Source organism: Pseudomonas sp. LAP_36 (genome assembly GCF_019456785.1).
Taxonomy (GTDB): domain Bacteria; phylum Pseudomonadota; class Gammaproteobacteria; order Pseudomonadales; family Pseudomonadaceae; genus Aquipseudomonas; species Aquipseudomonas tritici.
Genome location: NZ_JAHZMS010000004.1, coordinates 1 through 115,343 on the forward strand (window position 1 = coordinate 1; position 115,343 = coordinate 115,343).

Here is a 115,343-nt window from a genome sequence, read left to right on the forward strand (position 1 = left end):
GGCAGCGCCGGCACCGTCGAGGCGGTCCATGTTGGCTTCGGTGGCGTGGCCGGCGTTGGCGCCTTTGGTGGCTACCTCGCCTTCTTCTTCTTTGTCGAATTCGTCCCAGCTCAGCATGACGTGTCGTCTCCTGCGTGAGGGCTCAAAGGTGCCCGTGTGAAACCGGATGGTTGGGTGTTCACACGGCCCAGAGGCCGCGGTGGATCTTAAGGAATCGTTTGTTGCAGCAGCTAGCGCAGGCATTAAACGGAATAGGGTTACGGGTACTCTGCGTGAGGCTTGAGGTGCGGAGCGGTGCGTGCTTGCTCCTGCGGAGGCCTCAGTCTGGCTCTTCGTCCCTGTGTAAAGGGATATTGCAGGCCCGATTTACTCGCGCATTGTAGGGGAAAAAAATGGGTTTGTGTTGGGACGGATGGTCACGGAGACCGGCCAGAATGGCGTGTTTTTCGGCCAGAGTGCGGTTTTATAAGGCTTTGCTGGGGCTCGAAATTTTTGACGGACGGCGGGAGGTTTTTTGGGCGGGGGAGTGGGGTAAGGCTTTGCAGCGTGGTTGTGGCTATAACCGCTATCGCAGGCAAGCCAGCTGCCACATTTGATTTGCGGGATTCGAGGTGGGTCCTTGGCCGCAAGAACGATTTCTTGCGGCGACCAAGATCCGGGGTTAAACCTGACGTAATAAGTTATTACCCGTTAGAACAACCATTACCCATCACGTGATAGTTAAGAATATGACGCTGACCTTGCGAATCTTCATATTCCATCTTCACCGGTACAACTTCGCAAACTTCCGGGATGTTGCTCATCGATAATACTTTGGCGACGTCCAGATGGGTGCTGTAAGTGTAGTCCTCAACAATCGGCGCGCTCTGGCCGGCCAGTTCAGTCGGGGCCTCGTCGGCCAGGGCGGCGGTGGCGCACAAGCTGCTCAAGGCCATAACTAATAAAGCTTTCATTTCTTTACTTACCTTCTTCAGGGCGAAAGGGGTCACGGGGCCCTTGTGAGGCCACGTGTGTAACTTAGGGTTGGTGAGTTCGGATTAACGTTGCCTTCGTGGGGGCTGTTACGTTGTCAATCGCAGTGCCTGTGTTGGCGGAAGTGATTCTAGGCGTGTGGGTTATATTCATATACCCGCACTTTTGATAAACACTTTTGGCGGTTTTTGTAACAATCCTGTGGTAAAGCTTTTTTCACAATGCTGCGAACCGCCGCAGCCCGCGGGCTAGGGGCGTGAACGGGGATGTCAGGGTAATTTGTAGGGGCTTGTTACTACCATCGTCGAATGGTTCTATAGGCCAGCCCCGGCTACAACAGGGCCATACAACAACAACTATGTCACCGAGGTAAGAAAGATGAGTGCGGCTTCCCTGTACCCCGTTCGCCCCGAAGTAGCAGCCAACACGCTGACTGACGAGGCAACCTACAAGGCCATGTACCAGCAGTCGGTGGTCAACCCCGATGGCTTCTGGCGCGAGCAAGCCAAGCGTCTTGACTGGATCAAGCCTTTCACCACGGTGAAGCAGACCTCTTTCGACGATCACCATGTCGACATCAAGTGGTTTGCCGATGGCACCTTGAACGTTTCCTACAACTGCCTGGACCGTCACCTCGCTGAGCGTGGCGACCAGGCGGCGATCATCTGGGAGGGCGATGACCCTGCCGAGAGCCGCACCATCACCTACCGCGAGCTGCATGAACAAGTCTGCAAGTTCGCCAACGCCCTGCGCGGCCAGGATGTGCACCGCGGCGATGTAGTGACGATCTATATGCCGATGATCCCCGAAGCTGTGGTCGCCATGCTGGCGTGTACCCGTATCGGTGCGATTCACTCGGTGGTGTTTGGCGGTTTTTCGCCGGAGGCTCTGGCCGGTCGCATCATTGACTGTAAGTCGAAGGTGGTGATCACCGCCGATGAAGGCATTCGCGCCGGTAAGAAAATTCCGCTGAAGGCCAACGTCGACGACGCCCTGACCAACCCGGAAACCAGCAGCATCCAGAAAGTCATCGTGTGCAAGCGCACCAATGGCCAGATCAAGTGGAACCAGCATCGCGACATCTGGTACGAAGACCTGATGAAAGTGGCCGGCACTGTGTGCGCACCCAAAGAGATGGGCGCCGAAGAAGCCCTGTTCATCCTTTATACCTCCGGTTCAACCGGCAAGCCTAAAGGCGTGCAGCACACCACCGGCGGCTACCTGCTTTACGCGGCCCTGACCCATGAACGTGTGTTCGACTACCGCCCAGGCGAAATCTACTGGTGCACCGCCGACGTCGGCTGGGTCACTGGCCACACCTACATTGTCTACGGCCCGCTGGCCAATGGCGCGACCACCTTGCTGTTCGAAGGCGTGCCGAACTACCCGGACATCACCCGGGTGGCGAAGATCGTCGACAAGCACAAGGTCAACATCCTCTACACCGCACCGACCGCGATCCGCGCAATGATGGCTTCGGGCACCGCTGCCTGTGAAGGCGCCGATGGCAGCAGCCTGCGTTTGTTGGGTTCGGTGGGCGAGCCGATCAACCCGGAAGCCTGGGATTGGTACTACAAGAACGTCGGCCAATCCCGTTGCCCGATTGTCGACACTTGGTGGCAGACCGAAACCGGCGGCAACATGATGAGCCCACTGCCGGGCGCTCACGCGCTCAAGCCGGGTTCGGCGGCACGGCCGTTCTTTGGTGTGGTGCCGGCGTTGGTGGATAACCTGGGCAACCTGATCGAAGGCGCCGCCGAAGGTAACCTGGTGATCCTCGATTCGTGGCCAGGCCAGGCGCGTACGCTGTTTGGCGACCATGACCGCTTCGTCGACACCTACTTCAAGACGTTCCGTGGCATGTACTTCACCGGTGACGGTGCGCGGCGTGACGAGGACGGTTACTACTGGATCACCGGGCGTGTGGACGACGTGTTGAACGTGTCCGGCCACCGCATGGGCACCGCCGAGATTGAAAGCGCGATGGTTGCGCACCCGAAAGTTGCCGAAGCGGCCGTTGTCGGTGTGCCGCACGACATCAAAGGGCAGGGCATCTATGTGTATGTCACGCTCAAAAATGGCGAAGAGCCGAACGAAGCGCTGCGCCTGGAGCTGAAAAACTGGGTGCGCAAAGAGATCGGGCCGATTGCTTCGCCGGACGTGATCCAGTGGGCGCCGGGCTTGCCGAAGACGCGCTCGGGGAAAATCATGCGGCGGATTCTGCGCAAGATTGCCACGGCTGAGTATGACGGGTTGGGGGATATCTCCACCCTGGCGGATCCGGGCGTGGTGGCGCATTTGATTGAGACGCACAAGACCATGAACGTCGCGTAAGCGCGGGATAGTCAGATAAAGCCCCATTCGGTGTAAGTCGGGTGGGGCTTTTTTGTGGGAATTGAGTCGATGCAAATCCCCAGTGGGAGCGGGCTTGCTCGCGAAAGCGGTGGATCAGTTGGCTCATATGTAGCTGACTCACCGCATTCGCGAGCAAGCCCACATTTGGGTTGTATTCCATCGCGGGCCTCGGTGGTGTTCTGACGGGCCGGGTTACTTCCAAACCAATAAATATCGGTTTCTCACGTAGGAGGTTTCTGAATGTTACCGTCGAACGCAAATGTGTAACCCCGCGCCCAAACATGAGGCAAAGTGCTACGCCCCCGCCCGCAAAAACCGCATTCCAGACACCCCAGCAAATAAGATTAAACGCCACACTTGCCGTGCCAGAAGGGTTTGCGAATAATAGGCCCGCAATTTGCAGCGTCTACAGGTTTAATGTCTTTTGTCTCTGCATAAAATCCAGAGGCTGTCAATAAGTTGGAACGGCTTTCTCGGTGCTTCTGTAAATTGTTGTCGCATTGAGGAAATATCGGCTTCCAGCCTGTCGTTAGAATGCCGATCACTCGCTCGTCGTCGCAGGTTTAACTGGCGTAGGACGCAGCACCGCAATTCGGTTTCCTTTAAGTCGCATCGTGGGCCATGGCTCATACTGCTGTTTTTGCCCTATACCGATGGAGTCCCAAGATGAAGAAACTCGTGCTGTTGGGCGCCCTGGCGCTGTCCGTGCTGTCCATGCAGGCTTTCGCTGAAGGCAAGCCGCTGAAAATTGGTATCGAAGCGGCTTACCCTCCGTTCGCCTCTAAAGCTCCCGATGGCAGCATCGTCGGCTTTGACTACGACATCGGCAACGCCCTGTGCGAAGAGATGAAGGTCAAGTGCACCTGGGTCGAGCAAGAATTCGACGGCCTGATCCCTGCGCTGAAAGTGCGCAAGATCGACGCGATCCTGTCGTCCATGTCCATCACTGAAGACCGCAAGAAGTCCGTGGACTTCACCAACCGCTACTACCTGACCCCAGCGCGCCTGGTGTTGAAGGAAGGCACTGCGGTCAGCGACAGTCTGGATGAACTGAAAGGCAAGAAAATCGGCGTGCAGCGCGGTTCGATCCATGACCGTTTTGCCAAGGAAGTCCTGGCCCCTAAAGGCGCCACGGTTGTGCCTTACAGCTCGCAGAACGAAATTTACCTGGACGTGGAAGCCGGTCGCCTCGACGGCACCGTGGCTGACGCTACCCTGCTGCAGGAAGGTTTCCTCGATACCCCAGCCGGCAAAGGCTACGCGTTCACCGGCCCGGCCTTCACCGACGCCAAATACTTCGGCGACGGCATCGGCATCGCGGTACGTAAAGGCGACAAGGAAAACCTGGACCGCATCAACGCTGCTATCGCGGCGATCCGTGCCAATGGCAAGTACAAAGAAATCGAGAAAAAGTACTTCAACTTCGACATTTACGGCCCTGAAGCCAAGTAAACCGTCGTAGCTGTCTGTCCTGAATGGCGCAAGCAACAGAGTTCCTGAGGTTTGCGCCATTTTTTCATCCCCCTTTTCGAGGACCTGAATCATGTTGAAAGGCTACGGGGCCGTCATCCTCGATGGCGCATGGTTGACGCTTCAGCTCGCCTTGTCGTCCATGGCCTTGGCCATTGTTCTGGGTCTGATCGGGGTCGCATTACGCCTGTCGCCGGTGCGCTGGTTGGCTTGGCTGGGTGACTTGTACTCCACGGTGATCCGCGGGATCCCCGACCTGGTGCTGATCCTGCTGATTTTCTACGGCGGTCAGGACTTGCTTAACCGCGTCGCGCCGATGCTTGGCTATGACGACTATATCGACTTGAACCCCCTGGCCGCCGGTATCGGCACTCTGGGTTTCATCTTTGGCGCCTACCTCTCGGAAACGTTTCGTGGCGCCTTCATGGCCATTCCCAAGGGCCAGGCCGAAGCCGGCCTTGCGTATGGCATGAGCAGTTTTCAGGTGTTTTTCCGGGTGATGGTGCCGCAGATGATTCGGCTGGCTATCCCTGGGTTTACCAACAACTGGCTGGTACTCACCAAGGCCACCGCGCTGATTTCGGTGGTGGGCCTGCAAGACATGATGTTCAAGGCCAAGCAGGCGGCAGATGCCACCCGCGAGCCTTTTACCTTCTTCCTCGCAGTGGCGGCGATGTACCTGGTGATCACCAGCGTGTCGTTGCTGGCCCTGCGTTATCTTGAGAAGCGCTACTCGGTAGGCGTAAGGGCGGCTGATCTATGATCTTCGACTACAACGTCATCTGGGAGGCCATGCCGCTGTACCTTGGCGGCCTGCTGACCACCCTGAAACTGCTCGCCATCTCGCTGTTCTTCGGCCTGCTCGCCGCCTTGCCCCTGGGCCTGATGCGTGTGTCCAAGCAGCCGATCATCAACGGTGCGGCCTGGCTCTACACCTATGTGATCCGTGGCACGCCGATGCTGGTGCAGCTGTTCTTGATCTACTACGGCCTGGCCCAGTTCGAGGCGGTGCGCGAGAGTTTCATGTGGCCGCTGCTGTCCAGCGCCACGTTCTGTGCGTGCCTGGCGTTTGCGATCAACACCAGCGCCTACACCGCCGAGATCATTGCCGGTAGCCTCAAGGCCACGCCCAACGGCGAGATCGAAGCGGCCAAGGCCATGGGCATGTCGCGCTACAAGCTGTATCGCCGCATCCTGCTGCCGTCGGCCCTGCGCCGCGCGCTGCCGCAGTACAGCAACGAAGTGATCATGATGTTGCAGACCACCAGCCTGGCCTCCATCGTCACCCTGATCGACATCACCGGTGCCGCGCGCACGGTGAACGCGCAGTTCTACCTGCCGTTCGAAGCCTATATCACCGCTGGTGTGTTCTACCTGTGCCTCACCTTTATCCTGGTGCGCCTGTTCAAGTTGGCCGAGCGCCGCTGGCTCAGCTACCTGGCTCCACGGAAGCACTGATATGGAACGTATCGATCACCTGTTGCCCTGGGGCCACCTGGGGTGCGAGCGCCAGCTGAGCGTGTTCCGCTTTGGCAAGGGCGAGCGCAAGGCGTATATCCAGGCCAGCCTGCACGCCGATGAATTACCCGGCATGCGCGCCGCGTGGGAGCTGAAAAAGCGCCTGGCCGAGTTGGAACAGCAAGGTGCGCTCAATGGCGTGATCGAGCTGGTGCCGGTGGCCAACCCGATGGGCTTGGGTCAGTTGCTGCAAGGCAGCCACCAGGGCCGTTTCGAAGTGGGCAGCGGCAAGAACTTCAACCGCGATTTCGTCGAGTTGAGCGAGCCGGTCACTGAGTTGCTCAAGGGCAAGTTGGGCGATGATCCTCACGCCAATGTGCGCTTGATCCGCCAGGCCATGAGTGATGTGCTCAGCGCGTTGCCAGAGCCGAGCAGCCAGCTGCAAGGCATGCAACGCATCCTGCTGAGCCACGCTTGCACCGCCGATGTGGTGCTCGACCTGCATTGCGACGCCGAAGCCGCATTGCACATGTATGCGCTGCCGCAGCACTGGCCGCAGTGGCGCTCGCTGTCGGCGCATTTGGGGGTGAAGGTCGGCCTGCTGGCGGAAGATTCCGGCGGCAGTTCGTTTGATGAAGCCTGCTCGCTGCCGTGGCTGCGCTTGTCCCAGGCGTTCCCCGAAGCACAGGTCCCGCTGGCCTGCCTGGCGACGACCCTGGAACTGGGCGGCCAGGCCGACACGGGTCGTGACGAGGCGATCTTCCACGCCGAAGGCATTCTCGCGTTTCTCGCCGAGCAGGGCTTGATTAAGGGGGAATGGCCCGCGCCACAGTTCGAACCCTGCGAAGGCATGCCTTTTGAAGGCACCGAGCTGCTGTTCGCACCCCACGCCGGGGTGATCAGCTACCTGCGTAAAGCCGGTGAGTGGATCGAAAAAGGCGAGCCGATTTTTGAAGTGATTGACCCCCTGGACGACCGCGTGAGCACCGTTTGCGCGGGCACCTCGGGGGTGTTGTTTGCCGTTGAACGGCTACGTTATGCCCAAGCGGGTTTCTGGCTGGCCAAGGTGGCGGGGCGCGAAGCGCTGCGTCACGGGCGCTTGCTCAACGACTGACCACCTGTTTTTGTGAGAACCGACCGCATGTACAAACTTGAAGTCCAAGACCTGCATAAACGCTATGGCAGTCATGAAGTGCTCAAAGGCGTGTCCCTGGCCGCCGCGGCCGGTGATGTAATCAGCATCATTGGTTCCAGTGGTTCGGGCAAAAGTACCTTTTTGCGCTGCATCAACCTGCTCGAGCAGCCTCACGCCGGCAAGATTCTGCTCAACAATGAAGAGCTGAAACTGGTGGCCAACAAAGACGGCGCCATGAAGGCCGCCGACCCCAAGCAGTTGCAACGCATGCGTTCGCGCCTGTCCATGGTGTTCCAGCATTTCAACCTGTGGTCGCACATGACCGCGCTGGAAAACGTCATGGAAGCGCCGGTGCACGTGCTCGGCATGTCGAAAAAAGAAGCCCGTGAAAAGGCCGAGCACTACCTGGCCAAAGTTGGGGTGGGCCATCGTAAGGATGCGTTCCCCGGCCATATGTCGGGCGGTGAGCAGCAGCGCGTGGCAATCGCACGTGCCTTGGCGATGGAGCCGGAGGTGATGCTGTTCGATGAACCCACCTCGGCGCTCGACCCGGAACTGGTCGGCGAAGTGCTCAAGGTGATGCAGGACCTGGCCCAGGAAGGCCGCACCATGGTGGTGGTGACCCACGAAATGGGCTTTGCCCGTGAAGTGTCGAACCAACTGGTGTTCTTGCACAAAGGTATCGTTGAAGAGCGTGGCAACCCGAGGGAAGTGCTGGTGAACCCGCAGTCCGAGCGTTTGCAGCAGTTCTTGTCGGGTAGCTTGAAATAATCAGGACTGCTTTTATGCACTGAAATAGTGCATGCTCAACAGTCTTGAGGTTGACGCCGATCCCCTGTGGGAGCTGGCTTGCCTGCGATAGCGGTGTATCAGAAACAGATATGCCAGCTGACCCAGCGCTATCGCAGGCAAGCCAGCTCCCACATTTGATCTCCCTATGTTTTGAGATTTGTGTTGGTTTACGGGCTAGCATTAGCCCTTGTCTTCATTACCGTTCTTCGTTTCGGATAGCCCTCCATGACCGCCCATAAAATTGGTTTCCTGATTTGGCCCAGCACAAAAGCCCTGACGCTTGCGCTGGCTGAGGAGGCCTTGCGCGTTGCTCAGCGGGTGCATCCGGACGTGGTCTACGAGCTGTCGTTTTTGCTCGCGGAACCGGCGGCCGAAGGCGCATGGCAACTGCCGGGCGAGCCGTGGGCCGGTAAGATCGAGGGCTTCCAGAAGCTGTTCCTGCTGGCGGACGAACCGCCGACCGTCATCGCCTCGCAACTGAGCACCGCGCTCAAGCAGCTGGTTCGCGCCGGTTGCGTGATTGGCGGCTTGTCGGCGGGTGTGTACCCGCTGGCCCAGCTCGGCCTGCTCGACGGCTACCGCGCCGCCGTGCACTGGCGCTGGCAGGACGATTTCGCCGAGCGTTTCCCCAAGGTCATCGCCACCAGCCATCTGTTCGACTGGGACCGCGACCGCCTCACCGCCTGCGGTGGCATGTCTGTGCTCGATCTGCTGCTGGCAGTACTCGCTCGTGATCACGGCGCCGAACTGGCCGGTGCAGTCTCCGAAGAGCTGGTGGTGGAGCGCATTCGCGAAGGCGGCGAGCGCCAGCGCATTCCACTGCAAAACCGCCTGGGTTCCAGCCATCCGAAGCTGACCCAGGCGGTTTTGTTGATGGAGGCGAATATCGAGGAACCGCTGACCACCGATGAAATCGCCCAGCACGTCTGTGTATCGCGACGACAACTCGAACGCATCTTCAAGCAATACCTCAATCGCGTCCCCAGCCAGTACTACCTGGAACTGCGCCTGAACAAGGCGCGCCAGATGCTCATGCAAACCAGCAAGTCGATCATTCAGATCGGCCTGTCGTGCGGCTTCTCCTCGGGGCCGCATTTCTCCAGCGCCTACCGCAACTTCTTCGGCGCCACGCCGCGTGAAGACCGCAACCAGCGCCGCAGCAGCAGCCCGTTCGAGCTGTCGTCGGTGCCATCCGAGCGCGGTTGAGCATTTTTTATTCCTCCCCCTCTTCTTCGGAGCCGGTGTCGGCCAGCGTCGCCTCGGGCTGTCGAGCTTCGGGTACGTCAAAGTCCACGGCCGTACGCCGGTAGTAGTGGCGCAGCTTGTCTATCGTCCCGGTAGAGAAACGGTTGCCGCCGAGATTGAAGCCGTCAGCCCTGTCAGCGTCCAGTTCAAACAGGTCGTCAGGAAGCTCGGTCATTCGGTTGTTTCTCAGGCTCACCACATCGAGGCGGGGCAGGTTGAACATCCCGTGAGGGGGCTCGGTGAGGCCGGCGCTTTCAATCATCAGGGTTTCCAGTCCGGACATTTTGCTGATGTCGGGGGAAATGCCCAGGTCTGTGTTGTGACTCAGGTCCAGGTATTCAAGGGTGTGCAGGTCGCTCAAGTCTGCGGCGCTTTTTTGCGTCAAACGGACCGTGCTTTGAGTCAGGTTGAGCCGCTTGAGCTTCGGCAGCTTGAATACGCCGGCGGGAATGTCTGGCAGTGCATACCGATGGATAAACAGGCTCTCTAGGTTGGGAAAACGCTCGATAAATCCCGCGGGGATCGATGTGGTGTCCTCCCCCCTCAGTTCCAGCCTTGAAATATGTTCGAAATCGACCCTCAGCACCGGCAGATCGCCGAGCAGCGGCACGGCTAATGTCATGTTGTGGGAGGTGGTGGGTGGCTCATGCTCTGCATTCAGGCTGGTCTCCCTGCGCCAGCCTTCCTCAATCAATGCCTTGAGTTGGCCTCGCAGGACTTGTTGTCGCGCCTGCGCGTCTTCGTCCATTGGCGCCCCCTCGTGCGGGTCGGGTACGTTTGCCGCCCATTCTCCCAAGTCCGCTTGCAGGCGCTCGTAGTCGACTTTCAGGCGTTCCAGGATTGCCATGGAGTCATCCAACCCACCGGGCAGCTTGAAAATAAAGTTATTGGCTTCAGTGGCGGTGTAGCTGGGGTAGAGCTCGAGGACCCGCTGGCGCTCGGCAGGATGGGCGTCTGCGCCAAAGTGTTCGCCGGTTCTCTGGCAATAGCGTTTGATGCGCTCCAGCGTGGCGCGAGACAGCGGGTTGCCTGACAGATCAAAGACTCTGGCGGTTGCGCGGGGCACGCTGAAGGCGGCCTCGGGTAGCCGCCTCAAATAGTTGTTACTGAGGTCGGCACGCGTCAACCGAGGGCGGTTGAGCAGGCCTTCGGGGAATTGGGAGATATTGGTCTGGCTCAGATTCAGTGTCTGCAAGTCGGCCAGGGCTCTGAGGTCGGGTGTGAGCGACAGTTGGTTGTTGTCAGACAGGTCCAGATGGCGAAGCCCGGTCCGCGTGGCAAGGTCTGCACGATTTTGAAGGGACAGGTGGAGGTTGCAGTTGCGTAACGTCAGGCTGTCGAGGTGGGGCAGCCCAATGACCTCTGGGGGGATTGTGTTGAGGGCAATATCGCGGATAGCCAGCGTTCGCAGGTTGGGGAAGTGCGTGAGGAACGCGGGTGCGTCCCGGGTGGTGCGGTAGCCCCTCAGACTCAGGGTGGAGATGAACTTGAAGCGTGTATTGAGTGTGGGGAGTTCGCCGTACAGCGGCGGCAGGTGCAACTGGTGGCCCTCGCTGAAGGCTGGATCCGGTGGGGTTTCATGACGCCAGGCGCGGATCAGTTCGCGCGTCCATCTCCAGCGATTGAGTTGCTCATCGGCGATCGTCGAGGGGGGGAGCGGTATGTCGGTACCCTGAAGGGTTTGCGGCGTGTTGGAGTTCCAGGTCGAAAGCCTGTTTTCTAACTGTAAAAATTCGTTCTTCAAGTATTGAAGCGTTTGCAGGGGGGAGCCGGGCCGGTACCTCATGAAGTTCAATGCGTTGGTCACTTGTGCTGGGCTCAGGCTCGGGTACAGCTCATGTAATAACTGAGTCTCCAGAGGGGTGCTCGGGGTTGCCGGGCTGCTGCCGTAGCCTTCCATGCCGCCGGGCAGGCGCATCAGGGCCGGGTCGTAAGATGGTTTACGCACGGGGGCTTCGGCCAGCAGAGTGCCCAGCGCTTCACGCGCCAGCGTGTGTTGACGCAAGGTTTGCCTCAGCAGCGGGCCCTGGCCGATATGAATGCCCAGTGCGTTGCGCTGCGCGTCCGGCAGTGCCTGGAGAACGGCGGTGTAGAAGTCGGTTGCGCCAAACAGGGTGCCCTTGCCGTCTTCGGGAATGTAATCGCCCTCGACAGTGCACACGAGCGTGCGGTGTATCGGTGCCTGGGGGCTGCCGATAGCATCGCGTACCTTGCCGGTACGGCTGAAGTCGGTGACTACCAGGCGCACCTGCGGCGACCATCCCGGCAGGTTTTCCAGCGAATGCAAGGCAAGACGGTGTGTGTCATTGCTTTCCAGGGCGTCCATGTACAGCCCTTCATGGGCCCGACTGATGCGCACTTCATGGGCAGCCCAGCGTGCGCGCTCTATCACCGATGCGGGCACTTTGCCTTGGTCGATGCCCGATAGCTCTTCCCCGGTCGCACCGCGTAATACTTCTTCGGCAGCGCTCGTCGGCAGGCCGGAGGTGGTGTCGATGACTTTTTGCAGGCGTGCGGTATCGATGATTTCCTCTTTTCGATAGCGCGAGTCAAACAGGCTGGCACGTTTGTCCTGGGCTTGGCGTGCCAAGCGTTTGCGCAGCGTGGCAATACGCACGTTCATCGGGGTGGTGGGGCTGCCGAACGCCTCTTCAAGCAGGGTTTTGCGTTCTGACTCGTCCAAGGTTTCCAGCAGGGTTTGCAGCAGGTCGCCATTGTTCATCTGGGCTTCGTGTATTTGTGCAACAGCGGCATCTTTGCGGCCTTGGTGCTCCCAGACAGTTTCACCTTTTGCGTTGAGAAACCGCAGGGTCTTGGATTCAGGCCATAAGCCGGTCTGGCTGAGCAGCCACAGTTGGGTCTGTGGGTCGGCTTTTTGATAAACCTGAGGATCGTCACTGTTCATCTGGTCGATGAAGGCTTGTAGCTGCTCATCGATCTTGACGCGCTTGAGCGTGTCAATCAGCAGTGGGGGCGGCGACTGGTGGTCCAGGTGCATTTTGCGCAGGGCCGCATCATCGGTCCCGCTGATGCGGTGGGCCAGTTCAAGGCCTGCCTCACTGATCCCCTCGGCCGGCGGCCCGAGGCGGCGCAGCAGGGTGGTGCGATCCCAGGTCAGCGGGCGATCCCCTGGGGTTATCCAGGCACCCTTGCCATTGCCGATTATCCGCGGGCGGTAGGCGTGCGCATGGGTGGGGTGTGCAAGGAAAGCGTTGCCCGCGTGTTGCGTGACAGAAAAATGCTGCCCGTTGAGTGCCAGGACTCGTTTGCCTGCATGGGCATGCAGCCCCTGCGCGTCAGCGCGTGCCGCCGCACCCAGTTGAATCTCATGGGCATAGGGCTTCAGGTCGCGGTTCCACAGGCGGGTTTTGCCGCCGGCAGTGACCGGCGTGAGTGAGTCGAAAAAGTCCCACAGTTCCTTCGGTAGCGCCTGTCTCAGCAGGCCCTCGGCAATCGGTGCGCCGACCGCGAACATGCCCAGTTGAAGCATTTGTTCAAGGATGGACATCAGGTGCCCGAATGCCTGCTTCTTGAGCCCTTCTGCCCAATCGATGATGCCTTCGAAGACTTCATCAAGCAGTTGATAGGCGGTATAGCCGAGCATCAGCAACCCCAGCGGTGGAATGAAGGGCGCGGCAATGAACGCGGCGATTTCGAGAATGGCTTTACCGATTTTTTGCACAATGTCCCAGCGTTGCCAGCGTGCCTTGCTATCGGCGTCGGCGGTCGAGATGGCTGTCACCCGCGCATCATTGAGCAGCTTGTTGAGTTTGCTTTCGTACAGGTGTTGGTAAAGATCGCCGGTGATTTTCTCTGCGTAAAATTGCAGTCGGGGTTGGGCTATCGGCTCGTCGCGCCAGGTGGGTCGTGGATCACCGACGCTGTGCTCGTGCCAGACCACTTGCGATAAGCGGCTGTTGAGGCCGGCAAAGAAGTAGCCACGGTGCTCCTGGTTGACGAAACGGCTGAAAAACGCCTGGTAGTCGGTGTTGCGTAGCTTGTTGGCCAGATCCTGCATAAATGCTGCGCCGTTGACGTAGTACTTGAGCGGGGACTGTGGGTCGCCGGGGATGTAGGCCACGACCGGGGCTGCACTGCGGTGTAACTCCAGGTCGGGAGCGAACAGTACGATGCCGGTCAGCGGCGCGTTCATCAGGTTAAGGTCGTGGCTGAGCAGTGCCTTGCCGGCAAGCTCGGCGCCAAGGTTATTCAGACAGCGGCCAAGTGCATCAAAGACCGGGGGCGTCACATCCTTTTTGAGACGGGCCATTTGCAGGCTCGTTTGCGCATCGGCTTTCAGGCTCTGGATGACTTTGTTGCGTAGCCGGGTTTTGAGAACAGCGTCCTGGAACCCGAAAAAATGCTTGAGGTAGCGCTGATAGTGCGCGCCGATATCCAGCTGGCGGCACAACCCGATGAATTGCGCGATGCTGATCTGCTCGCGCAGCCCCGGCAGCGTGTCGAACTGCCCGGTGGTGGACGGTTCGGTAATGAAGGTTGACTCTGCGGTGTAAGCCGTTGTTTTGCCTTCGTCCGCGTCGAAGTTGTGCAGCGCGGCCTCCACCAGCGACACGGTCCAGGGTTTGGCGCCCGTCTCGAGGGGCGCCAAGGGTAAAGTCAAAGGCTTATACAGGCGCAGATAGGTGGTAGTGACATTGGACTCAACGTCAAACTGCTGCTTGAGTGCCTCTTGCAGTAACGGTGCCGCGAAGGCTTGGGGGGACTGGAGCGTTGCGAAGGCCGTATCGAGCCGGTTTTGCGCCTCCCAACTGGTCTGCACGGCTTTTTTCAGGGGGGCGTGTTGTGAGCGATTGGCTTCACCCTGCCAGGCGGCAAATTCCAGTGGGATGTTTTTCAAGGCTTGACGCCTGTCGCTCGAGGCATTTCCAAGCCATTTCGGCAGGCGCGCATGAACCCCGGCGGGCACTCGGCTCGCTGCTTCTACAAGGCGTTGGGTGATAGGGGTTAAAGTCAGCGTGGACATGCGGCGAATCCTTCGGTGAGTGAATTTACCGTCATCACATCAGCCTGACGGCCGCCGGGGCTGTAGATAGATGAAGCAAGCAGAGAAATCAGCGAGCCGTGCCTCTGCCTCTCCAGCAACACACCGTTTAAACTGCGCCATTGCGATGCTATTTGTCGCATTGGCGTAAACCCGCCAAAATCGCGGGTTGGCGCTATAAGAAGTTGTCGCTTGGCGGCAAGGCCCTACTGAAAACTGTCCTTACAATCCCTGCATCGCCCGCCAGTTCCAGGCAGGCGTTCCTCTTCAGGAGACTCCGATGTCCGTTGAGCAAGCCCCGGTGCAACGTGCCGATTTCGACCAGGTCATGGTTCCCAACTACGCACCTGCTGCCTTCATCCCCGTACGTGGCGAAGGTTCGCGCGTGTGGGACCAGGCCGGTCGCGAGCTGATCGACTTTGCCGGCGGCATCGCGGTCAACGTATTGGGCCACGCCCACCCGGCGCTGGTCGGGGCTCTGACCGAACAGGCCAACAAGCTGTGGCACGTCTCCAACGTCTTCACCAATGAGCCGGCCTTGCGCCTGGCGCATAAGCTGATCGACGCCACCTTTGCCGAGCGGGTGTTCTTCTGCAACTCCGGCGCCGAAGCCAACGAGGCCGCGTTCAAGCTGGCCCGTCGCGTCGCGTTCGACCGTTTCGGCACCGAGAAGTACGAGATCATCGCCGCGCTGAACAGCTTCCACGGCCGTACCCTGTTCACCGTTAACGTCGGTGGCCAGTCCAAGTATTCCGATGGTTTCGGCCCGAAAATCACCGGCATCACCCACGTGCCTTACAACGATCTGGACGCGCTGAAAGCGGCTGTTTCGGGCAAGACCTGCGCCGTGGTGCTGGAACCGATCCAGGGCGAAGGCGGCGTGTTGCCGGCCGAGCTGGCTTACCTGCAAGGCGCCCGTGAACTGTGTGACGCGAACAACGCGCTGCTGGTGTTCGACGAAGTGCAAACCGGCATGGGCCGCAGCGGCCACCTGTTTGCCTATCAGCATTACGGCGTGACGCCGGACATCCTCACCAGCGCCAAGAGCCTGGGCGGCGGTTTCCCGATTGCGGCGATGCTCACCACCGAAGCGCTGGCCAAGCACCTGGTCGTTGGCACCCACGGCACCACCTACGGCGGCAACCCGCTGGCGTGCGCGGTGGCCGAGGCGGTGATTGACGTGATCAACACCCCTGAAGTGCTGGCCGGTGTGAACGCCAAGCACGACCTGTTCAAGGCCCGCCTGGAGCAGATCGGCAAGCAATACGGCATCTTCACCGAAGTGCGCGGCATGGGCCTGCTGATTGGTTGCGTGCTGAGCGATGCGTTCAAAGGCAAGGCCAAGGACGTGTTCAACGCGGCCGAGAAAGAAAACCTGATGATCCTGCAAGCCGGCCCGGATGTGGTGCGTTTTGCGCCGAGTCTGGTGGTGGAAGAGGCGGACATCAACGAAGGTCTGGACCGTTTTGAACGTGCTGTAAAAGCACTGACGCAAGTTTGATCTACCGCTCGGCGCCTGGCGATCGGGCGTCGAGCAAAAATTCTATATGCCGGACCGAGTCAAATGTGGGAGCTGGCTTGCCTGCGATAGCATCACCTCGGTGCAACTGACAGACCGAGTTGCCTGCATCGCAGGCAAGCCAGCTCCCACATGGATCTGCTTGCATATCGAGATGTATGTGAACTCAGATCTCGTGTCCGGCATTTTTCCCTCTATGAAGTTTTCGAGTTAAGGAGTGACACCATGCTGGTGATGCGCCCCGCGCAAATGGCTGATCTGGGCGAGGTACAGCGTCTGGCTGCGGACAGCCCGATTGGTGTCACCTCCTTGCCGGATGATGTGGAACGCCTGAGCGACAAGATCGCTGCCAGCGAAGCGTCCTTCGCCGCCGAGGTCAGTTTCAACGGTGAAGAAAGCTATTTCTTCGTATTGGAGGACACCGAGACCGGCAAGCTGGCGGGCTGCTCGGCCATCGTCGCCTCGGCCGGTTACTCGGAGCCGTTCTACAGCTTCCGTAACGAGACCTTCGTGCACGCCTCCCGCGAGCTGAAGATCCACAATAAGATCCACGTGCTTTCCCAGTGCCATGACCTCACCGGCAACAGCCTGCTCACCAGTTTCTACGTGGTGCCGGAACTGGTCGGTTCGCCGTGGTCGGAACTCAACTCCCGTGGCCGCTTGCTGTTTGTCGCCAGCCACCCCGAGCGCTTTGCCGACTCGGTGGTGACCGAAATCGTCGGCTACAGCGACGAGAACGGTGATTCGCCGTTCTGGGACGCCATCGGCCGCAACTTCTTCGACCTCAACTACGCTGCCGCCGAGCGCCTGTGCGGGCTGAAAAGCCGTACATTCCTCGCCGAGCTGATGCCGCACTACCCGATCTACGTGCCGCTGCTGCCGGACGAAGCCCAAGAGGCGATGGGCCAGGTGCACCCGCGTGCGCAGATCACCTTCGACATCCTGATGCGTGAAGGCTTCGAGACCGACCACTACATCGACATCTTCGACGGTGGCCCGACGCTGCATGCGCGGGTCTCGGGCATTCGCTCCATCGCCCAGAGCCGCGTGGTGCCGGTAAAGATCGGCGAAATGGCCAAGGGTGTGGGCCGCCAGTACCTGGTGAGCAACGCGCAGTTGCAGGATTACCGTGCGGTGATGCTGGAACTGGACTATGCGCCCGGCAAACCGGTGACCCTGGACCTGGCAGCCGCCGAGGCCTTGGGCGTCGGCGAAGGCGCAAGCGTGCGCTTGGTAGCGGTTTAAAAGCAGAGTTTCGCGGGTGGCCTGAAGCAGGCGGCCCGTCTGAGGAGATAGCATGATCGTTCGTCCCGTACGCAGCAGCGATTTACCGGCCCTGATTGATCTGGCGCGCAGCACCGGCACCGGTCTCACCACCTTGCCGGCCAACGAAGAGCGCCTGACCCACCGGGTTGGCTGGGCGGAAAAAACCTTTCGCGGCGACGCCGGGCGCGGCGATGCCGACTACCTGTTCGTGCTGGAAAACGACGAAGGCCGCGTGGTGGGCATTTCCGCCATTGCCGGCGCTGTCGGCCTGCGTGAGCCTTGGTACAACTTCCGGGTCGGCCTGACGGTCAGCGCTTCCCAGGAGCTGAATATCTACCGCGAGATTCCGACGCTGTTCCTGGCCAACGACCTTACCGGTAATTCCGAGCTGTGCTCGTTGTTCCTGCACGCCGATTACCGCACCGGCCTCAACGGCCGCATGCTGGCCAAGGCGCGCTTGCTGTTTATCGCTGAATTCCCGCAACTGTTCGGTAACAAGATCATTGCCGAGATGCGCGGTGTGTCCAACGACGCCGGACGCTCGCCGTTCTGGGAAAGCCTGGGCCGCCATTTCTTCAAAATGGAGTTCAGCCAGGCCGATTACCTCACCGGCGTGGGCAACAAAGCGTTTATCGCCGAGCTGATGCCGAAGTTTCCGCTGTACAGCTGCTTCCTGTCGGAAGACGCACGCAACGTAATCGGCAAGGTCCACCCGGACACCGAACCTGCGCTGAGCATGCTCAAGAGTGAAGGTTTCAGCTACCAGGGCTATGTCGACATCTTCGATGCCGGCCCTGCGGTGGAATGCGAGACCAGTAAGATCCGCGCGGTCCGCGACAGCGAAGCGCTGGTGCTGGCGATCGGCACGCCCGGCGACGATGCCACCCCGTTCCTGATCCATAACCGTAAACGCGACGATTGCCGCATCACCGCCGCCCCCGCGCGGCTGGCGGCAGGCACCCTGGTGGTCGATCCGCTCACCGCCAAGCGCCTGCAGCTGATCGCCGGTGATCAAGTGCGTGCCGTACCGTTGTCCGCTGCCCGGGAGTCGAAATAATGAATTCGCTGTATATCGCAGGGAGCTGGCTGGCCGGCCAGGGTGAACTGTTCGAATCGCGCAACCCGGTGACCCAGCAAGTGCTGTGGGCCGGCAATGGCGCCACCATCGAGCAGGTCGAATCCGCCGTGCAGGCCGCGCGCCAGGCATTCCCTGCGTGGGCCAAGCGCCCGCTGGAAGAACGCATCAGCGTGCTGGAAGCCTTCGCCGCCACCCTGAAAAGCCGCGCCGATGAAATCGCCCGTTGCATCGGCGAAGAAACCGGCAAACCGCTGTGGGAATCGGCCACCGAAGTCACCAGCATGGCCAACAAGATCGCGATCTCGGTGCAAAGCTACCGCGAACGTACCGGCGAGAAGAGCGGCCCGTTGGGCGACGCCACCGCTGTATTGCGTCACAAACCTCACGGCGTGGTCGCGGTGTTCGGTCCGTACAACTTCCCTGGCCACTTGCCGAACGGGCATATCGTCCCGGCCTTGCTGGCGGGCAATACTGTGCTGTTCAAACCGAGCGAGTTGACCCCTAAAGTCGCCGAGCTGACCGTGCAGTGCTGGATCGACGCCGGGTTGCCGGCGGGTGTACTGAACCTGCTGCAAGGCGCGCGGGAGACCGGTATCGCGCTGGCGGCCAACCCAGGCATCGACGGGTTGTTCTTTACCGGCTCCAGCCGCACCGGCAATCACCTGCACCAGCAGTTCTCTGGGCGCCCGGACAAGATCCTGGCCCTGGAAATGGGCGGCAATAACCCGCTGGTGGTCGACGAAGTGGCCGATGTGGACGCGGCGGTCTACACCATCATTCAGTCGGCGTTTATCTCCGCCGGCCAGCGTTGCACCTGTGCCCGCCGTTTGCTGGTGCCAGAAGGCGCCTGGGGCGATGCGTTGCTGGCGCGCCTGGTGGCGGTCAGCGCGACGATTGAAGTGGGTGCGTTTGACCAGCAACCGGCGCCGTTCATGGGCTCGGTGATCTCCCTCGGCGCCGCCAAAGCCTTGATGGACGCCCAGGAGCTGATGCTGGCCAACGGCGCTGTGGCGTTGCTGGAAATGACTCAGCCTCAGGATCAGGCCGCCTTGCTGACCCCAGGCATCATCGATGTGACGGCCGTGACCGAGCGTGAAGACGAAGAACTGTTTGGCCCACTGTTGCAAGTGATCCGCTACGCTGATTTTGAAGCGGCGATTGTCGAGGCCAACAACACCCAGTACGGCCTGGCCGCGGGTTTGTTGTCGGATTCTGAGGCACGCTACCAGCAGTTCTGGCTGGAAAGCCGCGCGGGCATCGTCAACTGGAACAAACAGCTGACCGGCGCCGCCAGTACCGCGCCGTTCGGCGGGGTAGGGGCGTCGGGCAACCACCGCGCCAGTGCGTATTACGCGGCGGATTATTGTGCGTACCCGGTGGCGTCGCTGGAAACGCCTGACTTGGTTGTTCCAGCCACACTCACCCCCGGCATTACGCTGAGCTAAAGATGCCACCTATCGAGTGTGGGAGCGGGTTCACAGATAAAGACCTGTGGTGTGCTGAAGATTGCCTATAAAAACAGATGTTCGTGGAGCCTCGCCGATGAAATCCTATGAAGTCAATTTTGACGGTCTAGTGGGGCCGACCCATAACTACGGCGGTTTGTCCTTCGGCAACGTCGCGTCCCAGAGCAACAGCCAGCAGCATTCCAATCCCAAGGAAGCGGCGTTGCAGGGCCTGCAAAAAATGAAAGCCCTGATGGACATGGGCTTTGTGCAAGGCGTGCTTGCGCCGCAGGAGCGCCCGGACGTGGCCGCTTTGCGCAACCTTGGTTTCAACGGCACCGATGCTCAGGTGATTCAGCAGGCGGCCAAGCAGGCAATGCCTTTGCTGGTCGCGAGCTGCTCGGCGTCGAGCATGTGGGTAGCCAACGCCGCCACCGTCAGCCCGAGCGCTGATACGGCCGACGGCCGCGTGCATTTCACTGCTGCCAACCTCAATTGCAAATACCACCGCAGCATCGAACACCCGACCACCAGCCGTGTGCTGGGCGCGATGTTTGCCGATGAAAAGCACTTCGCTCACCACGCTGCGTTGCCGGCGGTGGCGCAGTTCGGCGACGAGGGTGCGGCCAACCATACGCGCTTCTGCCGTGAATACGGTGAGGCCGGCGTTGAGTTTTTCGTGTTCGGTCGCAGTGCGTTCGACCCCCGCTACCCGGCGCCACAGAAGTACCCGGCGCGTCAGACGCTTGAAGCGTCCCAGGCTGTCGCACGCCTGCACGGCTTGAAGGATGAGGGCGTGGTCTACGCCCAGCAGAACCCAGCGGTGATTGATGCCGGTGTATTCCACAACGATGTGATCGCGGTGGGCAACGGTGAAGTGTTGTTCTATCACGAGGACGCATTCCTCAATACCGAGCAGATGCTTGGCGAGCTGCAAGGCAAACTGGGCAAGTTGGGCGGCAACTTCCAGTCTGTTTGCGTGCCCCGCGCCCAGGTCAGCGTCGAGGACGCAGTGCGTTCCTACCTGTTCAACAGCCAGTTGCTGACCCGTGCCGACGGCTCAATGCTGCTGATCGTGCCGGAAGAGTGCCGCGCCAACGAACGCGTCTGGCACTATCTGCAAGGCCTCACGGCTTCCGGCGGGCTGATTCGCGAAGTGAACGTCTTCGACCTCAAGCAAAGCATGCAGAACGGCGGTGGTCCGGCGTGCCTGCGCTTGCGCGTAGCTTTGAACGAAACCGAACTGGCGGCGGTGAATCCAGGCGTTATCATGACTGCACCGTTGTACGAAACCCTGACCCAATGGGTCGACAAGCACTACCGCGACAGCCTGCGTGAAACCGACCTGGCTGACCCGCAATTGCTGCTGGAGTGCCGGACGGCATTGGATGAACTGACGCAAATCCTTAAACTGGGCTCGGTTTATCCTTTCCAGATCAATTAATGCCGCATGGCTGAGAGTTATTTTATGACCACCGACACCCTGAAACTGATCCTTGAAGACACCGACGGCACCCAGCTGGAAACCTCCTGCACCCGCGTCGCTGTGGTCTGGCAGGGCAAGGAAATCTGGATTCAGCACGACGGCCGTGGCCAACTGCTGATCGGCGTAGACGTGGAAGAAGGCGACGCCGAATACGCCAACCTGCTGATGCGCCCATTGGCCACCAACCTGATGAGCCTGCAACTGGAAATGGAACCGGCCGACGTTGAAGGTGATGACGACGATCACGTCCACGGCCCAGGCTGCAACCACTAAGGAAGCTGCGTATGCTCGCCCTCGGCAAACTGCTTGAACTGACCCTCGCCGGACGTGAACCGGCGCAAAAAATTCAACTGACCGTCGACGGCGTGCAAATGCGCTGGCTCAGCGAGGGCGCACTTGAAGTGCGCCCGCCGCAAGCCCAGGACAAAGGCGGGGACTTACTGCTGTCGTCCGGCATCCATGGCAACGAAACCGCGCCGATCGAACTGCTCGACCGCCTGTTGCATGGCATCGCCCGTGGGGAGATCAAACCCCGCAATCGTATTCTGTTCCTGTTCGGCAACCCCGAGGCCATGCGCCGCGGCGAGCGTTACCTCGAACTGGACGTCAACCGGCTGTTCAACGGCCGTCATGAAAAAAACATCGGCCCTGAAGCCATGCGTGCCGCCGAGCTTGAGCAATTGGCCCGCAGCTTCTTCAGCGTGCCTGACCGTTCGCGCCTGCATTACGACCTGCACACGGCCATTCGCGGCTCAAAGATCGAGCAGTTCGCCCTGTATCCGTGGAAGGAAGGTCGCCAGCACGCTCGTAGTGAGCTGGAACGGCTGCGTGCCGCTGGCATGGAAGCGGTGTTGTTGCAGAACAAAACCTCGATCACCTTCACCGCGTTTACCTACGAGCAGTTGGAAGCCGAGGCCTTCACGCTGGAACTGGGCAAGGCGCGACCGTTCGGGCAGAACCAGGGTGTGGACGTGTCGCGCCTGGAAACCCGCCTCAAGCAGATCATCGAAGGCACCGAGCCTGAGACCGATAGCCTCGACGGCCTGAAGCTGTTCGCCGTTGCGCGGGAAGTGATCAAGCACAGCGATGCCTTCCTGATGCACTTGCCGACGGATGTGGAAAACTTTTCGGAGCTGGAAAAGGGCTATCTGCTGGCCGAAGACGTGGCCAAGACCCGTTGGGTGATCGAGGAGGAGGGCGCGCGCATCATCTTTCCCAACCCCAAGGTGAAGAATGGCTTGCGGGCAGGGATATTGATTGTGCCGACGACGGACGCTGGTTTGGTCTGAATCTAAAGGTCCACCGCGATCAAATGTGGGAGCTGGCTTGCCTGCGATAGGCACAGGCATCTACACATTTTCAATGTGATAGTGCGTAGCAGCTGTCGAGCCCTGGCGAAGCTGCGTTTGCGGTCTGTCTGACACACCGCTGACGCAGCCTCGCCAGGGCTCGACAGCTGCTACGCAGAGGGCTCGCTCAAGATGTGTAGATACTTATGCTGCGATAGGATCAACTCGGTCCGTCAGTGACGCTGAGGCGATGCCATCGCAGGCAAGCCAGCTCCCACACAGGCCCAGCTCTGAGGCTGGGCCTGGCGGTGTTGTTTAGACCGCTACAGCACGCGGCTCGCTGCGACGGATCGCACGCACTTTATGCAGCGTATCGGCGCAGGTCCGCGCCGCTTCCTGGCCTTTGTGCACGAAGTGCTCGTAGAAAAAGGTGTGGTGCTCAGTGCCCGCATGGAAGTGATGCGGTGTCAGCGATACCGAGAACACCGGCACTTCAGTTTCCAGCTGCACCTGCATCAACCCGCTGACGACCGATTGGGCCACGAATTCGTGACGGTAGATGCCGCCATCCACCACCAGCGCAGCAGCGACGATACCGGCGTAGCGGCCGGTCTTGGCCAGCAGCTTGGCGTGCAGGGGCATTTCAAAGGCGCCGCCGACTTCAAAGAAATCAATATCCGATTCCTGGTAGCCCTGGGCGATCATTTCGGCGAGGAAGCCTTTGCGCGATTGGTCGACAATATCCTTGTGCCAGCAGGCCTGGATAAACGCGACGCGCTCGCCGTGATGGTTTTTGCTTTTGCTGTCGATCGCAGTGGGTTGCATGTTCTGACTCCTGTTTAAGAAAAAAACAGGGCGTTATGAATCGAATGGGATTTAAGGGTACGCAAGCACACTTCGTGCGCGGCCCTTAGGTGCCAATCCCGTTCTCTCTTCATCCGGACTATGACCGTCGGCCCCGGGATCACACCGGGTCTGCTGACCTTGTCGCCGTCCTGCGTGAGCAGTTCGAGGCGCCAAGCGCTCGCGGGCTATACACATTGCGTGTAATTACCGCCGGTGGGGAATTGCACCCCGCCCTGAGAACGTTGCCACCAGAACTCTGGCGGCGGAGAGTTTTTAACACGGTTTTTCGCAAACTGCACGATCGCTGTATCGATAAGCTATATCGGTTTGTTTGGTTGGTATTCGATTGAATGCAGCGGGGGCTTGATATTCCGTGGCTTTGCCCGCAGTAATCATTCACAAAAAGAACTTACTGAACCCCTGGAGGCTTGTTTCATGTCCGTGATTGACCTGCGCAGCGACACTGTGACCCAACCCACTCCCGGCATGCTCGACGCCATGGCTACTGCTGTCAGCGGCGATGACGTGTATGGCGAAGACCCCAGCGTCAATCGTCTGGAGGCCGAGTTGGCCAAGCGCCTGGGCTTTGCCGCTGCGCTGTTCGTGCCCACCGGCACCATGAGCAACCTGCTGGCGTTGATGGCTCACTGTGAGCGTGGCGAGGAATACATCGTCGGCCAGCAGGCCCACACCTACAAATACGAAGGTGGCGGCGCAGCGGTGTTGGGGTCGATCCAACCGCAACCGCTGGACGTGCAGGCAGATGGTTCCCTGGACCTCGATCAAGTGCTGGCGGCGATCAAGCCGGACGACTTCCATTTCGCCCGCACGCGCCTGCTGGCGCTGGAAAACACCATGCAAGGCAAGGTATTGCCGCTGGACTACCTAGCGAAGGCGCGGGCATTCACCCGTGAACAGGGCCTGGCCCTGCATTTGGACGGCGCACGGCTCTACAACGCAGCGGTCAAGCTGGGCGTGGAGGCGCGCGAGATTGCCAAGCACTTTGATTCGGTGTCGGTGTGCCTGTCCAAGGGCCTTGGCGCGCCGATTGGCTCGGTGTTGTGCGGTTCCACGGCGTTGATCGCCAAGGCCAGGCGCCTGCGCAAGATGGTCGGCGGCGGCATGCGCCAGGCCGGTTCCCTGGCGGCGGCGGGGCTGTATGCGCTGGACCACCAGGTGCAGCGCCTGGCCGACGACCACGCCAACGCCCAATGGCTGGGCGATGAGCTGCGCAAAGTGGGTTATGAAGTGGAGCCGGTACAGACCAACATGGTCTACGTGCAGATCGGTGATCGGGCCGAAGCCTTGAAGGTTTTTGCCGCCGAGCGCGGGATCAAGTTGAGCACTGCACCGCGCCTGCGCATGGTCACGCATATGGATGTCAGCCGGGCGCAGATCGAGCAAGTCGTGCAGGCATTCGTCGAGTTTTCGCGCAAATGAGCGTGCAGACCGTCTAATTGAACCTTTCAATCGTATAAACACGCTGTACCCCCGGCAAAGGGCCGATATAATGCGGCCCTTTGCCGTCGCTCCGTCTGATGATGTTGCGCATTGGCCTTTGGCCGCAGCCTCCGTGGAAGAACCTAATGAAAAGCGCAGAAATCCGTGAAGCCTTCCTTCGCTTCTTCGAAGAGCAAGGTCACACCCGTGTCGCCTCCAGCTCCTTGATCCCAGGCAATGACCCAACCCTGCTGTTCACTAACGCGGGGATGAACCAGTTCAAGGACTGCTTCCTGGGCCAGGAAAAGCGCGCCTACACCCGCGCCACCAGCAGCCAGAAGTGCGTGCGTGCCGGCGGCAAGAACAGTGACCTGGAAAACGTGGGCTACACCGCCCGCCACCACACGTTCTTCGAAATGCTGGGTAACTTCAGCTTTGGTGACTATTTCAAGAAAGATGCGATTACGTTCGCCTGGACCTTCCTGACCGGCGTGTTGAAGCTGCCAAAGGAAAAACTCTGGGTAACCGTGTACGCCACGGACGACGAAGCGTACGACATCTGGACCAAGGAAATCGGCGTGCCCGTCGAGCGCATGATTCGCATCGGCGACAACAAGGGCGCCCCGTACGCTTCCGACAACTTCTGGACCATGGGCGATACCGGCCCGTGTGGCCCTTGCACCGAGATCTTCTACGACCACGGCGCCGACATCTGGGGTGGCCCACCGGGTTCGCCGGAAGAAGACGGCGACCGTTACATCGAGATCTGGAACAACGTGTTCATGCAGTTCAACCGCACCGCCGATGGCGTGTTGCATCCGCTGCCTGCGCCGTCGGTGGATACCGGCATGGGCCTGGAGCGGATCAGTGCGGTGATGCAGCACGTTCACTCCAACTACGAAATCGACCTGTTCACCAACTTGTTGAGCGCGTCGGCCGCGGCCATTGGTTGTGCCAATGAAAGCCAGTCTTCGCTCAAGGTGGTGTCTGACCACATCCGTTCCTGCGGTTTCCTGATCGCCGACGGTGTGTTGCCATCCAACGAAGGCCGTGGCTATGTGCTGCGCCGTATCATCCGTCGCGCCTGCCGTCACGGTAACAAGCTGGGCGCCACTGGCAGCTTCTTCTACAAAATCGTGGCCGCACTGGTTGCCGAGATGGGCGAAGCCTTCCCGGAACTCAAGCAGCAGCAAAGCAATATCGAGCGCGTGCTCAAGGCTGAGGAGGAGCAGTTCTCCAAGACCCTCGAACACGGCCTGAAAATCCTGGAGCAGGACCTGGCTGAACTCAAAGGCACCGTGGTGCCTGGCGATGTGGTGTTCAAGCTGTATGACACCTATGGCTTTCCGATGGACCTGACCGCCGACATCGCCCGTGAGCGTGAGCTGACCATTGATGAGGCCGGTTTTGAGCGTGAGATGGAAGCCCAGCGCGTGCGTGCCCGCTCCGCCAGTTCCTTCGGCCTGGACTACAACACCCTGGTCAAGGTTGACGTGCCTACCGAATTCATCGGTTACAAGGCTACCGTTGGCGCTGCCAAGATCGTTGCCATCTATAAAGACGGCAAGTCGGTCGACGTGTTGAGTGAAGGCGAAGAGGCGGTTGTGGTCCTGGACCAGACGCCGTTCTACGCCGAGTCGGGTGGCCAGATTGGTGACTGTGGTTTCCTGAGTTCGACGTCCGGCCGTTTTGAGGTGCGCGACACCACCAAGACCGGCGGTGCGTTCCTGCATCACGGTGTGTTGGTGCTGGGCAACTTGACGGTCGGTGCGCCGGTGGACACTCAGGTCGATGCCGATGTACGCCATGCGACGGCGTTGAATCACTCGGCCACTCACCTGCTGCACGCCGCGCTGCGCCAGGTACTGGGCGAGCACGTCCAGCAGAAAGGTTCGTTGGTCGACAGCCAGCGCCTGCGATTCGACTTCAGCCACTTTGAAGCGATCAAGCCCGAGCAGATCAAGGCCCTGGAAGACATCGTCAACGCTGAGATTCGCAAGAACACCGCGGTAGAAACCGAAGAAACCGACATCGAGACCGCCAAGGCCAAAGGCGCCATGGCGCTGTTCGGCGAGAAGTACGGCGACAACGTGCGTGTATTGAGCATGGGCGGCAGTTTCTCTGTGGAACTGTGTGGCGGTATCCACGCCAACCGTACCGGCGACATCGCCCTGCTGAAAATCATCAGCGAAGGGGGGGTGGCGTCCGGTGTGCGTCGTATCGAGGCCGTCACCGGCGCTGCGGCCCTGGCCTACCTCAATGCGGCTGAAGAACAACTCAAGGAAGCGGCCAGCCTGGTCAAGGGCAGCCGTGACAACCTGATCGACAAGCTGTCCGCTGTGCTGGAGCGCAACCGTGCGCTGGAGAAACAGCTGGAGCAGTTGCAGGCCAAGGCGGCCAGTGCGGCGGGCGACGATTTGTCGGCTTCTGCGGTGGACGTCAAGGATGTGAAAGTGTTGGCTGCGCGCCTGGACGGTCAGGACGGCAAGGCGCTGTTGGCCTTGGTCGATCAGTTGAAGAACAAGCTCGGCCGCGCAGTGATCCTGCTCGGCGGTGTCCATGAGGATAAGGTCGTTCTGGTTGCCGGTGTAACCAAGGACCTGACTGGCCAACTCAAGGCCGGTGATTTGATGAAGCAAGCCGCCGCGGCAGTGGGCGGGAAGGGCGGCGGTCGTCCGGACATGGCGCAAGGCGGTGGTGTAGACGCTGGCGCCCTGGACGCAGCCCTGGCCCTGACCGTGCCGTTTGTCGAGGCAGGTATTTAAGGCACTGTTAATCAGCCCGTGGTCTAGTCGCGGGCTGGTTCGGTGCTGGTTGATTGGTTATCAGGCGCCCCTTTACGGGCTGAGGCGGCTTAGAAATGGCTTTGATCGTACAGAAATTTGGAGGCACCTCGGTCGGCTCTGTCGAAAGAATCGAGCAGGTGGCCGACAAGGTTAAGAAGTTCCGCGATGCTGGCGACGACCTGGTGGTGGTGCTGTCGGCCATGAGCGGCGAGACCAATCGCCTGATCGATCTGGCCAAGGCAATCAGTGGTGATCAACAGCCGCTCCCGCGTGAGCTGGATGTGATCGTGTCCACCGGCGAGCAGGTGACCATCGCCTTGCTGGCCATGGCGCTGAATAAGCGCGGTGTGCCGGCGGTGTCCTACACTGGCAGCCAGGTGCGTATCCTCACTGACAGCGCGCATACCAAGGCGCGCATCCTGCAAATTGATGATCAGAAAATTCGTACTGATCTGAAAGCCGGCCGCGTGGTAGTTGTGGCGGGCTTCCAGGGTGTGGATGAGCAGGGCAATATCACCACCCTCGGGCGTGGCGGTTCAGATACCACCGGCGTGGCGCTGGCGGCGGCGCTCAAGGCCGATGAATGCCAGATTTACACCGATGTGGATGGCGTCTATACCACCGATCCGCGTGTGGTGTCCGTGGCTCAGCGCCTGGATAAGATCACCTTTGAAGAGATGCTGGAAATGGCCAGCCTTGGTTCCAAGGTGTTGCAGATCCGCGCGGTGGAGTTTGCCGGCAAGTACAACGTTCCGCTGCGCGTATTGCACAGCTTCAAAGAGGGTCCGGGCACCCTCATTACTATTGATGAAGAGGAATCCATGGAACAGCCAATCATTTCCGGTATCGCTTTCAACCGTGATGAAGCCAAGCTGACCATCCGTGGCGTGCCAGACACCCCGGGCGTGGCGTTCAAGATCCTGGGCCCTATCAGCGGCGCGAACATCGAAGTCGACATGATCGTGCAGAACGTTTCGCACGATAACACCACCGATTTCACCTTCACCGTGCACCGCAACGAGTACGATGCGGCGGAACGGATCCTGCAGAACACTGCGCAGGAAATCAGTGCCCGCGAAGTGATCGGCGACACCAAGATTGCCAAGGTGTCGATCGTGGGTGTGGGCATGCGTTCCCATGCCGGCGTTGCCAGCCGTATGTTTGAGGCCCTGGCCAAGGAAAGCATCAATATCCAGATGATTTCCACCTCCGAAATCAAGGTTTCGGTGGTGATCGAAGAGAAGTACCTGGAACTGGCTGTACGTGCGCTGCATACCGCTTTTGAGCTGGACGCTCCGGCCCGACAGGGCGAGTGATGCAGTGCCAGAAAGGCGCGGTTTACCGCGCCTTTCATTTTTTGTAGGGCGCATGTTCTTTTGCGTGGGCTCGACAATACTTAGGTGGTAGGGCTACGGCTTTTGGGTTGTAGGTCGAATGCCTTTTTTTTGCAGACTGTTGTTCCTGAACTGAAATGCGTGAGGAGAAAGGTATGTTGATTCTGACTCGTCGTTGCGCAGAAAGCCTGATTATCGGTGATGGCGAAATCACCGTGACCGTGCTCGGCGTCAAAGGCAATCAAGTACGTATCGGGGTTAACGCTCCGAAAGAGGTAGCGGTGCACCGCGAGGAAATCTACCTGCGGATCAAGAAAGAGAAGGACGAAGAACCAAGCCTTTAATTTTTATCGTTTTTTATGTTTGCAAACGGGGATGAACGTGGTTAATATACGCCCCGTGTTGCGGAGAGCTGGCCGAGTGGCCGAAGGCGCTCCCCTGCTAAGGGAGTACACCTCAAAAGGGTGTCGGGGGTTCGAATCCCCCGTTCTCCGCCATTATTTGCTTAGTACGTTGCAATCTGGTTTTTTCGGTAAGTTGTTGAAATTACTCGAAAAAATAGCTTTACATAGAGATTGAACGGCCTATAATGCGCGGCAACAAATGCACTCGTAGCTCAGCTGGATAGAGTACTCGGCTACGAACCGAGCGGTCACAGGTTCGAATCCTGTCGAGTGCACCATTTAAGAGTCAGTTGCAGCAATGCAGGTGATTCGGTTACAACCAGTTGTGATCTGGTCTAAAAACACAATCTGCACTCGTAGCTCAGCTGGATAGAGTACTCGGCTACGAACCGAGCGGTCACAGGTTCGAATCCTGTCGAGTGCACCATACAAACAAAAAGCCCGCCTAGTGCGGGCTTTTTGCCGTCTGGGGTTTGTGTAGGATTTGTTCTTTTTCTCCTCTCTCATGTGTTTTCCTTCCACACTGCGTCGTCGCAGTTCATAGATGCAGCCAATGCTTAGCTTTGGCTCGCAAGCGCTTGTTCTTTCCAGTTTTTTAACGTTTAAAGTGGCCGGGCGGTGTATCATTGCGCCCGTCAGCCCCGCCGGGGCTTGTGGAATACCTCCATGGACTTACCCAGTAGTTACTCAGTACCCCGTTTTACCAATCATGAATTGACTGATTGATCCTTCCGGCGTGCCCCGCTGCTGGGAGTGGAGTTCGCCTATGACCGAAGTAGAAGTAAAGAAAAAAACACAAGACAGCCTGCAGGATCGCTTGGCTCAAGTTATCGAGCTGCTGCAGCGCCAGCGCGTGGTCGAAGACCTTACGCACCGCCAGGATGGTCCGAATAACGACTTGGTCGAAAACCTGGTCCATCGGCAAAACCTCGTCGAGCTGCAACGCAAGCTCGATGACCTGCACTCCGCCGACGTCGCCTATATTCTCGAAGCCCTGCCGCTGGATGACCGACTGGCCCTTTGGCAATTGGTCAAGGCTGATCGTGACGGCGACATCCTGCTCGAAGTATCTGACTCAGTCCGTGAAACCCTGATCGCCGACATGGACGACCACGAGCTCCTGGCTGCGGCCAAGGAGATGGACGCCGACGAGCTGGCTGACCTTGCCCCCGAGCTGCCACGTGATGTTGTCCATGAGCTGATGGAAGCGCTGGACACGCAACAGCGCGAGCGCGTGCGCTCTGCGTTGTCTTACGATGAGGATCAAGTCGGCGCGCTGATGGACTTCGAGATGGTCACCATCCGCGAAGACGTTAGCCTGGAAGTGGTCCTGCGCTACCTGCGCCGGCTTAAAGAGCTGCCTGGTCACACCGACAAGCTGTTCGTGGTCGACTACGAAGGCATTCTCAAGGGTGTACTGCCGATCAAGCGTCTGCTGGTCAATGATCCGGACAAGATGGTTGCGGATTTGATGGCCAGCGATACGGTGAGTTTTCACCCGGATGAAGATGCCTACGACGCGGCGCAAGCGTTCGAGCGTTATGACTTGATCTCGGCGCCGGTGGTCGACAAGAACGGCAAATTGATTGGCCGTTTGACCATCGATGAGATCGTCGACCTGATTCGTGAAGAGAGTGAAACTGAAGTCCTCAACATGGCGGGTTTGCGTGAAGAGGAAGATATCTTTGCGTCGGTCTGGCGCTCGCTTCGTAACCGCTGGGCCTGGCTGGCGGTCAATCTGGTTACCGCCTTTATCGCCTCGCGTGTGATCGGCTTGTTCGAGGGCTCCATTGAGAAGCTGGTAGCCCTGGCCGCGTTGATGCCGATTGTGGCCGGTATTGGCGGCAACTCCGGCAACCAGACGATCACGATGATCGTGCGCGCGATGGCGCTGGACCAAGTGAGTACGGCTAACTCATCGCGTCTGTTGCGCAAAGAGCTGGCCGTGGGCCTGATCAACGGTTTGGTGTGGGGTGGGGTGATCGGTGTGGTGGCCTACTTGCTCTATGGCAGTTGGTCGCTTGGCGTGGTGATGACTGCTGCCATGACCCTCAACCTGCTGTTGGCGGCCCTGATGGGGGTATTGATCCCCATGACCCTGGCCCGTCTTGGACGCGACCCAGCGATGGGTGCCAGCGTGATGATCACAGCCATGACCGACAGTGGTGGCTTCTTCATCTTCCTGGGCCTGGCGACGATATTCCTGCTCTGATTCCATCCAGTGGGGGCAAATCTGCCCCCACCTCACATCCTCTTCCCGAATTGCGCGCAAAAAAAAGCCAGCACATGGCTGGCTTCGGCTTTCAGCTGCAAATCAATTGGCTTCTGCGGCCGCCTCAACGTCGTGCGCGATAAGCGAGACGAGAGCATTTTGCTGGCGGTGGGAAAGCTGGCGAAAACGCTGCAGCAGTTCGCGTTCGTGCAGCGACAGCTCGGGGCTGTCCAGGCGCATGCTCAACTCTTCGCCCAACGCACCTTCCTGAATGAGGCTTTGTTCCAGGCGCGCGATGATTTCGGAGTTCATGCTGCGGTGATGATTGCGAGCCACCTCGGCAATGCGTTCCCGCATTCCGTCTGGCAGACGTACGACGAACTTGTCAGCCGTACGGCTGGAATAAATTGCCTGTTTCAATGGGCGCATATATTTAACCGGTTAGTTCAGGGGAGCGGTTTTTGGAATTGGCCGCAAGATGAGTGTTAAGACAAGACTCACGACCAAAGTTCAACCCGAATTGCAAAGAGGCCGCATCATGCCTCAGATTTGCCAGTTCCTTGGCGTCAATTCTGTGACAAATATTGAACCGACTAAAGGCTTTATGCCAGCACTCATTTGTTTTTTTGCGGACTGGTTGGAAAAATCTTCTACGCGTGATTCCGCGAGGGAACTTCCCGGAACTCCAGACCAGCACAGGGTTTGAGGCCGCACATCCTATAGCAAAGTGGCACTTTGCCCTTAGGTTTAAGACTAGTGGCAATTTGCCGATTAGCCAGAGCCAGGCGACATAAGGTAGGAGGAGATTAGCGAAGGACTGGGTCGAACTTGATACGACGACCGACAATGAGGGTGATCAACAACAGGCTGGCAAACACACCGGTGGCAATGAATGCGGTGGTTTGGCCGTCTTGCGATTCGGCGCCCAAGCCCGCGGCGCCGGTGAAGGCGGTCAGGCACAAAAACAGCCAGGCAGATTTGGTCATTTACGATTTCCTTAGAAAACCCAGTGTTCAGATGCAGGTGCAGCGTGGGTGCCTTCGGTCAGGCGTACCGGCGATTGCGCGTTGGGCGTCATTACCGCCAGCTGCGGCCGCTGTTGCAGGTGATGCGGGACAGCCTGGCTGATCTGCGCGGGATCGTTAGCGCCAGTCGATTGAAAATGGAATGTAACTAATACAGCCAAGGCTACAGTGTTGAGGGCTAACAGAAGGGCACTGTTCATGGTCATGTTCTCCGCTTAACGCCGTGGCTTATTGGGTTTGTAGGAGAAGTATTGCAGGTCTCGTGCCAATCTATTAATCCATTAAAATCAATGGCTTGAGTGTACTTTAAAGGGTCGAAAGGTTGCAATTTGCAATGATGGCATTTTGAGGGAGTGCATTTTGCACGATGGCGGCAAGTGCCCGGGTTTACGGGGCGAAACTGCGATCAGCCCGGCAGGGATCGGCCTACACTCAAAAAGCCGACGGACGACATGACAAAACCCACCTCGGCCGTTAACATGCACGCCGTCCGTCGCCGTGCCCTTGGCCAGACGACTGTCATTTGTCCCAGTAGCTCAATTGGATAGAGCATCCCCCTCCTAAGGGGAAGGTTGGCCGTTCGAACCGGCCCTGGGACACCATCTACTTCAAGGCTTTCAGCTATCCTCCCTCTGCCCGGTACGGCATCTCCGTGCCCCGAGCTGCGCAGGCCATACTTGCGCAATGCCCCCGCTCAGCAGTCCACAGTCACTCCGGTGTAAAGCGTGCGCCCATCACCTGGAGAATGCAGGGGGGGGGCTTGCGCGTCACTTCTCAGAATTACATGGCTATGAGCTGATGGGCGTCGGTGCCTCTTACATCGGCTTCATTCGTGCTGAGCCGCCCGATATATCCCTGGCTGACCGCGTTGCGAAGGATTTTTGTGCGCTCTACAACACTGGCGATGAAAGCCTGCCAGCACAGGTTCGTGTAGCCACAGAGGCGATCTCCGGTCGCAGGCACCTGTGGTTGCGTTACGTGGAGTGACGCTGTGTGAAAGCGAGAAGCCCTGAGAGCTGAGCATTTTCGATACTTTTGTCGAACCTTGTCGGTGTTCAGGGCTCTCAGCACGTGCGCGGTGTATTTATCGCAACTTATGTACCTTGCAAGTGGCCGGGCAGCGTCTGAGCTATTACGCAAAATAATCCCCGGAAACAGCGCATGTTGCCTGTCCGGACCCGGCCACCCCGGACTATCATGCCGATAGCCCTACCTCTCACCGCAAGGAGCCGCTCGGAACGCCGATGCGCCAAATCTGGAAATCTTTTCGAGCCCTCTATTTCGCCTCTTTGATGATGCTGATCGGCTCCGGCTTGCTCAGTACCTACCTGGCCTTGCGCCTGGCGGCCGACCATGTCGACAGCCTGTGGGTGGGTGCGCTGATGGCGGCCAACTATTTTGGCCTGGTGCTGGGTGGCAAGATCGGGCACCGCCTGATTGCCCGGGTCGGGCATATCCGCGCCTATGCCACCTGTGCTGGCATTGTCGGCGCGGCGGTGCTGGGCCATGGCCTAGTCGACTGGCTGCCGGCCTGGATCGTGCTGCGGATCATCGTGGGCCTGGGGATGATGTGCCAGTACATGGTGATCGAAAGCTGGCTTAATGAGCAGGCCGACGCCAAGCAGCGTGGCGTGGTGTTCAGTGGCTACATGATTGCGTCCTATCTGGGCCTGGTGCTCGGCCAACTGATCCTGGTCATGCACCCCCAGCTTGGCCTTGAATTGCTGATGCTGGTCGCGCTGTGTTTTGCCCTGTGCCTGGTGCCGGTGGCCATGACCCGGCGTATTCACCCGGCAGCGCTGCATCCGGCGCCGATGGAGCCGCGCTTCTTTATCAAGCGCGTGCCGCAGTCACTGAGTACTGTGCTGGGGGCGGGCTTGATTGTCGGTTCTTTCTACGGTCTGGCGCCGCTCTATGCGTCGCAGCAAGGGCTCAGCACCGAGCAGGTCGGCTTGTTCATGGGTAGCTGCATTTTTGCCGGCTTGCTGGTGCAATGGCCGCTGGGCTGGTTGTCGGATCGGTATGACCGAGCACTGCTGATCCGCTGTTTTGCCTTGTGCCTCGCGGTGGCGGCATTGCCGCTGGCGATCATGACCAAAGTCCCGCTGGAAGTGCTGTTTGTCGCCGGGTTCCTGTGCTCGCTGGTGCAGTTTTGCCTGTACCCGTTGGCCGTGGCGTTTTCCAACGACCATGTCGAAGGCGATCGTCGGGTCTCCCTGACAGCGATGCTGCTGGTGACCTACGGTGTCGGCGCAAGCATCGGGCCGTTGTTGGCGGGCGTGGTGATGAAGCTCTTTGGCAGCCAGATGCTGTACGCGTTCTTCAGCCTGTGCGCGGTGATCCTGGTGTGGCGTATCCGGCCCAAAGCCGTGACCAACCTGCACCAAGTGGAAGATGCGCCACTGCATCACGTGGCAATGCCTGACAGTATGTCCAGTTCACCGCTGGTCGCTGCCCTGGACCCGCGGGTTGATGAGCAGGTGGTGCAAGAGCAGATGCAAAACACCGTTCCCGACCCGGAGCCGGAAATCGAGCCGCAACCATCGACGGATGAGCCGCCCTTTGAGGGACCGCCGGAGCCGCTGGGGCCCGAAGAGCATCCGCATGACTTGAGCAGGGCGCGCCCCTGAAAGCAAAAACGGGCAGATCCCTCAAGGATCTGCCCGTTTTTTATTGCGGTTGTCAGGGTTTAAAAATCGTCGTCTTTGTCGAAACGCCGTGCTTCACGTTGGAGCTGGTAGACAAAACGCTCGACCTGACGCTGCACCAAACCACTCATGTTGTGGAAGCGCACGCCGGCGAAGGTGGTGTTGATCCTTTCTTCGAAATGCAGATGACGCAGTTCGACCGAGGTGGTCATGCTGCCAAAGGGCAGGGCCGCGATAAACCGGTCGTAGACCTGGCCCAGTTGCAGGCGCTCGGAAATGTCGCCTTCAAAACGCAGTTTGCAGCCGGTAGCGGAAATATCCAGCAACTTGCCGTTGACCGGCGCTTGGAGTTTCTCGCCGCCCAATTCAATGTTGACCAATTGCGCCAGCTTCAACGCGGCGCGAAAGGCATTGCGCCGTTGATGGTAGACCACCTCGTCCGGTAGGCCGCCGGTGTAAATACGGTGGCCGTCCTTTTCGGTTACGGTCAGCGTACCGTTGCTTTCCCAGGCGACGCGCACACCGTCATGGAAGCCTTCAATGCGGAAGGGTTCGCCATTCTCGAGGTGGCGTTCGCCGTCGCGGGGGATCATTTCATCCAGGGCGAGGGTACCGCCGTCCCGATTGACGTCCACCAAGTAGCTCTGGAAGCGTTGGCTGCGTTCATGGAAGGTAATGATCAGCGGGTCATGGCTTTCTTGCAGCATCCGCAAGGTGCCGGCGATTTCCAGAGGGGTGGTGAGGACCTTGGGTGGCTGCGGGGCATCTTCCGCATTAAGGGCGTTGAACACGGTTCTTCCATCTCCAGACAAAATACGACTACACGCAAGAGCAGGCATTCTGCCAGTATGTGGCGCGCCTTGGATAGGCCGCGCTGTAAACGGGCGTCAGGCTTGGCTGCGGGTGCTTGGCTTGACCAGGCGCGAGGTAGAACCTTGCGCGTTATATAGCGCCGGAGGCTCACCGCCGTGAAGTATACGCAACTGGTTCGCGGTCGTAGCTTGCTGAAGCTGGATCGACTGACCGTTGAGCAGGTTGGCTTCCTGGCACAGGGAGAGCAATTGATTGAGTTCTTTGCTCTGGGCCAGTAATTGGTCGCCGACCGAGGAGTGGCTGGCCAACTGCGCCAGGCCGTCCTGGTCGGCGGGCAGGCCCAGGCTGATGAGGATCTGGCTGCGTTTTTTGCCGTGCTGTTCCAGCAGGACAATCAACGACTGCTTGCGCGCCAGAATTTCTTCCAGCAGGGGCATATCGCGGCCGTAGAGGGCCAGGGATTCTTCCCTGAGCAGCTCGAGCAGCTGTTGCGTCGGCGCTAGATCATCAATGATCAGCTGTAGCAGATTTTCGTCGTGATGCATGGCTGGCCTTGGGTTTTAAGCGTCCAAAAGCCCGGCGCAGGCCTTTGCCTAGCGCTCGGCTTCGAAGTTAAGCAGCTTGCTGGCTACACGGTTGCTGTCGACTTTATAGCTGCCATCGGCGATTGCCTGTTTCAATTCAGCCACACGGGCTTTATTGACCACCGGTTGATCGCGCAGCGAGTCAGTGACCTTCTGCAACTGTTGAGCCTCATTGCTCAGGTGTACGGATTCCCCGCTCTGGCTGGCGCTGGCCTGTTCTGCCTTGGCAGGCAGTGGCTGGGCCTTGGCTTCCACGCTTTCCTTGGAACGCGTAGTGCCTGCCGTTGATGGGGCATTATTCAAACGACTGAAATCGATGACCATGATAAAAAAACCTCTGGGTATTTGGACGCTTGCCATGTTTTCGGCAATACCCGGATTAACTTTAGGCGCGAATGACAATAAATCTCCGCACGGAACATCTCGTGCACAGTGTAGAAAAACCCAGCGTCCACTACCAGCAATCTATAAAGCGACCTCGACTTGCCCCGGCGCCGTTACCCTGGCCTTGATGACCCGGTTGGAATTGAGGTTCTTGACGCGTATCTGTTCGCTCATACCGCCGTTGGACAAGGCTTCCCCCGGCATTTTTACCTGCAGTGCACCACTGCTGGCGGAAATGACCACCTGATCGCCCTTGCGAATCACCTCTGCCTGCTCAAGATGCACCAGTGTGATCACCTGGTCAGTGACCACTGGTCGGGTCAATTTCTGCCCGACGGCCTGATCGAGGGATGTCAGGTAGCCCTGACTGATCATGCTGATGTCGCGCTCGCGCAACACAACGTCTTCGAAACCGATGATGCCGGTGCGTTTGAGTGGGCGGGCCACCACCACCACATCGCGAAACAACTTGACCTGGGCCGGCACGAACACGGTCCAGGGCGAGGCGCCGTCGCAGCGAACCTTGACCGTCACGCGGCCAATGGGCTGTGCCGGGCTTTCCAGGGTGGCTGTCAATTCCTTGTCGCACATTGGCATGCGCAAACGCGGGTCCAACTGGTTGACCTGGATTTCATAACGCCCTGGCGTCTGTGTGGTCGCCAGATAATCTTCTACAGTGAACTCAAGAAAGCCTTGAGTGACGCCGATAAGTAGATCAGGCAGGGTGACGTTATCTGCGCGGGCTGTGGCGCTCAGACCCAAGGCGAGTATCGCCAGCGGTGTGCAGAACAATCTGCAAAACCGTGTAGGGTTGGCGCGTCGGGAAACCGTCGTTTTAATATCCATAATCAATAAATAGCAAAGCTCGTGCCGTTTAGCGTTGGGTGCGCGTCGCACCCTCAAAGGTTTTAGCGTAGGAGTCTGGGCATGGCAGGAGTAATGGATTCAGTAAACCAGCGCACACAGCTGGTAGGGCAGAATCGCCTGGAGTTGTTGCTTTTTCGCCTGGATGGCAAACAGCTGTATGGCATCAACGTGTTCAAGGTGCGGGAAGTGCTGCAATGCCCCAAGCTGACGATCATGCCCAAGTCCAGCCCGGTGGTATGTGGCGTTGCCAATATCCGGGGTGCGACGATCCCGATTCTTGATCTGGCCCTGGCCACCGGTTCTGCAGGTTTGCAGGACCGCCAGAATCCATTTGTGATCATCACCGAGTACAACACCAAGACCCAGGGTTTCCTGGTGCGCTCGGTGGAACGTATCGTCAACATGAACTGGGAAGAGATCCATCCGCCGCCCAAGGGCACGGGTCGCGATCACTACCTCACGGCAGTGACGCGGGTGGATAACCAGTTGGTCGAAATCATCGACGTGGAAAAAATCCTCGCCGAAGTGGCACCCACCTCGGAGTCGATTTCCGTGGGTGTGGTGGACGCTGAAACTGCGCACAAGGCAGTCTCCCTGCGCGTGTTGACGGTGGACGACTCTTCTGTGGCCCGTAAACAGGTGACCCGTTGCCTGCAAACCGTCGGCGTGGAAGTGGTGGCCCTCAACGATGGTCGCCAGGCGTTGGATTACCTGCGCAAGCTGGTGGACGAGGGCAAGAAGCCGGAAGAAGAATTCTTGATGATGATCTCCGACATCGAGATGCCGGAAATGGACGGCTACACCCTCACGGCGGAGATACGCAACGATCCACGCATGCAAAAATTACATATCATCCTGCATACTTCGTTGTCGGGTGTATTCAACCAGGCGATGGTCAAGAAGGTCGGTGCCGATGACTTCCTGGCCAAATTCCGCCCCGATGACCTGGCATCCCGGGTCGTCGAGCGGATCAAAGCAGCAGATCACGGCTAGGGGCTTTTTCCCTGGCGGTCACACGATTTAAGAGGCGGTATCAGTGTCTACGGGTAATTTGGATTTTGAACAGTTCCGGGTCTTCCTGGAAAAGGCCTGTGGCATATTGCTCGGTGAAAACAAGCAGTATCTGGTATCCAGCCGTCTCAACAAACTGATGGAGCAGCAGGGCATCAAGTCGTTGGGTGAGCTGGTCCAGCGCATCCAGGGCCAGCCGCGCAGCGGGCTCAAGGAAATGGTGGTCGATGCCATGACCACCAACGAAACCCTGTGGTTTCGCGACACCTACCCCTTTGAAGTGCTCAAGAGCAAAGTGCTGCCGGAGGCCATCAAGGCCAGCCCGGGCCAGCGCCTGCGCATCTGGTCGGCGGCGTGCTCCTCGGGGCAGGAGCCGTACTCGATCTCGATGTCCATCGATGAGTTCGAGCGGACCAATATGGGCCAATTGAAGGCCGGTGCTCAAATCGTGGCCACCGACCTGTCCGGCACCATGCTCACCAACTGCAAGACCGGCGAGTACGACAGCCTGGCGCTGGGCCGTGGCCTGTCCCCGGAGCGCCTGCAACGTTTCTTCGACCCGAAAGGGGCGGGACGTTGGGCGATCAAAGCGCCGATCAAGAACCGTGTGGAGTTTCGCTCGTTCAACCTGCTCGACAGCTACGCCAGCCTGGGCAAGTTCGACATGGTGTTCTGCCGCAACGTGTTGATCTACTTCTCCGCTGAAGTGAAGAAGGACATCCTGCTACGCATCCACGGCACGCTCAAGCGGGGCGGCTATTTGTTCCTCGGTGCATCCGAAGCGCTGAACGGTTTGCCGGATCATTACCAGATGGTGCAGTGCAGCCCTGGGATCATTTACCAGGCTAAATAGTACGCAAATCTAAATGTGGGAGCGGGTTTGCTCGCGAATGCGGTGGATCAGTCATAGATAAGTTGACTGACCCACCGCATTCGCGAGCAAACCCGCTCCCATTTTTTTTGCGGCAATTTCCCCAACAGCGGCAACTCTCCATTGCCGCTTTACTGGCGCCACGCGGAAACCTCTTGCCGCTTTTCTGGCATTGCCGCCGGCAACCGCCCCGCAAACCCTTGATATACGGGCCTCCGCAAGATTGGCATGCACCTTGCTATAACCCTGTTAACGAAAAGCAGGTCAGCCTAAAGGTTTCCGCCATGAGCATCAGCTTCGATAAAGCGCTCGGTATCCACGAACAAGCCCTGGGCTTCCGCGCCCAGCGTGCTGAAGTCCTGGCCAACAACATTGCCAACGCCGACACCCCGAACTACAAGGCTCGGGATCTGGACTTCTCCGCCGTGCTCGCCGCACAGCAGGACAAGACCAAAAACGGCACCTTCGCCTTGAACATGACCAACAGCCGTCATATTGAAGCGCAAGGCCTGAGCAATGGTGACGAGTCGTTGCTGTATCGCACACCGATGCAGCCGTCGATCGACCAGAACACCGTCGACGCCCAGCTTGAGCAATCGGCCTATGCCGAGAACTCGGTGAACTTTCAAGCCAGCTTCACCCTGCTTAACAGCAAATTCAAAGGGCTGATGTCAGCCCTGCGCGGAGAGTAAGCCATGTCCCTGTCCAGTGTTTTCAATATTGCCGGCAGTGGCATGAGCGCGCAGACCACGCGTTTGAACACCGTCGCCAGTAACATCGCCAACGCCGAGACCGTGTCTTCGAGCATTGACCAGACCTACCGTGCCCGTCACCCGGTGTTCGCCACCATGTTCCAGGGTGGCCAGGCTGGCGGCAGCGATTCGCTGTTCCAGGACCAGGGTAATGCCGGTTCTGGCGTGCAGGTGCTTGGTGTGGTCGAAGACCAGAGCAACCTTGAAGCCCGCTACGAACCCAACCATCCCGCCGCGAACGAAAAGGGTTATGTCTACTACCCCAACGTCAACGTGGTTGAGGAAATGGCCGACATGATTTCCGCCAGCCGTTCGTTCCAGACCAATGCGGAAATGATGAACACCGCCAAAACCATGATGCAGAAGGTCCTGACCCTGGGTCAGTGATAAGGGGCGCCAAATAATGGCCATCGTTGATACGAGTAACAACACGGCAGTCCAGGACCTTTTCAACTCCAAGGTCAAGACCGCGACCGACACCAGCAGCGTCAATAGTGCCTCCAAGGCAGCGACGGGCAGCCAGTCGCTGGGCAAGGACGCGTTCCTGCAACTGCTCGTGACCCAACTGAAAAACCAGAACCCGCTGTCGCCGCAAGACAACGGTGCGTTCGTGGCCCAGTTGGCGCAGTTCAGCAGCCTGGAAGGCATCAACACCCTGAACGACTCGGTGAACAACATCTCGAGCAACTTCAGCTCGTCGCAAGCGTTGCAGGCGTCGTCGCTGGTAGGGCGTTCGATCATCACCCAGACCGACAAGGCTCTGGTGGACACCAGCAAGAGCATGACCGGTTCGGTAGCCGTGACTGCGGCGACAGGCAACGTCGCCATCAAGATCACCGACAAAGACGGCAACGTGGTGCGCACCATTGATATGGGCGCCCAGAGTGCAGGCAACTCCGACTTTATCTGGGATGGCAAGAACGACAACGGTGAGGTCGCCCCAGCGGGCACTTACACCTTCGCGGCCACCACCAAGAATGACAAGGGCGACGCGGTTGCCTTGGCAACTTCGCTGCCGGCAACGGTAACCAGCGTGACGTTGAGCAAGACCGGCGGCGAAATGCTGCTAAACCTTGCAGGCGGCATGGGCAGCGTCAAGCTGTCGCAAATCCAGACTATCGGTACATAGAGCCGGCTAAATACGGCAGAGGGAGAGAAACATGTCTTTTAATATCGGCCTTAGCGGCCTCTATGCGGCCAACAAACAACTGGACGTGACCGGCAACAACATCGCCAACGTCGCGACCACTGGCTTCAAGTCGTCCCGTGCGGAGTTTGCGGACATCTACGCCGCCTCCAAACTGGGCACCGGCCAGAACAGCATCGGCAACGGTGTGAACCTGGCGGCTGTGTCCCAGCAGTTCACCCAGGGTGACGTCAACAACAGCGGCGGCGTGCTGGACATGGCGATCCAGGGCGGTGGCTTCTTCGTTCAGAAGGGCAGCGACGGTTCGCTGGAATACACCCGCAGCGGTGCTTTCCGTGCCGACAAAGACGGCTATGTCACCAACAATACGGGCACTTCGCGCTTGCAAGGCTACGCCGCGGACGCGGACGGCAACATCGTCAAGGGCGGCTTGACCGACCTGCAACTGAACCTGTCGTACCTGCCGCCCAAGGCTTCAACCAAGGTGGACTCCACCAGTAACCTGAACTCGTCGTCGCCGGTGATCAACCAGACCACTAAGCCGTTCGATCCTACTGACACGAGCACCTTCACCACCCAGAACAGCACCACGTTGTACGACGCCCAGGGTAACTCCCACGAAATGGTGCAGTACATGGTGAAATCGGACGCCAACGAGTGGAAGGCCTACACGTTGATCGACGGCCGTAACCTGGATGGCACTAAGCCTACAACCACCGGCGCCACCGCCCCCGTGCCAGCGACCTACACCTTTGACGGTGCCGGTAAGCTTACGGGTGTCACCGGTACCGGTGTGGTCGGCACGACCCTGACGCTCACGGGTTGGGTGCCGGGTACGGTGACCAACGGTAATTGGGCGCCAAACGACGCTACAGCGCCGGATATTGCCGTCAACCTGGGTAACGTCACCCAGTACAACTCGGCCAGCTACCGCAACCCGCCGACCACCGATGGTTACGCGACCGGCCAGATCACCGGCCTGAAAATCGACGGTAGCGGCGTATTGTTCGCCACGTTCAGCAACCAGCAGAGCAAGGCCATCGGCCAGATCTCCCTGGCCAGCTTCAACAACGAACAAGGCCTGCAGCCATCGGGCGGCACCACGTGGAGAGAGACTTTCGCCTCGGGCCAGCCGGGTTACGACACCCCGCAAGCCGGTACCTTGGGTTCGATCGTGGCCAACTCCCTGGAGAACTCCAACGTCAACCTGACCAACGAGCTGGTGGACCTGATCAAGGCCCAGAGCAACTACCAGGCGAACGCCAAGACCATCTCCACCCAGAGCACCATCATGCAGACCATCATTCAGATGACGTGATGCTGCTGGTCAGACCCTGACGAAAAAAAACCCTCTACGAGGGTTTTTTTTTGCATTCATTTTGTTTGGCGTGATTTTTCATACAGTCCGTGTCCCTAGAGACCACTCGTTTTTACCGGAACGGCCGGCACAGTTTTCCCTACCAAGTAAACCGACAGTGGCTTACGGGTGGAGAAGTCTATGCAATGGGCTCAACAGGTAGCAGGCCAAGCGGCTCGGATTTCTTTTGGCGGCGGAAGCTACACATACGGCACTGAAAACACCAAGGACAACACTGAGGGTGCCGAGAGTCTGGATGCCGACAAGGCGGTCGTTTCTAAGATCCTGAAGGCGTTGGAGGAGGCTCAGAAAACGTCCAAGAGCCAAACCGTCCAGGATTTGCGTGACAAGCTCAATGAGGTACGCAAGAAGCTCGGCGAGGAGAGATTCAAGGAGGTTATTGAGGCGTTAAAGAAAGACGCGTCTGACAGTTGGCTCGCGTTCTTGAAGGCGCTTTTTCCGGAGCTGTTTACTGATGACGGATCTCCCTCTCCACCTGAGCCCATAAACATTGGTGGGGGCGGTGGGGGCGGTGGCGGTGGCGGCCGGGTGAACAGGGAGAATTTTGGTCCTTCCGACGCCATGAGCAACAAGCCCCTCACAGAGGGGGCGAATTACCATGATTACCAGCCCGATAAAAGTGTGCGTGGGAAAAAGCCGGATAACATTTGGAGTGGTTTCTCTCAGGGCTTCGAAGGCAATTGCACGACGGTGTCTTCAATAAAAGCAGCGATGCAGCACTTTGGTCAGGACCCTAAAGACATTTTCAAAAATGTTGAGTTAAAGGGAAATACCTATGAGGTGGAGATGCGTGATGGATTCAAACTCAAACTGACCAAAGATGAGCTGAGCATGGCTGCGCGAGAAGCGCGCTTCCAGGGTGATGACCCTACGTTAATGACCAACGCCAACTTTCTATACGCCGCGAGCGCCAAGCGTGCCCAGATGGAAGGGAACAGTGGCTCACCGGGAGAAAACGACAGAGATGCCACGAGAAGCTACACAGATGCGCTGATAAGCCTGAATGATGGTGAGCATTCCCGTGAAGGCTTGCACAGGCTTGGGCTGAAAAATCACTACAGGCCGGGCTTTCAAAGTGATTTCGAGCGGGGGATGGTGGGGACTTATGAAACGGATGCGCATTCCATGGCGGTGATTGGCAATCATAAGGAGCTATGGGGCAGGCGAGGTGGAGCTCCAGGACCGGGCATTTATACAGTGCTTTTCTAACGACCAAAAAAAACGCCGGCAAACCTAATCATGCTCAGGTTTGTCGGCGTTTTTCAGTTCCGGATCATCACGATCCGTAACCGCCTCAGCTTATTGGCAAGCTTCGCAATCCGGCTCGTCAATCGCACAAGCCTTTGGCACCGGGGCCGGGCCGGCTGGCGCGGCGAGTACCGAGTCATCACCGTGGTTGCCGCCGCTGGAAACTGCGTTCAGCTTGCCGGTGTTGATGGTCGACTTCTCGGTGCTGGTCGCGGCCAGGGCACGGAGGTAGTAAGTGGTTTTCAGGCCACGGTACCACGCCATACGGTAGGTCACGTCGAGCTTCTTGCCCGAAGCGCCGGCGATGTACAGGTTCAGGGACTGTGCCTGGTCGATCCATTTCTGGCGACGGCTGGCGGCGTCAACGATCCACTTGGTGTCCACTTCGAAGGCGGTCGCGTAGAGCTCTTTGAGTTCTTGCGGGATGCGCTCGATCTGCTGCACGGAACCGTCGTAGTACTTCAGGTCGTTGATCATGACCGAGTCCCACAGGCCGCGGGCTTTCAGGTCGCGAACCAGGTACGGGTTGATCACGGTGAATTCGCCCGACAGGTTCGATTTCACATACAGGTTCTGGTAGGTCGGTTCGATCGACTGCGATACGCCAGTGATGTTGGCGATGGTGGCGGTCGGTGCGATGGCCATGATGTTGGAGTTACGAATGCCTTTCTGCACACGGGCACGTACCGGCGCCCAGTCCAGGGATTCTTCCAGGTCAACGTCGATGTACTTCTGGCCACGTTGTTCGATCAGGATCTGTTGCGAATCCAGCGGCAGGATGCCTTTGGACCACAGCGAACCCTGGAACGTCTCGTAGGCGCCGCGCTCGTCAGCCAGGTCGCAGGAAGCCTGGATCGCGTAGTAGCTGACCGCTTCCATGGACTTGTCGGCGAACTCGACCGCCGCATCCGAACCGTAAGGAATGTGCTGCAGGTACAGCGCGTCCTGGAAGCCCATGATGCCAAGGCCGACCGGGCGGTGCTTGAAGTTGGAGTTCTGCGCCTGTGGCACCGAGTAGTAGTTGATGTCGATCACGTTATCGAGCATGCGTACGGCGGTGTTGACGGTGCGTTCCAGCTTGGCGGTGTCCAGCTTGCCGTTGACGATGTGGTTCGGCAGGTTGATCGAGCCCAGGTTGCAAACGGCGATCTCGTCCTTGTTGGTGTTCAAGGTGATCTCGGTGCACAGGTTCGAGCTGTGGACCACGCCCACGTGCTGCTGCGGGCTGCGCAGGTTGCACGGGTCTTTGAAGGTCAGCCATGGGTGGCCGGTTTCAAACAGCATGGAGAGCATTTTGCGCCACAGGTCTTTGGCCTGGATGGTCTTGAACAGCTTGATCTTGCCAGGGTACTGGGACAGGGCTTCGTAGTACTCGTAGCGCTCTTCGAAGGCCTTGCCGGTCAGGTCGTGCAGGTCCGGCACTTCGGAGGGCGAGAACAGGGTCCACTGGCCGTCATCGAAGACACGCTTCATGAACAGGTCAGGAATCCAGTTGGCGGTGTTCATGTCGTGGGTACGACGACGGTCATCACCGGTGTTCTTGCGCAGCTCGATGAACTCTTCAATGTCCATGTGCCAGGTTTCCAGGTAGGCACACACCGCGCCTTTGCGCTTGCCGCCCTGGTTGACCGCTACGGCGGTGTCGTTCACCACTTTCAGGAACGGCACAACGCCCTGGGACTTGCCGTTGGTGCCCTTGATGTACGAACCCAAGGCACGTACTGGCGTCCAGTCGTTGCCCAGGCCACCGGCGAATTTGGACAACATGGCGTTGTCGTGGATCGCGTGGTAGATGCCCGACAGGTCATCCGGCACGGTGGTCAGGTAGCAGCTCGACAGCTGTGGACGCAGGGTGCCGGCGTTGAACAGGGTTGGGGTCGACGACATGTAATCGAAGGACGACAGCAGGTTGTAGAACTCGATGGCACGGTCTTCTTTGTGCTTCTCTTCAATCGCCAGGCCCATGGCCACGCGCATGAAGAACACTTGCGGCAGTTCGAAACGGATACCGTCCTTGTGGATGAAGTAACGGTCGTACAGGGTTTGCAGGCCCAGGTACGTGAACTGCTGGTCGCGCTCGTGGTTGATCGCCTTGCCGAGTTTTTCCAGGTCGAAAGTGGCCAGGATCGGGTTCAGCAATTCGAATTCGATACCCTTGGCGATGTACGCCGGCAGGGCCTTGGCGTACAGGTCGGCCATTTCGTGGTGGGTAGCGCTGTCGGCGACACCGAGGAAGCCCAGGCCTTCGGCACGCAGGGTGTCCATCAGCAGGCGCGCGGTCACGAACGAGTAGTTCGGCTCACGTTCAACCAGGGTACGGGCGGTCATTACCAGGGCGGTATTGACGTCGGTCAGGGCCACGCCGTCGTACAGGTTCTTCAGGGTTTCGCGCTGGATCAGGTCACCGTCGACTTCTTCCAGGCCTTCGCAGGCCTCGGTGATGATGGTGTTCAGGCGGCCCAGGTCCAGCGGTGCAAATGTACCGTCGGCCAGGGTGATGCGGATCGATGGGTGCGCTTGTACGGCGGCTTCGTCGGCCGGAGCGCGCACGGCACGTTCCTTGGCACGCGAATCACGGTAGATCACGTAGTCACGGGCAACTTTTTGCTCGCCGGCACGCATCAGGGCCAGTTCGACCTGGTCCTGGATTTCTTCGATGTGGATGGTGCCGCCCGAGGGCATGCGACGCTTGAAGGTCGCGGTGACTTGTTCGGTCAGGCGGGCAACGGTGTCGTGGATGCGCGACGAAGCGGCAGCGGTGCCGCCTTCAACTGCAAGAAACGCTTTGGTGATCGCGACGGTGATTTTGTCATCGGTGTAAGGAACGACAGTGCCGTTACGCTTGATCACGCGCAATTGGCCAGGTGCAGTGGCGGACAGATCCAGGTTCGAATCAGCGGCCTGCGGCACGGAGCCCTGCGGGTTCTCGCGAGTTGTGTCGGTTTGCATGGGGGGTTGTCTCCACATTCTATATTTATTTGGGCACCATCTCGGTGCCCACCGTTCCGTCCTGAAGCACTTACAGCAGGCCTGGGCCTGGCATAACAACTTCGGGACAGGAGGAAGGGAGCTGTTCGCGCCGCTTCCATGCCGAAGTCTTCGGTTCGGGGCTGAAAAGCCCTTGGCCGTATTCCTGGTGGGTGACAGTTGCCAGGTTCAGACACTGCAACACCCGTACCGTTTTGCGCTGTAGGCGCTTGAAAACGGCTGCCATCCGCGTACGCGGTTTGGGCGTTCAAAAAATGCGTGGGTTCAACCAAACGAGTGCAAGAAAGGGCTTGAGTTTCTTGTCTGATCTGTGTTTGGTTTTTTCGCTCAAAACCCTACATGTAGGGTTTTTTTTGCGCCGGGCTACAAGATAATGCGTTTTGGGGGGCTTAGCAACGCACTACCTGTGGATAACGTTGTGGGTAAAATGTGTATGAAACGTGGAACACCCGTGTAGGCCGCATTGCTGCTGGATTCGGCCGTTTGTCACCGGATATTCCAAGATAAAAACAACGGGTTGGATTTTTGAGGGCGCGAACCCTATCACAAAAAAACGCGATCACCGAATGGATTTCCCGGCTTGTGTTTGGGGGTTGGGGCATGGCTACAATCGGCCATTGTTATGCCCTCAAAACATGACAAACAGGGTATGGCCAACGCAGTTTCTAATAACAACGAGGACCACCCGTGGAGCAAGAAGCCTGGCAAATACTGATCGTCGAGGACGACCAGCGACTGGCCGAACTGACCCGTGAGTATCTGGAGAGCAATGGCCTGCGGGTGTCAGTGGAAGGCGATGGCGCCCAGGCGGCCGCGCGTATCATCGCCGAGCAACCGGACCTGGTGATCCTGGACCTGATGCTGCCCGGCGAGGACGGCCTGAGCATTTGCCGCAAGGTGCGCGAGCGCTATGACGGCGTGATCCTGATGCTCACCGCGCGCACCGACGACATGGACCAGGTGATGGGCCTGGACATGGGCGCCGATGACTACGTGTGCAAACCCGTGCGCCCGCGTCTGTTGCTGGCGCGCATCCAGGCCCTGCTGCGGCGCAGCGAACCGGCGGAACCGCCTGCGGTAGAGAATCAGCGCCGCCTGCAATTTGGCCCTTTGGTGGTGGACAATGCCCTGCGCGAGGCTTGGTTGAATAATGACGGTATTGAGCTGACCAGTGCTGAATTCGACCTGCTCTGGCTGCTGGTGGCGAATGCCGGTCGCATCCTGTCCCGCGAAGAAATCTTCATCGCCTTGCGCGGCATCGGCTACGACGGCCAGGACCGTTCGATTGATGTGCGCATCTCGCGCATCCGCCCGAAAATCGGCGACGACCCGATCCACCCACGCCTGATCAAGACCGTCCGCAGCAAAGGCTATTTGTTCGTCCCCGAAGCCGCCGCCGACATGCCGCTGTGAATTCGATCTTCCTGCGTATCTACGGCGGCATGTGCGCAGCGCTGATTCTGGTGGCGCTGCTCGGCGTACTGGCCCTGCACCTGCTCAACGAGGTGCGCAGCGGCCAGTACCGCGAGCGCCTGGCCCATGGCACCTTTGCCTTGATGGGCGACAACCTGCAGCCCATGAGTCCCATCGAGCGCCAACGCGCCCTGGCGGTGTGGGAGCGTTTGCTGGGTATCCCGCTGGAGTTGCGCCCCCTGGCCGATGTGCACTTGGACTTGAGCCAGCGCAACAGCCTGCAACGTGGCCAAGTGCTGGTGCAACAGACGGGTCCTCACGCCGCGCGGGTGCTGCGATTGGTCAGTGCCCAGGAACCACTCGTGCTGGAGGGGGAGGTGCAGCAGATCAGCGAGCAACTGGCGCGCGCGACGATCTACCTGCTCGCCGACGAACTGGTGCGCTTCCCGGTGGCCGAACAGCCGCAGCGCCTGGCAGACATAAAAGAAGCCAAGGGTTTTGGCTTTGACATGCACCTGATGACCCTCGACCAGGCTGATATGGACGAGGACCAGCGCCGTCGCGTATCGGAAGGCGATACGGTGATGGCCCTGGGCAAGGGCGGCGATTCGATCCGCGTGTTTGCCGGCATGGTCGGCACGCCGTGGGTGCTGGAACTCGGTCCCCTGTATCAGATGAACCCTTATCCGGCGCAGTGGCTCATCCTGATCGCCTTGATCGGCCTGACCCTGATCGGTCTGATCGTCTATCTATTGGTGCGTCAGCTTGAACGCCGCTTGCGCGGCCTGGAAGCCGCCGCCACACGCATTGCCAAGGGCAACCTGGAAGTCCGCGTGCCGGCCCGTGGCGCTGACTCGGTGGGGCGCCTCGCTGCAGCGTTCAACGGCATGGCCGAGCACTTGCAGCAGTTGCTGGCGATCCAGCGTGAACTGGTGCGCGCGGTGTCCCACGAACTGCGCACGCCGGTGGCGCGTCTGCGTTTCGGCCTGGAGATGGTCGGCGATGCCACCACCCCCGAGGCACGGCGCAAATACCTCGAAGGCATGGACAGCGACATTCAGGACCTTGATGGCCTGGTCGATGAAATGCTCACTTATGCGCGCCTGGAACAGGGCTCGCCGGAGCTGAATTTCCAGCGAGTCGACCTGAATGCGCTGCTTGATCAGGTGATCGGCGAATTATCGCCACTGCGCCCGCAGATCAACGTGGCACGGGGTATCTGCCTGTCTTCGACGCATTGGGATGACGCCTGGGTCGACGCCGAGCCGCGTTATTTGCACCGTGCCCTGCAGAACCTGGTGAGCAATGCCATGCGCCACGCCCAAGGCCACGTGTTGATCAGTTATCAGGTGGGCCAGGTGCGCTGCCGTATCGACGTGGAAGACGACGGCCCCGGCGTGCCGGAAAGCGCTTGGGAGCGCATCTTCACGCCGTTCCTGCGCCTGGACGACAGCCGCACCCGCGCCTCGGGTGGGCATGGCCTGGGCTTATCGATTGTGCGTCGGATTATCTACTGGCACGGCGGCCGGGCGTTGATCAGCAAGAGCAACAATTTGGGTGGGGCGTGCTTCAGCTTGAGTTGGCCCAGGGATCAGGACAAACCCTGATACCGCTATCGCAGCGGTGCGGCGACCCGACAAGCCAGCTCCCACATTCGATCGAGTTCCAGCTTTGGAATGCACTCCAAATGTGGGAGCTGGCTTGCCTGCGATAGCGATCTATCAAGCGCGGATGGCTACCAGACTCAACAGTTGTCCATCACTCACCGCAAACTGCCCCACCAGCTCCTTGCCATGGCACCACTCACTGGAAAGATCCGTCAGCAACCGTAGCCGCAGCTGGCCCGACTCGGACCACTCCAGCAACTCCGCATGCTCAAAATAAAAACGTTTCTGCACAATCGGATAGAGCGCCTTGAACAGGCTTTCCTTGGCCGAAAACGTCAGCGTCACCAGCAAAGCGATCTGCTCTCGCGGGAGGGCGGCCATACGCCGCATTTCATCGGCCGTCAGGATTTCCCCGGCCAGCCGTTCAGCCCGCTCCAGCGTCAGCACATTCTCCAGGTCCATCCCAAGCCCACGCCATTGCGCCGTGTGCGCGACAATCGCAGCGGCGTGCCCGGTGCTGTGGGTGATGGAGCCACTGATGTGCGCGGGCCACACCGGTGCACGGTCTTCACCGATGGCTGGCACGCAATCGAGGTGATCGAGCTGTTGCAGTGCAGCGCGGGCGCACAGCCGGCCGGCCAGGAACTCGGCCTGACGCTTGGCCACTGAACGCTGGATGCTCGCGGGGGGCGGCACGGCACTGCGCTGGAAGTCGCCTGGCGCTAATAAGGCAGGGTCAAACCGGGTGCTGAGAAACACCGTGCCCGGCAAGGGATCGGGCAGCGGCCAATGGGCGTCGAGTGGAGTGCAGCAAGCGGGTAGGGAATTCATGGGCGGTATTTTGCCGAGTTGATGGGCAACAGGATAGCCCGCTGCGGTTCAGGTGCGGTTCAGAGCCTGTTCAGGGGGAGTTCAGGGGCGCCTGCGTAGTCTGGCCTAACAGCCAAAATGCGTGGAGGTAAGCACCATGAGTGCGATCAAAAAGCTGATGTTGGCGTTAACCATGCTCAGTGCCACCGCTGGGGTCCAGGCCGCTGATGGTGCCTTTGCCGCATTCGGCAAAGAAAAGACCCGAAAAACCAGCACCTTGATTCAGCGTGTCAGCCTCGAAGACGCTGGCAGCCAACCTACGCCCTGGGGCCAATCCCTTGGCCTTGTCACCCCGCAGCCGGCGTACCGCGCTGGCTATGAACACCTGACCGGTCAGTTCAATGGTATTAAACTGCGCCCGCAAGACCTGCAGGGCCGCTATGATATCCCTCTGTCGGACAGTTGATTTGCTTTGGAGAGCCTTATGAAATTGCTGGTGGTGGAAGATGAGGCGCTGCTGCGCCATCACCTGTTTACCCGCCTGACCGACAGCGGCCACGTGGTCGAGGCCGTGGCCAATGCCGAAGAGGCCCTCTACCAGACGGGCCAATTCAACCATGACCTGGCCATCATCGACCTGGGCCTGCCCGGCCTGGGTGGGCTGGACCTGATCCGCCAACTGCGTACCCAGGCCAAGACCTTCCCGATCCTGATCCTCACGGCTCGCGGCAACTGGCAGGACAAGGTCGAAGGGTTGGCTGCCGGCGCCGACGACTACTTGGTCAAGCCGTTCCAGTTTGAAGAGCTGGAAGCGCGGATGAACGCGTTGCTGCGTCGCTCCAGTGGTTTCACCCAGTCGACCATCGTGGCCGGGCCGTTGCTGCTGGACCTTAACCGCAAGCAAGCGTCCCTCGACGAACAGCCCCTGGCACTGACCGCCTACGAATACCGGATTCTCGAATACCTGATGCGCCACCACCAGCAAGTGGTCGCCAAGGACCGTTTGATGGAGCAGCTTTACCCCGATGACGACGAGCGTGATCCCAATGTCATCGAAGTGCTGGTCGGTCGCCTACGCCGTAAGCTGGAAGGCCCGGCCGGGTTCAAGCCGATCGACACCGTGCGTGGCCTGGGCTACCTCTTCAATGAGCGCTGCCGTTGATTCGCTCGTTACGCGTGCGCTTGATGCTGGCGGCCGCCACTCTGGCCGTGCTGTTTATGCTGGGTTTGTTGCCGGCCATGCAGGGGGCGTTCAGCCTGGCGTTGCAGGACTCCATCGAGCAGCGCTTGGCGTCGGACGTCACCACCCTGATTTCCGCCGCGCGGGTCGACAATAACCGCCTGCAGATGCCGGCGCAGTTGCCGGACGAACGTTTCAACCTCACCGACAGCCGCCTGCTCGGCTATATCTACGACCGCGAGGGCCACCTGGTGTGGCGTTCGCGGGCGACCAAGGAAGAGAACATCAACTACAAACCGCGCTACGACGGGCGCGGTAATGAATTTGCGCGAATTCGTGAGGCCAATGGTCAGGAATTCTTTGTGTATGACGTCGAGGTCAGGCTGCTGGGCGGCAAGAGCGCGGCGTTTAGTATCGTCGCCCTGCAACCGGTGCGTGAATACCAACTGACCCTCGAAGGCCTGCGCGAAAACCTCTACCTGGGCTTTGGTGCGGCGTTGCTGGTGTTGCTGACCTTGCTCTGGCTGGGCCTGACCTGGGGCTTGCAAGCCTTGCGGCGGCTTAGCCAGGAACTCGACCAGATCGAAGGCGGCACCCGAGAAAGCCTTAGTGAACAACACCCCCGCGAATTGCTGCGCCTCACCGGCTCCCTCAACCGTTTGCTGCACAGCGAACGTGAGCAACGTGCGCGCTACCGCGACTCCCTTGACGATTTGGCCCACAGCCTGAAAACCCCGCTGGCGGTGTTGCAGGGCGTGAGCGAAGACATGGCCCAGCGCCCGGAAGATCGCGACCAGGCCTGGGTTTTGCAGTCACAGATTGAGCGCATGAGCCAGCAGATCAGTTACCAGTTGCAACGCGCCAGCCTGCGCAAAAGCGGCCTGGTGCGCCACCAGGTACGCCTGGCGCCGGTGCTGCAAAGCCTGTGCGACACACTGGACAAGGTCTACCGCGACAAACGCGTCACCGTCTCCTTTGAACTGCCGGATGAATGCGACGTGCCCATCGAGAAGGGCGCCTTGCTGGAATTGCTCGGCAACCTGCTGGAAAACGCTTACCGCCTGTGTTTGAGCGAAGTGCGCATCAGCCTGGTGGAAAGCCTGGAGGGCAGTGAGCTGTGCATTGAGGATGACGGGCCGGGTGTGCCGGCGGACCAGCGTGCGCGGATTTTGCAACGGGGTGAACGGCTGGATCGCCAGCATCCCGGGCAGGGGATTGGGTTGGCGGTGGTCAAGGATATTATTGAAAGCTACGGCGCACGGTTGACCCTGGGGGATTCACCGTTGGGTGGCGCGGCATTCAAGATTCATTTTCCGGCCTTGTAATCTCTGTTGATTCCACTGGCCTCATCGCGGGCAAGCCCGGCTCCCACAGTGGATTGGGTTCACAAATCACTATGTGTTAACCCAATCCACTGTGGGAGCCGGGCTTGCCCGCGATGAGGCCCGCACAAGCAACACAGCTCTAACTCTCTTGCGCGCGATACGCCCCTGGCGTCAGCCCCGTCCACTTCTTGAACGCCCGATGAAACGCCGACGGCTCGGAAAACCCCAACTGCTCGGCAATCTCCTGCAATGACAAATCCGCTCGGCCCAAATGATAAATGGCGATGTCCCGCCGCAGCTCATCCTTGAGAGCCTGAAAACTGGTGCCTTCTTCGCGTAAATGCCTGCGCAGGGTCTGCGGGCTGATGTGCAGGTGCTGGGCGACGGCTTCCAAGTCCGGCCAGGGCGTGCGGTCGCGGCTGAGCAAGCGGCGTAGCTGACTGCTCAAGCTATCGCCTTCATCTGGCCGAGAGAGCAAGTCGGCGGGTGAGCGCTCCAAAAAGTGCTTGAGTGTGCGCTCATCCTGCAGCAGCGGCAGGTTCAGGTAGCGCGCGGGAAACACGAGGCTACTGTTCGGCGCACCGAATACCTGGGCACAGGGAAACAGCAGGTCATATTCGCCGGCGTGAGCCGGCGTCGGATAACTGAAGGTGGCCTGGTGCAGCCGAATCCGTTGGCCGATCAGCCAGCTGCCCAGGCGATGCCAGATCACCAGCAGGCATTCGCTGAGGAAGTGATCCGGGTCCCACAACTGCGAGTCGTCCAGACTCAAGCGGGCCATTTCGCCTTCACGTGTCAGCTGCCAGCGCGGGCCTTGTGGGAATAGGCTATAAAATAATAAGCCGCGTTCCAGGGCTTTCTCCAAGGTGCGGCAGTGGATCAGCGCGTGGCACATCATCGCGAAGGTGCCGCGTTTGCTTGGGCCGTCGGCGAACCCAAGATATTCATCGTCAAGCGCCAGCCAGAGCATTTGCAGCAACCGGGCGAATTGCTCCGGCGCGATACGGGCGCGGGGTTCGGTGAGCAGCTCCGGCGTGATGCCCACCTGGTCCAGCAGCCCCGAATAGTCGTAACCGTCCCGACGCGCCCCGCCGAGAGCAGCGCGGGCGAAATGACTGGCGATGGTACGTTCACGCATGCGAAGGCCTCGTCCATGGAGTCGCGGATGGTAGCCAGCGCTGGAGAGGGTCACAAGGCGGATATCCGCCAAATTGTAGGACGGGATTGGGTGAGGGGGCGGAAATCCGCCACTTGCTTATGCGCTTGGGAGGATGCCAGGAAGTCCCAAGCCCTGATGCCTAAAGGCCTTTGCGGATTTTAAGAGAAGTGGCACGGCGTTTGCGATAAGGACTACAGCGCAGGCTTGTTTCTACAGGGCTCGCAAACAACAAATCCCTCCAGTGCAGGAGGGTTCGCAATTCAAGTGTCGTGGGCAATGGCGGATATTTGCCACACGGGACGATTGAGGAACTTTGCAATGACGACTCGTCAGCCAATCTACAAATCCCTGTACTTCCAGGTGATCGTCGCAATCGTTATCGGTATTTTGCTCGGTCACTTCTACCCGCAGACCGGCGTGGCCCTCAAGCCACTGGGTGACGGGTTCATCAAACTGATCAAAATGGTCATCGCCCCGATCATCTTCTGCACCGTTGTCAGCGGCATCGCTGGCATGCAAAGCATGAAATCGGTGGGCAAAACCGGCGGCTACGCGCTGCTGTACTTCGAAATCGTTTCTACCGTCGCTCTGCTGATCGGCCTGATCGTGGTCAACGTTGTGCAACCGGGCGCCGGCATGCACATCGACGTAGCGACCCTGGACGCTTCCAAAGTCGCGGCCTACGTCACTGCCGGTAAAGACCAGAGCATCGTTGGCTTTATCCTCAACGTCATCCCGAACACCATCGTCGGCGCCTTCGCCAACGGCGACATCCTGCAAGTGCTGATGTTCTCGGTGATCTTCGGTTTCGCCCTGCATCGCCTGGGTGCCTACGGCAAGCCAGTGCTGGACTTCATCGATCGCTTCGCCCACGTGATGTTCAATATCATCAACATGATCATGAAGCTCGCGCCAATCGGTGCCCTGGGCGCCATGGCGTTCACCATCGGTGCCTACGGCGTAGGTTCCCTGGTGCAACTGGGTCAGTTGATGATCTGCTTCTACATCACCTGCCTGCTGTTCGTGCTGGTGGTGCTGGGTGGCATCTGCCGCGCTCACGGCTTCAGCGTGATCAAACTGATCCGCTACATCCGTGAAGAGTTGCTGATCGTACTGGGTACTTCGTCTTCCGAATCCGCACTGCCACGCATGCTGATCAAGATGGAGCGTCTGGGCGCGAAGAAATCCGTAGTCGGCCTGGTGATCCCGACGGGCTACTCGTTCAACCTCGACGGTACGTCGATCTACCTGACCATGGCTGCCGTGTTCATCGCCCAGGCGACTGACACCCACATGGACATCACCCACCAGATCACCCTGTTGCTGGTGCTGCTGCTGTCTTCCAAAGGCGCTGCTGGCGTGACTGGTTCGGGCTTTATCGTCCTGGCTGCGACCCTGTCGGCTGTAGGCCACCTGCCTGTTGCAGGCCTGGCGCTGATCCTGGGTATCGACCGCTTCATGTCCGAAGCTCGCGCGCTGACCAACCTGGTGGGTAACGCTGTTGCAACCATCGTTGTGGCCAAGTGGGTCAAGGAACTGGACACCGACAAGCTGCAAAGCGAGCTGGCGTCCGGCGGTACCGGTATCTCGGAAACGCGCGAGCTGGATGACCTGGGCGTGGCCGAAGGCCCTGCACCTGTCGTCAAGTAAACTGCTGATGGCGTGAACTAACGCCGACCGCAACGCACAAACGCCCCGACTGGTTCGGGGCGTTTGCGTTTCTGGCGCGTCACTTTGGCGGCTTTTGTTTTACAGTAAGTGAATGGTTTTTTACGCTTGCAGGAGGTTTTGTGGACAGTGTGGATCTGAATGTCCTGCGCAGCGTGCTGGAATGGCGTCGCGCCGGGCAGCGAGTGGTGTTATACAGCGTGGTCCAGACCTGGGGCAGCGCGCCGCGCCCGCCGGGCGCCATGCTGGCGCTGCGCGGCGATGGCGTGGTGATCGGCTCGGTGTCTGGCGGCTGCATCGAGGATGACTTGATTGCACGCCTGAAGGATGGCCGACTGCCTGAAGACGGGCCGCCGGTGCAGTTGGTGACCTACGGCGTCACCCGCGACGAGGCGGCGCGTTTTGGCCTGCCATGTGGTGGCACCTTGCGCCTGACTGAAGAGCGCGTGGACGCGTGGGAATGGGTGTCGGAACTGCTGGCGCGTTGTGAAGATCATCAGATCGTCGCACGTGAGCTGGACTTGACCACCGGCAACGTCACCTTGAGCAGCGCGAGCAAGACCGATGGGGTGACCTTCGACGGCGAACGCCTGCGGGCTATCTATGGCCCGCGCTGGCGTTTGCTGTTGATCGGCGCCGGGCAGTTGTCGCGTTATGTAGCGGAAATGGCGCGGTTGCTGGATTTCGAAGTGCTGATCTGCGACCCGCGCGACGAGTTCGTCTACGGCTGGGAAGAACAGCACGGCCGCTTCGTACCGGGCATGCCCGATGAAGCGGTGCTGAATATCCAGACCGATGAGCGCACGGCCATCGTCTGCCTCACCCATGATCCGCGCCTGGATGATATGGCACTGCTTACGGCACTGAATTCCTCGGCGTTCTACATCGGCGCCCTGGGTTCGCGGGTCAATACTCAGAAACGCCGGGAAAACCTCGCGGCGCTGGGGTTGTCGGCGCAAGCGATTGCGCGCCTGCACGGGCCGATCGGGTTGCACATCGGCAGCCATACGCCGGCGGAAATCGCGCTGTCGTTAATGGCGGAAATTGTTGCGATCAAGAACGGTGTGGCGCCCATGCAGAAAAAGCCGCTGCCGGTGGTAGCTGAGTGACGCTGACGGCGATTGTGCTCGCGGCGGGGCAGGGCAGTCGCTTTCGTGCCGAGGCGGGGGCTGACCAGGATAAGCTGTTGGCTGATTGCGTCGGCCTGGATGGCGTGACTCGGCCAGTGATTGAGCAGGTGCTGGTGAATTTACCGAAGCGCGTTGTAAAGCGCTGGCTGGTGACCTCGCCGGAGCGAACGCAGGTGATCCGTTTGGCTGAGGCGTATGGCTGCGACGTCCTGCTGCTACGCTCGGCGGGGATGGGCGACAGTCTTGCCGCGGCGGTGGTGGCCAGCGGTCCGGCGGACGGCTGGCTGGTGCTGCTGGGGGACATGCCGTTTATTCAGTCATCGAGCATTGAGCAAGTAATCGATGGGTTGGAGGAGGGTGGCATCAGCGTGCCGCTGCAGGATGGGCAGTATGGGCATCCTGTGGCGTTTGACCGGGCATCTGGGCCGGGGTTGATGGCATTGACCGGTGACCGTGGGGCCAAACCGTTGTTTGCGCAGGCGGCGGTGAGGGAAGTGCAGCTGAATGACCCCGGCGTGTTATGGGATGTCGATTTGCCGCAGTCCCTGAATTTCACCCCGGTCTAAGTGTGGGAGCTGGCTTGCCTGCGATAGCGGTCTGTCAGCCAAAACACCTGTGACTGATACACCGCTATCGCAGGCAAGCCAGCTCCCACCTTTGCTTGCATTTCAAATCGATGAATCAGTGTTTTCGTCGCCATTAAAAAGCCCCGCCTGATCACTCAGGCGGGGCTTTTTAGTCGCTGCTGGAATCAGACGAGGGGTTTAGGCTCGTGCTCTGCTTCCCGTGCAGCAGCGGCGGCTGCTTCCGCTTCCTTGCGACGACGACGCACTTCACGTGGGTCGTTCGGTGCTCGGCCGTTTTCGGTCAGCGCGCTGGCCGGTGCGGCTTCAACCACTGGAGCGGCAACTTCGGCAATCACCGGCGCTTCAACGACTGGCGCAGGTTCAACGACCGGAGCGGGCTCAACCACTGGGGCAGGCTCGGCAACCACGACTTCAGCAACCGGTGCTGGCGCTTCTTCTACCACGGGGGCAGGGGCTGGCGCTTCAACCGAAGCGGCAGGCTCGGCAGTCCATTGGAAGGCGGTCTGTTCCTCACGAACTTCGCGTACTTCCGGCGCTGCTTCGACAACCGGTGCTTCAACAAACGCTTCGACCACTGGCTGAGGTTCAACCACAGGTGCGGGCTCAACAGCGGCCACTTCAACTTCTGGCTGAGCTTCAGGCGCCTGCGCCACTTCCACTTCCGGTACAACCGGCGCTTCGATTGGGGTGGTCGCTTCGACAACTGGTGCCTCTACGACTGGCGCTTCAGCAGCAGGCGCTTCAACAACCGGCGCTTCAACCACTGGGGTCTCGGCAACAGGTGCTTCCACAGCGGCGGTTTCTTCGATGGCGGCGGTGGCGCGTTCAGCCTGCTCGTGGGCCTGGGCTTCAGCAGGTGCGCTGATAACCGAGCTGGCAACGGCAGCCGTAACGGCCAGGCCGGCAGCCAGTTCTTCGCCAGTTGGCTCGCTGGTAGCGGCTTCTGCGTTTTCGCCGGCTTCTTCCGAGCCTTCGATCACGTTGCCGTTGGCGTCACGTTGACGCTCACGACGGTTGCTGCGACGACGCTGGCCGCGGGAGCGGCGGCGTGGACGATCGCCTTCGGCGCCTTCCTGACCGTCTTCCTGCAGTTGCTCTTCGCTGGTCAGCACTTCCTCTTCTTCGCTGGCGGCAGCCGCTTGCTCGGCGCGTGGTTGACGCTCTTCACGCGGAGCGCGCGGTTGGCGTTCTTCACGTGGCGCACGCTCTTCGCGCGGTTGGCGAGCCGGGCGTTCTTCTGCAACGACAGCGGCACCGGCAACGGCTGGCGCAGCGTCCAGTGGCTCGCGCAATTCACGCACACGCTCTTCACGCTCGCCACGAGGCTTGCGATCTTCACGCGGGGCACGTGGGGCACGTGGCGCGCGCTCTTCACGCGGTGCGCGTTCTACCACTGGGGTTTCTTCACGGGCTTCGCGAGGTGCGCGCTCTTCACGTGGGGCGCGTTCTTCACGCGGCGCACGTTCTTCGCGCGGCTTGCGCTCTTCGTCACGGCGACCGTTGCGGTTACGGCTTTGTTGGCGACCGTTGCGACGCTCTTCGTTGCGTGCAGGACGCTCGGAAGCCGGTTTTTCAACCACAACCGGAGCGGCTGGCTCTTCTTTGGTGGCGAACAGGCTGACCAGCGATTTCACCAGGCCTTTGAACAGGCTTGGCTCAGGCATAACGGCCGGAGCGGCAACAGGCGCTGCTGCTTCAACGGGTACCGGTGCGTTGGCACGGGCAGGGGCCGTCTTGACCGCAGCTTCCTGGCGAACCAGGGTACGGGTCGCAGCGGCTGGCTGGACTTCTTCCACTTCGGCAGCGGCAGCGGCGATTTCATAGCTGGACTGGCCGCTGTGGGCTTCCGGGCTGTCATCACGCAGGCGCTGCACTTCGAAGTGCGGCGTTTCGAGGTGATCGTTCGGCAGGATGACGATACGGGCACGGGTGCGCAGTTCGATCTTGGTGATCGAGTTGCGTTTTTCGTTGAGCAGGAAAGCTGCAACCGGAATCGGCACTTGTGCGCGGACTTCGGCGGTGCGGTCTTTCAGGGCTTCTTCTTCGATCAGGCGCAGGATCGCCAGGGACAGCGATTCAACGTCACGGATGATACCGGTGCCGTTGCAACGCGGGCAGACGATGCCGCTGCTTTCGCCCAGGGATGGACGCAGGCGCTGACGAGACATTTCCAGCAGGCCGAAGCGCGAGATGCGGCCGACTTGCACGCGGGCACGGTCAGCTTCCAGGCATTCGCGGACTTTCTCTTCCACGGCGCGCTGGTTCTTGGCTGGGGTCATGTCGATGAAGTCGATCACGATCAGGCCGCCGATATCACGCAGGCGCAGTTGGCGGGCGATTTCTTCTGCCGCTTCCAGGTTGGTCTGCAGCGCGGTTTCTTCGATGTCGCTGCCTTTGGTCGCACGCGCCGAGTTGATGTCGATGGACACCAGGGCTTCGGTCGGGTCGATCACAATGGAGCCGCCGGAAGGCAGTTCGACCACGCGCTGGAAGGCGGTCTCGATCTGGCTTTCGATCTGGAAACGGTTGAACAGCGGAACGCTGTCTTCGTAGAGCTTGATCTTGCTGGCGTACTGCGGCATCACCTGGCGGATGAAGGTCAGGGCTTCGTCCTGGGCTTCAACGCTGTCGATCAGCACTTCGCCGATGTCCTGGCGCAGGTAATCACGGATGGCGCGGATGATCACGTTGCTTTCCTGATAGATCAGGAACGGCGCGGAACGATCCAGGGACGCTTCTTTGATGGCGGTCCACAATTGCAGCAGGTAGTCGAGGTCCCACTGCATTTCTTCGCTGCTGCGGCCCAGGCCGGCAGTGCGAACGATCAGGCCCATGTCGGCGGGTGCGATCAGGCCGTTCAGCGCTTCACGCAGTTCGTTGCGCTCTTCGCCTTCGATGCGACGGGAAATGCCGCCGGCACGTGGGTTGTTCGGCATCAGCACCAGGTAACGACCGGCCAGGCTGATGAAGGTGGTCAGGGCGGCGCCCTTGTTGCCACGTTCTTCTTTTTCGACCTGGACGATGACTTCCTGGCCTTCGCTCAGGACGTCCTTGATGTTCACGCGGCCTTCAGGGGCTTTCTTGAAGTATTCGCGGGAGATTTCTTTGAGGGGCAGGAAGCCGTGGCGCTCGGAGCCGAAATCGACAAAGGCAGCCTCAAGGCTTGGTTCGATGCGAGTAATCCGGCCTTTATAGATGTTGGCCTTCTTTTGCTCGCGTGCACCGGATTCGATGTCCAGGTCGTAGAGGCGTTGGCCATCTACCAGTGCAACACGCAACTCTTCGGGTTGAGTTGCGTTAATCAGCATTCTTTTCATGTTGTACCGTCGGTTTCCGGGCTGCCGGAAACGGCGTTCGGCACACACGACTTCTCACGGTCGGTGTCAGGTGCGTCAAGAGTGGTTGGCCACTCCAGTGTCCAGCAATAACAGGCCAATTGGGCCGTATCGCGACGGACGCGTCCTGCTTGTTAGCGGTGGTGACAAAGGCACCACTTCAACAAAAGCTAAGGTCAGGAGGAGGAATCAACCGACGACTGTGGACGAGATGAAGCGTCTAAATATAAGCCTAGTGCTACACGGTCCGACGGTTGTGCATCTCCACCCTACACGTATCCCTGATAATTCGGGTGCTGCCGCGCGCAGAATCCGCAGCGGGTTGGCATTTACCGTGTTCTCCAATGGGGAGTCCACGCTCATGGCTAAACAAGACTGAATGTGGGCGACTGCGCTCTCACTCAGCTCTTAACAGGCGTTGTTTCCGAAGCATTCACCATGGTCTGGCTCAGAACTGACTGCACTTTGTGAACTGGCCGTAAATATCGGCGCAAAACGCGAGTATTCACTCTGCTTTCTGCACTCGCTTCAGGCCTCATGTCACCTGCGCTCGTTACAATCTTGAGCCTTCCAAGGTGGCGAACACCCCGTAGGACGGCCTCGCGTCCTGATGAATTGCGATGGTCAGGGCCGGCAGTTTGCCGCTAGTCCTCTGTCCAGGCCGCTTTTGGCGGCGTTCGCGACTATAGCAGCAATGATTAAGTGCTTCAATTCCATAAAAATTGTTATCATCGCCGCCATGACGAATACCGCCCCCCAGACCCCCAGCGTCCAGCTGCTTGAGGTCTCGCCGGAATATGCCGGCCAACGCATCGACAATTTTCTCCTGGCCAGGCTCAAAGGCGTGCCCAAGACCTTGATTTACCGCATCTTGCGTAAAGGTGAAGTGCGGGTGAACAAGGGTCGGATCAAGCCCGAGTACAAGTTGCAGGCGGGCGATATCGTCCGTGTGCCGCCGGTTCGCGTGCCCGAGCGTGATGAGCCCGTGCCATTGGCGCAGGGTCTGTTGCAGCGCCTCGAGGCGTCGATTGTCTTTGAAGACAACAAGCTGATCGTGATCAACAAGCCCTGCGGCATTGCGGTTCACGGCGGCAGCGGCCTGACGTTTGGCGTGATCGAAGCCTTTCGTCAGTTGCGTCCGGACGCCAAGGAGTTGGAGCTGGTCCATCGCCTGGACCGAGACACCTCCGGCCTGCTGATGATCGCCAAGAAACGCAGCATGTTGCGCCACCTGCACACCGCGCTGCGTGGCGATGGCGTGGACAAACGCTACATGGCGCTGGTGCGCGGCAACTGGGCCAGTTCCATCAAGAGCGTTCGTGCGCCGTTGCAGAAGAGCAACCTGCGTTCCGGCGAGCGCATGGTGGAAGTCGACGAGGAGGGCAAAGAAGCCCTGACGTTGTTCAAGGTACTGCGCCGTTTCGGCGACTTTGCCACTATGGTCGAGGCCAAACCGGTGACCGGTCGCACCCACCAGATTCGTGTGCACACGCTGCATGCTGGCCACTGCATTGCGGGTGACACCAAATACGGCGACGAGGACTTCTCCAAGGAAATCCGCGACCTGGGCGGCAAGCGCCTGTTCCTGCACGCCTACATGCTCACAGTGCCGCTGCCGGATGGTGGCGAATTGAAGCTGCAAGCGCCGGTCGATGAGATGTGGGCCAAGACCGTGGAGCGTTTGAGTGTCGCACCGTGATTACAAACTGCTGATATTTGATTGGGACGGCACCCTGGCCAATTCCATTGGCCGGATCGTTGAATCGATGCACATGGCGTCAACGCGCTCGGGCTTCGAGCTGCGCAGCGACTTTGCGGTCAAGGGCATTATCGGCTTGGGCTTGCCTGAGGCGATCCGCACCTTGTACCCCGAGATCAGCGAGGTCGAGCTGGTCGCGTTTCGCGAGCACTACGCCGATCACTACACTGCGCTGGAGGCTGAGCCTTCGCCGCTGTTTGATGGCGTGGCGCAGTCTCTGCAGGCCTTTCGCGCCGAGGGTTACCACTTGGCGGTCGCCACCGGCAAGTCGCGCCGCGGGCTGGATCGAGTGCTCAAGGCCCACGGTTGGGATGATTATTTCGACATCACCCGTGCTGCCGATGAAACCGCCAGTAAACCTCATCCTCTGATGCTGGAGCAGATCCTGGCGCATTGCGGCGTGTCGCCACGTCAGGCTTTGATGGTGGGGGATGCCTCCTTCGATCTGATGATGGCGCGCAATGCCGGCATGGACAGCGTGGCGGTCAGCTACGGCGCCCAGGCTGCCGAGGTCTTGCAGCACTATGAGCCGCGACTGACGATTGATCATTTTTCCGAATTGCAGGCCTGGCTAAACCGGGCCCGATAAGTCTTTGCTGGGGTTAATGGCATGAGTGACGAATGGAAAGCGCCCGAAAAGGCTGAAAACGGTGATGACAAGAGCTGGAAGCTGCTGGAGAAAACCCTTCTGGCCAGCGTTCAGGAGCAACGTCGTGCGCGGCGCTGGGGGATTTTCTTCAAGCTGCTGACCTTTGTCTGGCTTATTGCCATGCTGGCATTGTTCAGCCCACTGATGGACATGGAAAAAAGCGCGACCCGTGGCGCCAGCTACACCGCCCTGATCGAAGTGCGCGGAGTCATTGCCGACAAGGAGCCGGCCAGCGCCGACAATATCGTCAGCAGCCTGCGTGCTGCGTTCGAAGACCCCAAGGTCAAAGGCGTGATCCTGCGCATCAACAGCCCCGGCGGCAGTCCGGTGCAGTCGGGTTATGTGTATGACGAAATTCGCCGTCTGCGTGGCCTGCACCCGGATATCAAGCTGTACGCAGTGATTTCCGACCTGGGCGCTTCGGGTGCCTATTACATCGCCAGTGCCGCCGACCAGATCTACGCCGACAAGGCCAGCCTGGTGGGTTCCATTGGTGTGACAGCGGCCGGTTATGGCTTTGTCGGCACCATGGAGAAGCTGGGTGTGGAGCGCCGCACCTACACCTCGGGCGAGCACAAGTCGTTCCTCGACCCGTTCCAGCCACAAAAAGCTGATGAAACCGCGTTCTGGCAGGGCGTGCTCGACACCACCCATCGCCAGTTCATTGCCAGCGTGAAGCAGGGGCGCGGCGACCGTCTGAAGGACAAGGATCACCCGGAGTTGTTCTCCGGGTTGGTGTGGTCGGGCGAGCAGGCGTTGCCGCTGGGTTTGATCGACGGCCTGGGCAGCGCCAGTCTGGTTGCGCGGGATGTGATTGGCGAGAAGGAGCTGGTGGATTTTACGGTTGAGGAATCGCCGTTTGATCGGTTCTCCAAGAAGCTGGGCGCCAGCGTGGCGGAGAAGCTGGCGTTGTACATGGGCTTCCAGGGCCCGACCCTGCGCTGATCCAAGAGATGTATAGATTCAAATGTGGGAGCGGGCTTGCCCGCGATAGCGGTTGGCCAGTCGACATTTATAGTGGCTGGACCACCGCTATCGCAGGCAAGCCAGCTCCCACAGTAGTTTGGTGGTGGAATTAAGGGATTTGCACGCCTTCAGCCAATAGCATGTCCACCAGGCGGATCAGTGGTAGGCCAACCAGGCTGGTTGCGTCCGGCCCTTCAGTACTCTGAAACAGGCTCACGCCCAGCCCCTCAGCCTTGAAGCTGCCTGCGCAGTCATACGGCTGCTCAATCCGCAGATAGCGCTCAACACGCTCAACGTCCAGCTCACGCATGTGCACGGTAAAAGGTACGCAGTCGACTTGGCAGTGCCCTGTCTCGCTGTTCAGCAGCGCCAGGCCGGTGAGAAAGCTGACGCGCTTGCCGCTGGCGGCTAATAATTGCTCGCGCGCGTTTTCAAAGGTGTGAGGCTTGCCGATGATCCGGCCTTCCAGCGCGGCAACCTGATCAGAGCCGATAATCAAATGCCCTGGATGGCTGGCCGCTAGCGCGCGGGCCTTCTCTTCGGCCAGGCGCTTGACCAGCTCAATGGCGGACTCATTTGCGCGATGGCTTTCATCGATATCCGGCGAGCTGCAGATGAACGGCAAGTGCAGGCGGCTCAGCAATTCCCGGCGATAAACCGAGCTGGATGCGAGTAATAAAGGCAGCATGGGCGACTCCTCAAAGGCAGTGGCAGATTCTAGCGCGTGACCGGCTGACGCACAGGGCTGAATTTCCTTTGACATGGCCCGGTGCATCCCTATAATGCTGCGCCTATGTTGAATGACCCGATTCCACCTCACGTTGACCCGCGCAAACTGGCTGATCGTGGCACTTCCCTTCAAGGTGAGTTGCTGTTGGCCAATTTGGAGAGACTCTGCGACCCGCTTTCCGACACTGTCGGTACGGTGCAGGCTAAATTCGTTTTTGAACGAGATGAACGTAAATCTGTGGTAATTCACAGCGTTATCGACACCGAAGTCAAAATGGTTTGCCAGCGTTGTCTTGAGCTGGTCACCCTGCCGATCCACAGCGAATGCAGTTATGCTGTGGTGAAAGAGGGTGCGAATACCCAGTCGTTGCCGAAAGGTTATGACGTGCTGGAACTGGGCGAAGATCCATTGGATCTGCATGCACTGATCGAGGAGGAGCTTCTGCTCGCCTTGCCCATTGTGCCTGCTCATCATCCGGAAGAATGCCAGCAGCCGGCGGACCTCGGCGACGAGTCCGAACCGAGCGAGGACGAGGTAACGCGGTCCAACCCGTTCAGTGTATTGGCGCAGTTAAAGCGTGACCCAAACGTTTAGGAGTTAATCAATTATGGCTGTTCAGCAGAACAAAAAATCCCGCTCTGCCCGTGACATGCGTCGTTCGCACGATGCCCTGACGGCGAGCACTCTGTCTGTAGAAAAAACCACCGGTGAAATTCACCTGCGTCACCACGTATCGCCAGAAGGCGTATACCGTGGTCGTAAAGTGATCGACAAGGGCGCTGACGAGTAATCACTTGTCTGCTCTAGTCATCGCGATAGACGCAATGGGCGGGGACTTCGGTCCCCGCAGCATTGTTCAGGCCTGCATTGCCAGCCTGTCTGCCACACCCTCGCTGCACCTGACCCTCGTTGGTCAACCCTCCCTTCTTGAAGAACTGATTGCCAGCCATCCGGCGGTGGATCGCGCGCGCCTGACGATTGCGCCGGCCAGCGAAACCATTGGTATGGATGAAAAACCGGCGGCAGCCCTGCGTGGCAAGCCCGATTCTTCGATGCGGGTGGCCCTGGAGCTGCTGCGTGATGGCAAGGTGCAAGCCTGTGTCAGTGCCGGCAACACGGGGGCCTTGATGGCGTTGTCGCGGCATGTGCTCAAGACATTGCCGGGCATTGATCGCCCGGCGATGGTGGCGGCGATTCCGACGCAGAAAGGTTACTGCCAGTTGCTGGACCTGGGTGCGAATGTCGATTGCAGTGCCGAGCACCTGTTGCAGTTTGCCGTGATGGGCTCGGTGGCCGCCGAAGCGCTGGGCGTGGCCCGGCCGCGGGTGGCGTTGCTGAATATCGGCACCGAAGACATCAAGGGCAACCAGCAGGTCAAGCTCGCCGCCACCTTGCTGCAAAGCGCGCGCGGCTTGAACTACATCGGATTCGTCGAGGGTGATGGTTTGTACCGTGGCGAGGCGGACGTGGTGGTGTGCGACGGGTTCGTCGGCAATATCCTGCTCAAGTCCAGCGAAGGCCTGGCGACCATGATCGCCACGCGTATCGAGGCGTTATTCAAGCAGAACCTGGCGTCGCGCCTGGTCGGCGCCCTGGCGCTGCCGTTGATGCGCCGCTTGCAGGCTGACCTGGCCCCGGCGCGGCATAACGGCGCAAGTTTTCTGGGGTTGCAGGGCATTGTGGTAAAAAGCCATGGCTCGGCTGGCGTCGAGGGCTTTCAAAGTGCTATTGCGCGGGCCGTGATCGAGATCCAGGAGAACCTGCCGCAACGCTTGCACGGCCGTCTTGAGGATCTGTTGCCTTAGGCGAATCGGCCCGGGAATGCTTAAATGTGACCGGCCAGTTCAATTGACCATCCAATCTGTCAGTTTCGTGCGCTCCCACCGTAGGCGTGCGCATTTTTGACGACCAGATCATTAGGGGCTTGTTACATGTCTACATCCCTCGCATTCGTCTTTCCAGGGCAGGGTTCGCAGTCCCTCGGCATGTTGGCCGAACTGGGCGCGCAATACCCGTTGATCCTGGACACCTTTAAGGAAGCTTCCGACGCCCTGGGTTACGACCTGTGGGCACTGACCCAGCAGGGGCCGGAAGAGCAACTCAATCAAACCGATAAAACCCAGCCGGCCATCCTGACCGCTTCGATCGCCCTGTGGCGCTTGTGGCTGGCGGAAGGCGGCGCGCGTCCAGCATTCGTCGCCGGTCACAGCCTTGGCGAATACAGCGCCTTGGTGGCGGCGGGCAGCTTGACCCTGGCTGAAGCGGTCAAGCTGGTCGAGCGTCGTGGGCAGCTGATGCAAGAAGCCGTTCCGGCAGGGCAGGGCGGCATGGCCGCTATCCTGGGCCTGGACGACGCCGTGGTGATCGAAGCCTGCGCCGAAGCGGCCCAGGGCGACGTGGTCAGCGCCGTTAACTTCAACTCCCCTGGCCAAGTGGTCATCGCGGGTGCCAAGGCTGCCGTTGAGCGCGCAATCGAAATCTGCAAGGCCCGTGGCGCCAAGCGTGCCTTGCCGTTGCCGGTCAGCGTACCGTCCCATTGCGAATTGATGCGCCCGGCGGCCGAGCGTTTTGCCGAGTCCATCGCTGCCATCAACTGGCAGGCACCGCAGATCCCGCTGGTACAGAACGTCAGCGCCGCCGTGGCGGCCGACCTCGACACCCTCAAGCGCGACCTGCTCGAGCAGCTCTACAAGCCCGTGCGCTGGGTTGAATCGGTCCAGACCCTGGCGGCCAATGGCGCCACCGAGCTGGTCGAGTGCGGCCCGGGCAAAGTCCTCGCCGGCCTGAACAAGCGCTGCGCCGACGGCGTCTCGACGGCCAACCTCAATACACCTGACGCCTTTGCTGCCGCTCGCGCAGCCCTGGTCTGACCCTCAATTTCCGAACTTAGGAGAAGCCTGCATGAGTCTGCAAGGTAAAGTTGCACTGGTTACCGGCGCAAGCCGTGGCATTGGCCAGGCTATCGCCCTGGAGCTGGGCCGTCAGGGCGCCATTGTGATCGGCACTGCCACGTCCGCCTCGGGCGCCGAGCGTATCGCCGCGACCCTGAAGGAAAACGGCGTGCAAGGCACCGGCCTTGAGCTGAACGTGACCAGCGATGAGTCCGTGGCTGCCGTACTGGCCGCGATCACCGCACAGTTTGGCGCGCCGGCAATTCTGGTGAACAACGCAGGCATCACCCGCGACAACCTGATGATGCGCATGAAAGACGACGAGTGGTACGACGTGGTCGATACCAACTTGAACAGTCTGTTTCGCCTGTCCAAGGGCGTTTTGCGTGGCATGACCAAGGCGCGTTGGGGCCGAATTATCAATATTGGCTCCGTAGTGGGTGCCATGGGCAACGCAGGCCAAGTAAACTACGCGTCCGCCAAGGCCGGTCTGGAAGGTTTCAGCCGTGCATTGGCACGTGAAGTCGGCTCGCGGTCGATTACGGTCAACTCGGTGGCTCCAGGGTTCATCGACACCGATATGACCCGCGAGTTGCCGGAAGCACAGCGTGAAGCCTTGCTGACGCAGATTCCGCTGGGCCGTCTGGGCCAGGCTCAAGAGATCGCGAATGTGGTCACTTTCCTGGCATCCGACGGTGCGGCATACGTGACTGGGGCTACAATCCCGGTGAACGGCGGGATGTACATGAGTTAAATTGTGACGGATCGCTTCAAAAAAATGTCATACGAGCTGTCTAAAATCCGTTATAAAGCTGCAACTTAATTTATAGGCGGGTGGCCGACCGGGTACTGGGTGAAGCTTTCAGTTGAAAAGCTGAAATGGCTTTCTATACACTTACCCACTGGCCAGCTGCCTGAATTTGTCCATTAGGAGTTAAACAAGGTATGAGCACCATCGAAGAGCGCGTCAAGAAAATCGTCGCCGAGCAACTGGGCGTTAAGGAAGAAGAAGTGGTCAACACTGCTTCCTTCGTAGAAGACCTGGGTGCCGATTCCCTTGACACCGTTGAGCTGGTGATGGCTCTGGAAGAGGAATTCGAGACCGAAATCCCGGACGAAGAAGCTGAAAAAATCACTACTGTTCAAGCTGCTATCGACTACGTTACTAGCCACCAGGCGTAATAGTTTGTAGTCGTCGCTTGCTTTCAGGGAAAAACCGCACTGCTGTAACGGCGTGCGGTTTTTTCTTTAGCCCTGACGAAATGTGAGCGCTGAAGCAAAAGTGTCGTCATTAGAAAAAGGAGAGTGCTGTGTCGCGTAGACGCGTCGTAGTCACCGGTATGGGTATGTTGTCGCCACTGGGCACGGATGTGCCGAGCAGTTGGCAGGGCATTCTGGCTGGCCACAGTGGTATTGGTCTGATCGAACACACGGACCTTTCTGCCTATTCCACCCGTTTTGGCGGCTCGGTCAAGGGCTTCAATGTCGAGGAATATCTCTCGGTCAAAGAATCTCGCAAACTCGACCTGTTCATTCAATACGGCCTGGCAGCCGGTTTTCAGGCAGTGCGGAACGCCGGCCTGGAAGTCACCGACGCCAACCGTGACCGCATCGGCGTGGCCATGGGTTCGGGTATTGGTGGTTTGACCAATATCGAAGAAACCAGCCGCACGTTGCACGATTCCGGGCCCCGTCGAATTTCACCGTTCTTCGTGCCGGGCTCGATCATCAACATGATTTCCGGTTTCCTGTCCATCCACTTGGGCGCACAGGGGCCTAACTACGCCATCGCTACGGCGTGCACCACCGGCACGCACTGCATCGGCATGGCGGCGCGCAACATCGCCTATGACGAAGCCGACGTGATGATCGCTGGCGGCGCCGAGATGGCGGCCTGTGGCCTTGGCATGGGCGGCTTCGGTGCGTCCCGTGCACTGTCGACCCGCAACGACGAGCCCACCCGCGCCAGTCGCCCGTGGGACAAAGGCCGTGATGGTTTCGTCCTGTCCGACGGCGCCGGTGCCCTGGTGCTGGAAGAGTTGGAACACGCCAAGGCGCGTGGCGCGACCATCTATGCCGAGCTGATCGGCTTTGGCATGAGCGGCGACGCTTACCACATGACCTCGCCACCCTCCGACGGTGCCGGCGCTGCGCGTTGCATCACAAACGCCCTTCGCGATGCGAAGGTCAACCCGGACCAGGTGCAGTACATCAATGCCCATGGCACGTCGACGCCGACTGGCGATTTGGCGGAAGCTGAAGCCATCAAGTCGGTGTTCGGCGAGCATGCCTACAAGCTGGCGGTCAGCTCCACCAAGTCCATGACCGGCCACTTGTTGGGCGCGGCGGGTGCGGTTGAAGCGATCTTCAGCGTGATGGCCATCAAGGATCAGGTCGCTCCCCCGACCATCAACCTTGATGAGCCGGACGAAGGCTGCGACCTGAACTTCGTGCCTCACGAAGCGCAGCCGATGCCGATCGACGTGGTGATCTCCAACTCGTTCGGTTTTGGTGGCACTAACGGGTCCCTGGTGTTCCGCCGGTTCGCCGAGTGATGCACAGCTGGGTCGACGGTCAGCCAGCGGATAACGTGCCCCTGAAAGATCGCGGCCTGGCGTATGGCGACGGGCTGTTCGAAACCATCGCCGTCAGGGCCGGGCAGCCGGTGCTGCTCGACCGTCACCTGCAACGCCTCGATGAGGGTTGCAGGCGCCTCGCTTTGGTTGCAGATCAGCCTTTGATCCGCAACGAAGTGCTGGCCTATGCCGCCGCCCTTGGCGACGCTGTCCTCAAGTTGATCCTTACCCGTGGCGACAGTCTGCGTGGCTATGGCATCAACCCTGGCGCGCCAGTGCGCCGTATCTTGCAGGGCAACCCGCCCGCTACTTATCCCCTCGCCCATGGAACCGACGGCATCCGCCTGTTTCCGTGTGCCACCCGGTTGGCCGAGCAGCCACTGCTGGCCGGCCTCAAACACCTGAATCGCCTTGAGCAGGTGATCGCCCGTGCCGAATGGCAGGATGCCGAGCACGCTGAAGGTTTGATGCTGGACATGTCTGGGCGTGTCATCGAAGGCGTATTCAGTAACCTGTTCATTGTGTGCAATGGCTTGTTACTAACCGCTGATCTGACGCGTTGCGGCGTTGCCGGCGTGATGCGCGCCGAGATTCTGGCCCAGGCTCAAGCACTGGGCACCCCGGTGGCCGTGGCCGACATCAGCCTTGCGCAGTTGCAGCAGGCTGACGAAGTCTTTGTGTGCAACAGCGTTTATGGCATTTGGCCGGTGCGCGGGTACGCTGCGATGAGCTGGTCGGTTGGGCCGCTCACCCGTAAACTGCAGGGCATTGTTCGCGCGCTATTGGAAATTTGAGTTGATACGAAAACTGGTTGTACTGCTGCTGATCGGTCTGTTCTCGGCGGCTTTGCTGTTGGGCTATTCCGCCTGGAAGTTCGATTCTGCCTTGAAGCAGCCCTTGAACTTGACCCAGGAACAATTGCTCGATGTACCGGCAGGGGCGACCCCGACCGGCACTTTCAATCGCCTGGAAGCCGATGGCGTGCTCGACGGCGCTTTCTGGTTGCGCCTGTATTGGCGCTTCAACCTCGACGGCCAGCCACTGCACAGCGGCGAATACCGCATGACGCCCGGCATGACGGCGCAGGGCTTGATCGGCCTCTGGCAGCGTGGCGAAGTGGTGCAATACAGCCTGACCCTGGTCGAAGGCTGGAACTTCCGCCAGGTGCGCTCGGCCTTGGCCAAGCACGAAAAGATCGTGCAGAGCCTTTCGGGCCTCACTGACAGCGAAGTCATGGATAAACTCGGCCACCCTGGCGTGTTCCCCGAAGGGCGGTTCTTCCCCGATACCTACCGCTTCGTGCGTGGCATGACCGACGTCGAATTCCTGAAAAAAGCCTACAACCGCCTGGACGATGTACTCGCTCAGGAGTGGAGCAAGCGCGCCGCCGATGCGCCATACACTGACCCTTATCAAGCGCTGATCATGGCTTCCCTGGTGGAGAAAGAGACCGGCGTACCTGAGGAGCGTGGGCAGATCGCCGGGGTATTTGTGCGTCGCTTGAAGATCGGCATGCTGTTGCAGACCGACCCGACGGTGATCTACGGCCTGGGCGAGCGCTACAACGGCAAGTTGACCCGCGCTCATCTCAAGGAAGCCACCCCTTACAACACCTACATGATTGCCGGTCTGCCGCCGACGCCTATCGCCATGGTCGGCCGCGAGGCGATCCATGCCGCGCTGAACCCGGTGCCGGGCAGCAGCTTGTATTTCGTCGCACGGGGCGATGGCAGCCATATTTTCTCCGATGACCTGGATGCGCATAATGCCGCCGTGCGTGAGTTCCAACTCAAACGCCGCGCCGATTACCGCTCCAGTCCGGCACCGGTGGTGAAGCCTGCGCAAGACGCAACGCCACCGGCGGAAGTGCCAGCTGATAAACCGGCCGAGCCTGCGCCGGACGCCGCTGCGCCGCAAAGCCCGCAATAATTTTGACTAAGGACTGCCTGTGACTGGCTTGTTTATTACCCTGGAAGGCCCCGAAGGCGCCGGCAAAAGCACCAACCGCGATTACCTGGCCGATTGCTTGCGCGCTCAAGGCATCGAGGTGGTGTTGACCCGCGAGCCCGGCGGCACGCCGCTGGCCGAGCGCATCCGTGAGGTGCTGTTGGCGCCGGGTGAAGAGCAGATGAACCCGGACACCGAGCTGCTGTTGGTGTTCGCCGCTCGTGCCCAGCACTTGGCCGGGGTGATTCGCCCGGCCCTGGCGCGCGGTGCCGTAGTGATCTGCGACCGGTTTACCGATTCCACCTATGCCTACCAGGGTGGCGGTCGGGGCTTGTGCCTGGAGCGCATCGCCACTCTGGAAACCTTCGTCCAAGGCGAGCTGCGCCCTGACCTGACCCTGGTGTTCGACCTGCCGGTGGAAGTGGGCTTGGCCCGCGCCAGTGCCCGTGGTCGCCTGGACCGTTTTGAGCTGGAAGGCCAGGCCTTCTTCGACGCGGTCCGTACTGCGTTCCTCAAACGTGCTGCGGCCGAGCCTACGCGTTATTACCTGCTGGACGCGGCCCAACCGCTGGCCCAGGTGCAGCAAGCCATCGACGCGCTGTTGCCAACACTGCTGGAGCGCGCCCGTGGCTGAAGCCTATCCGTGGCAGGCCAGCCTGTGGCAACAATTGGCCGGCCGTGCTCACCACGCCCATGCCTACCTGTTGCATGGGCCGGTAGGTATCGGTAAGCGAGACTTGGCCGAGCGACTCATGGCCAGCCTGCTGTGCCAGCGCCCGGTCAACCTGGAAGCTTGCGGTGAGTGCAAATCCTGCCTGTTGCTCAAGGCCGGCAGCCATCCGGACAACTACATACTGGAGCCCGAGGAAGCCGACAAGGCGATCAAGGTCGACCAGGTTCGTGACCTCGTCAGCTTCGTGGTGCAAACCGCGCAGATGGGCGGGCGCAAGGTGGTGTTGATCGAACCGGTAGAGGCGATGAACATCAACGCCGCCAACGCCTTGCTCAAGAGCCTGGAAGAGCCGTCTGGCGATACCGTGTTGTTGCTGGTCAGCCACCAGTCGAGCCGTTTGCTGCCGACCATCCGCAGCCGCTGCGTGCAGCAGGCGTGCCCGCTGCCGAGCGAGGCCCTGAGTCTTGAGTGGCTGGCGCAGGCGTTGCCGCAGTGCAGTCAGGAAGAACGGGGCGAGTTGCTGACACTGGCAGCGGGCTCGCCATTGGCCGCGGTGAAGCTGCAAGCCCAAGGCGTGCGTGAGCAACGTGCACTGGTGGTGGAGGGCGTAAAGAAACTGATCAAGCAGGAAGTGTCCGCCACCCAGTTGGCTGAAACCGCCTGGAAGGACGTTCCCCTGCTATTGCTGTTCGATTGGTTCTGCGATTGGTCGAGCCTGATCTTGCGCTACCAGCTGACCCAGGATGAAAACGGCCTGGGCCTGCCGGACATGCGCAAAGTGGTGCAGTACCTGGCGCAAAAAAGTGCTCAGGACAAAGTGCTGACGATCCAGGACTGGATCCTCGCCCAGCGTCAGAAGGTGCTCGGCAAAGCCAACCTCAACCGTGTGCTGTTGCTTGAAGCGCTGCTGGTGCAGTGGGTCGGTTTGCTTGGCCGGCGTTAATTTCCCTGGCTGACGGGTATCGTTGGTCAAACACTTTCAGTGACTTAATTCTTATGCTCGTAGATTCCCATTGCCACCTTGATCGCCTTGACCTTGCCCAGCACGGCGGCTCTCTTGACGCCGCGCTCGAAGCGGCACGCCAGCGCGGAGTAGGGCACTTCCTGTGCATCGGCGTCAGCGCTGAAAATGCTGCCGACGTCAAAGCCCTGGCTGATCGGTATGCCGATGTGGATTGTTCGGTGGGGATCCATCCGCTGGACCTCAAGCCCGGCGAAGCCCCGGCCCTCGACTGGCTGCTGGGCGAGCTCAATCACCCGCGCGTTGTGGCCATCGGTGAAACCGGCCTGGATTATCACTACGAGCCCGAAGCCGCCGAGTTGCAGCAAGCCTCCTTCCGTTTGCACCTGCAGGCTGCCCAACAGACCGGTAAACCAGTGATCGTCCACACCCGTGGCGCCCGTGCCGACACCCTGGCCCTGCTGCGCGAAGCCGCGCTGCCCCAGGCTGGCGTGTTGCACTGTTTTACCGAAGACTGGGACATGGCCAAGGCGGCCCTGGACCTCGGGTTCTACATTTCCCTGTCGGGCATCGTTACCTTCCGCAATGCTGACGCCCTGCGCGACGTCGCGCGCCAAGTCCCGGCCGATCGCCTGCTGGTGGAAACCGACTCGCCTTACCTGGCGCCCATCCCACATCGCGGCAAGCCAAACCTGCCGGAGTATGTGCGCGATGTGGCGGATTACCTGGCGATGCTGCGCGGCGAATCCTACGAGCGCTTTGCCGAACAGACCACCGAGAACTTCAAGCGCCTGTTCCCGCTGGCTCACGTGGCCGGCTCACTACAGCATTGTGTAGATAACTAAATCGCAGGCAAAAAAAACCCGGGTTCTGGGGGGGTGAATCCGGGCTAAGACCATTAGGAGTAAAACAAGGGCACGCGGTCCGTTGGTACCCAGGTCGACGCGTCACTTGGGGGAGATGTCACGCCGACAGTTCAAGTATTGATCAGTATCCGATTCAGTCCAGTCGCGACTGGTCGTTTTTTAAACAGATTTGGAATACGTGCGCTTCGCTTGAGTTCTCATCAAGCAGGTGTACAGGGGCAGTTGTTGCGTATTATTTCTGACTGAAATCAATGCAAACGTTGGTGCGCTGAAAGTAAAGTGCATTACGGGTTCACATAGACATTGCCCAACGACCGTTCAGTCGGGATAATCCCTCGCACTGGGTAAATCGTATCGCCACGTATCCGTGGCCCTGCGCAACCCTCCCTATTTCGACCTCTGCAGACCTCTTTCTCATGCACAAAGAACCCCGTAAGGTCCGTGAGTTTCGCCGCCGTGAGCAGGAAATTCTCGACACCGCATTGAAGTTGTTCCTCGAACAGGGTGAAGACAGCGTCACCGTCGAGATGATTGCGGATGCCGTGGGTATCGGCAAAGGCACGATCTACAAGCACTTCAAGTCCAAGGCCGAGATTTACCTGCGCCTGATGCTCGACTACGAGCGTGATTTGAACGAGCTGTTGCACTCGGCCGATGTGGACAAGGACAAGGAAGCCCTGTCCCGCGCCTACTTCGAGTTCCGCATGCGCGATCCGCAGCGCTACCGCCTGTTCGACCGTCTGGAAGAGAAGGTGGTCAAGGGCCATCAAGTGCCGGAAATGGTCGAGGAGTTGCACAAGATCCGCGCCTCGAACTTCGAGCGCCTGACGCTGCTGATCAAGGGTCGCATCAGCGAAGGCAAGCTGGAAGACGTGCCGCCGTATTTCCACTATTGCGCCGCCTGGGCCTTGGTACACGGTGCTGTCGCGCTGTATCACTCGCCGTTCTGGAGCAATGTGCTGGAAGATCAGGAAGGTTTTTTCCAGTTCCTGATGGATATCGGCGTGCGCATGGGCAACAAGCGCAAGCACAGCGCCGAGCAGCCACCGGCTGAAACGCCCGCCACGTAATGATTTGCTGCCACGCGCAGTACCCCAGGAATATACTCAGGCATGGACTCTTGCTAAAAGCTGATTTATCAGTCAGCTTTTAGCGCGCCCGAATCATCCTCTGCCGGAGTGATCCATGATCGTTGATCGTCAAGGCAGGCGTTTTCGCAATTTGCGGATCAGCCTGACCTCAGCCTGCAATTACGCGTGTACCTACTGCGTGCCTAACGGCAAGCGGCTGGTGGCTGCCCAGGACGAACTCTCGGCCGAGGCGATGGCGCGCGGCGTGGCTTATCTTATTGAGGCGGCCGGCATCGACCGCCTGCGCATTACCGGCGGAGAGCCGCTGGTCAGCCCCAAGCTGGAAGCCTTCATGGGCGCAGTGGGGCAGATGGGCCTCAGTGACATCAGTTTGACGACCAACGGCCAACTGCTGGCGCGCAAACTGCCGTTGCTGGTGGAGGCCGGGATCAAGCGCATCAATGTCTCCCTCGACACCCTGGATGCGGACGCCTTCCGCAGCATCGCCCGTGGCGGTGACTTGGCCACCGTGCTCGATGGCATGGACCAGGCCCGCGCTGCCGGGATCAAGATCAAGGTCAACATGGTGCCGTTGCGCGGCCAGAACCTCGACCAAGTGATGCCGCTGCTCGATTACTGCCTGGAGCGCGGCTACGAGTTGCGCTTTATCGAGCTGATGCGCATGGGCCACCTGGCCAAGGACTCCAACGCGTTCCTGCAGCAATTTGTCAGCTTGCAGCAACTGCTGAGCCTGATCGGCGAACGGTATGAATACCTGCAAGCCAATGCCCCCGTGGACGCCACCGCCGTACGCTACGAAGTACCGGGCAAGGGTTTCTTTGGCGTGATTGCCAACGAGAGTGTGCCGTTCTGCCGTACCTGTTCACGGCTGCGGTTGTCGTCCACGGGCTGGTTGCATGGCTGCCTGTCGTCGAGCAACCGTCACTATGTCGGCGACCTGCTGGACAAGCCGCGCCATCAAGCGCTGCCTGCGCTGCAAGGCCTGTTGATGAAGGCGTTGGGGGATAAGCAGGAAGTGGCGTTCTCCGGCGGTGCCACCATCATGAAGATTATTGGCGGCTGATCAATTTCAATCCGGCATACCGCCACTGTGGGAGCTGGCTTGCCTGCGATAGGGGAATGTCAGTCACCCAATCAGGTCACTGACAGACCGCCATCGCAGGCAAGCCAGCTCCCACATTTGCTATGTGTTGTCGTCAAGCTGGCGCAGAATCTGCATCTCACGCCCATTCGCCGGTTTTCCGTCACCGGCTTCTGGAGGATTAGGATGCGTAGTCTGGTTTTGTTGCTGGCGTCGTTGACGCTGAGTGGTTGCATGACCGTCAGCGATATGGCCGAAGGCACCCGCTATCAGATGAGCGATGCCGGCTTGCTCGACCACAGTGACACCCGTCGCACGGCCTCGATTCGCGTGCAGCCGGACTCCTTTATCTTTATCGCCCAGGGTGCCTTCGTGCCGCCAGGCAGTGCCTACCCGCGTCCTAACGTGGTGGCAGAGGAAGCCTTCAACGGCTTCGTCGAATACTTCCCCATGGTCCGCCGCGCCCGCCAACCGGAAGGTTTGGAGCAGGCAATGTCCGAAGCCCGTGCAGCCGGCGCTCACTACCTGTTGTACTGCCGATTTGCGGCAGCGGATGACCGTATCGGCAATGCCGACGAGTGGGCTGATCAGCAAGCCCTTGATCGTGTTGGCCTGGACAACGGTGTCATCCAGATCATGTTGATCGAGACCAGCACCCAGTATTTGATTGATACTGCACGTATTCGCAGTCGTGGCGGTTTACTGACGTTCCACGACAATAAGCCAGAAGACTTGATTGCTCGCCCCCTGGCGCAGTACGCCCGCGGCCTGTTGGGGATGAGTGATCAATAAGCACCAGGAGAAGCCCATGACCGATTCCGCCAAGGCCAACGATCTGTTGGCCCAACTGCCCAAAGGCAAGGGACCGGCGCCGGTGCATCTGTGGAACCCGGATTTCTGCGGCAACATCGACATGCGCATCGCCCGCGACGGCACCTGGTTCTATCAGGGTACGCCGATCGGGCGTAAGCCGATGGTCAAGCTGTTCTCCAACATCATCCGCCGCGATGGCGATGATTACTTCCTGATCACTCCCGTGGAAAAAGTCGGCATCACCGTCGACGATGCGCCGTTTGTCGCCGTGACCCTGGAAGTCGAAGGGCAGGGCGAAAGCCAGGTATTGCGTTTTACCACCAACGTGGATGAGCAGGTCGAAGCCGGTCTTGAACATCCGTTGCGCGTGGTGATCGATCCGCTCACCCAGGAGCCCGCGCCCTACATTCGGGTGCGCACCAACCTTGAAGCCTTGGTGCATCGAAACGCTTTCTACCAATTGGTGGAGCTGGCGGTGAGCCGTCCGATCAACGGTCAGAACTGGCTTGGTGTCTGGAGCGCTGGGGAGTTTTTCCGTATTGGGCTGGAACCTTAGGGCCCGTTTTTTCACGTTCCTGAAATAATTCGCTTGCTGTAAATAACCGGTTTCGGTTATCAATTTGTACATGATTAGACATGTTCGATTTGATAAGAAAAAACGCGTCGTCGACGAGCTAATCCGCCGTATCGAGGGCGGAGTGATGGTCGACGGTTTTCTGTTGCCGGGTGAGCACCAATTGGCCGAGGAGTTTGCGGTCAGTCGCGGCACCCTGCGCGAAGCCCTGGCTGAACTCAAACGGCGCAATTACATCGCGACCCAGAGCGGCGTCGGTTCCATCGTCACCTTTGACGGCATGGTGCTCGACCAACATAGCGGTTGGGCCCAAGCCCTGGCCGACACCGGCGCGCGGGTGAGCACCGATATCCTGCGCCTGGAAGCGGTGACTCGCCCGGACCTGTTCAACCGTTTCGGCAGTGACCAATTCATCGCCCTCGACCGGCGCCGCCGCACTACCGACGGCACCGCCGTGTCCCTGGAGCGCTCGCTGATGCCAGCCTCCGGAGGCCTGGAGAGCCTGCCTGACGTGGGCCTGATCGATGATTCCCTGACCATCACCCTGGCAGCCTACGGGTATGTCGGGGCCGAAGGTGACCAGTGGATCGGTGCCGAGCCCCTCAGCGATGCAGACGCCGAGTTGCTTGGTCGTCCTGCAGGCACGGTGTTTCTCAAGGCGTCGCGCACGACCTACGATCGTCGCGAGCGCTTCATGGAGTACGTCGAAAGCTGGCTCGATCCTCTGCACTTTCGTCTGCACCTGCAGTTTGGACATTCGAAATGACCCCGCACACTCGCGCCCTCGGCGCCTTCTACGGCCTGGCCTTGGGCGATGCCCTGGGTATGCCCACCCAATCCTTGAGCCGCGAGCAAGTCCGGGCGCGCTTCGGTGCTATCACCGGCCTGGAAGATGCCGATGCCGACCAGCCCATCGCGCCAAACATGCCCGCCGGCTCCATCACCGATGACACCGAGCAGGCGATCCTGGTGGGCGAATTGCTGGTGGAAGGCCAGGGCACGATTGAACCCACCGTGCTCGCCCAGCGCCTGATCGACTGGGAGGCAGTCATGCGTGCCAAGGGCTCGCAGGATTTACTCGGCCCATCGACCAAGCGCGCGATCGACATGATCCTCGCCGGCCACACGCCGGAAGAATCCGGGCGCTATGGCACCACCAACGGCGCCGCGATGCGCATCACGCCGGTGGGGATCGCCGCGGATATCAGCGACCCGGCGCACTTCATCCAGGCGGTGATCCAGGCCTGCCAGGTCACCCATAACACCACCCTGGGTATCTCCAGTGCAGCGGCGGTAGCGGCGGTGGTGTCGGCTGGCATTAACGGCGTGGATTTGGGTGAGGCACTCAATATCGGTATGCAAATCGCCCAACAAGCCGAAAACCATGGCCACTGGATTGCCGGCGGACGTATTTCCACGCGCATCAGTTGGGCGCGGACGTTGAGCGTCGACAGCGGTGACAAGGTCCTGTTCGCCGACCTGCTGTATGAGTTGATTGGCACCTCCGTGGCCTCACAGGAGTCGGTGGTGGTGTCCTTTGCTTTGGCCCAGCAAGTGGCGGTGGGCGAGATGAATGCCTTCGAGGCCCTGTGCCTGGCCGCCAGCCTTGGCGGCGACACCGACACCATCGCCGCGATTCTGGGTGCCATGTTGGGCGCATGCCTGGGCATGCAGTGCTGGCCTGAGGCAATGATCGATCAGGTCAAGCAGGTCAACGGCCTGGATTTGCAGCCGTTGGTTCAAGGGCTGCTCACATTGCGCTGAACACCGCAGAGCAAAAAATGTGGGCGCTGGCTTGCCTGCGATGACGGTGTGCCAGCCATTGATGCACTAACGGGTTGACCGCTATCGCAGGCAAGCCAGCTCCCACACTGATTGCGTTGAGTCAGGATGACCGGCTTAGAGATTGGATTCTTTGCCACAATTACAACAATACAGGCACCAGGAGCGTCCCTCATGAGCAGCACCTCTTCCGGCCTGAGCGCTGGGCAATTGGAAACACGTGGTATCGAACCGGTCCCGGAAAGCGAGTGTAACGGGCACCCGCTGCAACTGTTCTGGGTGTGGTTTGCGGCCAACATCAGCATTCTTGGCTTACCGCTTGGCGCGACGCTGGTGGCGTTTCGCGGCCTGGCGATCTGGCAGGCAATCATCGTGGCGATCCTCGGCGCTGCCGGTTCCTTTGCCGTGGTAGGCATCATCTCCATCGCCGGTCGGCGTGGCCGCGCGCCCAGCTTGACGCTGTCCCGCGCCATCTTTGGCGTGCGCGGCAATATCGGCCCAACGCTGGTGTCGCTGATGTCACGCCTGGGCTGGGAAACCGTCAACACCACCACAGCCGCCTTTGTGCTGCTGTCGTTGAGTTCGATCCTGTTCGGTTCTGCGGTGGAAGCGAAAAGCGCACCGGTACTCACCCTGATATTCATCGCGATCTTCGTGCTGCTGACCCTGGCCGTATCCGGCCTCGGACACGCCACCCTGCTGGTGATCCAGAAGTGGGCCACCTACGTGTTCGGCGCCTTGAACATTCTGGTCGGCGGCTTCCTTTGCGCCACTATCGATTGGAGCGCAGTGTTCAATGCCACGCCGGCACCGCTCAGCGCGATGATCATTGGCGTCGGCACCATGGCCGCGGGCACCGGTATCGGCTGGGCCAATGCCGGCGCCGACATGTCGCGCTACCAGCACCGCAGTGTAAAAGCTGCGCGCCTGGTGGCATCTGCCGCGTTTGGTGCGGGCATCCCGCTGGTGTTGCTGATCACCCTCGGCGGCCTGCTGTCGGTGGGCAATAACGACTTGGCGTCGGCCACTGACCCGATCATCGCGATCCGCGACATGCTGCCGACCTGGATGGCGGTCCCGTACCTGATCACGGCGTTCGGCGGGCTGCTGCTCTCCAACAACCTGTCGGTGTATTCGGCAGGCCTCACCACCTTGACCCTCGGTTTGAAGGTCAAGCGTGTGCACGCGGTGATCGTCGACATCGTGGCAATCTTCGCCGGTTCGATTTACTTCATGCTGATCGCCGACAGTTTCTATGGCCCATTTATCACGTTCATCTCGTTGCTGGCGGTGCCGATTACGGCCTGGGTCGGTATTTTCGTGGTCGACCTGATCCACCGTCACTACTACAGCCCCACGGACTTGCTGGACGTGAGCCCAAGCAGCGCCTATTGGTATCGCGGCGGTGTGGAGTGGCGCGCATTCGGCGCCTGGGCCCTCGCGATTGTGTTGGGCTTCAGCTTCACCACCATTGGCACCACCGCCGAAAACATCTGGTTCGCCGGGCCGTTGTCCGACTCGTGGCTGGGCCATAACGGCTTGGGCTGGATCGTCACCTTCCTGGTGGCCGGCGGGATTTATGCGCTACTGGGCGGCGCGGCTGACCGTCGCCCGGCTTTGGTAGAGAGCCCCAATGTCTAGATTGCTGCACACCGGCCAAGTCATCGTCGACCTGGTCATGGCCCTCGATACCTTGCCCGCATCCGGCGGCGACGTGCTGGCAAAATCGGCCAGCTTCGAAACCGGCGGGGGCTTCAATGTAATGGCCGCGGCCAAGCGCAATGGGCTGTCGGTGATCTATCTGGGGCGCCACGGCAACGGGCGCTTTGGCGACCTGGCCCGCGCAGCGATGCTGGCCGAAGGTGTGGAAATCGCCCAGGCGCCCAGCACGGATAAAGACACGGGGCTATGCGTTTCGCTGACCGAGGCCAGCACCGAGCGCACGTTCATTTCCCATATCGGCGCGGAAGGTGATTTGAGCGCCGAGGATCTGGCGGGCGTGGTGCCCCAATCGGACGATTACGTTTATGTCAGCGGTTACAGCCTGTTGCTGGAAGGCAAGGCTCAGGTGTTGGTCGACTGGCTGCTGGCGCTGCCCCGTCACATCACCGTCGTGTTCGACCCGGGCCCGCTGGTCAAGGCACCCGATTCTGCTCTGATGGTGGCCCTGCTGCCGCGTATCGATATCTGGACCAGCAATGGCCCGGAGGCGCTGGCGTTTACGGGGACGGGTACGTTGGCGGATGCACTGGGCGACTTGAGGCACCATCTGCCCGAGACCGCATTGTTGGTGGTGCGTGATGGACCGAATGGTTGCTGGGTCAGCCGACAAGGCCAGGCCGACCATGTGCCGGGCTTCAAGGTGAAGGCGCTGGACAGCAATGGCGCGGGGGATGCCCATGCGGGGGTGTTTATCGCGGGGTTGGCGAATGGTCTTACACCCGCTGAAGCGGCGCAGCGGGCGAATGCGGCAGCGGCGCTGGCGGTGACACGCTGGGGACCAGCAACCTCACCTGGCACCGCTGAGGTCAATGCCCTGCTCACTGAATAAACCCAATCAAAATTGTGGGAGTCGGGCAAGCCCGGCTCCCACAGTGTTTTGCGGTGTGCCCTACATTACTGGGCGGTCTGACTTTCCAGCTTCCGCGCCTCATCCACCCCTGACGCCGTCAGCTTGATCGGCAGATTCAACGAATACTCCCCGGCATCATCGGTGGTCACATGCCCATCCTTGATAAGCCCGCGATCCTGCAGAAATGCCAAGGCACTGGCGACCACTTTTTCTCCGCGGTAGTTATCCAGCACTTCCTTGCCCAACCCTTGAGGGTGAGCGTGCAGCAGGCGGGTGAGGACTTCTTTTTCAAGGTCTTTATCGACGTTCATGCATACCTCTTCACTGGGAAATGATCGGGTGTCTGTAGAGCGATTCGCTGTTTATGGCGCAGGTTGTTTCGGCGCGCCTGGCAGGTTCGAATCATCACCTTTATTGATCTTCGGCTCATTCACGGATGGGCCCATTTTGCCGTTGCCGACGGCGGCAGGCGCCTGGCGTTCGGCGTCGTGGCCTTTGGTGTGCGGGTCAGCGCCATTGGTATTGTCGATGACCGCGCCGCCATTGGTATCCAGGCCAGTGCCCATGGATTTCTGCGACTCGCTGGTCGCGTCAGGCGTGGTGGTGCCGGTCGACGATGTGGCGGCAAAACTGCTCAGGGACACTGCCGACAGCAGGCCGGTGAGCGCGAGGGCAGCAAACGTGGAATTCTTCATGAGGGTGTCTCCATATGATTAATGTCCTTACCCTCTATTGGTCAGTGGACGTTTCCTGATCGTGCCTTGATGGCGACGAACGGTATCAAGTGACCTGTAAGATTTTGTGTGACGAGACTCGACGCCAGGCCAATCGCGCGACGCTGATTAACCAATTGCAGGTGGCCACCCCCAGCACGCTCATCATCAGCGCCGACAAGCCGTAGTCGACGATGAGCTTGCCCGCCAACCACGGAAACCCGAAGACTCCGACAAAATATGCCAGGCTGAACAGCAGCAACGCCTGGGACGTCATGCCGGATGGCGCCTCATGGGCCACCAGCCCGTTGATCACGGAATATGTCAGTCCGTACCCGACCCCCAACAGCGCCGCTGCCAGCAAATAGCTGAGGTTTCCGCTCACGCCAAAGGCAAACAGCGCGATCGACCCGAGCATGATCCCGGATAACACGCAGGCCGCCCGGTAGGCATCACGCTTGACCACAAAGCCGGCGATCAACAGGCGACTGGTGATTGCCGCACTCAGGAAACCCGCGAAGAACAGCGAATAATCCAGCCCATGGGCGGCGGCGTAGCTGGTCTGGAACGATGAAAGCCCGCCAAATACGCAACCCCCCAGGCCGACCATCAGGATGGCGAACACCGCTTTGGAAGACAGCACTCGACGGCTGGCAGCCCAGGAGATCTTTGCCGTGGGGACGTGGGTGTGATGCTTGAGCTGTGCGCCCATGCGCCAGAACATCACGGCACCTGCCAGGCTGGCCAATCCGGCGATATAAAATGCGGTTGTCAGTGGCAGCTCCAGCGCGCTGGCGGCTCGCCCGAGCAAAGGGCCTGCGCCGATGCCGCTCAACATGCTGCCCGACAGCAGCGCAAAATACTTGGCCCGATGGTGAGGCTCTACCAGCAACGTCACGATGATCGGTCCCAGCGTGTAGAACACGCCCCAGCCCAGCCCCAGCGACAGCCCGAAGAGCATCAAGCCTTGACCAAACCCTGGCACCAGCGCAAAACCCAGGCAGGCCACCACCAGCAATACGCCCATCCCCGCAATCGCACGCGCCGCACCCAACGCATCCGCCAAATGCCCGGAAAGCACCACCGCGACGAAGGTACTGAGCATCGCCGTGGAGATCACGCTACCGGCATCGTGCTCATTGCCGCCGCGTGAATGAATCAACAGCGACAGCAAAAAGGTCGAGCCGTAGGACAGCGACAGCAGGAAACTGGCAAGGCAGAACAGCGCGAAGGTTTTCGCGCTCACCGAGGGCATCGCAGGCATGGGCACGTCTCGAATTGTTGGAGGTGTGCCGTCTGTTTACCATGCCTGCCTGCGCGGATTGTTCTGTGGTTGATGGTGCTCGCATTGCTCCACAGCGGAGTAAAGCGCCCCGGCCCCAGTGAAAATGCACTGCAATCAGTCATGAAAGCGCCTTAGTATGTGTGCTTTGAAATTGCCAAGGCTCACCCATGACCATCGAGATTCGCCCCGCTGTGCCCAGCGATGCTGCGCAGATCCTGACGTTCATCACTGAATTGGCTGAGTACGAAAAAGCCCGGCATGAAGTGATCGCCAGCGTGGTGGACATTGAGCGCAGCCTGTTCAGCGAGGGCGCCACCGCCCACGGCCTGATCTGTTCACGCGATGGCGTGCCGATTGGGTTCGCGGTGTTTTTCTTCAGCTATTCCACGTGGTTGGGCAGCAACTGCCTGTACCTGGAAGACCTCTACATCAACCCGGAGCAACGCGGCGGCGGGGCGGGCAAGAAGCTGCTGCGCCATTTGGCGAAGATTGCTTTTGATAACGGTTGCGGGCGCTTTGAGTGGAGCGTGCTGGACTGGAACGAGCCGGCGATTGCCTTCTACAAATCCATCGGCGCGCAGCCGCAGGAAGAGTGGGTGCGCTATCGCATGGAAGGTGATGCACTACGAGACTTCGCCCTCGGCTAGCACCCTTCTGTAAACACTGAAGATCAAAATGTGGGAGCGGGCTTGCTCGCGAATGCAGTGGATCAGTCGACATTTTTGGTGACTGACACATCGCATTCGCGAGCAAGCCCGCTCCCACATTATTTTTGTGTCGCTCTCACTATATGGGATGCAAATTTATATATTGAGATATTTCAAATGATAGGTTTATAGTCGGCTGCATCAGCACTCACTACCAAAAATAAAACAGGTGAAGCGATGCAGGCACAACCGTTGTCACTCCCCGCCGTGCCCGAGCCCACCTATGGCGAGCGGCTCAAAGGCAAAGTGGTGATCATCACTGGCGCCGCCCAAGGTATTGGCGAGGCCATCGTCGCGTGTTTCCAGGCTCAGCAGGCGCGCCTGGTCATCGCCGATATCCAGGGTGAGAAAGTCGAGCAAGTCGCCGCCCACTGGCGCGAACGCGGGGCTGACATCTATGCGCAAGCCGTCGACATTACGTCTAAAGATCAATGGCAGGCGCTGGTCAATCTGACCCTTGAGCGCTTCGGCCGCGTGGATGTGCTGGTCAACTGCGCCGGGGTCAATGTGTTCCGCGACCCGCTGGAAATGACCGACGAAGACTGGCGCCGCTGCTTCGCCATCGACCTCGACGGCGCCTGGTACGGCTGCCGCTCGGTGTTGCCGCACATGATCGAGCAGGGCATCGGCAACATCATCAACATTGCCTCCACCCATTCCAGCCACATCATTCCCGGCTGTTTTCCCTACCCCGTGGCCAAACACGGCCTGCTCGGCCTTACGCGGGCCCTCGGCATTGAGTACGCGCCCAAGGGCATTCGTGTGAATGCCATCGCGCCGGGCTATATCGAAACCCAGCTCAACGTCGACTACTGGAACGGCTTCGCCGACCCCCACGCCGAGCGCCAGCGCGCCTTCGACCTGCACCCGCCCAAGCGCATCGGCCAGCCGATCGAGGTGGCGATGACTGCATTGTTCCTGGCGACCGACGAGGCGCCCTTTATCAATGCCACCTGCCTGATGATCGATGGCGGGCGGTCTGTGATGTACCACGACTAAAACCTGCAGCGCTCAATAACAACAAGAGGTAGCTCATGTTCAAGAAGACTCTAGGCGCAGTAGCGCTTGCGATGGCGTTCAGCGGCGTGGCACTTGCCGAGGAAGTGAAGATCGGCTTTCTGGTCAAGCAGGCTGAAGAACCCTGGTTCCAGACCGAATGGGCCTTCGCCGAAAAAGCCGGTAAGGAACACGGTTTTACCGTGATCAAGATCGCCGTACCGGATGGCGAGAAAACCCTCTCGGCCATCGACAGCCTGGCCGCCAATGGCGCCAAGGGCTTTGTGATCTGCCCGCCGGACGTCTCCCTGGGCCCGGCCATCGTCGCCAAGGCCAAGGTCAACGGCTTGAAGGTGATGGCGGTGGATGATCGCTTTGTCGACGCCAAGGGCAACTTCATGGAAGACGTGCCGTACCTGGGCATGGCCGCCTTTGAAGTCGGCCAGAAGCAGGGCGCCGCCATGGCCGCCGAAGCGAAGAAACGCGGCTGGGACTGGAAAGAAACCTACGCTGTGATCAACACCTATAACGAACTCGACACCGGCAAAAAACGCACCGACGGTTCGATCAAATCCCTTGAAGAGGCGGGTATTCCCAAAGACCACATCCTGACCGCTGCTCTCAAGACCCTTGATGTTCCCGGCAGCATGGACGCCACCAACTCAGCCCTGGTCAAGCTGCCCAGCGGCGCGAAAAACCTGATCATCGGCGGCATGAACGACAACACCGTACTGGGCGGCGTGCGCGCCACCGAAAGCGCTGGCTTCAAGGCGGCCAACGTGATCGGCATCGGCATCAATGGCACTGACGCCATCGGCGAATTGAAGAAAGCCGACAGCGGCTTCTTTGGCTCGATGCTGCCCAGCCCGCACATTGAGGGCTACAACACCGCGCTGGCGATGTACGAGTGGGTCACCACCGGCAAGGAACCGGCGAAATACACCGCCATGGACGAAGTAACCTTGATCACCCGCGCCAACTTCCAGGAAGAACTGACCAAAATCGGGCTGTGGAAATGACCGGCGCGGCCTTGCGCTTCAACGGCATCGGCAAGGAGTTTCCTGGGGTCAAGGCCCTGGCGCAGATCAGCTTTGAAGCGCGGCCGCGCGAGGTGCACGCGCTGATGGGCGAGAACGGCGCGGGCAAGTCGACGCTGCTGAAAATTCTCGGTGGTGCCTACATCCCCAACAGCGGCACGCTGCAAATCGGCGAGCAGACCATGGCCTTCAAGTGCGCGGCCGACAGCATCGCCAGCGGCGTGGCGGTGATCCACCAGGAGCTGCATCTGGTGCCGGAAATGACCGTGGCCGAGAACCTGTTCCTTGGGCATTTGCCGACGCGCTTTGGTGTGGTCAACCGCCGCCAGTTGCGCCAGCAGGCGTTGGCTTGCCTCAAGGGGCTGGCGGATGAAATCGACCCGGATGAAAAGCTCGGCCGCCTGTCCCTGGGGCAGCGCCAACTGGTAGAAATCGCCAAGGCGTTGTCCCGTGGTGCGCATGTGATCGCGTTTGATGAACCCACCAGCAGCCTGTCGGCGCGGGAGATCGACCGCTTGATGGCGATCATCACGCGGCTGCGCGATGAGGGCAAAGTGGTGCTCTACGTGTCGCACCGCATGGAAGAAGTATTCCGCATCTGCAACGCGGTCACGGTGTTCAAGGACGGCCGCTACGTGCGCACCTTTGATGACATGAGCGCGCTGACCCACGACCAGTTGGTGACCTGCATGGTCGGTCGCGATATCCAGGATATCTACGACTACCGTGCGCGTGAACGCGGCGAAGTGGCACTCAAGGTTCAGGGGCTGCTCGGTCCAGGGCTGCGTGAGCCGGTCAGTTTCCAAGTCCACAAGGGCGAGATTCTCGGCCTGTTCGGGCTGGTGGGGGCAGGGCGTACCGAGCTGTTTCGGCTTTTAAGCGGATTAACGCGTACGACCGCAGGGCACCTGGAATTGTGCGGCGAAAAACTGCAACTGCGCTCACCGCGCGATGCCATCGCCGCCGGCGTGCTGCTATGCCCGGAAGACCGCAAGAAGGAAGGCATCATTCCGCTGTCCAGCGTCGCCGAGAACATCAATATCAGCGCACGCGGTGCCCATTCCGCCTTTGGCTGGCTGCTGCGCGACGGCTGGGAAACGCGCAACGCCGACCAGCAAATCAAGGCCATGAAGGTCAAAACGCCTAACGCCGAACAGAAAATCATGTACCTGTCCGGTGGCAATCAGCAGAAGGCCATTCTCGGCCGCTGGCTGTCGATGCCGATGAAAGTGCTGCTGCTGGATGAGCCGACCCGGGGCATCGATATCGGCGCCAAATCGGAGATCTACCAGATCATCCATAACTTGGCAGCCAGTGGCATCGCGGTGATTGTGGTGTCCAGCGACCTGATGGAAGTCATGGGGATTTCCGACCGCATCCTGGTGATGAGTGAAGGCGCCCTGACCGGCGAAGTGGCCCGCGATCAGGCGGATGAAGCACGGCTGTTGCAACTGGCGCTCCCGCGTTCGCGGGCTTGAAGATTTCGAGGTGAATGATGTCTGAGATAAAAACTGCAAAGGGCTTCTGGCCGGGTTTCAACCAGCGTAAGTTCCTGGACGATTGGGTGATGCTGTTGGCAGCACTCGGCATCTTTGTGCTCAGCGCGCTGTTTATCGACAACTTCCTTTCTCCGCTGAACATGCGCGGGCTGGGCCTGGCGATTTCTACGGTGGGCATTGCGGCGTGCACCATGCTGTTCTGCCTGGCGTCGGGCCACTTCGACTTGTCGGTGGGCTCGGTGATCGCCTGTGCCGGCGTGGTCGCGGGCATTGTGATTCGTGACACCGACAGCGTGGTCCTTGGCGTATCGGCGGCCTTGGCCATGGGCCTGGTGGTAGGGCTGATCAACGGCATCGTCATCGCCAAGCTGCGCATCAACGCGTTGATCGCGACGTTGGCGACCATGCAGATCGTGCGCGGCCTGGCGTACATCTTCTCCAACGGCAAGGCGGTCGGCGTGATGAACGAAGACTTCTTCGTCTTCGGCAACGGCCAACTGCTGGGTGTGCCAGTGCCGATCATCATCACCGTGCTGTGCTTTATGTTCTTCGGCTGGCTGCTCAACTACACCACCTACGGGCGCAACACCATGGCTATCGGCGGTAACCAGGAAGCCGCGTTGCTGGCGGGGGTAAACGTTGACCGGACCAAGATCATCATCTTTGCCGTGCATGGTTTGATTGGCGCCTTGGCCGGGGTGATTCTCGCGTCGCGCATGACCTCAGGCCAGCCAATGATCGGCCAGGGGTTTGAGCTGACGGTGATTTCTGCCTGTGTGCTGGGCGGGGTGTCGCTGAGCGGCGGCATTGGCATGATCCGCCATGTGATTGCCGGGGTGTTGATTCTGGCGATCATCGAGAATGCGATGAACCTCAAAAACATCGATACGTTTTACCAGTATGTGATCCGGGGTTCGATCCTGTTGCTGGCGGTGATCATCGACCGCATGAAGCAACGCTGACGTCCTGCCATGTGAAGATCAAAATGTGGGAGCTGGCTTGCCTGCGATGAGGGCGTGTCAGTCAGTCAATTTGTAGGCTGACACTCCCTCATCGCAGGCAAGCCAGCTCCCACAATGGATCTCCTCTGTTCTGGAGGATGGTATTTGCCATAATGGCGCCGTTTTCGTACTTCCCAATAGGCCCGATATGCAGGAAAACGCCCACACCCCCGCCAAAGACACCGCCCCCACCGGCACCCAGACCCTGCTGCGTGGCCTTGGCGTGGTACAGGCAGTGGCGGCCGGTGCGCGGGATCTGAAAGAGATCGCCCGGCGCATCGGCACCACCCGCAGCACCACCCACCGCCTGGCCAGTTGCCTGGTGGATGAGCGTTACCTGCGCGTAGTGCCACAGGTTGGTTACCTATTGGGGCCGAAGTTGATCGAGCTGGGTTTCCAGGCGCGGGAAGAACTGCCATTGGTGACCTTGGCCATCCCGTACCTGGACGAGCTGTCGGCGCTGACCGGTGACACCATCCACCTGGCCATTCGCGAATACGACGACGTGCTTTATCTGCACAAGAACCCTGGCCGCTACGGCCCGGAAATGCGTTCGCGGGTCGGCCATCGCATGCCGTTGGCACGCACCGGCGTTGGCAAGGCGATGTTGCTGGATGACTCGGCTGAGGAATGGCGGCGTCTCTACGAAGCCAGCTTGCCGGAGGGCGGCAGGAACCAGCAGTGGCCGCAGCACCCGGAGCAGTCCTGGGCGCAGTTCGAGCAGCGCATGCGTGAATACGTGGTGGGCGGTTATGCGTTCGATCTGGAAGACAACGAACCGTCGATCCGTTGCGTGGCCGCACCGGTGCGCGATGCCAGCCGGCGAATCGTCGCCGGCATCAGCATCGCCAGTACCGTGCCGTACATGCCGCTGGAGAAAATGGCCGAGCTGATTCCTGTGATCAAACAAGTTGCAGCGCGCCTCTCCGCAGAATTGGGCGCCAAAACCTGACCCGCCCGTAGCAGCTGTCGAGCCTTGGCGAGGCTGCGTCAGCGGTGTACCTGACACACCTCAGACGCAGCCTCGCCAAGGCTCGACAGCGGCTACGGGCGAGCGTCGCTTGGTTAGACCTTCAGGGTCGCCATGTCGATGACAAAGCGGTACTTCACATCGCCGGCGATCATGCGGCTGTAGGCTTCGTTGATATGGCGGATATCGAGCATCTCGATGTCACAGCTGATGCCGTGCTCGGCGCAGAAATCCAGGACCTCCTGGGTTTCGGCAATGCCACCGATCAACGAACCAGCCAGCACTTTACGGCCCATGATCAGCTTGGCGGCGTTGACCGGCGGGTCGACCGGTTCGATCAGGCCGACCAGGATGTGCACGCCGTCAAAGCGCAATACGTCGAGGTAGGGGTTGAGGTCGTGCTGCACCGGGATGGTGTCCAGCAGGAAGTCGAAGTGCCCGGCGGCGGCTTTCATCTGCTCGGCATCGGTGGACACGATCACGTGATCGGCACCCTGGCGACGGCCTTCTTCGGCCTTGCTCGCGGAGCGGGTGAACAAGGTCACTTCCGCGCCAATCGCCTTGGCCAGCTTGATGCCCATATGGCCCAGGCCGCCCATGCCCAGTACACCCACTTTGTCGCCGGCCTTGATGCCGTAGTGCTTGATCGGCGAATACATGGTGACGCCGGCGCACAGGATCGGCGCGGCGCTGGCCAGGTCGAGCTTGGCCGGGATCTTCACCACGAAGTGCTCGCTGACCACAATGCTGTCCGAGTAGCCGCCCATGGTGTTGCTGCCGTCGACGCGGTCCGGGGTGGCGTAGGTCATGGTTGGACCTTCGAGGCAATATTGCTCCAGGTCGGCTTTGCACGCATCGCAATGACGGCACGAATCGACCATGCAGCCCACGCCGACCAGGTCGCCGACTTTGTGTGCGGTGACGTTGGCGCCAACAGCGGTGACCTTGCCGACAATCTCGTGGCCCGGCATCAGCGGGTACACGGCGATGCCCCATTCGTTGCGCGCCTGGTGGATATCGGAGTGGCACACGCCGCAGTACAGGATCTCGATAGCCACGTCATCCACGCGTGGGCTGCGGCGCTGAAAGGACATGGGGGCGAGGGGAGTGGTGGCCGACTGGGCGGCGTAACCGATGGCGGTGTACATGGGGGAAACCTCGCAAAAGCAATGACAGGAGAGGCCGCGCATTTTCCGCACCGGGCCTTGATGCGGCCATGGTGATTGCTCCGAGTCTCATGCCTATTCGTCCGGGAGTGCCCCCTGATTGGATTTTTGTGTCGCCAGACCTGCGATGATGTTCTCATCCCTTTTTCGCGAAGTTTTTTGCCATGTTGTTGACTCGCCATCTCGACGCCAACGCCACGCTGGTTTCCCTGATTGAAGGCCTCACGCCGCGTGACGGTTTTTCTCCCACCCACCTGCCCGGCGTGCAGGTGCTGCGCGCCAGTTGCGACGTGGCGCGCGGCCCGCAGATCTATGAGCCGAGCCTGATGTTTGTGGCCCAGGGCAGCAAGGTCGCCTACCTGGGCCCGCGTACGCTGGAGTATGGCGCCGGGCATTACCTGATCCAGGCGATGCCGGTGCCGTTCGAGTGCGAGACGTTTGCCATGGCGCCGGATGCACCGCTTTTGGGGGTGACGGTGGGGATTGATCGCGTGGTGCTGGGCGAACTGGTGATGGCCATGGGCATTCAGGCCGGGCCGCCGCCGACGGCGCAGACGCTGGAGTCGATGAGTTCGGTGGTGCTCGATGATGCCATGCGCGGGTGTGTCGAACGGCTGTTGCAGTGCCTGCACGATCCGCTGGAAAGCCGGATCATGGGTCCGGCGCGGGTGCGCGAGTTATTGTTCACCGCGTTGCGCGGGCCGCAGGCCGATGTGCTGCGTGCGCTGGTCGAACAGCAAGGGCAGTTCTCGCGAATTGCCACGTCACTGAATCACCTGCATGCGCATTACGCCGAGCCGCTGAATATCGAGACGCTGGCGGGCTATGCGCACATGAGCGCGTCGACGTTTCATGAGCACTTCAAGCGCTGCACGCTGTTGTCGCCGGTGCAGTACCTGAAGCGTTTACGCTTGCTCAAGGCCCAGCAGTTGCTGCTGGTGGAAGGGATGGGGGTGGCGCAGGCGGCGCATAGCGTGGGGTATCAGAGTACGTCGCAGTTCAGCCGGGAATATAAGCGCTACTTCGAGCGCAATCCTGGTGAAGAGCGGGCTGCATAAATCTTAGTGATTCAACCCGGTCAATGTGGGAGCAGGCAAGCCAGCGCCCACATTTTGACCGAGTCGAGCACAAAAAAAGGCCCTCGCAATGAGGGCCTCGTTTTTCAAGCCGCTGACTTACATATTCGGATAAGTCGGCCCACCCGCGCCTTCCGGCGTCACCCAGGTAATGTTCTGCGAAGGGTCCTTGATGTCACAGGTCTTGCAGTGCACACAGTTCTGGGCGTTGATCTGGAAGCGCTTCTCGCCGTCTTCCTGGGTGATCACCTCATACACACCCGCCGGGCAATAGCGCTGCGCCGGTTCATCGTAGAGCGGCAGGTTGGTGCCGATCGGGATGCTCGGGTCTTTCAACTTCAAGTGGCACGGCTGCTCTTCTTCATGGTTGGTGCCAGAGATGAACACCGAGCTCAGCTTGTCGAAGCTCAGCTTGCCGTCGGGTTTCGGGTAGTCGATCTTCTTGCTGTCCTTGGCCAGCTTGAGGCAGGCGTAGTCCGGCTTGGTGTCGTGCAGGGTGAACGGCATTTTGCCGCCGAGGATGTTCTGGTCGAACCAGTTGAAGCCCGCGCCGATGATCGGGCCGAACTTGTGCATCGCCGGGCCGAAGTTACGGCTGGCGAACAGTTCTTCGTAAAGCCAGCTGGCTTTGAAGCTGTCGACGTACCCGGTCAGTTCATCACCGCCCTCGGAGTCGGCAAACAGGCGATCGGCCACGGCGTCGGCGGCGAGCATGCCGGACTTCATCGCGGTGTGGCTGCCTTTGATCTTGGCCACGTTCATGGTGCCCAGGTCGCAACCGATCAGTGCGCCGCCCCTGAAGATCATCTTCGGCAGCGAATTGATACCGCCTTTGGCCAAGGCACGGGCGCCGTAGCTGATGCGCTTGCCACCTTCCAGGTACTGGGCAAGCACCGGGTGATGCTTGAGGCGCTGGAACTCATCGAACGGCGACAGAAAGGTATTGCTGTAAGACAGGTCGACAATCAGGCCGACAACCACCTGGTTGTTTTCCAGGTGATAAAGGAACGAGCCACCGGTGTTCTCGTTGCCCATGATGTCCAGCGGCCAGCCGGCGGTGTGCACCACCAGGCCTGGCTGATGCTTGGCCGGGTCGATCTCCCAGATTTCCTTCAGGCCGATGCCGTAGTGCTGGGCGTCGGCATCGCTGGCCAGGTTGAAACGTTCGATCAGTTGCTTGCCGATGTGGCCACGGCAGCCTTCGGCGAACAGCGTGTATTTGCCACGCAGCTCCATACCCGGGGTGTATACGCCTTCTTTTGGATTGCCTTCGCGGTCGACGCCGAGGTCACCGGTGATAATCCCGCGCACCACGCCGTTCTCGTCGAACAGCGCTTCCTGGGCGGCGAAGCCTGGGTAGACTTCCACGCCCAGGTTCTCGGCCTGCTGGGCGAGCCAGCGGCACAGGTTGCCCAGGGAGATGATGTAGTTGCCTTCGTTGTGCATGGTCTTGGGCACAAAGAAGTCAGGCACCTTGGTGGAAGCGTCCGGGCTGCGCAGTACATAAATGTCATCGCGCACCACGGGGGTGTTGAGCGGGGCACCGAGTGCTTTCCAGTCCGGGAACAGTTCGTTCAGGGCGCGTGGTTCAAACACGGCACCGGAGAGGATGTGTGCGCCGACTTCGGAGCCTTTTTCAACCACGCAGACGCTGATTTCCTTACCGGCTTCGGCGGCCTTCTGCTTCAGTCGGCAGGCGGCAGACAGGCCCGCCGGGCCAGCGCCGACGATGACCACGTCGAATTCCATGTATTCGCGTTCCACAGGCTATCTCCTACTCAAGGCTCAACAGGCTTTTTTTTCTAATGGGTGGAGGTTCGGTGTCGTCTGGCGCGAGGGCCGGACCCACCTTTCTCTCTAGGTGGCGCATTATATATAGACCACTGCTAGCGTCCAATACAAACGTTTGTTTGAATTGCCCGCAGGCTAGGAAAATCAAAGAGGCGCGGCTTATGACTGGCTATTTTGCCGTATTGACCAGAATAGGTGTTCCGGTCAATATACGGTCGGTTTCGCGCTTACCGTAGGCAGACTGCAGGTTTCAAGAGCACGTCCAAAAGCAAGACAGGTGACGCGTGCCCAAACTTTGGCGCGCAGTTTACACGCTGCGATAAAGAATGACCTCTCAGTCACCACTGACGAACGGTCATCATTTCCCGTGAGCCAGGTCACTCGCCGAGGTTTTTGGAGGTGCCCTTGTGTGCCGATGAGCATCAACCGCCAGGTTCGCCTAGGCGACTTTCTTTTCACCGGAGAGTAACGAGGAATCCATGAAGGTTCTTGTAGCTGTCAAACGCGTTGTCGATTACAACGTGAAAGTTCGCGTCAAGGCGGACAATTCCGGCGTCGACCTTGCTAACGTCAAAATGTCGATGAACCCTTTCTGCGAAATCGCTGTGGAAGAAGCCGTCCGCCTGAAAGAGAAAGGCGTGGCGACTGAAATCGTCGTGGTTTCCATCGGTCCTACCACTGCTCAAGAGCAGCTGCGTACCGCTCTGGCACTGGGCGCCGACCGCGCTATCCTGGTCGAGTCCGCTGAAGACCTGACCTCCCTGGCCGTGGCCAAGTTGCTCAAGGCCGTTGTCGACAAGGAACAGCCTCAGCTGGTGATCCTTGGTAAACAAGCCATCGACAGCGACAACAACCAGACCGGCCAGATGCTGGCTGCACTGACCGGTTACGGCCAGGGCACCTTCGCGTCGAAAGTCGAAGTAAGCGGCGACAGCGTAGCTGTAACCCGTGAAATCGACGGCGGCGCACAGACCGTTTCGCTGAAACTGCCGGCCATCGTGACCACCGACCTGCGTTTGAACGAGCCGCGCTACGCGTCCCTGCCAAACATCATGAAAGCCAAGAAGAAGCCTCTCGAAGTGCTGACGCCTGACGCTTTGGGCGTTTCCACCGCCTCCACCAACAAGACCGTAAAAGTTGAAGCGCCGGCTGCTCGCAGCGCAGGCATCAAGGTCAAGTCGGTGGCTGAACTGGTCGAGAAACTGAAAAACGAAGCGAAGGTGATCTGATCATGACTATCCTCGTAATCGCCGAACACGATAACAAGGTGCTGGCTCCGGCCACCCTGAACACCGTGGCTGCCGCCGCTAAAATCGGTGGCGACATTCACGTACTGGTTGCCGGCCAGGGCGCTGGCGCCGTGGCTGAAGCCGCTGCGAAAATCGCCGGTGTGAGCAAAGTACTGGTCGCCGACAACGCGGCCTACGCTCATCAACTGCCGGAAAACGTCGCGCCGCTGGTAGCTGAGCTGGGCGCTGGCTACAGCCACATTCTGGCTGCCGCGACCTCCAACGGCAAAAACATCCTGCCACGCGTTGCCGCGCAGCTGGACGTCGACCAGATCTCCGAGATCATCTCGGTCGAAAGCGCCGACACCTTCAAGCGCCCGATCTACGCCGGTAACGCCATTGCCACCGTGCAATCGACTGCTTCGGTAAAAGTCATCACCGTACGTGCCACCGGTTTCGACCCGGTTGCCGCCGAAGGTGGTTCGGCTGCCGTTGAAGCTGTTGCGGCTGCCCACGACGCTGGTACTTCCAGCTTTGTTGGCGAAGAGCTGGCCAAGTCGGATCGTCCTGAGCTGACCGCTGCCAAGATCGTCGTTTCGGGCGGGCGTGGCATGCAGAACGGTGACAACTTCAAGCACCTGTACGCCCTGGCTGACAAGCTGGGTGCTGCGGTCGGCGCTTCCCGCGCGGCCGTCGACGCAGGTTTCGTACCCAACGATATGCAGGTCGGCCAGACCGGCAAAATCGTTGCGCCACAGCTGTACATCGCCGTCGGTATTTCTGGCGCGATCCAGCACTTGGCCGGTATGAAAGACTCCAAAGTAATCGTCGCGATCAACAAGGACGAAGAAGCACCGATCTTCCAGGTGGCTGATTACGGCCTGGTGGCGGACTTGTTCGAAGCCGTACCTGAGTTGGAGAAGCTGGTCTAATCCAGTCGCTTCACTTATAAAGAGCCCGGTCTTATGACCGGGCTTTTTTTTGCGGCCCCTTTTTTGAACATCGGAGAGCTTCGCCATGGAACTGCGCCCCTGGAGCGTTTTGCTGGGCCTCACGCTGCTGCCGACGCTGTCGCTGGCGGCGGGCAAATGCGATCGCCTGGTGATCACCGGCAGCCCGGACACACCCCCTTTGCTCTGGCGCGACCCGCAGGACCCCACGCACCTGATCGGCGCCACCGCCGATGTGTTGCAACAAGTGGGCAAGGACCTCGGGTTAAAAATCGACCTGCTCTACGGCGGCAAGCGTTCCCTGGCCCTGGATGAAGTGCGCAGTGGGCGCATGGACATCCTCGCCGATGCGCCGCTGAACCTGGGTGAGCTGGAAACCCTCGACTACATCCACCCGGCGCTGGTGCAGCTCGACTATCTGGTCTGGACGCGCAAGGATTCGGCGCTGGCCTACACCACAGCCGCCGATCTGCATGGGCACAAGGGCGCCGTGTCCGAGCGGGCGCGCCTCAGCGCGGGCTTCGAGACCTTCGCCGGCCAGCAATTGACCTTGCAACGCCTGCCATCCCTGACGCCAGCGTTTCAGAAACTGCTGCTGGGCGAGGTGGACTATGTGCTCGCCGGGCGTTATCCCGGCATGGCCATGGCGCAGACCTTGGGCATGAGCAACGACCTGGTCGCCCGCGATGTGCCGATCGATCAGCCGGGCCTGTACCTGGCGATTTCACACAACTCGGCCTGCAATGATCCGTGGTTGCGCGGACAGCTTGCTAAAAAGATGACAGAATTGCCGACGTCCGGTGTGGCGGAAGCGGCGCTGCAGCGCAATCTGGAGCGCTGGAAAGCACAATTGCAGCAACCCGTCGGCACCCCAACAAAGTAGGGATTTTCAGTGACTCTTCGACCTCTTTTCGCGGCCCTCGCCGTTGTCGCTCTGGCGGGATGTGCAGCCGATCCTGCGCCGAATGAACAAATGCGCCTGACCCAGCAAGCCTTGGAGCAAGCCAGTGCCGTGGGTGCCAACGCGGATGAATCGCCTGAATTGAAATTGGCCGAAGCTAAATTCGCCCGAGCCAAGTCGAGCATGGCCGACGAATCCTACAAAAACGCGCGTATGCGTTTCGAGCAAGCCGAGCTGGACGCACGCCTGGCCGAAGCCAAGGTGCTGACGCGCAAGAGCCAGGAACAACTGAACGTGCTCAACACCCGTATCACCCGCCTGCGCAAGCAATTGCAGTTGGGGGAAGCCCAATGAGCCCGATGATCCGCGGTTTGAGTGGTGCCGTGCTGCTGGGCACTGCCGTGCTGGGCGGTTGCGCCAGCCATCCCGATAGCGAACAGGCCTTGCAACAGGCGGGCACTGACTTCCAGAAGGTCAAGGAAGACGCCAATGTATTGCGCATCGCCCCTAAGGACGTGATCCGTGCCGGTGAATCCCTGGCCCGTGCCGACCGCTTGTCCAGTTACTGGGGCAGCGGCTCCGACGTCGTGCATTACGCCTACCTGAGCCAGCGCTACAGCGCCATTGCCCGTGAGCACACCGAGCAGGCGCTCAACGAAGAGCGCGCCGCCAAGCTGGAGCTGGAACGCCAGCGCCTGCAACTGGCCCTGCGTGAAAGCAAGCTGATCAGCGTGCAGCAGCAGGGCAAGTGGCTCGAAGAACAGATCGCCAGCCTGGCCACCACCCAGACCGATCGCGGCCTGGTGATGACGTTGGGCGACGTGCTGTTCGATACCGGTGTGGCAGAACTGAAAAACTCGGCCAACCGCACTGTGCTGAAAATCGTACAGTTCCTGCAATTGAACCCCAAGCGCGTGGTGCGCATCGAGGGTTATGCCGACAACACGGGCGGTGAGCGGGAAAATCTGAAACTGTCCCGCGACCGTGCGCAGTCGGTGGCGGATGTGCTGGTGGACCTGGGTATCGACGAAAAGCGCATCCAGGTTGAAGGTTATGGTGACCAGTTCCCGGTGGAGGCCAATGCTTCCGAGCGGGGCAGGGCGCAGAACCGTCGGGTAGAGATCGTCTTCTCGGACGAGAAGGGCCAATTGGGCGCCGCTCGCTAGGCGTCTGGCACCAGTCAAAATGTGGGAGCTGGCTTGCCTGCGATGCGGGCAACGCGGTTTCTGAGGCATACCGAGGCGATGCAATCGCAGGCAAGCCAGCTCCCACAGGGAGTGCACCGATCCATGATCGGTTTTTTTATGCCTGAAATTCCTGTCACCACCCTTACAGTTTTTACTGTCACTCCCGCCCTCGCTCGACTATTGTGGCAACTGTCCCCGTACACTTCTAAACTGTGCCGGTATGTTTCACACAAAAATAAAATACCCGTGAAATCGAGTGCTGCGTCATGACCAATCTGTTGCTTTACCAACGTATCGCCCAGCAACTGGCCGAAGATATCCGGCGCGGTGTCTATCAACCGGGCGAGCGCGTGCCTTCGGTGCGCAAGATGAGCTCGCAGTTGAACGTGAGCCACGCCACGGTGTTGCAGGCCTACGCCAACCTGGAAGACCAGGGGCTGATCCGGGCGCGGCCGCAATCCGGTTATTACGTGCACCAGACACCAGCGCTCACCGCGCCGACGCCCGACATCGCACGGGTCGAACGCCCAGGGTTGGTCACCCGCAGCAGTATCATCCAGCAGGTATTGGGCGAGTCGCGGCGCGAAGGCGTGTTCCCATTGGGCGCTGCTGTGCCCAGCGTGGACTACCTGCCGGTACGCGCATTGCACCAGCAGTTGGCCAAGGTCACGCGCTTCCAGAGCCCGCGGGCGTTCAGTTACATGTTCAGCCCCGGCTTCGAGCCGCTTCGCCGCCAGGTGGCGATCCGTATGCGCGATGCGGGTGTGGTGGTGGACCCTTCCGAAGTTGTGATCACCCACGGGTGTGTCGATGCGTTGCAGATGTCACTGCGGGTGCTGACACGGCCTGGCGACTTGATTGCCGCTGAATCGCCAACCTATTACGGCTTGCTGCAGTTGGCTGACTTGCTGGGGCTCAAGGTCATCGAGATCCCCAGCGACCCATCCACCGGCATGAGCCTGGAAGCCCTGCAACTGGCGGCCAACCAATGGTCGATCAAAGCGCTGGTGTTGACCACGCGCCTGAGCAACCCCTTGGGCGGCACCATGCCCGAGGAACGTCAGAAACAGTTGCTGCGCCTGGCTTCGGATTTCGATATCCAGATCGTCGAGGACGATATCTACGGCGAGCTGATGTTCGAACTGGGCCGCACCAAGGCCCTGAAAGCCTATGACCGCCTCGACCGAGTTATCTATTGCTCGAGCTTTTCGAAGACGCTGTCCCCCGGTGTGCGCATCGGCTGGATGATCGCCGGCAAATACCAGCAGGAGCTGCAGCGCCTGCAAATGTTCAGTACTCACTCGGCGTGCAGCGTCACCCAGATGGGCGTTGCGGCCTACCTGGAAAACGGCGGCTACGATCGGCACCTGCGCTATATACGCCAGGAGTACCGCAAGAATCTCAGCGCGTTCCAGCTCGCGGTGCAGCAATATTTCCCGGAAGGCACGCAGATGACCCGCCCGACCGGCGGCTTCATTTTGTGGGTCAGTTTGCCCGGACGGGTCAATACCCAGGAACTGCATGTACGCGCACTGCAACAGGGCATCAGCATTGCACCAGGCCTGATCTTCAGTAATACCGAGCAGTTCAATCACTGTATTCGCCTCAACTGCGGTACGCCCTGGAACCGTGAGGCAGAGCGGGCGCTGATGACGCTGGGGATGCTTGCCAGCCAGCTTTGCCAGGAAACGGCAGCCGGCCTTTGACGCGCACAAACGGGAAAAATCCTATAGCGCGCTAATCAGCGCACTTGTCATGCCGCGCACAACAAGCGAGCATATGGCCCTCTGCCGTTAATGCTGTAGGCAATATGACCTCGATTTTTCGCGCTGTTTGTGTGATTGGCCTGTTAAGCCTGTGCAACGTCAGCACCGCGCTGGCGGCAGCACCTGTGAGCGAAACCAAGCCCGCTGCCAGTTCGGAACAGAAGACCCCCGCCAAGAAAGCCCCCGCCGTGAAGAAGCAAAGTGCTGCGGCCAAAAAACGTGCGGCAAGTCGATCCAAATCGTCCCGTGAAGTGGCGCAGACACAATTGCCACCGGCACAGTTGGATCTGTCATTGCCAACGGACATGGTCAGGCACCTTCAGCCCATTGGCACCATGGCCAAGCCTAAAAGCGTGCCCTTGCTGCCGCCGATGTTTGGCGAGAAGCCCACCGACAACAGTGCATTCCAGATCAACGGCCGCCTGCTCAGCAATGAGATGAAGCTGCAGTTGCGCAATGAAGAGCGGCGTGAAGTGGAAGGCGCAGCGTTGGAATTCGAGTTCAAGCAGTAAACTTTTCCCACACACGTGACGCCGCCCTTCGACCATCTGTCGCAGACTGGCCAGTCACTTTTGTTTTCCGCGAAAAACCCCTGTTAGACCATTTTAAAACGGCTGTTTAAGGGCGTACTCTAGCCCGGCCATCCACATTGAGTCGTCGAGGACCTGCTGGTCATGAATTGCCGTGAAGGCTGTGGCGCTTGCTGCATCGCCCCCTCCATCAGCTCGCCATTACCTGGAATGCCACAAGGCAAACCGGCCGGCGAACGCTGCCTGCACCTGTCGGTCGAACAGCTATGCCAGCTGTTCGGGCAACCGGAACGCCCGGCGGTGTGCAGTGATTTCAAGGCGGACATCGAGGTCTGCGGCACCGACCAGGCCGATGCTATTCGTTTGATCGGCTGGTGGGAGCAGATGACGGCGGCTTGATGGGCTTTACTCTCGTAACTTCAACAATAAGGAATACACCTATGGGTTCGCTGAAACGAATGGCTGTGTTATGCGGTTTTACGGTGTTGTTTGCTGCAACTGCCCAGGCTGAGGATTGGCAAGTCGCCAAGGACGAAGACGGTATCAAGGTGTCCCTGAGCGAAGTTGCCGGCTCCAAGTACAAGGCGTATCGCGGTGTGACCGTGGTCAAGGCGCCGGTTGCCAAGATTGTTGCGCTGCAGGAAGACGTAGTGGGTGCCTGCAAATGGATTCACGAGTGCAAATTGCAAAAGCTGCTGAAACACGAGGGTGACGTCAGCTACACCTACACCCAGTTCAATGCTCCGTTCCCCGTCAGTAATCGTGATTCGATCCTCAAAATCACCACCTCCAAGGGCGCTGACGGCAGCGTGACCCGAACCTTGCTGGAGGTCCCGACCTATCAGCCAGAAGAAAAAGGCTTCGTACGGGTTGCCCAAGTCGAAGGCTTCTGGAAACTGGTGCCAAAAGGCGACAACCAGACCGAAGTCACTTACCAGGTACACACCGAGCCAGGCGGCAGCGTGCCATCGTGGTTGGCCAACAAGTTCGTGGTGGACGCGCCGTTCAACACCTTGAAAGCCTTGAAAGAACACGCTGAAAAATAAGCGCATTTGATCCGGTGCTTCCTGCCCAGAGTGGAACGTTTGCCGAACCCTCAAGGTCCAGATAGATGTGAGCCCACACGCGGGCTTTATCGAGGAGGCACCGATGCAAAAGTGGCAGATTACTTTCGTTGATGATCACGGCGTACAGTCCGTGGAGCAGTTCACCTGCGAACAAAGACCTAGCCTCGAAGATGCTGCGCACATGATTCGCAACAAACTGGTGCCTGTCGCCGCCGAACTCGACCTCAATGACCTTGAGGGCCGCCAGTCCGATCCTACGGTCAAGATCCTCAAAGACCAGAACAGTATCCAGATCCTCGACATCTCTCCTGCCGTCTGAACATTCGCTGTACACCCTTCAAGCACCTCTGGTGGAGGCGATAGCTTCGCGCTACTCTGCAAGTGAGATCAGCGAATGAATCGCTAGGTACTGGTCTTGTCAGCTACATGCTTGTTTTCCAGCGGTGATGTTATTGCCGTAGCTCCCACGCCAGTACGGCGTGGGCTTCGGGAAGCACGGAAAGTCTATCCATCAGTCTGAGGAGCACTTTTCATGAGCACAGCCTATCAAGAAGACATCAGCACCAATGTTCTGCGCCGCATGAAAGAAGGCGGTTTTGACTTTTCACGCTTCCACCCCATCGAGTTCTACGCCATTTTTCCTGATGAAGAACGGGCGCGCAGGGCTGCGGGTGAGTTTCGTGGGGAATCGCTGAATGCCCAGGTCAGTGCGCGCGACGATGGCGCCTGGTACTTGGAACTGAGCAAAATCATGTCTGCCACCTACGACGGCATAGGAGACTTCGAGCAAGACTTTGAGGCGGTGGTCGAGCCGCTGGGCGGGATCATCGAGGGATGGGGCGTGAAGCACGAGGTGCGTGGGTTACCCATGTAGCAGCGAGCAGTATGAGAAACACAGCGTATCGGCTGACCTTTGGGTCGGCCGATTTTGTTTTTGGCGCCCATCCAGGTCTTTTCAGGGCCAAAAAAAAGGCCACCCGAGCAGGGTGGCCAAAAGGGAAGACCGGGAGGCCGGTCGGTACACGAAGCACTACGTTACCGATCGCGCAAAGGGTTGAGCTGTAGGACACGTCCTGTTCAGCAGATGTTGGTAATTATCCGTACGCTTGACCGGGCAGTGAAATCAACTCTGGCTATGCTGTTGATAGTCAAAGCCCGCATTGCGATGAAGCAGGGGGCAGTGCACCGGGCATTCTGCGCACCAGGACGGTGCGAATGGATTCCGGTGGTTATTCAACTCACTGATTCTTAAGTGTTTATGCCGCTGGCACGGGCCTTGCGATGGTTCTAGCGCCCGGGTGACAAGGAGTTCGGCATGATCCGCACTTATTACGATGAAATGTACGACGGGGCAGGGCAGGTCCGACCGCATTACCGCGAGTTCGCCCGCTGGTTGGCTGATACCCCTGCTGAACTGCTGGCCCAGCGCCGGCGTGAGGCCGATTTGCTGTTTCACCGCGCCGGTATCACCTTCACGCTCTACGGGGACGAGCAGGGCACCGAGCGCCTGATTCCCTTTGACACCATCCCGCGCAGCATTCCCGCCAGCGAATGGCGGATTGTCGAGCGCGGCTGTATCCAAAGGGTCAAGGCGCTGAATATGTTTCTCGCCGACCTGTATCACGAGCAACGCATCATCAAGGCAGGGATCATTCCTGCCGAACAGGTGCTGGCCAACGAGCAATACCAACTGGCGATGCAGGGTTTGAATCTGCACCGCGACCTGTATTCCCACGTCTCCGGTGTCGACCTCGTACGTGACGGCGACGGCACGTACTACGTGCTTGAAGACAACCTGCGTACCCCGAGCGGCGTCAGCTACATGCTCGAAGACCGCAAGATGATGATGCGCCTGTTCCCCGAACTGTTCGCCGCCCAGCGTATCGCGCCCATCGATCATTACCCCAACCTGTTACTCGACACCCTGAAAAGCTCCAGCCCCCTGGATAACCCCAGCGTGGTCGTGCTGACCCCGGGCCGCTTTAACAGCGCGTTCTTTGAACATGCGTTCCTGGCCCGGGAAATGGGCGTGGAGCTGGTGGAAGGCGCCGACCTGTTTGTGCGCGATGACCGCGTATTCATGCGCACCACCGATGGGCCCAAGGCCGTGGACGTGATCTACCGCCGCCTCGACGATGCGTTCCTCGACCCATTGGCCTTCAACCCGGATTCCATGCTCGGCGTGCCTGGCCTGCTCGCGGCTTATCGTTCCGGCAATGTGGTATTGGCCAATGCCATCGGCACCGGGGTGGCGGATGACAAATCGGTGTATCCCTTCGTTACCGAGATGATCCGTTTTTACCTGGATGAAGAACCCATCCTGAAGAATGTTCCGACATTTCAATGCCGTAAGCCCGACGAACTGTCCCACGTATTGGCCAACCTGCCGGACCTGGTGGTGAAGGAAACCCAAGGCTCCGGCGGCTACGGCATGCTGGTCGGCCCGGCGTCCACGAAGGCCGAAATCGAAGCCTTCCGTGCGCGCATCAAGGCCAAGCCCCATGCGTATATCGCCCAACCGACCCTGTGCTTGTCCACCTGCCCGACCTTTGTCGAAAACGGCATTGCGCCGCGCCATATCGACCTGCGCCCATTCGTATTGTCCGGCAAGGAAACCCGTGTAGTCCCAGGCGGGCTGACCCGCGTGGCATTGCGTGAAGGGTCGCTGGTGGTCAACTCGTCCCAGGGCGGCGGCACCAAAGACACCTGGGTGGTCGAGGACTGATGCCATGTTGAGTAGAACTGCCTCGGATTTGTACTGGATGTCGCGCTACCTGGAGCGCGCGGAAAACCTCGCGCGCATGCTCGATGTCAGCTATTCGCTGTCGCTGATGCCTCAAGATGGGCGCGGTGATGGCCTGCATGAACTGGCGATGCCGCTGTTGATCACCGGCACCCTGGAGGATTACCACGCGCGCCACGGCGAGTTGCACGCCGAACGCCTGTTGCACTTTTTTGCCCTGGACGCAGCGAACCCGGCCAGCATCTACAGCTGTCTCGGCGCAGCGCGGGCCAGCGCCCATGCGGTGCGTGGGCGAATTACCGCCGACATGTGGGAAAACATCAACGCTACCTGGCTGGATATTCGTGACATCGCCCAGCAGGGCTTGAGCCGCTATGGCATGAGCCGGTTCTGTGAGTGGGTCAAGGAGCGGTCCCACCTGTTCCGCGGTGCCACCTACGGCACCATCATGCGCAACGATGCGTTCCGGTTCATTCGCCTGGGCACCTTTATCGAACGTGCCGATAACACCCTGCGCCTGCTGGACGCTCGCTATGAAATGGCCGGCGACCAGGCCGAAGCCGTCAGCGATGGCACGGCCCACGCCTACTATCAATGGAGCGCTTTGCTGCGCGCCTTGTCGTCGTTCGAGGCCTACACCGAGATTTACCGTGACGCCCCCGGCGCCCGGCAGGTCGCGGAATTACTGCTGCTGCGCGCCGACGTACCGCGCTCATTACGCGCCTGCAGCGAAGAGATCGACCAGATCCTCGCCAGCCTGCCCGGCCTCAATGGCCGACCGGCCCAGCGCCTGGCCGCCGAGATGGACGCGCGCCTGCGCTTTACCGCCATCGATGAAATCCTCGAGGAAGGCCTGCACGCCTGGCTGACCGACTTCATTCCCTTGGTTCGCCAGTTGGGCGACGCCATCTACAGTTCCTACCTGGAGGCCGCATGAGACTCTCCATCAGCCACGAAACCACCTACCACTACGAAAACCAGGTGCGCGCCAGCATCCAGTACCTGCGTCTTACACCCCACGACAGTGAGCGCCAGCGCGTACTCAGTTGGCAGCTCGACCTGCCGCGTCCGGTGCGCGCCCAGGTGGACCCGTTCGGGAACATCCTGCACGTGCTGACCCTGGATGAACCGCACGACGCCATCATCATCGGCGCCCGCGGCCAGGTGGATATCGACGAGTTGCGCGAGGCCGAACATGAGAACCAGTCGGCGTTCCCGTTCCTGCGTTGCACCCGTCTGACCGAGCCTGATGACGCCCTGCGCGGCTTTGCCCACCAGCACTGCCATCAACGCCGCGACCGTACGGCGCTGATTGATTTGATGCATGCGCTTAACCAGTCGATGGTCTACACGCCCGGTGCGACCGACGTCGACACCTGCGCCGCCCAGGCCTTCGCTGGCCGTGCAGGCGTGTGCCAGGACCACACCCATGCGTTCCTGGCGTGCGCGCGCAGCCTTGGGATCCCTGCGCGCTATGTGTCGGGGTATTTGTACACTGAGGACAGTACGCACCTGGCCAGCCACGCCTGGGCCGAAGCCTGGCTGGATGACGCGTGGTACAGCTTTGATGTGACCAACCAACTGGCCCGGCCGGAGCGGCATTTGAAACTGGCGGTGGGGTTGGATTACCTCGATGCCTGCCCGGTACGCGGTATGCGCCGTGGCGGCGGGCATGAGCAGATGCATGCCAAGGTATTTGTGGCGCCGACGCCGGTGATTTCAGTCCAACAGCAGTAACGGATGTAGTGAGCGGGCTTGCCCCGCGCTGGGTGGCGAAGCCGCCCTAATCCTGCCATCGTACTTTTCCAGGCAGAACCGAGTTGTCTGGTTTTGGGGCGGCTTCGCCACCCGCGCGGGGCAAGCCCGCTCACTACAATTTACGCCCTGCCATATGTTTCAAATAACTAACCAGCAAATCCAGCTCACCGTCCGGCAACACAGTGGCCGCAAACGCTGGCATCTTCGCCTGCGGCCAATGCCGCAAACTCTGTGGGGCGCGGATATAGCGTTTGAGGAAATCGCCGCCAAAATACTCGGTGGGGTTATAGGGAATATTCAAGTCCGGCCCCACCTGCGCGTCACCGGCACCGTTGAGGCGATGACAGGCCAGGCAATTCTTCTGGAACAGCGCAAAGCCCTGATTGATCGGGTCATCTACCGCCAGTTTCGGTTCGGGCAACAACGCCGGAAAGCGCTCCGCCACGGTCTTCAATTGTTTGATCCCTGAGATCTGGAACGGCCACTGCTCAGGGCTGATATGCCCGGCTTGCGGATCGGTCCACACCAGATAGAACGGCCCGGCACTCGGTTTTCCTTCCGTCAATGCAGGCCACGGTTGAGCGGGATCTTCCACCGCCAGCCAGGCACGTGCGCCCTGTTTTTCCAGCAGCGGTGCAGCCGTGAGCTCGGCGGCGAAACCATCCAAGGCCACAGCCTGCAGGTGGCTCTCAGGTTTCAGTCCCGGTAGGAGCAAGGCCAGCGGCACGGCCCGATAAGTCATGGTGCGCTTGTAGGAAACGTCATCAACGATCTGTACCGTTTGCGCTTGTGGGTGCTTGAGCAAGTCGGCGGTCTGCCAGGTCTTGCTGCTGTGGTCGAGCTCGATGGTCAATTGCGCCGCCGAAGCGGGCAGGCCGATCAGCAAAGCGAAGAGAGCGAAGATGACTTTCAAGAGGGAGGCCCGGTGCGCAGTGGCGATGGTGCTCACGATACCGGAAATCCATACATAAAAAGGCAGCCCCTGCAGGACCGCTATGCGCAATGTCCCGGCAGGTGCTGCCAAAAGCTGCAAACCCGGTGCTGTGTAGGCACGCAATGTGAGTGTTGAGGCGTCACCCAATAACCTTGGTCAAGTTGGGCAAGATCAGGATCAGTGTGGTGGCGAACAGAATAAGTCCCGCCTGACGTACTTTCGAATGTTTGAACATGGCTGACTGCCTTTTGTTGTTATTCCTGAGCGTCAAATGCGTGCCGGTTTTATTTCAGTATGGCGAGATGACGTGTCACTTTTCTTACAGCTGCTCCAGCAAAACCCGGCAGCAGCTTCTTACTGATTCAACCTTAGAGCCCTCGTTCTTCGTGGCTTAGACCTATTTCGTATCAGCTAATCAGCAATTTAGCTTAAAAAGGCATGAGGCATAACGCCATCTTGGCGCCAATGCCTTGGCTAGACAGCTAAACCGATTAATCACGTAATTAACTTAGGTGGCTACCGTTCGTCCGAGCGTCGGGGTCAAAAGCAATGAGCGCATCCGTCATTGAAACCGTGTCAATCGGGCCTAAGGTAGAGGCATCCATGCACAGCGGTTCGAGGATGTCATGACCCAAGCTTTGATCTTTGATGCGATACGCACGCCCCGCGGCAAAGGCAAGGCGGACGGCGCCTTGCACAGCGTCAAGCCAGTGAACCTGGTGGCTGGTTTGCTCACGGCGCTGGCCCGGCGCAACGACCTCGACACCCATCAAGTGGACGACATCGTGCTCGGCTGCGTGACCCCGGTGGGCGATCAGGGCGCCGACATTGCCAAGACCGCCGCGCTGGTGGCGGATTGGGACATCAGCGTTGCCGGTGTACAAGTCAACCGCTTCTGCGCCTCAGGCCTGGAAGCGGTCAACCTGGGGGCGATGAAAGTCCGCTCCGGTTTCGAAGACTTGGTCGTGGTCGGTGGCGTCGAGTCCATGTCCCGCGTGCCCATGGGCAGTGATGGCGGCGCCTGGGTTCTGGACCCGCAAACCAATATGCACAGCCATTTCACCCCGCAGGGCATTGGCGCTGACCTGATCGCGACCCTGGAAGGGTTCACCCGAGAGGACGTCGACACCTTTGCCCTGCATTCGCAGCACAAAGCGGCCAGGGCGCGTGCAGACGGTTCCTTCAACAAATCGCTGATCGCGGTGCAGGACCAGAACGGCATTGTGCTGCTGGACCAAGACGAATTCATCCGCGGCGACTCCACCCTCGAAGGCCTTGGCAAGCTCAAGCCGAGCTTCGAAATGATGGGGCAGATGGGCTTCGACGCCACCGCGTTGCGGGTCTACAGCCACGTCGAGCGCATCCATCACGTGCACACCCCCGGCAACAGCTCCGGCATCGTCGATGGCGCCGCGCTGATGCTGATCGGCTCCGAGGCCATGGGCCGCGAGCTGGGCCTGCAACCGCGCGCGCGCATCGTCGCCACGGCGGTCACCAGCACCGACCCCACCATCATGCTCACCGGCCCCGCGCCGGCAACGCGCAAAGCGCTGGCCAAGGCCGGCTTGCGTGTCGAAGACATCGACCTGTTCGAAGTCAATGAAGCGTTTGCCTCTGTCGTTCTCAAATTCATCAAGGACATGGGCATCGACGCTGCGCGGGTCAACGTGAATGGCGGCTCGATCGCCATGGGCCACCCGCTCGGCGCCACTGGCTGCGCGATCCTCGGCACCTTGCTCGACGAGCTTGAAGTACGCCAGCAGCGCTACGGCCTGGCCACGCTGTGTGTCGGCGGTGGCATGGGCATCGCCACCATTATCGAACGCCTCTGAGCCCAAGGAATTTTTCATGACCCAAGCCATTCGTTACGAACAAGGCCAGGACAGGATCGTGGTGCTGACCCTCGACATGCCCGGCCAAAGCGCCAATACCATGAACGGCGTGTACCGCGCGGCCATGGCGGCAACGGTCGAGCGTCTGGAGGCGGAAAGGGACAGCATTGCCGGAGTGGTGATCACCTCAGCGAAGAAGACGTTTTTTGCCGGTGGCGACCTCAATGAACTGATCAAGGTCGACAAGGCCCATGCCAAGGATTTCTACGACGGTGTGTTGGTGCTGAAAGCGCAGCTGCGTCGCCTGGAAACCCTCGGTAAGCCCGTGGTGGCTGCCATCAATGGCGCGGCGCTGGGTGGCGGTTGGGAAATTTGCCTGGCGTGCCACTATCGCGTCGCGCTGGATGACACGTCAGTGCAGCTTGGCTTGCCGGAAGTCACCTTGGGCCTGCTGCCGGGCGGCGGCGGGGTGGTGCGCATGGTGCGCATGCTGGGGTTGGAAAAGGCGCTGCCGTATTTGCTGGAAGGTAAAAAAGTCAGGCCGCAACAGGCGCTGCAAGCCGGGTTGATCAATGAGTTGGCGGCAAACCGCGAAGAGCTGCTAGCCAAATCCCGCGCCTGGATTCTGGCCAACCCGGATGCGAAGCAGCCTTGGGACACCAAGGCGTATCAAATGCCTGGCGGCACACCGTCCAGTCCGAAAGTGGCGCAGATGCTGGCAATTGCGCCGTCGATTTTGCGCAGTAAAACCCACGGCTGTTTCCCGGCCCCGGAGAAAATCCTCTGCGCGGCCGTTGAAGGTGCCCAGGTAGATTTTGACACTGCGCACCTCATCGAGACTCGCTACTTCACCGAGCTGGTGACCGGGCAAGTGGCGAAAAACATGATCGGCACCTTTTGGTTCCAGCTCAACGAGATCAACGCCGGCAGTTCACGTCCGCAAGGTTTCACGCCTTGCGTCACCGGCAAGGTCGGCGTGCTCGGCGCTGGGATGATGGGCGCAGGCATTGCCTATGTCAGTGCCAGTGCAGGCGTCGAAGTCGTGCTCAAGGACGTCAACCTGGCGGCGGCCGAGAAGGGCAAGGCGCATTCCGCGGCGCTGCTGGACAAAAAGGTCAGCCGTGGGCAACTGAGCGCTGATCAGCGGGAAGCCATCTTGGCGCGGATTCATCCTACGGCCTCCGATACCGACCTGGCCGGCTGCGACCTGGTCATCGAAGCCGTGTTCGAAGATCGCGAACTCAAGGCTAACGTCAGCGCCGCAGCACAACGCGTCGTGGGTGCCGATGCGGTGATTGCTTCCAACACCTCCACCTTGCCCATCAGCGGGCTTGCTACAGCAGTGCCGGATCCAGGCAAATTCATCGGCCTGCATTTTTTCAGCCCGGTGGACAAGATGCCACTGGTGGAGATCATCAAAGGCGCGCATACCTCAGACGAAACCCTGGCGCGCGGTTTCGATTTCGTACTGCAAATCAAGAAAACCCCGATCGTGGTCAACGACAGTCGTGGATTTTTCACCTCGCGGGTGTTCGGCACCTTTACCAACGAAGGCATCGCCATGCTTGGCGAAGGCGTGGCCGCACCGATGATCGAGACCGAAGCGCGCAAGGCCGGCATGCCGGTGGGCCCGCTGGCAGTGTCGGATGAAGTCTCTCTGAGCCTGATGAGCCATATAAGGCAGCAGACGGCTAAGGACTTGCAGGCGGAAGGTAAGGCAGTGCCGATGCATCCGGCGGCAGCGGTCATCGACCTTTTGGTCAACGAATACAAGCGCGTCGGCAAGGCGGCGGGAGGCGGTTTTTATGAGTACCCCAACGGCGGGCAGAAGTATCTATGGCCGGAGCTGAAAAGCCGCTTTGAAAGGCCCGATCAACGCATCTCGCCACAAGATGTGCGCGACCGCCTGCTGTTTATCCAGGCCATCGAAACCGTGCGGTGTGTGGAGGAGGGGGTGTTGATGTCCACGGCGGACGCTAACGTGGGGTCGATTTTCGGCATTGGTTTCGCGGCCTGGAGCGGTGGCGCTTTGAAGTTCATCAACCAATACGGGCTGAACGATTTTGTCGCCCGCGCCCGCTACCTGGCCGAGCAGTATGGCGAACGCTTCACACCGCCGGCTTTATTGCTGGAAAAAGCGGCCCAGGGTGACGTGTTCCGGTGATCAAGGGGGGCACCAATAACCTGTAGTGAGCGGGCTTGTCCCGCGCTGGGCTGCGAAGCAGCCCCAGTAAGGCCGTCGCGTTTTTTCAGGTGAAACGTGGTGTCAGGTTTTAGGGCCGCTTCGCAGCCCGGCGCGGGACAAGCCCGCTCACTACAATATTGTGTAGGTACTACGGGTTAAGGGGGGCTTGCCTTAAGGGGGTATTTCAAGGCAGGCTCTGGGGTGTGCATTATTCCCATCACCGTGTCAGGTATTTTTTATGTCGCTACGCGTCTGTATCCTGGAAACCGATATCCTGCGTCCAGGCTTGATCGATCAATACCAAGGGTATGGGCAGATGTTCAAGCGCCTGTTCTCCAAGCAACCCATCCCCGCTGAGTTTGTCGTGTACAACGTGGTGAACGGCGAATACCCATCGGACGATGAAGTGTTCGACGCGTACCTGGTAACCGGCAGCAAGGCCGACTCCTTCGGCACTGACCCTTGGATCCAGACCCTCAAGACCTACCTGCTCGAACGTTACGAGCGCGGCGACAAGCTCCTCGGTATCTGCTTCGGTCACCAGTTGCTGGCGCTGCTGCTCGGCGGCAAGGCTGAGCGCGCCGGCCAGGGTTGGGGCATCGGCATTCACGATTACAAGCTCGACGCCAAGGCGCTGTGGATGAGCCCGGAAGTGGAAGAGCTGACGCTATTGATCAGCCACCAGGACCAAGTGACCACGCTGCCGGAAAATGCCACGGTCATCGCGTCCAGCGCGTTTTGCCCGTTCGCCGCGTACCACATCGGCGATCAAGTGCTGTGCTTCCAAGGCCACCCGGAATTTATCCACGACTATTCCCGCGAATTGCTGGAGATTCTTCAGACAACGCTGGGTGAAAAGGTCTACACAAACGGCGTCGCCAGCCTTGAACGCGACCACCACGGCGCCACTGTGGCGGAATGGATGATGCGCTTTGTGGCACACAAGCCCGAGGCCCGGGTTTAAAGCCATCCCGAACGTTTGAAGCTGGCCCACAGGCCGGTGCAACCGGTCGCAATAAACCCGAGCACCGCAAAATAGCCGTAGTGCCATTGCAGCTCGGGCATGTTCTGGAAGTTCATCCCATAAATCCCCGCCACCGCAGTGGGGAACGCCAGGATTGCCGCCCATGCGGCGAACTTGCGCTGCACCACGCTCTGGCGCGAGGCCTCCAGTAATACACCGATCTCGATGGTCTGGCTGGCGATATCGCGCAGGGTGGTGAGGTCTTCCATCTGCCGTGTCACGTGGATCTGCACGTCACGGAAATACGGGCGCATGTTCTTGTCGATAAACGGAAAACTCAGCTTCTGCAGCTCCTGGCTGATCTCCACCATCGGCGCCACGTAACGCTTGAGCCGCAGCACGTCGCGACGTAGGCCATGGATCTTCTGGATGTCGCGTTCACTCAGCGAACTGCACAGCACGTTACGCTCCAGCTCATCGATCTCGGCATGGATCGCTTCACTCACCGGCTGGTAGTTCTCGGTGACAAAATCCAGCAGCGCATAGAGTACGAAATCTTCCCCATGCTCCAGCAACAGCGGTCGCGCCTCACAGCGTTGGCGCACAAAGCCGTAGGACGCCGAGTGACCGTTGCGTGCGGTGATGATGTAGCCATTACCGGCAAAGATATGGGTTTCGATAAACTCCAGCTTGCCGTTCTCGCGCACCGGTGAATAGGTGACGATAAACAGTGCATCGCCGAAGGTTTCAAGCTTGGGGCGGCTGTGTTTTTCCAGAGCGTCTTCGATGGCCAGCTCATGCAGGTTGAACTGGCGTTGCAAGTTGGTCAGTTCCTGGGCGTTGGGTTCTTCCAGGCCGATCCATACAAAGTGACCAGGTTTGGCGGCCCAGGCCGCGCCTTCGTCGAGGGTGATATCAGAGACTTTCTTACCGGCGCTGTAGACGGCGGCCGCAACAACTCTACCCATGGTGCTGATCACTTCTTATTGGGGGGACAGATGTTGGGCAGCTTAGCTTGAATGGCGTTCCGTTGTAGCTGCCGTTGTAGTAAGCGAGCTTGCTCGCGCTGGGGTGCGAAGCGCCCCCCAATCGTTATTCAGGCCGCCCGCAACTCACGATCCATCCGCGCAATGCATTCATCCATCTGCGCATAACAGGCCTGCATCAACGCCGGGATGTCATCCACCGTCATGCCTGTAGTAGGAATTGGCGGCAACGAACGTATGAGCACATCACCACTGTTCCAGCGATTAAGCCGCATGTGAGTGACGTAATTGCTGACACACACCTGCACGATCGGCACACCCGCCGCGATCGCCATATGGAACGCACCCTTCTTGAACGGCAGCAAACCGTTACCCAGGTTGCGCGTACCTTCCGGGAATACCCAAATCGACGTGTCTTTATGTTGCAGTGTCTGGGTCGTGGTGAGCATCGCACGGCGCGCCTTGTGCGCATTGCCCCGGTCGATCAACACATTGCCCGCCAGCCAGAACAACTGGCCGAACAGCGGCACCCATTTCAGGCTTTTTTTGGCGATACACACCGTGCGGTACGGCACCACATTGCCCACGACAAACAGGTCATAGTTGGACTGGTGGTTTGCGATCACCACGCAGGTGCCGGGCTTGTTGCGCAACGAGTCCACATCGGCTTTTACG

At 59.8% G+C, this 115,343-nt stretch carries 105 protein-coding genes, 4 tRNA genes and 1 riboswitch (1 of these 110 running past the window's edge); of the genes, 86 read left to right on the plus strand and 23 right to left on the minus strand.

The genetic code is table 11. The features are described from left to right. Positions 1–683 precede the first annotated feature (683 nt). Positions 684–953, minus strand: coding sequence for a DUF2790 domain-containing protein (locus JBO08_RS14730; protein ID WP_065874012.1), 270 nt, complete (start codon positions 951–953; stop codon positions 684–686). Positions 954–1,350: 397 nt separating this feature from the next. Between JBO08_RS14730 and acs the strand changes: the two genes are divergently transcribed. From acs to JBO08_RS14765, 7 genes are all read left to right on the plus strand, one after another. Beyond that, positions 1,351–3,306: an acetate--CoA ligase gene (acs, locus tag JBO08_RS14735; RefSeq protein WP_065874011.1), complete on the plus strand. Its 1,956-nt coding sequence runs from the start codon at positions 1,351–1,353 to the stop codon at positions 3,304–3,306. 687 nt (positions 3,307–3,993) lie between these two features. Then, entirely contained in the window at positions 3,994–4,779 is a 786-nt protein-coding gene (locus tag JBO08_RS14740; protein ID WP_065874010.1) for an ABC transporter substrate-binding protein, read from the plus strand. Positions 4,780–4,870: 91 nt separating this feature from the next. Then, positions 4,871–5,560 carry an ABC transporter permease gene (locus tag JBO08_RS14745; protein ID WP_032886746.1) on the plus strand — a complete coding sequence of 230 codons (690 nt, stop codon included), beginning with the start codon at positions 4,871–4,873 and terminating at the stop codon, positions 5,558–5,560. Continuing rightward, positions 5,557–6,255, plus strand: a complete 699-nt coding sequence (locus JBO08_RS14750) for an ABC transporter permease (RefSeq protein ID WP_049711879.1) — start codon at positions 5,557–5,559, stop codon at positions 6,253–6,255. The genes JBO08_RS14745 and JBO08_RS14750 overlap by 4 nt, the downstream gene beginning before the upstream one ends. A 1-nt stretch (position 6,256) precedes the next feature. Beyond that, positions 6,257–7,369 (plus strand): succinylglutamate desuccinylase/aspartoacylase family protein, encoded by a 1,113-nt coding sequence (locus JBO08_RS14755; protein ID WP_065881349.1) that lies wholly within the window; start codon positions 6,257–6,259, stop codon positions 7,367–7,369. 27 nt (positions 7,370–7,396) lie between these two features. Then, a complete protein-coding gene (locus JBO08_RS14760; RefSeq protein ID WP_005790637.1) occupies positions 7,397–8,161 on the plus strand; it encodes an ABC transporter ATP-binding protein in 765 nt (254 codons plus the stop codon). A 246-nt stretch (positions 8,162–8,407) separates the two neighbouring features. Then, entirely contained in the window at positions 8,408–9,388 is a 981-nt protein-coding gene (locus JBO08_RS14765; RefSeq protein WP_065874008.1) for a GlxA family transcriptional regulator, read from the plus strand. A 7-nt stretch (positions 9,389–9,395) separates the two neighbouring features. On the opposite strand, the gene JBO08_RS14770 is transcribed toward JBO08_RS14765, so the two are convergent. Beyond that, entirely contained in the window at positions 9,396–14,285 is a 4,890-nt protein-coding gene (locus JBO08_RS14770; RefSeq protein ID WP_256548044.1) for a leucine-rich repeat domain-containing protein, read from the minus strand. A 424-nt stretch (positions 14,286–14,709) separates the two neighbouring features. On the opposite strand from JBO08_RS14770, the gene JBO08_RS14775 reads away from it, so the two are divergent. The 7 genes from JBO08_RS14775 to astE all read left to right on the plus strand — a co-directional run bounded on the left by JBO08_RS14775 (position 14,710) and on the right by astE (position 22,512). Then, the gene (locus JBO08_RS14775; RefSeq protein WP_065874006.1) at positions 14,710–15,930 is read left to right on the plus strand and encodes an aspartate aminotransferase family protein; all 1,221 of its coding nucleotides are present in this window, start codon (positions 14,710–14,712) and stop codon (positions 15,928–15,930) included. A gap of 243 nt (positions 15,931–16,173) precedes the next feature. Next, a complete protein-coding gene (gene aruF, locus JBO08_RS14780) occupies positions 16,174–17,193 on the plus strand; it encodes an arginine/ornithine succinyltransferase subunit alpha (protein WP_027607766.1) in 1,020 nt (339 codons plus the stop codon). Between the two features lie 52 nt (positions 17,194–17,245). Then, complete coding sequence (gene astA, locus JBO08_RS14785) at positions 17,246–18,271, plus strand: arginine N-succinyltransferase (RefSeq protein WP_065874005.1); 1,026 nt, start codon at positions 17,246–17,248, stop codon at positions 18,269–18,271. Beyond that, a complete protein-coding gene (astD, locus tag JBO08_RS14790) occupies positions 18,268–19,737 on the plus strand; it encodes a succinylglutamate-semialdehyde dehydrogenase (protein ID WP_175403033.1) in 1,470 nt (489 codons plus the stop codon). Before astA ends, astD begins: the two co-directional genes overlap by 4 nt. A gap of 97 nt (positions 19,738–19,834) precedes the next feature. Beyond that, complete coding sequence (gene astB / locus JBO08_RS14795; protein WP_065881346.1) at positions 19,835–21,181, plus strand: N-succinylarginine dihydrolase; 1,347 nt, start codon at positions 19,835–19,837, stop codon at positions 21,179–21,181. Between the two features lie 24 nt (positions 21,182–21,205). Beyond that, entirely contained in the window at positions 21,206–21,496 is a 291-nt protein-coding gene (locus JBO08_RS14800) for a hypothetical protein (RefSeq protein ID WP_003214319.1), read from the plus strand. 11 nt (positions 21,497–21,507) lie between these two features. Continuing rightward, complete coding sequence (astE, locus tag JBO08_RS14805) at positions 21,508–22,512, plus strand: succinylglutamate desuccinylase (protein WP_220074847.1); 1,005 nt, start codon at positions 21,508–21,510, stop codon at positions 22,510–22,512. Between the two features lie 315 nt (positions 22,513–22,827). On the opposite strand, the gene JBO08_RS14810 is transcribed toward astE, so the two are convergent. Continuing rightward, complete coding sequence (locus JBO08_RS14810; RefSeq protein WP_065874001.1) at positions 22,828–23,337, minus strand: 6,7-dimethyl-8-ribityllumazine synthase; 510 nt, start codon at positions 23,335–23,337, stop codon at positions 22,828–22,830. 96 nt (positions 23,338–23,433) lie between these two features. Continuing rightward, a riboswitch (FMN riboswitch) is annotated at positions 23,434–23,603 on the minus strand. 190 nt (positions 23,604–23,793) lie between these two features. Here JBO08_RS14810 and ltaE point away from each other — a divergent pair. The 8 genes from ltaE to mgtE all read left to right on the plus strand — a co-directional run bounded on the left by ltaE (position 23,794) and on the right by mgtE (position 31,534). Then, positions 23,794–24,798 carry a low-specificity L-threonine aldolase gene (gene ltaE, locus JBO08_RS14815; protein ID WP_220074846.1) on the plus strand — a complete coding sequence of 335 codons (1,005 nt, stop codon included), beginning with the start codon at positions 23,794–23,796 and terminating at the stop codon, positions 24,796–24,798. Between the two features lie 146 nt (positions 24,799–24,944). After that, entirely contained in the window at positions 24,945–27,563 is a 2,619-nt protein-coding gene (alaS, locus tag JBO08_RS14820; RefSeq protein ID WP_065873999.1) for an alanine--tRNA ligase, read from the plus strand. Between the two features lie 95 nt (positions 27,564–27,658). Continuing rightward, positions 27,659–28,900: an aspartate kinase gene (locus JBO08_RS14825; RefSeq protein ID WP_065873998.1), complete on the plus strand. Its 1,242-nt coding sequence runs from the start codon at positions 27,659–27,661 to the stop codon at positions 28,898–28,900. 173 nt (positions 28,901–29,073) lie between these two features. Continuing rightward, entirely contained in the window at positions 29,074–29,262 is a 189-nt protein-coding gene (gene csrA / locus JBO08_RS14830; RefSeq protein ID WP_003175645.1) for a carbon storage regulator CsrA, read from the plus strand. Between the two features lie 62 nt (positions 29,263–29,324). Beyond that, positions 29,325–29,415: transfer RNA gene (locus tag JBO08_RS14835), tRNA-Ser, on the plus strand. A 108-nt stretch (positions 29,416–29,523) separates the two neighbouring features. Continuing rightward, positions 29,524–29,600: transfer RNA gene (locus JBO08_RS14840), tRNA-Arg, on the plus strand. Positions 29,601–29,672: 72 nt separating this feature from the next. Next, positions 29,673–29,749 (plus strand) — tRNA-Arg (locus tag JBO08_RS14845). Between the two features lie 339 nt (positions 29,750–30,088). Beyond that, positions 30,089–31,534, plus strand: a complete 1,446-nt coding sequence (gene mgtE / locus JBO08_RS14850) for a magnesium transporter (protein WP_065873997.1) — start codon at positions 30,089–30,091, stop codon at positions 31,532–31,534. Between the two features lie 102 nt (positions 31,535–31,636). Here mgtE and JBO08_RS14855 read toward each other — a convergent pair whose 3' ends face one another. From JBO08_RS14855 to JBO08_RS14865, 3 genes are all read right to left on the minus strand, one after another. Next, positions 31,637–31,963 (minus strand): Arc family DNA-binding protein, encoded by a 327-nt coding sequence (locus JBO08_RS14855; protein WP_003193592.1) that lies wholly within the window; start codon positions 31,961–31,963, stop codon positions 31,637–31,639. 377 nt (positions 31,964–32,340) lie between these two features. After that, entirely contained in the window at positions 32,341–32,520 is a 180-nt protein-coding gene (locus JBO08_RS14860) for a PA3371 family protein (RefSeq protein WP_065889864.1), read from the minus strand. An 11-nt stretch (positions 32,521–32,531) separates the two neighbouring features. Continuing rightward, entirely contained in the window at positions 32,532–32,759 is a 228-nt protein-coding gene (locus JBO08_RS14865; protein ID WP_065874022.1) for a hypothetical protein, read from the minus strand. A gap of 325 nt (positions 32,760–33,084) precedes the next feature. On the opposite strand from JBO08_RS14865, the gene JBO08_RS14870 reads away from it, so the two are divergent. Both JBO08_RS14870 and JBO08_RS14875 read left to right on the plus strand, forming a co-directional pair. Continuing rightward, positions 33,085–33,161: transfer RNA gene (locus JBO08_RS14870), tRNA-Arg, on the plus strand. Between the two features lie 642 nt (positions 33,162–33,803). Next, positions 33,804–35,189 (plus strand): MFS transporter, encoded by a 1,386-nt coding sequence (locus JBO08_RS14875; RefSeq protein WP_065873994.1) that lies wholly within the window; start codon positions 33,804–33,806, stop codon positions 35,187–35,189. A 59-nt stretch (positions 35,190–35,248) separates the two neighbouring features. Here JBO08_RS14875 and JBO08_RS14880 read toward each other — a convergent pair whose 3' ends face one another. From JBO08_RS14880 to flgA, 4 genes are all read right to left on the minus strand, one after another. Beyond that, positions 35,249–35,998, minus strand: coding sequence for a flagellar brake protein (locus JBO08_RS14880; protein WP_065873993.1), 750 nt, complete (start codon positions 35,996–35,998; stop codon positions 35,249–35,251). A 96-nt stretch (positions 35,999–36,094) separates the two neighbouring features. Further along, positions 36,095–36,565 carry a flagella synthesis protein FlgN gene (locus JBO08_RS14885; RefSeq protein ID WP_065873992.1) on the minus strand — a complete coding sequence of 157 codons (471 nt, stop codon included), beginning with the start codon at positions 36,563–36,565 and terminating at the stop codon, positions 36,095–36,097. 48 nt (positions 36,566–36,613) lie between these two features. Further along, positions 36,614–36,928, minus strand: coding sequence for a flagellar biosynthesis anti-sigma factor FlgM (gene flgM / locus JBO08_RS14890; RefSeq protein ID WP_065873991.1), 315 nt, complete (start codon positions 36,926–36,928; stop codon positions 36,614–36,616). 141 nt (positions 36,929–37,069) lie between these two features. Then, positions 37,070–37,834, minus strand: coding sequence for a flagellar basal body P-ring formation chaperone FlgA (gene flgA / locus JBO08_RS14895; RefSeq protein WP_065873990.1), 765 nt, complete (start codon positions 37,832–37,834; stop codon positions 37,070–37,072). Positions 37,835–37,915: 81 nt separating this feature from the next. Between flgA and JBO08_RS14900 the strand changes: the two genes are divergently transcribed. The 7 genes from JBO08_RS14900 to JBO08_RS14930 all read left to right on the plus strand — a co-directional run bounded on the left by JBO08_RS14900 (position 37,916) and on the right by JBO08_RS14930 (position 44,223). After that, positions 37,916–38,848 carry a chemotaxis protein CheV gene (locus tag JBO08_RS14900; protein ID WP_065873989.1) on the plus strand — a complete coding sequence of 311 codons (933 nt, stop codon included), beginning with the start codon at positions 37,916–37,918 and terminating at the stop codon, positions 38,846–38,848. Positions 38,849–38,891: 43 nt separating this feature from the next. Continuing rightward, positions 38,892–39,719 carry a protein-glutamate O-methyltransferase CheR gene (cheR, locus tag JBO08_RS14905; RefSeq protein WP_065873988.1) on the plus strand — a complete coding sequence of 276 codons (828 nt, stop codon included), beginning with the start codon at positions 38,892–38,894 and terminating at the stop codon, positions 39,717–39,719. A 302-nt stretch (positions 39,720–40,021) separates the two neighbouring features. After that, positions 40,022–40,429 carry a flagellar basal body rod protein FlgB gene (gene flgB / locus JBO08_RS14910; protein ID WP_010208346.1) on the plus strand — a complete coding sequence of 136 codons (408 nt, stop codon included), beginning with the start codon at positions 40,022–40,024 and terminating at the stop codon, positions 40,427–40,429. Positions 40,430–40,432: 3 nt separating this feature from the next. Further along, positions 40,433–40,876, plus strand: coding sequence for a flagellar basal body rod protein FlgC (gene flgC, locus JBO08_RS14915; RefSeq protein WP_065873987.1), 444 nt, complete (start codon positions 40,433–40,435; stop codon positions 40,874–40,876). A gap of 16 nt (positions 40,877–40,892) precedes the next feature. Beyond that, positions 40,893–41,618 (plus strand): flagellar hook assembly protein FlgD, encoded by a 726-nt coding sequence (flgD, locus tag JBO08_RS14920; RefSeq protein WP_065873986.1) that lies wholly within the window; start codon positions 40,893–40,895, stop codon positions 41,616–41,618. A 31-nt stretch (positions 41,619–41,649) separates the two neighbouring features. After that, entirely contained in the window at positions 41,650–42,954 is a 1,305-nt protein-coding gene (flgE, locus tag JBO08_RS14925; RefSeq protein WP_065873985.1) for a flagellar hook protein FlgE, read from the plus strand. A 180-nt stretch (positions 42,955–43,134) separates the two neighbouring features. Continuing rightward, a complete protein-coding gene (locus tag JBO08_RS14930) occupies positions 43,135–44,223 on the plus strand; it encodes a hypothetical protein (RefSeq protein ID WP_065909257.1) in 1,089 nt (362 codons plus the stop codon). Between the two features lie 90 nt (positions 44,224–44,313). Here JBO08_RS14930 and JBO08_RS14935 read toward each other — a convergent pair whose 3' ends face one another. Further along, entirely contained in the window at positions 44,314–47,211 is a 2,898-nt protein-coding gene (locus JBO08_RS14935) for a ribonucleoside-diphosphate reductase subunit alpha (RefSeq protein ID WP_065873983.1), read from the minus strand. A 726-nt stretch (positions 47,212–47,937) separates the two neighbouring features. Between JBO08_RS14935 and JBO08_RS14940 the strand changes: the two genes are divergently transcribed. Together JBO08_RS14940 and JBO08_RS14945 are read left to right on the plus strand one after the other, a co-directional pair. Continuing rightward, a complete protein-coding gene (locus JBO08_RS14940) occupies positions 47,938–48,663 on the plus strand; it encodes a response regulator (protein WP_065873982.1) in 726 nt (241 codons plus the stop codon). Next, the gene (locus JBO08_RS14945) at positions 48,660–50,270 is read left to right on the plus strand and encodes an ATP-binding protein (protein WP_065881337.1); all 1,611 of its coding nucleotides are present in this window, start codon (positions 48,660–48,662) and stop codon (positions 50,268–50,270) included. Before JBO08_RS14940 ends, JBO08_RS14945 begins: the two co-directional genes overlap by 4 nt. 114 nt (positions 50,271–50,384) lie before the next feature. Here JBO08_RS14945 and JBO08_RS14950 read toward each other — a convergent pair whose 3' ends face one another. Next, entirely contained in the window at positions 50,385–51,101 is a 717-nt protein-coding gene (locus JBO08_RS14950; RefSeq protein ID WP_065873980.1) for a 4'-phosphopantetheinyl transferase, read from the minus strand. 136 nt (positions 51,102–51,237) lie between these two features. Here JBO08_RS14950 and JBO08_RS14955 point away from each other — a divergent pair, with 136 nt between their 5' ends. The 3 genes from JBO08_RS14955 to JBO08_RS14965 are packed head-to-tail and all read left to right on the plus strand — an operon-like array spanning position 51,238 to position 53,585. Next, positions 51,238–51,546 (plus strand): hypothetical protein, encoded by a 309-nt coding sequence (locus JBO08_RS14955; RefSeq protein WP_065873979.1) that lies wholly within the window; start codon positions 51,238–51,240, stop codon positions 51,544–51,546. Positions 51,547–51,564: 18 nt separating this feature from the next. Beyond that, a complete protein-coding gene (locus tag JBO08_RS14960; protein WP_049711914.1) occupies positions 51,565–52,242 on the plus strand; it encodes a response regulator in 678 nt (225 codons plus the stop codon). Then, a complete protein-coding gene (locus JBO08_RS14965; RefSeq protein WP_065873978.1) occupies positions 52,239–53,585 on the plus strand; it encodes an ATP-binding protein in 1,347 nt (448 codons plus the stop codon). Before JBO08_RS14960 ends, JBO08_RS14965 begins: the two co-directional genes overlap by 4 nt. 139 nt (positions 53,586–53,724) lie before the next feature. Here the strand turns inward: JBO08_RS14965 and JBO08_RS14970 are convergent, their stop codons facing one another. Beyond that, positions 53,725–54,723 carry an AraC family transcriptional regulator gene (locus tag JBO08_RS14970; RefSeq protein WP_065873977.1) on the minus strand — a complete coding sequence of 333 codons (999 nt, stop codon included), beginning with the start codon at positions 54,721–54,723 and terminating at the stop codon, positions 53,725–53,727. 339 nt (positions 54,724–55,062) lie between these two features. Between JBO08_RS14970 and JBO08_RS14975 the strand changes: the two genes are divergently transcribed. The 3 genes from JBO08_RS14975 to JBO08_RS14985 all read left to right on the plus strand — a co-directional run bounded on the left by JBO08_RS14975 (position 55,063) and on the right by JBO08_RS14985 (position 58,108). After that, positions 55,063–56,394 (plus strand): dicarboxylate/amino acid:cation symporter, encoded by a 1,332-nt coding sequence (locus JBO08_RS14975; RefSeq protein WP_065873976.1) that lies wholly within the window; start codon positions 55,063–55,065, stop codon positions 56,392–56,394. Positions 56,395–56,534: 140 nt separating this feature from the next. Further along, complete coding sequence (locus JBO08_RS14980; RefSeq protein WP_065946019.1) at positions 56,535–57,521, plus strand: XdhC family protein; 987 nt, start codon at positions 56,535–56,537, stop codon at positions 57,519–57,521. Continuing rightward, entirely contained in the window at positions 57,518–58,108 is a 591-nt protein-coding gene (locus JBO08_RS14985; RefSeq protein ID WP_220074845.1) for an NTP transferase domain-containing protein, read from the plus strand. The genes JBO08_RS14980 and JBO08_RS14985 overlap by 4 nt, the downstream gene beginning before the upstream one ends. A gap of 185 nt (positions 58,109–58,293) precedes the next feature. Here the strand turns inward: JBO08_RS14985 and rne are convergent, their stop codons facing one another. Continuing rightward, on the minus strand, positions 58,294–61,437 hold the full coding sequence (gene rne / locus JBO08_RS14990; RefSeq protein ID WP_218187116.1) for a ribonuclease E: 3,144 nt from the start codon (positions 61,435–61,437) through the stop codon (positions 58,294–58,296). 766 nt (positions 61,438–62,203) lie between these two features. Between rne and rluC the strand changes: the two genes are divergently transcribed. Genes rluC through JBO08_RS15005 form a run of 3 tightly spaced genes read left to right on the plus strand, consistent with a single transcriptional unit; the run spans position 62,204 to position 64,817 of the window. Then, positions 62,204–63,163, plus strand: a complete 960-nt coding sequence (gene rluC, locus JBO08_RS14995) for a 23S rRNA pseudouridine(955/2504/2580) synthase RluC (RefSeq protein ID WP_065890058.1) — start codon at positions 62,204–62,206, stop codon at positions 63,161–63,163. After that, on the plus strand, positions 63,150–63,812 hold the full coding sequence (locus tag JBO08_RS15000; protein WP_220074844.1) for an HAD-IA family hydrolase: 663 nt from the start codon (positions 63,150–63,152) through the stop codon (positions 63,810–63,812). The genes rluC and JBO08_RS15000 overlap by 14 nt, the downstream gene beginning before the upstream one ends. A 21-nt stretch (positions 63,813–63,833) precedes the next feature. Then, positions 63,834–64,817, plus strand: coding sequence for a S49 family peptidase (locus JBO08_RS15005; protein ID WP_065946017.1), 984 nt, complete (start codon positions 63,834–63,836; stop codon positions 64,815–64,817). Between the two features lie 130 nt (positions 64,818–64,947). Here JBO08_RS15005 and JBO08_RS15010 read toward each other — a convergent pair whose 3' ends face one another. Next, entirely contained in the window at positions 64,948–65,526 is a 579-nt protein-coding gene (locus JBO08_RS15010) for a nucleoside triphosphate pyrophosphatase (RefSeq protein ID WP_065873970.1), read from the minus strand. Between the two features lie 105 nt (positions 65,527–65,631). On the opposite strand from JBO08_RS15010, the gene JBO08_RS15015 reads away from it, so the two are divergent. The 20 genes from JBO08_RS15015 (at position 65,632) to JBO08_RS15110 (ending at position 83,374) form a co-directional block, all read left to right on the plus strand. Beyond that, entirely contained in the window at positions 65,632–66,162 is a 531-nt protein-coding gene (locus JBO08_RS15015; protein WP_049711923.1) for a YceD family protein, read from the plus strand. A 13-nt stretch (positions 66,163–66,175) separates the two neighbouring features. Next, positions 66,176–66,358 carry a 50S ribosomal protein L32 gene (gene rpmF / locus JBO08_RS15020; protein ID WP_008152339.1) on the plus strand — a complete coding sequence of 61 codons (183 nt, stop codon included), beginning with the start codon at positions 66,176–66,178 and terminating at the stop codon, positions 66,356–66,358. Positions 66,359–66,362: 4 nt separating this feature from the next. Continuing rightward, positions 66,363–67,373: a phosphate acyltransferase PlsX gene (plsX, locus tag JBO08_RS15025; protein ID WP_220074843.1), complete on the plus strand. Its 1,011-nt coding sequence runs from the start codon at positions 66,363–66,365 to the stop codon at positions 67,371–67,373. A 126-nt stretch (positions 67,374–67,499) separates the two neighbouring features. Continuing rightward, positions 67,500–68,438, plus strand: coding sequence for an ACP S-malonyltransferase (gene fabD, locus JBO08_RS15030; protein ID WP_065873968.1), 939 nt, complete (start codon positions 67,500–67,502; stop codon positions 68,436–68,438). Between the two features lie 31 nt (positions 68,439–68,469). Then, a complete protein-coding gene (gene fabG, locus JBO08_RS15035) occupies positions 68,470–69,213 on the plus strand; it encodes a 3-oxoacyl-ACP reductase FabG (protein WP_065889847.1) in 744 nt (247 codons plus the stop codon). A gap of 191 nt (positions 69,214–69,404) precedes the next feature. After that, positions 69,405–69,641 (plus strand): acyl carrier protein, encoded by a 237-nt coding sequence (acpP, locus tag JBO08_RS15040; protein WP_003175607.1) that lies wholly within the window; start codon positions 69,405–69,407, stop codon positions 69,639–69,641. 128 nt (positions 69,642–69,769) lie between these two features. Further along, positions 69,770–71,014, plus strand: coding sequence for a beta-ketoacyl-ACP synthase II (gene fabF, locus JBO08_RS15045; RefSeq protein ID WP_034108354.1), 1,245 nt, complete (start codon positions 69,770–69,772; stop codon positions 71,012–71,014). Next, complete coding sequence (pabC, locus tag JBO08_RS15050; RefSeq protein ID WP_220074842.1) at positions 71,014–71,829, plus strand: aminodeoxychorismate lyase; 816 nt, start codon at positions 71,014–71,016, stop codon at positions 71,827–71,829. Before fabF ends, pabC begins: the two co-directional genes overlap by 1 nt. Position 71,830: 1 nt before the next feature. Continuing rightward, positions 71,831–72,964, plus strand: a complete 1,134-nt coding sequence (mltG, locus tag JBO08_RS15055) for an endolytic transglycosylase MltG (RefSeq protein WP_220074841.1) — start codon at positions 71,831–71,833, stop codon at positions 72,962–72,964. A 19-nt stretch (positions 72,965–72,983) separates the two neighbouring features. Next, positions 72,984–73,616: a dTMP kinase gene (gene tmk / locus JBO08_RS15060; protein ID WP_220074840.1), complete on the plus strand. Its 633-nt coding sequence runs from the start codon at positions 72,984–72,986 to the stop codon at positions 73,614–73,616. Beyond that, entirely contained in the window at positions 73,609–74,598 is a 990-nt protein-coding gene (locus JBO08_RS15065) for a DNA polymerase III subunit delta' (protein WP_220074839.1), read from the plus strand. The genes tmk and JBO08_RS15065 overlap by 8 nt, the downstream gene beginning before the upstream one ends. A 53-nt stretch (positions 74,599–74,651) precedes the next feature. Further along, positions 74,652–75,461, plus strand: coding sequence for a TatD family hydrolase (locus JBO08_RS15070; RefSeq protein ID WP_065881320.1), 810 nt, complete (start codon positions 74,652–74,654; stop codon positions 75,459–75,461). 437 nt (positions 75,462–75,898) lie between these two features. Then, complete coding sequence (locus JBO08_RS15075; RefSeq protein WP_010208394.1) at positions 75,899–76,552, plus strand: TetR/AcrR family transcriptional regulator; 654 nt, start codon at positions 75,899–75,901, stop codon at positions 76,550–76,552. 115 nt (positions 76,553–76,667) lie between these two features. Next, positions 76,668–77,636 (plus strand): GTP 3',8-cyclase MoaA, encoded by a 969-nt coding sequence (locus JBO08_RS15080; protein ID WP_220074838.1) that lies wholly within the window; start codon positions 76,668–76,670, stop codon positions 77,634–77,636. Between the two features lie 204 nt (positions 77,637–77,840). After that, positions 77,841–78,446, plus strand: a complete 606-nt coding sequence (locus tag JBO08_RS15085) for a DUF4823 domain-containing protein (RefSeq protein ID WP_065873961.1) — start codon at positions 77,841–77,843, stop codon at positions 78,444–78,446. A gap of 16 nt (positions 78,447–78,462) precedes the next feature. Then, positions 78,463–79,023 (plus strand): DUF1285 domain-containing protein, encoded by a 561-nt coding sequence (locus JBO08_RS15090; RefSeq protein WP_065873960.1) that lies wholly within the window; start codon positions 78,463–78,465, stop codon positions 79,021–79,023. Between the two features lie 70 nt (positions 79,024–79,093). Further along, positions 79,094–79,807 carry a GntR family transcriptional regulator gene (locus JBO08_RS15095; protein WP_065873959.1) on the plus strand — a complete coding sequence of 238 codons (714 nt, stop codon included), beginning with the start codon at positions 79,094–79,096 and terminating at the stop codon, positions 79,805–79,807. Further along, positions 79,804–80,805, plus strand: a complete 1,002-nt coding sequence (locus tag JBO08_RS15100) for an ADP-ribosylglycohydrolase family protein (RefSeq protein WP_220074837.1) — start codon at positions 79,804–79,806, stop codon at positions 80,803–80,805. Before JBO08_RS15095 ends, JBO08_RS15100 begins: the two co-directional genes overlap by 4 nt. A 192-nt stretch (positions 80,806–80,997) precedes the next feature. Next, positions 80,998–82,464, plus strand: coding sequence for a cytosine permease (locus JBO08_RS15105; protein WP_220074836.1), 1,467 nt, complete (start codon positions 80,998–81,000; stop codon positions 82,462–82,464). Continuing rightward, positions 82,457–83,374, plus strand: coding sequence for a PfkB family carbohydrate kinase (locus tag JBO08_RS15110; RefSeq protein WP_065881312.1), 918 nt, complete (start codon positions 82,457–82,459; stop codon positions 83,372–83,374). Before JBO08_RS15105 ends, JBO08_RS15110 begins: the two co-directional genes overlap by 8 nt. Positions 83,375–83,439: 65 nt before the next feature. Here the strand turns inward: JBO08_RS15110 and JBO08_RS15115 are convergent, their stop codons facing one another. The 3 genes from JBO08_RS15115 to JBO08_RS15125 all read right to left on the minus strand — a co-directional run bounded on the left by JBO08_RS15115 (position 83,440) and on the right by JBO08_RS15125 (position 85,372). Beyond that, positions 83,440–83,706 (minus strand): hypothetical protein, encoded by a 267-nt coding sequence (locus tag JBO08_RS15115; RefSeq protein WP_065873955.1) that lies wholly within the window; start codon positions 83,704–83,706, stop codon positions 83,440–83,442. Positions 83,707–83,757: 51 nt separating this feature from the next. Continuing rightward, positions 83,758–84,090, minus strand: a complete 333-nt coding sequence (locus JBO08_RS15120) for a hypothetical protein (protein ID WP_065873954.1) — start codon at positions 84,088–84,090, stop codon at positions 83,758–83,760. A gap of 85 nt (positions 84,091–84,175) precedes the next feature. Beyond that, positions 84,176–85,372: an MFS transporter gene (locus JBO08_RS15125; RefSeq protein WP_065881310.1), complete on the minus strand. Its 1,197-nt coding sequence runs from the start codon at positions 85,370–85,372 to the stop codon at positions 84,176–84,178. Positions 85,373–85,560: 188 nt separating this feature from the next. On the opposite strand from JBO08_RS15125, the gene JBO08_RS15130 reads away from it, so the two are divergent. From JBO08_RS15130 to JBO08_RS15155, 6 genes are all read left to right on the plus strand, one after another. Then, positions 85,561–86,040, plus strand: a complete 480-nt coding sequence (locus JBO08_RS15130; protein ID WP_034099874.1) for a GNAT family N-acetyltransferase — start codon at positions 85,561–85,563, stop codon at positions 86,038–86,040. A 237-nt stretch (positions 86,041–86,277) separates the two neighbouring features. Beyond that, positions 86,278–87,099 carry an SDR family oxidoreductase gene (locus JBO08_RS15135; protein ID WP_065889841.1) on the plus strand — a complete coding sequence of 274 codons (822 nt, stop codon included), beginning with the start codon at positions 86,278–86,280 and terminating at the stop codon, positions 87,097–87,099. Positions 87,100–87,134: 35 nt separating this feature from the next. Next, entirely contained in the window at positions 87,135–88,115 is a 981-nt protein-coding gene (locus tag JBO08_RS15140) for a substrate-binding domain-containing protein (RefSeq protein WP_049711944.1), read from the plus strand. Continuing rightward, positions 88,112–89,611 carry an L-arabinose ABC transporter ATP-binding protein AraG gene (gene araG, locus JBO08_RS15145; RefSeq protein ID WP_065873951.1) on the plus strand — a complete coding sequence of 500 codons (1,500 nt, stop codon included), beginning with the start codon at positions 88,112–88,114 and terminating at the stop codon, positions 89,609–89,611. Before JBO08_RS15140 ends, araG begins: the two co-directional genes overlap by 4 nt. 17 nt (positions 89,612–89,628) lie before the next feature. After that, on the plus strand, positions 89,629–90,594 hold the full coding sequence (gene araH / locus JBO08_RS15150) for an L-arabinose ABC transporter permease AraH (RefSeq protein ID WP_065874020.1): 966 nt from the start codon (positions 89,629–89,631) through the stop codon (positions 90,592–90,594). A gap of 187 nt (positions 90,595–90,781) precedes the next feature. Further along, the gene (locus JBO08_RS15155) at positions 90,782–91,585 is read left to right on the plus strand and encodes an IclR family transcriptional regulator (RefSeq protein WP_220074835.1); all 804 of its coding nucleotides are present in this window, start codon (positions 90,782–90,784) and stop codon (positions 91,583–91,585) included. Positions 91,586–91,698: 113 nt separating this feature from the next. Here the strand turns inward: JBO08_RS15155 and JBO08_RS15160 are convergent, their stop codons facing one another. Beyond that, positions 91,699–92,751 (minus strand): NAD(P)-dependent alcohol dehydrogenase, encoded by a 1,053-nt coding sequence (locus tag JBO08_RS15160; protein ID WP_065873949.1) that lies wholly within the window; start codon positions 92,749–92,751, stop codon positions 91,699–91,701. A 182-nt stretch (positions 92,752–92,933) separates the two neighbouring features. Here JBO08_RS15160 and JBO08_RS15165 point away from each other — a divergent pair, with 182 nt between their 5' ends. Next, the gene (locus JBO08_RS15165; protein ID WP_049711947.1) at positions 92,934–93,827 is read left to right on the plus strand and encodes an AraC family transcriptional regulator; all 894 of its coding nucleotides are present in this window, start codon (positions 92,934–92,936) and stop codon (positions 93,825–93,827) included. A gap of 117 nt (positions 93,828–93,944) precedes the next feature. Here JBO08_RS15165 and JBO08_RS15170 read toward each other — a convergent pair whose 3' ends face one another. Then, complete coding sequence (locus JBO08_RS15170) at positions 93,945–95,609, minus strand: electron transfer flavoprotein-ubiquinone oxidoreductase (protein ID WP_220074834.1); 1,665 nt, start codon at positions 95,607–95,609, stop codon at positions 93,945–93,947. Between the two features lie 506 nt (positions 95,610–96,115). Between JBO08_RS15170 and JBO08_RS15175 the strand changes: the two genes are divergently transcribed. The 14 genes from JBO08_RS15175 to JBO08_RS15240 all read left to right on the plus strand — a co-directional run bounded on the left by JBO08_RS15175 (position 96,116) and on the right by JBO08_RS15240 (position 107,746). After that, positions 96,116–96,865, plus strand: a complete 750-nt coding sequence (locus JBO08_RS15175; protein ID WP_032887429.1) for an electron transfer flavoprotein subunit beta/FixA family protein — start codon at positions 96,116–96,118, stop codon at positions 96,863–96,865. Between the two features lie 2 nt (positions 96,866–96,867). Next, positions 96,868–97,797, plus strand: a complete 930-nt coding sequence (locus JBO08_RS15180) for an electron transfer flavoprotein subunit alpha/FixB family protein (protein WP_065873947.1) — start codon at positions 96,868–96,870, stop codon at positions 97,795–97,797. 85 nt (positions 97,798–97,882) lie between these two features. Next, positions 97,883–98,698 (plus strand): ABC transporter substrate-binding protein, encoded by an 816-nt coding sequence (locus JBO08_RS15185; RefSeq protein ID WP_065873946.1) that lies wholly within the window; start codon positions 97,883–97,885, stop codon positions 98,696–98,698. A 9-nt stretch (positions 98,699–98,707) separates the two neighbouring features. Further along, positions 98,708–99,070: a DUF4398 domain-containing protein gene (locus tag JBO08_RS15190; RefSeq protein ID WP_049711951.1), complete on the plus strand. Its 363-nt coding sequence runs from the start codon at positions 98,708–98,710 to the stop codon at positions 99,068–99,070. Next, positions 99,067–99,882: an OmpA family protein gene (locus JBO08_RS15195; protein WP_065873945.1), complete on the plus strand. Its 816-nt coding sequence runs from the start codon at positions 99,067–99,069 to the stop codon at positions 99,880–99,882. Before JBO08_RS15190 ends, JBO08_RS15195 begins: the two co-directional genes overlap by 4 nt. Positions 99,883–100,169: 287 nt before the next feature. Continuing rightward, a complete protein-coding gene (locus JBO08_RS15200) occupies positions 100,170–101,609 on the plus strand; it encodes a PLP-dependent aminotransferase family protein (protein WP_049711953.1) in 1,440 nt (479 codons plus the stop codon). 104 nt (positions 101,610–101,713) lie between these two features. Further along, entirely contained in the window at positions 101,714–102,181 is a 468-nt protein-coding gene (locus JBO08_RS15205) for a translation initiation factor 2 (protein ID WP_065873944.1), read from the plus strand. 162 nt (positions 102,182–102,343) lie between these two features. Continuing rightward, a complete protein-coding gene (locus JBO08_RS15210) occupies positions 102,344–102,598 on the plus strand; it encodes a YkgJ family cysteine cluster protein (RefSeq protein ID WP_065873943.1) in 255 nt (84 codons plus the stop codon). A gap of 41 nt (positions 102,599–102,639) precedes the next feature. Continuing rightward, on the plus strand, positions 102,640–103,245 hold the full coding sequence (locus JBO08_RS15215; RefSeq protein ID WP_065873942.1) for an START domain-containing protein: 606 nt from the start codon (positions 102,640–102,642) through the stop codon (positions 103,243–103,245). A 103-nt stretch (positions 103,246–103,348) separates the two neighbouring features. Then, the gene (locus tag JBO08_RS15220; RefSeq protein ID WP_065873941.1) at positions 103,349–103,585 is read left to right on the plus strand and encodes a hypothetical protein; all 237 of its coding nucleotides are present in this window, start codon (positions 103,349–103,351) and stop codon (positions 103,583–103,585) included. Between the two features lie 213 nt (positions 103,586–103,798). Continuing rightward, the gene (locus tag JBO08_RS15225) at positions 103,799–104,140 is read left to right on the plus strand and encodes a ribonuclease E inhibitor RraB (RefSeq protein WP_220074833.1); all 342 of its coding nucleotides are present in this window, start codon (positions 103,799–103,801) and stop codon (positions 104,138–104,140) included. 441 nt (positions 104,141–104,581) lie between these two features. After that, on the plus strand, positions 104,582–105,991 hold the full coding sequence (locus JBO08_RS15230; protein ID WP_065873939.1) for a circularly permuted type 2 ATP-grasp protein: 1,410 nt from the start codon (positions 104,582–104,584) through the stop codon (positions 105,989–105,991). A gap of 4 nt (positions 105,992–105,995) precedes the next feature. Beyond that, positions 105,996–106,946: an alpha-E domain-containing protein gene (locus tag JBO08_RS15235; protein ID WP_065873938.1), complete on the plus strand. Its 951-nt coding sequence runs from the start codon at positions 105,996–105,998 to the stop codon at positions 106,944–106,946. Further along, positions 106,943–107,746 carry a transglutaminase family protein gene (locus JBO08_RS15240; RefSeq protein WP_065873937.1) on the plus strand — a complete coding sequence of 268 codons (804 nt, stop codon included), beginning with the start codon at positions 106,943–106,945 and terminating at the stop codon, positions 107,744–107,746. The genes JBO08_RS15235 and JBO08_RS15240 overlap by 4 nt, the downstream gene beginning before the upstream one ends. A 133-nt stretch (positions 107,747–107,879) precedes the next feature. Here JBO08_RS15240 and JBO08_RS15245 read toward each other — a convergent pair whose 3' ends face one another. After that, complete coding sequence (locus tag JBO08_RS15245; protein ID WP_220074850.1) at positions 107,880–108,680, minus strand: cytochrome c; 801 nt, start codon at positions 108,678–108,680, stop codon at positions 107,880–107,882. A 647-nt stretch (positions 108,681–109,327) separates the two neighbouring features. Here JBO08_RS15245 and JBO08_RS15250 point away from each other — a divergent pair. From JBO08_RS15250 to JBO08_RS15260, 3 genes are all read left to right on the plus strand, one after another. After that, entirely contained in the window at positions 109,328–110,533 is a 1,206-nt protein-coding gene (locus JBO08_RS15250; protein WP_065873936.1) for an acetyl-CoA C-acetyltransferase, read from the plus strand. A 16-nt stretch (positions 110,534–110,549) separates the two neighbouring features. Continuing rightward, the gene (locus JBO08_RS15255) at positions 110,550–112,697 is read left to right on the plus strand and encodes a 3-hydroxyacyl-CoA dehydrogenase NAD-binding domain-containing protein (RefSeq protein ID WP_220074832.1); all 2,148 of its coding nucleotides are present in this window, start codon (positions 110,550–110,552) and stop codon (positions 112,695–112,697) included. A gap of 259 nt (positions 112,698–112,956) precedes the next feature. Next, on the plus strand, positions 112,957–113,682 hold the full coding sequence (locus JBO08_RS15260; RefSeq protein WP_220074831.1) for an amidotransferase: 726 nt from the start codon (positions 112,957–112,959) through the stop codon (positions 113,680–113,682). On the opposite strand, the gene JBO08_RS15265 is transcribed toward JBO08_RS15260, so the two are convergent. Next, on the minus strand, positions 113,679–114,650 hold the full coding sequence (locus JBO08_RS15265; RefSeq protein ID WP_065873933.1) for a magnesium and cobalt transport protein CorA: 972 nt from the start codon (positions 114,648–114,650) through the stop codon (positions 113,679–113,681). The genes JBO08_RS15260 and JBO08_RS15265 overlap by 4 nt on opposite strands. A gap of 128 nt (positions 114,651–114,778) precedes the next feature. Next, on the minus strand, positions 114,779–115,343 hold the 3' portion of the coding sequence (locus JBO08_RS15270; RefSeq protein ID WP_065873932.1) for a 1-acylglycerol-3-phosphate O-acyltransferase. 158 nt of this gene lie beyond the right edge of the window; 565 of the gene's 723 nt are visible here — the last part of the coding sequence; its start codon lies off the right edge, out of view; the stop codon is at positions 114,779–114,781.

Coding starts and splice junctions, on each gene's coding strand:
- JBO08_RS14730 (WP_065874012.1), bottom strand. CDS start 953: ATGAAAGCTTTATTAGTTATGGCCTTGAGCAGCTTGTGCGCCACCGCC.
- acs (WP_065874011.1), top strand. CDS start 1,351: ATGAGTGCGGCTTCCCTGTACCCCGTTCGCCCCGAAGTAGCAGCCAAC.
- JBO08_RS14740 (WP_065874010.1), top strand. CDS start 3,994: ATGAAGAAACTCGTGCTGTTGGGCGCCCTGGCGCTGTCCGTGCTGTCC.
- JBO08_RS14745 (WP_032886746.1), top strand. CDS start 4,871: ATGTTGAAAGGCTACGGGGCCGTCATCCTCGATGGCGCATGGTTGACG.
- JBO08_RS14750 (WP_049711879.1), top strand. CDS start 5,557: ATGATCTTCGACTACAACGTCATCTGGGAGGCCATGCCGCTGTACCTT.
- JBO08_RS14755 (WP_065881349.1), top strand. CDS start 6,257: ATGGAACGTATCGATCACCTGTTGCCCTGGGGCCACCTGGGGTGCGAG.
- JBO08_RS14760 (WP_005790637.1), top strand. CDS start 7,397: ATGTACAAACTTGAAGTCCAAGACCTGCATAAACGCTATGGCAGTCAT.
- JBO08_RS14765 (WP_065874008.1), top strand. CDS start 8,408: ATGACCGCCCATAAAATTGGTTTCCTGATTTGGCCCAGCACAAAAGCC.
- JBO08_RS14775 (WP_065874006.1), top strand. CDS start 14,710: ATGTCCGTTGAGCAAGCCCCGGTGCAACGTGCCGATTTCGACCAGGTC.
- aruF (WP_027607766.1), top strand. CDS start 16,174: ATGCTGGTGATGCGCCCCGCGCAAATGGCTGATCTGGGCGAGGTACAG.
- astA (WP_065874005.1), top strand. CDS start 17,246: ATGATCGTTCGTCCCGTACGCAGCAGCGATTTACCGGCCCTGATTGAT.
- astB (WP_065881346.1), top strand. CDS start 19,835: ATGAAATCCTATGAAGTCAATTTTGACGGTCTAGTGGGGCCGACCCAT.
- JBO08_RS14800 (WP_003214319.1), top strand. CDS start 21,206: ATGACCACCGACACCCTGAAACTGATCCTTGAAGACACCGACGGCACC.
- astE (WP_220074847.1), top strand. CDS start 21,508: ATGCTCGCCCTCGGCAAACTGCTTGAACTGACCCTCGCCGGACGTGAA.
- JBO08_RS14810 (WP_065874001.1), bottom strand. CDS start 23,337: ATGCAACCCACTGCGATCGACAGCAAAAGCAAAAACCATCACGGCGAG.
- ltaE (WP_220074846.1), top strand. CDS start 23,794: ATGTCCGTGATTGACCTGCGCAGCGACACTGTGACCCAACCCACTCCC.
- alaS (WP_065873999.1), top strand. CDS start 24,945: ATGAAAAGCGCAGAAATCCGTGAAGCCTTCCTTCGCTTCTTCGAAGAG.
- JBO08_RS14825 (WP_065873998.1), top strand. CDS start 27,659: ATGGCTTTGATCGTACAGAAATTTGGAGGCACCTCGGTCGGCTCTGTC.
- csrA (WP_003175645.1), top strand. CDS start 29,074: ATGTTGATTCTGACTCGTCGTTGCGCAGAAAGCCTGATTATCGGTGAT.
- mgtE (WP_065873997.1), top strand. CDS start 30,089: ATGACCGAAGTAGAAGTAAAGAAAAAAACACAAGACAGCCTGCAGGAT.
- JBO08_RS14855 (WP_003193592.1), bottom strand. CDS start 31,963: ATGCGCCCATTGAAACAGGCAATTTATTCCAGCCGTACGGCTGACAAG.
- JBO08_RS14860 (WP_065889864.1), bottom strand. CDS start 32,520: ATGACCAAATCTGCCTGGCTGTTTTTGTGCCTGACCGCCTTCACCGGC.
- JBO08_RS14865 (WP_065874022.1), bottom strand. CDS start 32,759: ATGAACAGTGCCCTTCTGTTAGCCCTCAACACTGTAGCCTTGGCTGTA.
- JBO08_RS14875 (WP_065873994.1), top strand. CDS start 33,804: ATGCGCCAAATCTGGAAATCTTTTCGAGCCCTCTATTTCGCCTCTTTG.
- JBO08_RS14885 (WP_065873992.1), bottom strand. CDS start 36,565: ATGCATCACGACGAAAATCTGCTACAGCTGATCATTGATGATCTAGCG.
- flgM (WP_065873991.1), bottom strand. CDS start 36,928: ATGGTCATCGATTTCAGTCGTTTGAATAATGCCCCATCAACGGCAGGC.
- flgA (WP_065873990.1), bottom strand. CDS start 37,834: ATGGATATTAAAACGACGGTTTCCCGACGCGCCAACCCTACACGGTTT.
- JBO08_RS14900 (WP_065873989.1), top strand. CDS start 37,916: ATGGCAGGAGTAATGGATTCAGTAAACCAGCGCACACAGCTGGTAGGG.
- flgB (WP_010208346.1), top strand. CDS start 40,022: ATGAGCATCAGCTTCGATAAAGCGCTCGGTATCCACGAACAAGCCCTG.
- flgC (WP_065873987.1), top strand. CDS start 40,433: ATGTCCCTGTCCAGTGTTTTCAATATTGCCGGCAGTGGCATGAGCGCG.
- flgD (WP_065873986.1), top strand. CDS start 40,893: ATGGCCATCGTTGATACGAGTAACAACACGGCAGTCCAGGACCTTTTC.
- flgE (WP_065873985.1), top strand. CDS start 41,650: ATGTCTTTTAATATCGGCCTTAGCGGCCTCTATGCGGCCAACAAACAA.
- JBO08_RS14930 (WP_065909257.1), top strand. CDS start 43,135: ATGCAATGGGCTCAACAGGTAGCAGGCCAAGCGGCTCGGATTTCTTTT.
- JBO08_RS14935 (WP_065873983.1), bottom strand. CDS start 47,211: ATGCAAACCGACACAACTCGCGAGAACCCGCAGGGCTCCGTGCCGCAG.
- JBO08_RS14950 (WP_065873980.1), bottom strand. CDS start 51,101: ATGAATTCCCTACCCGCTTGCTGCACTCCACTCGACGCCCATTGGCCG.
- JBO08_RS14955 (WP_065873979.1), top strand. CDS start 51,238: ATGAGTGCGATCAAAAAGCTGATGTTGGCGTTAACCATGCTCAGTGCC.
- JBO08_RS14960 (WP_049711914.1), top strand. CDS start 51,565: ATGAAATTGCTGGTGGTGGAAGATGAGGCGCTGCTGCGCCATCACCTG.
- JBO08_RS14970 (WP_065873977.1), bottom strand. CDS start 54,723: ATGCGTGAACGTACCATCGCCAGTCATTTCGCCCGCGCTGCTCTCGGC.
- JBO08_RS14975 (WP_065873976.1), top strand. CDS start 55,063: ATGACGACTCGTCAGCCAATCTACAAATCCCTGTACTTCCAGGTGATC.
- rne (WP_218187116.1), bottom strand. CDS start 61,437: ATGCTGATTAACGCAACTCAACCCGAAGAGTTGCGTGTTGCACTGGTA.
- rluC (WP_065890058.1), top strand. CDS start 62,204: ATGACGAATACCGCCCCCCAGACCCCCAGCGTCCAGCTGCTTGAGGTC.
- JBO08_RS15005 (WP_065946017.1), top strand. CDS start 63,834: ATGAGTGACGAATGGAAAGCGCCCGAAAAGGCTGAAAACGGTGATGAC.
- JBO08_RS15010 (WP_065873970.1), bottom strand. CDS start 65,526: ATGCTGCCTTTATTACTCGCATCCAGCTCGGTTTATCGCCGGGAATTG.
- JBO08_RS15015 (WP_049711923.1), top strand. CDS start 65,632: ATGTTGAATGACCCGATTCCACCTCACGTTGACCCGCGCAAACTGGCT.
- rpmF (WP_008152339.1), top strand. CDS start 66,176: ATGGCTGTTCAGCAGAACAAAAAATCCCGCTCTGCCCGTGACATGCGT.
- fabD (WP_065873968.1), top strand. CDS start 67,500: ATGTCTACATCCCTCGCATTCGTCTTTCCAGGGCAGGGTTCGCAGTCC.
- fabG (WP_065889847.1), top strand. CDS start 68,470: ATGAGTCTGCAAGGTAAAGTTGCACTGGTTACCGGCGCAAGCCGTGGC.
- acpP (WP_003175607.1), top strand. CDS start 69,405: ATGAGCACCATCGAAGAGCGCGTCAAGAAAATCGTCGCCGAGCAACTG.
- pabC (WP_220074842.1), top strand. CDS start 71,014: ATGCACAGCTGGGTCGACGGTCAGCCAGCGGATAACGTGCCCCTGAAA.
- JBO08_RS15070 (WP_065881320.1), top strand. CDS start 74,652: ATGCTCGTAGATTCCCATTGCCACCTTGATCGCCTTGACCTTGCCCAG.
- JBO08_RS15075 (WP_010208394.1), top strand. CDS start 75,899: ATGCACAAAGAACCCCGTAAGGTCCGTGAGTTTCGCCGCCGTGAGCAG.
- JBO08_RS15080 (WP_220074838.1), top strand. CDS start 76,668: ATGATCGTTGATCGTCAAGGCAGGCGTTTTCGCAATTTGCGGATCAGC.
- JBO08_RS15085 (WP_065873961.1), top strand. CDS start 77,841: ATGCGTAGTCTGGTTTTGTTGCTGGCGTCGTTGACGCTGAGTGGTTGC.
- JBO08_RS15090 (WP_065873960.1), top strand. CDS start 78,463: ATGACCGATTCCGCCAAGGCCAACGATCTGTTGGCCCAACTGCCCAAA.
- JBO08_RS15095 (WP_065873959.1), top strand. CDS start 79,094: ATGATTAGACATGTTCGATTTGATAAGAAAAAACGCGTCGTCGACGAG.
- JBO08_RS15100 (WP_220074837.1), top strand. CDS start 79,804: ATGACCCCGCACACTCGCGCCCTCGGCGCCTTCTACGGCCTGGCCTTG.
- JBO08_RS15105 (WP_220074836.1), top strand. CDS start 80,998: ATGAGCAGCACCTCTTCCGGCCTGAGCGCTGGGCAATTGGAAACACGT.
- JBO08_RS15110 (WP_065881312.1), top strand. CDS start 82,457: ATGTCTAGATTGCTGCACACCGGCCAAGTCATCGTCGACCTGGTCATG.
- JBO08_RS15115 (WP_065873955.1), bottom strand. CDS start 83,706: ATGAACGTCGATAAAGACCTTGAAAAAGAAGTCCTCACCCGCCTGCTG.
- JBO08_RS15120 (WP_065873954.1), bottom strand. CDS start 84,090: ATGAAGAATTCCACGTTTGCTGCCCTCGCGCTCACCGGCCTGCTGTCG.
- JBO08_RS15125 (WP_065881310.1), bottom strand. CDS start 85,372: ATGCCTGCGATGCCCTCGGTGAGCGCGAAAACCTTCGCGCTGTTCTGC.
- JBO08_RS15130 (WP_034099874.1), top strand. CDS start 85,561: ATGACCATCGAGATTCGCCCCGCTGTGCCCAGCGATGCTGCGCAGATC.
- JBO08_RS15135 (WP_065889841.1), top strand. CDS start 86,278: ATGCAGGCACAACCGTTGTCACTCCCCGCCGTGCCCGAGCCCACCTAT.
- JBO08_RS15140 (WP_049711944.1), top strand. CDS start 87,135: ATGTTCAAGAAGACTCTAGGCGCAGTAGCGCTTGCGATGGCGTTCAGC.
- araG (WP_065873951.1), top strand. CDS start 88,112: ATGACCGGCGCGGCCTTGCGCTTCAACGGCATCGGCAAGGAGTTTCCT.
- araH (WP_065874020.1), top strand. CDS start 89,629: ATGTCTGAGATAAAAACTGCAAAGGGCTTCTGGCCGGGTTTCAACCAG.
- JBO08_RS15155 (WP_220074835.1), top strand. CDS start 90,782: ATGCAGGAAAACGCCCACACCCCCGCCAAAGACACCGCCCCCACCGGC.
- JBO08_RS15160 (WP_065873949.1), bottom strand. CDS start 92,751: ATGTACACCGCCATCGGTTACGCCGCCCAGTCGGCCACCACTCCCCTC.
- JBO08_RS15165 (WP_049711947.1), top strand. CDS start 92,934: ATGTTGTTGACTCGCCATCTCGACGCCAACGCCACGCTGGTTTCCCTG.
- JBO08_RS15175 (WP_032887429.1), top strand. CDS start 96,116: ATGAAGGTTCTTGTAGCTGTCAAACGCGTTGTCGATTACAACGTGAAA.
- JBO08_RS15180 (WP_065873947.1), top strand. CDS start 96,868: ATGACTATCCTCGTAATCGCCGAACACGATAACAAGGTGCTGGCTCCG.
- JBO08_RS15185 (WP_065873946.1), top strand. CDS start 97,883: ATGGAACTGCGCCCCTGGAGCGTTTTGCTGGGCCTCACGCTGCTGCCG.
- JBO08_RS15195 (WP_065873945.1), top strand. CDS start 99,067: ATGAGCCCGATGATCCGCGGTTTGAGTGGTGCCGTGCTGCTGGGCACT.
- JBO08_RS15200 (WP_049711953.1), top strand. CDS start 100,170: ATGACCAATCTGTTGCTTTACCAACGTATCGCCCAGCAACTGGCCGAA.
- JBO08_RS15205 (WP_065873944.1), top strand. CDS start 101,714: ATGACCTCGATTTTTCGCGCTGTTTGTGTGATTGGCCTGTTAAGCCTG.
- JBO08_RS15210 (WP_065873943.1), top strand. CDS start 102,344: ATGAATTGCCGTGAAGGCTGTGGCGCTTGCTGCATCGCCCCCTCCATC.
- JBO08_RS15215 (WP_065873942.1), top strand. CDS start 102,640: ATGGGTTCGCTGAAACGAATGGCTGTGTTATGCGGTTTTACGGTGTTG.
- JBO08_RS15220 (WP_065873941.1), top strand. CDS start 103,349: ATGCAAAAGTGGCAGATTACTTTCGTTGATGATCACGGCGTACAGTCC.
- JBO08_RS15225 (WP_220074833.1), top strand. CDS start 103,799: ATGAGCACAGCCTATCAAGAAGACATCAGCACCAATGTTCTGCGCCGC.
- JBO08_RS15230 (WP_065873939.1), top strand. CDS start 104,582: ATGATCCGCACTTATTACGATGAAATGTACGACGGGGCAGGGCAGGTC.
- JBO08_RS15235 (WP_065873938.1), top strand. CDS start 105,996: ATGTTGAGTAGAACTGCCTCGGATTTGTACTGGATGTCGCGCTACCTG.
- JBO08_RS15240 (WP_065873937.1), top strand. CDS start 106,943: ATGAGACTCTCCATCAGCCACGAAACCACCTACCACTACGAAAACCAG.
- JBO08_RS15250 (WP_065873936.1), top strand. CDS start 109,328: ATGACCCAAGCTTTGATCTTTGATGCGATACGCACGCCCCGCGGCAAA.
- JBO08_RS15255 (WP_220074832.1), top strand. CDS start 110,550: ATGACCCAAGCCATTCGTTACGAACAAGGCCAGGACAGGATCGTGGTG.
- JBO08_RS15260 (WP_220074831.1), top strand. CDS start 112,957: ATGTCGCTACGCGTCTGTATCCTGGAAACCGATATCCTGCGTCCAGGC.
- JBO08_RS15265 (WP_065873933.1), bottom strand. CDS start 114,650: ATGGGTAGAGTTGTTGCGGCCGCCGTCTACAGCGCCGGTAAGAAAGTC.